Genomic DNA, 115,343 nt, shown 5'->3' with positions numbered 1-115,343 from the left:
AGCCGGCCAACAGCAATCAGTCAGCCGGCAGCAATATCTTGAACAACTACCCGATACTCGTAAAATTCGGCGCGATAGTACCACCCAACAAGTATTGGCCTGTGATTGGTTCGGCGGGGAACAAACCCAAACGGTTCAACAGGGATTTGTGCTGTCGAGTCCGATGCTGGCCTTGAGAAGCGGTATTCGAGTGCTGACGATGACTTTCTCACTCGATCAGCCCGTTCAGGCCGAATTATGGCAGGGGGCAACAAGTTGGTTCAGTGGTAAAAAGGGATGGTTTCAGGCTTCCGATGTTCAGTGGGCACAAGGAGAAACCAGCCGTCAGCTCCGATTGACGATGACATTACAATCGCAAGAGCCGGCGGTAGAAGCCTTTAGTCAGCCACCGGGCGGTTATGAGAGCGTGCTGCCTTATTGTCGGATTATGCTCCCGGCGTCGCTCGATTTACGCACGGTTCCCCGTTTGTTGACCCTCGATTTTCAGGTCTCCGTGACGCAGAGTGATTCGTTCTCTCTGCTCAGTGATAATGGTCCGTTGGTGCCGGGCAAGCCGATGCCGATTCTGGGAGCAATCCCGGAGGCCGGGAGTCACTGTTATATCCGTGATGCAGAAATTGTCGATAAGCCGCTCACTCAGCTCGATCTGACATTATCATGGGAGAATATCCCCGCCGATTTCAGTGTCTATTTTTCAGCGTATAACACTTTCCTCTACCATCAGGGCGGTGAGAAACAGACTTGGCATAACACTGCTTTTCGAATCGCATGGCAAACTTATACAGCCGATGGCTGGCAACCGACCGCAGCGCAGATCTCGGCTGTCCCCAACGATGAAGCGCCCGATGCGCAGCCTACTCATAAACGACATTGGTGGCAGCGCTTGTGGCACCGTCATCCTCCCTCACCTCAACCGATTGTGCAGCAAAGCGATGGTTTATTTGCGCAGCAGTGGGGGATGCATAAACATAAAATGGTTGCAGAGAATGCCTCAGGCACCCACTATCAATTCTCTTTTCCCGAACCGCAACGATGTCTTGAGGCTTCGCTCACCGGCCACCCGCAGCTACGAATGACCCTGATCGCCCCGGCGGACGGATTCGGTCATGGGATTTATGCGCAACTGGTGGCTGCGATCAGTTTAGAAAATGCCAAAATTCTGATGAACGGCGCTGGGTTACTCGGCCCGGTGGTGAAAGTTTTACGCGGACTGGGGCATCTGGTCGGGATGAAATCGTTGGGCAGAGTACAACCGCTCCCTCCCTTACCATGGGTCGTGAAGGCACAACAGGCAACGTTAAGTTATCAGGCCGCACAATCATTCGATTTTACCGACCCGACACTGTCAGCCGACAAAGAGCAAGGGCATGGAACGCTGACGTTGTTACACATCGGGGCACTGGCAACGTATCCTTATTTTTCGTGTCAGTCCGAGCAGACACATCCGAGTGTTGATCTGCGCCATATGAAATTACAGCCGGTTCCGGATGCAGAGAAAACACCTCAGGGGCTGGCGCTCTACAACGGTGTCAGCCGTCCGGCTAATAGTCTGTATATTCAGTTGACTGAGGTTATACGACCATGTCGGGTGAACCTGCTGATTGAATTGGCTCAGGATCTCAGCCGCGAGCCACAATCTGGTGAACCATCGCGCAGTGAAGTGAGTTTATATTACTGGAGCGACAACGGTTGGGAGGCGCTGTCGGTCTTATTGGATCAAACCAGCGGACTGACCCGCTCCGGTCTGGTACAGATCGATTTGCCACAAAATGTGGTCTTGAACCCACCACAATTTCCTCAGGCGGAGAGCAAAACAGCCAGTGATACACAAGGGAAAGCTGGCCCGATAACTCAAGGATGTGCCTGGTTATTGATGACACAGGCTTCAGCGCGTCGAGTCGCCTGTGTGTATTGTAATACTCAGGGCATCGAAGTAATCCGGCAAGCGCCGATAAGTTTGCCTGTGGGAGAAACACCGGTTTTAGCTGCCGGAAAGATCAATGCACCGGCAGTAAAAAATCCGGCGTTGGCCGGCGTGGTTCAGCCTTTTGCCTCTGTCGGCGGCCGGGCGCAAGAGTCTGAACCGGTCTTCCGGGAGCGAGTAAGTCAACGACTGAAAACCAAAGATCGCGCCGTTGCTGACTGGGATTATATCTTACTGACCAAGCAGGCCTGCCCGTCACTGTTTCATGTCCGCCACCTGCCGGAAAAAGCTTCAGGTTGCGTTCATTTAGGGGTCGTCCAGTCGTATCCGTCGGCTCAGATTGCCCATGCATTCCGGCCGGTTGTGCCGCGCGACCAAATTCAACAGATCATTGCAAGGTTGATGCAAAGCACATCCGCGATGACTCAGGTTCGGGTGACAAACCTCCTGTATGAGCCGGTGTCCGTGGTTGCAACGGTAGTGATCCGCGAAACCACCAATGCCAGTGATCTGTTGAATGCCTTGCATCAAGGGGTGAATCTCTATCTGTCACCGTGGATTGCAGCGGAACAGCAGCAATATCGGCTTGGTGACGGTTTAAGCCGCACGGCAGTGACACGCTTTCTGGCAACATTTGATGGGATTGTTGCGGTGCCAGCGCTGCAATTGATGTTGAGTGAGACAGCAGAAAACCCACATACAGAGAATACTGAAGCGACCACTACCACTGACAACACTGGTCCGGAAAGGCTCATGCCTGCAACTGCGAATCGCATTTTTGTTTCGTCATTCAAACATACCTTCCGGCTCACCCGTGCCGGCTCACCTGAGCAGCAATCGTCCGGTGTCGCGCAGAACCGACTGACGGAGGCTTACTGATGAGTGAGACCAGTTTACAGCCGTCAGCATTACGAGATTTGGTTCAGGAAAACAGCATTGCTGCCGGGCCACTGCCGCCACAGCAAGATGTTACTTTTTTGAAGCAGGAGGGGATCCGGCAGCTGAAATCACAGGTTGGTCATATCTGGAGTAATTTCAATGACAGTGATCCGGGTGTGACGATTCTGGAACAGCTCTGTTATGCCCTGACCGAGCTGGGGTATGTCAACAGTTTCCCCATCGCTGATGTGTTAACTCAGTCTGATGGTCAGATCGACTATGCACAGCAGTTCTTTCGGGCGGAGGAGATTCTGACGACAGCTCCGGTCACGATTGACGATTACCGCAAGCTGGTTCTGGACCGAATCGACGCCGTCGAGAATATTTATCTGACACCGCTGACCATTGCCAGCCAACCGACAGGTTTGTATCAGGTCGCGGTCTATGTCAGACATGAATCGTCCGTTGTAGTTGAAAAAGCGACGGAAGAGCGACATGGCGTAGAAAGTCATGCCGGTGAAACAGGTTCATCAGCCCCGAATCGTCAAACTGAAAAAACGGCGGCGGATACATTGATTCAATCGGTGCATCGTTTACTCAACCGACATCGTAATCTGGGCGAATATTTTTTATTACCGGTATTGTTACAACCGCAGGTGATTGCGCTTTCAGGACAGATTCTACTGGCCCCCGATGCTGATCCGCATCAGGTAGCCGGGCAGATCGACTTAGCTTTGGCGGATTATGTCAGTCCACCGTTCCGACAACAGGGATATCAGCAACTGACCAAGGCTGGTTACGGAGCCGATAGCATTTTCAACGGCCCTTTACTGCAACATGGCTGGCACTGTTGTGAGAAGCAATCGACAGCGGAATGGCCGGTAAGCGGACTCGGTGAAAAACGACAAGAAGTCCGGCTGATAGATTTGATGTCACGGATCAGTGAAGTGCCCGGAGTCGCGGTTGTGGCACGGCTGGCTTTTTGTGATGAACCGTCATGTCAGTCTGTTGCCGTGGCGGCTGATAAGGTTGCTGCCATTTCACTCAGTGATGATTTTCAGATGCAGAGTCATCAGGTGTCACTGAATGTGGCCACTCAATGGGAGCGGAGCCGTTTTCTGACCCGGTTACATGCACGACATCAGGCCAGCCCTGTTGATGCCAGTGTTGATATTGCACCGCCCTTGCCCCAAGGGCGCTATCGGAATATCGAAAGCTATTATTCGCTCCAACACACCTTTCCGACCAGTTATGGTGTAGGTGCCAACTCATTGCAGTCCGACATATCGGATTTCCGCGTGGCTCAGGCTCGCCAGCTGAAAGGGTATCTGCTGCTATTCGATCAGGTGATGGCGAATCAGTTTTCTCAGTTGGCAAATCTCGGCCATCTGTTCTCTTTCAGTTTTGGCAGCGGTGCCAGCGCAGAAAACACCTTGATTGAGCGTTATACCCAAAATCGGGCCGACCCGCAGCGCATGGCGATACCCAGTCAGTCATTCGTGCGCAGTTATTTCTATCAGCCACTTTATGACGTGCCGGATGTTCAAGCATTATTGCAGGGGAAAAATCGCTACCAATACTTTTATCCCGATGACCCGGATGAGCCCAAGCAACGGGAGAAATTAGTCTGGCAACGTTTTCGGCGCGATCCGTTCAATACGTATGCCTACGGGCTCAATCAATGCACTGAAACACCGGAAGAAGCAGAACAGCGTCGCGATGCCATGTTGAGCCATTTGCTTGCCCGTCACGGTGAACCGGCTGATCGTTATGATGAAATCATTGATGGCTGTCAGTGGTTCGGGGGGCATTTGAGAACCCGGATCATCATCAAAGGGGTCTGGTTGCAAAACCTACAGGCACTCTCTTACCGGCGTAATCTGGCGGGAGACTTCTCACAAGCTCAGCCGTTAACGACACCGGGACGCTACCGGTTAGAAACGCAAGCTTATCGTCAGCTCATGGTATCCCGCTATTCGAATGCATTGGCACCACTGTTGCGGGGGATTTATCGGCGGGGATTTATCGATCAAAAAACATTGATTGCCACGATGGCTCAGGCCCGGATCGCCCATTTACGGGCAGTCCTCGTGAAGCAGGGGCAAGCCGATCAGGCGATTCATCATGATCAGGTGGTGAAGCGTTGTCAGGCAATCGCAGCGTCACTGCCGTTGCAAGACGGCAATCAACAGCTGCTTGAAAGTGAGCAGACACAATACAAGGCCTTGATGCGAGATGGTGTTTTAGATGCCGGTGCGTTGGATCAGTTTGTGAAACTAACCGATCAGGATTATGCCGATTTTTCCGTATTCGAACTCAAATGCGCGATTTTGTTGGGCATTGCCCGCCATTTGCAAACACTGGCAACTGCACTGGTCCGGCTGACACAGGTGTCTGAGTTTCTCCGTTGGCTGGCTGCTGACCCTCAAGTCGGGGAGCGATTCCCTGAGCAACATGCGGCAGCAAATATGGCGGATACGTTGCGTGATATTTCCGTTCTCAGACAAACGGATGCATTGGTCGTGCAAATTGGTACTCAGCCAGTGTTGAGATTACCGTGGACAGAACACCACTTCGGGCGAGTGCAGTTGCAGCAGTATATTGATCAGCTCGACTGGCTCGGGCGGGTTCGACGCGGATTCGTACTGATTGAGCAAACCTTGTTACAACCCGATCCGTCCCTGACTAAAAACGAACCGACCGAAGAACACGAACAGACCAGTCCTGATGATGCAATTGCAGTGGATGTGGGGGAAGGGTTGCTCGCCACATTAGCATTTCCCGATTATGTGGTGCTGATGCAACAGCCTCAGTTTCAGACTTTTCTTGCCGAGATGGTGCAGTTTCACTGGCCTGCACATGTCCGTTTACAGTGGCGTCAGGGGAGCTACCGGCAAATGTCAACGCTGATTGCCTGCTACTGTCAATGGTATAACCGCCAGATCCATCAGACGAATACGTCACTGTGCAATGCATTGGCTCCGGCAAATGTGAACCAATCTGACAGTCAGGCAGCGTTGCTACGGGCAATATCAGTGATGCCGGAGGTGCCTTATGATCAGGCATGAACACATGGTTGCCCGCTGTCAATGGCAAACTCAGTTTGATGACCGTGAGTATGCCGTCGCCCTACAGAATGCTTTGAGTCAGTGGAGTCATCAGGTTCTTCCCGGTATTCTGGGGCAGTGTTTTGAACGTTATTGTCCGGCGGCCCAGATTTGGCAGATTGAGCGGTTGGAGCTGGATCTGGGAACCCTGTCGTTACAGGATTTGGATCGCCAGCTCCCGCAGCGAGTCAGAGATGCACTGGAAGATGCGTTGATGCAGTTGTTTCGTCGGTATCGTTCCGGTTCGCATACAGACCGCGGCCAAAGTTTACGGATCGTCGATTTACAGGTCTCGACACTAGCCCAGCTCCGGTGGTTTTTAGTGCACGGGACATCCCCATGGTGGCGGCAGAGACTGAGCGATCCGATGACCATGGTTGATCAGTTGTTTGAGCAGCAACCACAGGCCGTGGCCGAACTGTTGCGTCAGGTTGGGTCATCGGCGGCAGTCCGGCGCAGAATTGTCTGGCAGTGGGGTGAACCTCGGATCCGCACCACCATTCAGATATTAGAGCCGTGGCATGCGGATTTCATTCACCGCTATGCGGATCATCTCGCTTTGAGTGAGCAACAAAAACCTTTGGGCGGTACGCATTCACGAACGCTGAAATCCAATATTTGGTACTGGATTCTCACCCATCTGCTGGTGGAGCGCGGCACACTGTTTAATACGCTGCAATTTGTCCGCTCGACACTATTTCAGATGGCGCAGCATGAGCAGCTGGATTTCTCTACACTCGTGCACCGTCTCAGTGATGTTGCGCGTCAGATGTTGTCACAGGGGCTGATGGGGCCGCAGTTTTTACAGGTTCTGGGGATGTTGGAACAGCAGCAGCGGCCGATCAATACCGTTGTGTTGACCGAACCGGATTTGTGGCAACGGCTGCAACAGATGCTGCATGGTCGCGAGCGTGTCTGTCAGCAAGCGATCCGACCGGTTTACTTCAATGAGCTGTTTGTTCGCCTGGCCGGGCAGGATGCGAGCCGAACCGCCCGGATCATTCGTGACGCAGGGCGGCGCGAAGACGTCCGGCTATTTTTACTACAGCAACTGAGTCATGATCAGTTACAGACACTCGTCGCGATCATTGCACCGGGCGATCAGCTTTTTATTCAGACGCATGTCCGGCATACCCAAACAATGCTCCGGGCACAGCGCCTTGACCCATTATTGATCTGGCGGATTTTACTGGATTATCTGCTGGCAAGTAGTGGCAGTTATTTTAATCGTCGTCAGTTGGTGCACACCACGCTGGTCGGGTTGAGTCGTCAGTATCATCTCGACTATGTGTTGCTACTGACGATGTTAGTCAATACGTCGGTGCAGTGGCAACTGGCACCCCATCACTTTGAGCTGCTGGCGATTCTTCAGGAACTACAACGAGCAGCGCTCAGTCAGCAAGACGTCACAGAGTGGTTCCGCATTCAAACGGATGATGCAACCGGGTTTGAGATTGATCCTATCCGGAGACTGATTGTTATCCTGCATCTGCGGCCGGAAGTGCGTCACAGCCATTTCCAATCCCTGTTCCGGCAACAGCAGTGGCAGGAACGTCCGGCCAAGGCTCTCAGCCAATTTTTGGTGCACTCACTGGCCGCTCGGGGCCATCTGAGCCTGAGTGAACTTCGTGCGCTACTGGTGACACTGGCTCCGCAAGCAGGGGAATCGGCTTTCCTGTTTCTGTCTATGCTGCACCAGTGGCACATTCAAGGGTTTTTACCCCGGATTCCGGCTGCTGATCCGATGCACTGGCTGACGGCCCTGATGGTCCAAGCCTTATTGAATCCGTTGAAATATCCGACGCAGATGTATGGCTGGCAGGCCTGTTTCTTCTCGGGATTGCAGCGCGAAACCGGTCAGGATTTTCAGGTATGGCATGAAGTTCTTGCACATTTATGTGCCAAGACTGACACCGTGCCGGCATGTGCTGAGATGGTGGTTTTTGCCGCACGGTGGCGGCCCAAAGCATCCAATTTATCCAATGCAACGGTATCCACTGCAACGGTCGCTTCATCGCAAACATCATCTTCGGATCCGGTGTGGGCAACCCTCAAAGCACATCCTGATGCTGTCGGATACCTGATGCGATTTGCGCAGACTTCAGCAGGGCAGCAGTGGTTGGCGTCATTACTACCGACGGCTTTACAGAGGACAACTGACCGTCAGCAATGGTTACGGGAACTGGCCCACTGTGTGTCCGGGATGGGGGATGTCAGTCCGGCCGGGCTGACCGAAAGCCTCGCGCGAAGCTGTTGGGCAATCTGGCTCAATGAACTACGGGCCTACTGGCATGTGCACCACCGGGTGACGGGATTTTCTGTCGATGTGTCTGGCTGGGTTGCTGCATCGTTGCAACACTGGGCACAACGGCACAACGTGCGTTGGTCGATGCTTGCATCGCGCCTTCGGTTGCAGCTAACGGCAGGCGCTTCCGCCGCTCTGGATTGGGTCGCGATTCTTTCCCGGTTGAATGCGGTTCATCATGACACTGAATTTGAGGTGTCTGACATGCATTGCCATGATTCGTCATTGTCGATAATGCAACCTGCCAGTGCAGCAGATGAACAAGTGCTGTTGTCGATATCTTCAGCGCGTGAGCGTTCTGACTCATCTCACCAACCGGATAATATCTCTGCATGGTATCAGGATCAGCATGGGCAATACCTGCGACAACCTCAGTGGCGTGCCCGGGTGCTGCAATGGTTGCAGTCAGGGCATAACCATAACCCGATCAATCCTCATGGGACGTCTCCGGTAGACTGGCGGCAGGCTTTATTGGATTGGTTGTACTTCTATCCTGAATCATTCCGGCAGCAGATCACGCCAATGACTCGCTTTGCAATGGTTCATCATCGCTTATTAGCCCATTTGTCGCTGGCGTCATTACTGGATGTGATGAGTCGTTCGCATCTGTCGCTTCAGGCCGAGATTGAGACCATTCAGATCTTGGAACGACTGGTATTGCAATTGAATTTGCCGCAGATGACGTTTGCTGAGCGGCGGCAGCACTTACTGAGCTGTGTTTTGGAGAGCTGGCTGCGTCAGCATTGGCAAAACCTGACCCCTGATGCGTTGGTCGCAGCACTGTTCGGTAAAATATTACAGGTCGGAACGGTTGCGCCTGCGTTATTGGCAGCACAGTTATCCCGTTCGGGGCTTGTGACGACGTATACCCTGGCTCCGTCGATCCAAACGTTCATTCGGATACTTCGGCATTCGACCGAGCGTCAAATCGTATCGTCTGAGGACATATCGGCTCCGAGCCGCGATCCGAACGAGCGTGAAACCTCAATCGACACCTTACGCCCCGACCCCCAGAGTGAGATTGCCCGATGGGGGCTTTCGGACGAACCCCATCAAGCATCATGTCACACGGTTCCTATGATGGTATTGAATGCCGGGTTGGTGCTGCTCCAGAGTTTTATTCCGGCATTTTTTGCACGGTTACAACTGACACGGGACAACCAGTTCGTGACTTTTGCCATGCAGCGGCGAGCAGTCCACTGCTTACAAGTGTTAGCCACCGGTGCTCAGGAAACCGCAGAGCCTTACCTGTTACTCAATAAAATTTTATGTGGCTTACCATTCTCTGAACCGGTTGAAACCCGTATCTCTCTTTCAACGGAGGAAACAGACATCGTTCACAGCCTGATTGAGGCGGTGATCGACTATTGGCCAGCAATCGGGAAAACGTCCATTGACGGTTTTCGCGGTAACTGGCTGGTCAGGAACGGCACCCTGACGGAATCACAGGACCACTGGGACTTGATCGTTGAAAAACGGCCTTACGATATGCTGATTGCACGAGCGCCGCTGTCTTATTCGATCATCAGGTTACCTTGGATGAAGAAACCGATTTACGTCACCTGGCCAACTTAACCTTCGGGTTGGTCGTTTGTACTGTGAATTGTGAATCACCAATTAACCGACGAAGGGCAAGGTGAACTTATGAACTCGTATCAGGAAAACTTGCAAGAAGTGGTAGGGACATCTCTTGATGCTTTGTATGCCCAGCAACAAAAGCTGGCATCTCAGCGGCGGAGTGCACAATACAGTTTGTATTATGCGCAAGGTGCACAACTGACGGCGCACGACAATCTGGAAGCCACCATTGAACAGTTGGAGGCTGTCCGGTTGATCAATCAACAAGGGGTGAAAAACGATAATCTGATGAACAATCTGGTTGAATCGACTCATCTGATTCAGAGCAATGTTGCCACAACCGTGAGCAATAGTGCGACGGCAGCAACCAATGTTCAGACGGCGGCGACCGCAGTTGCCAAACTGGCGGCTGATATCGGTAGTGCTCTGAATGTTGCCGCTGCTGCCTGCTACGGTACAGATATTTACAAAAAGACACTGGAGGCCAACGCTTTTATCCGGGAAACCGCCAATCAGGCCGAATATGCATCTCAGAAGGCGATGGAAGCGTCGTCTTCCAGTTCTGAAGTTATAGCAAAAGAGCTGGAGTCGAGCGCGACCCGTTCTAAGTCGGAGCTGGAAAAACTGCTGGCAGTTTCTCAGACTCAGTTCAAATCGCTGTCGTCTGCCAGAGTTGCGGATCAGGAGGCTCTATCCTCCGCCAGTCAAACCGAAAAACAAGCCGAAGGTGCACTGGAAGATGCACAGTCGGCGGAAAGTGCGATCGATGAAACCGTTCAGGACGGCAATGACACTCTGAACTTTAATCTGACTGCGGTTGCCCAAGGGGATCAGCAGATCACGGTGAGTTTCCAGCCATTTACATCGGCATTCACTCAACTGCCGGAGCAATGCGCTGCACAGTTAGGTAAGACCGATAGTGCATTACCGGATCCCGCACCACATTATTTTGTCTTCGTCGTCAGTGCTGATAAAAAGTCCAGCATCAAACAGGATCAGGTTGAATCGACCTTTGCCGAATATCAGAAAGATCGGTTTACCGAGGTGACGCCAGACGATCAAGGGCATTATCAGACTACCCTCAAATACGGCGATTCCTGCTTAGATTTTGCCGGAAAACCTCTGGAACTGGGACGCGATTATCTGGTGTATATGTATGCTGTACTGGATTTGACGTATCAGAAATATATCGGTTCATACAGTAATGTACTTTCAAGTGCTTCTCCGGCGGTGACATTACTGACTCCGCTACCTGTTGCGCAAAAAATCAGCTTTGATGACGAGTCCCGGCAAATCCTGTTCATGGTGACGGGCAACAAAGGGAAGTATGAACCAGAGTTCCGTGTCATGTTGTTACCCGCCTACCAACCGTTGACCGGCGGACTGATGGTCGCACCTTTGCCACCGAAAGCCGGGCACAGTGCACTGAATTTCTATTTTAATCAGTCAATTGCAATGCAGGTGTCCAGTGCCAACTATCAACTGGCTCATATCGAGTCCAGCGTGGTGAAAAACGAGAAACGTGTCCACTGGATGGCCGCTGCAGTACCTGATGACATGACTGATAACTTCGGTAATCCACTGATTGCGGGCTCATCCTATATCCCCGTCGTGCTCACTACACCAGCGTCTGGTGTGGATCAGGGACACTATGCGTCGTCGCTTTCCGCACTGGATACTGATCCCGTCATGATTATTCCTGGTGAAGATTATCTGGGGCAGCTACAACCCTCGGCATCGACAGCACAAGTGACGGATAAAGATGACAGTGAAGAAAAGAAAGCACGTCGTTCCGCTAAAAAAAACGAATCCGATGATGAGCAGGAATAATCAATAATCTGGAGAATTATTTATGCAAACAACAATGAAAGTTGGTATTGCCGAGCAGAAGAATTTTGAGATTGAGTCATTGACCAGTCAGGTTGCCAATGTGCAATATCAGATTGATGAAATGAATGCTGTCGTCAACTCGCTTACCGATAAACAGGGTCATTTTGCTCAGCTACTTACAGATGCTGAAGCGAAGAAGAATACCGCGTTGAGTCAGTTCAATCAGGTGAAACTGGTGGTCTCTCAGGTTGCAGAACTGAAACAGTATTCTCAGATCGTCAATCATCAGACCAAGACGACAAAAGAGGGGGTCACCAGCACTTCTCAGAATGTTGCTAATCTGATCAATCAGCTTATTTTTTCTGTGGATGTTATTGAAAAACTGACTGATTTCGTCAACCGACAAAAAGCCGTGAATAAGGCGATTCCCGATGAGCTGGTCAGTACGCTCGGGCAGGCAACAACCGATGCAAATCAGGCAATCGCAACGACACTGACAGCTTTGCAGAGTTGTTATGCGACGGTTTCTTCTGCCAGTGAATCCTATTCGGTTTCAGATCTTGAACTGCAACAGTCCGTCCATCTTGAAGCACTGCTGACCGGTGGTGATGTCGATCAGGCTCAGAGTCATACGTTGTTTGAGCGTGCGTCAACAGCATTACAAAGTGTAGAAACATTGATGACTCAACTACAGAATGTGCAGCAACAGACACAATCCCGACTTAGCCATATGCTCGATGTGGAAGAGAATCACGCCAGTCTGACGGCGCAACTTGAAGATGCCAAAGATGATGAAGCTGCTGCCGAAGTGCAGCAAAATCTGGTGAAATCTCGCGCGGATGTAGTGCAGGCCAAAAAAGCGTATCAGCAAATCAAAACCGTGCTGACCAATATTTCCATACAGTCTGAGATGAAAATTGCCCAGCTCAAAACCATTATTCAAAGTCAGCAGGATACCGCGTTACTGACCCTGATTCAGAAGGCCTATCATCAGGCAGTCAGTGATTATCAACAAGCACTCGAGGCCAGTAATATGGCTGATACTCAGTTGGAATATGCGCAGGCTGAACTGGCGCGGGCAACGACCAAACTCAACTCACTGCAAGCTGGGTTGAATGCCGCCAAAGCAGCCGCTTTTGCCGCATAACGAGGTTGAGACGGGATGCCGCTGTCCCTGAATATGACTGGCTGAGGCTGGTGTATTCAGGGGGCTATCGTGACGGTGATGGTCACGACGGGTCTCTATTACAGCGTCTCGACAACGAAGGAGGGGATGATGATTATCCCGCCGGAACGTAACTTAAATACACTCTATCTGGAGATGGAGTGGCTTTCCATGGTTATCAATCAAGTGATCTGTAGTTATCTCAAACAGGAGGGGCATGAAAATCACTGGTTAGAAATTCCGCCGCCATCGCTTGAACTCAATGATAGCCTGTTTGCCAATCTGGTTCTGGAATGGGAGCTGAACACTTTTGAGCGTCTGGCGCTTGATTTAGCGCTGGCACCGGCGATCCGCCCGGAAGTGCTGGATATTCTGTTTGGGATGAACCAGCTGATTGATCGGGGATTCAGTGAGTTTGGTGGCATCACAGACAAAGCATTCGGTGGCTTTATCCCGACCGGTCAGACGCTGAATTTTTTAGTGACAGCCAATGATCCGCAGTGGCGGCTGGAAGTGATGTACATTCTTTCACCGCATCACCGATTGATGGCCGAACAGGTCACCGAACTGCTCCCTGCCGACCCGGCTTTGCCTGACTGGGCCGGGGTGTTTAAAGCCAGTGAATCGTGGCTGAACTACCTGATTACCGGAGAACAGATTCGTCCGGAGCTGAGTATGAGTTTCCCGGCTCATATTCTGGAAACACCACTGCAATGGAAAGACTTAGTGCTGGATTATCGGGTGATGAATCAGGTTGAAGAGATTCGTGCATGGCTGGCCTATGGTGCCACGCTGATGCATGAGTGGCATCTCGATCAGAAGGTCAAACCGGGGTTTCGCGCCGTCTTCTCCGGCCCGCCCGGAACCGGAAAAACGCTGACGGCAGCATTGTTGGGTCAATCAACCGGAAGAGCGGTTTATCGGGTCGATCTGTCGATGGTGGTTTCCAAATATATCGGTGAAACCGAGAAGAATCTCGCCAAAGTCTTTGATGCCGCCAGCTATAAAGACTGGATTCTGTTCTTTGATGAAGCGGATGCGCTGTTCGGTAAGCGCACCGAGGCGACCTCATCGAATGATCGCCACGCCAATCAGCAAACGGGTTATCTGTTGCAGCGTATTGAAGATTTTCCCGGGACGGTGATTCTGGCAACCAATCTCAAAGCCAATATGGATGAAGCCTTTACCCGCCGTTTTCAAAGCATGATCCAGTTTGCGATTCCCGGCCCGGATGAGCGCTTACAGCTATGGCGCAATGCTTTTGACAATGTCTGTGAGCTCAGTCCGGAGATTCAGTTGCAGCAGATTGCTACGGAGTTTGAAGTCACCGGCGGGCAGATCGTCAACATTCTTCGCCAGTGTGCGCTACAAGCGATTCGTCGCGGAGCAAGGGTCGTCCAGCGGGATGAATTGCTCAATAGCATCCGGCAGGAATTCCTCAAAGATAATAAAACCATCAAGCTCAACTGAGCAGGAGGCTGTATGGCGCACGCAGAACTGAAATCCAAACCGACGCTGTTCCGGCAACGGGCCGCGCAGCGGCAAACACGCCGGACAACACTGGAAGATAACCGGCGAACTAAAACGCCTGTCATTCAGCAGCAACCGAACCATACCGGCCTGCCGGATCAGTTGAAATCTGGTGTTGAGAGTCTCTCTGGTCATGCAATGGATGATGTCAACGTTCATTACAACTCGGCCAAACCGGCGCAACTCAATGCGCACGCTTATGCGCAGGGTTCGGATATTCACCTGGCACCGGGGCAGGAGAAACATTTACCCCATGAAGCATGGCATGTGGTGCAGCAAAAGCAGGGGCGGGTCAAACCGACGATGCAAATGAAATCCGGGGTGAATATCAATGATGATCAGGGGTTAGAGAAAGAAGCTGATGAGATGGGAAATCGCGCGATGCAGCTTTATTCCCAAACACCACGAAATCTGATCAGGAAGCCTATTGAAACAAGCAGTGACCCCATACAACGAGTTGAATTTTCGCCAGCACACTTGCTAGGTGCTGTAGCGATTGGTGGTACTGTGCTTACCGGAGCAGCATTGTTGCTCCGGCAGTGGTGGCAAGGGCGAAATAATGGCGGTGGACAACAACAGGGGGAAGGGCAACATGCACCTCAGTTACCCCCATGGCTTCCGGCAGTACATCCGAACGGAGAGAATCGCTCAGCGGATCCTTACGAATTACAAAATGGGCAAGTTCATCATATTATTGCGCATACACACTTGTTAAAAGGATTGAATCATCTGGGGCAACAGGATCAATATGAAGTGAGAAGGTCTTACCTTCCCTCATTAAATCAACTAACGGTCAGGCAGCTTGCGACAACTTTTCAACATCTTCGATTCTTCAATCCTGATCCAAATGTTGATCCAAGAGATAATACGATAGATCGGCATCATCAGTATTTTGATGCAGCGTGGACGACCCAACCCATTTCTCAGATTAATGGAAATATCACCATACAGCAGGGAAATTACATCAATACAACGATTGATGGATTTAAAATCGCCTATGACGGTGTAAAAAATGGACATGGTCCGGGCGATGTCGGGCAAAATGAATTTTGGGAAGCATTAATGAATTCATTTTTTGAATGGTCTGGTGGGAATCTTTTTTATGGTGCACAACAGCGAGCTGAACCGGGTGGTGCTGATCTGGATGAATTTGACTCGGACGCTGCCTATTTTCGGGATAGGGGACATGTCAGATATCTCCAGCAAGTTGAGCAGCAATTGAGAGTCGCAAATCAAACGCAAGCTGAACAGGGAGGAAATCAGGCACGAATCAAAGACCTTCTCATTGATATTGGTCATAGAAATAGAGATGCGGGAGCAGGGCCTGTTAATGACCGCTCTAAATGGATCAAACCTAGAAATGACAATCAGAAGAGATTGATTTTAGGGATACTCCATGGAGGAGCCAGAAAAGATTTTATTACAGCTCAGGGTCAGCAGAAGGCGTTACCCAAAGAGTGGGTTTCCGGGTTAGTGAGAAATACAATCGGAAGGCAATTACAGAACGCCATTGGAGATGACGCAGTAAGAGCTAATTTGAGTGGGGTGATTGGCTATGCTGCAAATAATCTTGAAAGATGGCGAGGAAACGTGACAAATAATATCCAGCAAACACAGATTCCTCTCTGGGGAGTGAACTTTACTGTCTTAGGTGATAGAAGGAGTAGCGAGATCAGGATTGAATATCATGACATTGAGGTAACGGTCGATGTATCAAATGTCAGTAAGCTGCAGACGGCACAGACAAGGATTACCACAGCATTCCCGAGTTTTTTAGATGGTATGACGACTTAGTTATCGTGAAGTAAAAATGTGGCCCGACTATCTGAAGTCTGTTTGTTGACGGATAGCATACATTCCGGCAAACGTATCAGCACTATCTGAATAAAGATATTCCGCTGATTCAGGCTCCGGCTGATATGGATTTTGCAACGGCATTTACTGTCTCGGATCTGGATGGTTATCGAATCCGCTATGCGATTGCCAAATGAGTCGCTACTGGAGGTGCGAAATTTCGCGATGGGTTGTTTGAAATATAACAGGCGAATTTTCAGACGATTGCGCATGCGATAATGAGCCGACCTCCTTCACCTGTTCAAATGATGTTGTTTTCCGGTTCGGGGCATGAGATGTCCTGAACCGATAACCTCTTTACATACGGTTGTTGTTATTTTGCTTTGGCTTGACTTTATCAATGGTTTTGACGTTATTATTGATGCGTTTAATAGAAAGCGCCCAGAATCGCTACATTGGTTCAATGTTTTACAATTGCAACTGAGCATTGCATACACATCCATTGGTTTTTGTGTAGAATAAGCACCTTGTAGCGTTTCATTCGCGTTGGTTAAAAACAGTACAGTACTCATCAATAATAAACGTCAGTGAACCCGTATGATTCAATCAAAAATCAATGCCGATATCCTCGCAGAATCGAATCATCTTCAGTCTTCTTTTTCAACTTCTTCTTACAGCGCAGCTCCGACGCTTCCCGAACGTCCGGATCAGATCCCGAATGTCAGATTCGAATATCATTTGGAAATCGCTTGTTCGGATGAATCGCGTCGCGCGATGATTCGCTATGGGTTTGCCTTGAAAGGGCAGGAGGTTGAGCTGACAACCAGTCCGCAGAACCAATATTCGACGGAATATGGCACCCGTTATACCTACTATACCGCTTATAACGATCCCAAACGGATTATGGCTTTTAATGACCTCAGTCCTTTGGGGATCAGTGTTCCGCATCCAATTCAGGTCAAGCCGATTGGCTCCGGTTTTGTGCGAGAGGCATTTATTCCGGTGCAGCCGGCGATTCAGGTTGGTGACCATCTGGGGCTGCCAACCGAAGGATATATTTACCATTTTCATCAGGCGCGGCTTGTGCAGGAGTACCATCTGATGCCGGGCGGTTCGGGGAGTTTTTATGCCACGCTTTCACGGCATGAAAAACTCAATCAGGCGAGAGGTTGTCCTTGTGCGCATGATGCGTTGCTGGTGTTCTGGAAGATTGGCTGTCGGGATGTGCATAATCAGCATCTGTTGTACCTGAAGAAACCGATCACAAGGGCACAGCTTGATGCTTTGAATGAAACATGGCTGGACAAACATGCGGTCAGATTGGATCTTCAGGCGTTACTGGAGATCACGCGTGAGCCGGTCGTCCTGCGGCCGTTGGAGCAACCTGTTCAGGATGAGCAAAAACATACAGCGGATACACTACATACCGTGCAGCGTATTCCCGGGACCAACCATCGGGAAAGCTGGCTGGAGATCGCGGTGCGTTATGGCTTGTCTGCCAAAAAGCTCTTGGATTTGAATCCTCAGTATCATGCGAATCCGATGGCGTTGAAAATTGGCGATGTGCTGACGATTCAGTCTCAAAAGAACAATTCCCGGCAAGCCCCCCTAATTGGCCAGCCTCCCAGAGTCCCCCAGACCTATAACCATCCGCTGAACAGCTACTATGCTCATCAGGACGCCTACCTTGCCGGTACAACGATGAGAGCAATTAATAGCCGTACTTTAGTCAGAAAAGATATTCCGGTTGTTCGTCTCAACCGTCTCGGTTAGTTTGCTCGAGGTACATTCACGCTGCCGGGCCAAGATTACTCTGTACAAAAGAACGATTGGTAGCCGCTGAGAAGAATGTGGCAAGGTAATGCTGAGAAGTCATGCTGATGTGAGAGAAAGCGACGACGTGAAGGTGATCAAGTGGTTTTATCGATAGAGATTGTCGTGCATCATGAGGATGATTAAACTCGACAACAATCCTGTTCAGGAAGCGTCATCAATAACGCTTCCATATCGTTCTGCATCACTCACATTTCAGACACGGCTGTTTCCGTCACACTGTTGGTATAGAGTGTTGTGGTTGTATGGAGTGCCATAATGGCTCGGTGTAGTGCATCTCTTTCAGCCGGAGAAAGTTCTCCTGACGTCGGAACGCTGCACTGGCTAACAACGTGGCACCAGAATAATACATCATCCACGCCGCTTTCATTTTCTTTTAATTCTGACATTGTGCCCATAATATTACCCTAACCACCGTATCATTGATAATTATGTAATTAATAATTTACTATTAATATTTATTGATTTTAAAGACTACTGATCATAAATTTAAAAATTAATCAATAGTTGGAAATTTGCTGTTTATCATATTAAAAACGAAGGCTTTTAGTTATTTTACAGAATATGACCAAAATTGTTCAATATTTGGTTATCTAATGTTGATCTAGATCACGCAATTTGTTTCGCTTTGAATAGGTATCGATTTATTGATATCTATGATGCGACGTATGGTTGGGCGGTACATGAAATTAAGTAAACAAGAAAAAATAGATAATATTAAAAATAATATTTCTTATGCGATTAAAAGTCGTAATGAAAGTAAGAAATCTTTTTCTGAACGCACAGGAATAACCAGAACAACCATTTACAATATTCTGGATGGTAAAGTAGATCGGATTCAGACTCAAACGGTTGAGAAAATTGCAAATTTCTTTGGTACAACATGTCGGGTAATCGAAGAGAGTAATCTGGAAGCGATTGAGTACCGAAATCAACTGATTTCTCCGGACGGCAATAAAAATCCGTTGTGTATCCCTATTCTTAATGAGAAAGAGTTAATAGCTTCATTAGATAAATATATTGGTGAATTAATTGTTGTTCATCCGACAACATATTATTTCTCGGATGAATCCAATATGATCGGTTTGAATATTACAACCCCATTTACCCATCGATATCAGGTTGGTGCATTACTGGTGATTGAACGGTTTAAGCGTAATGATATTGATGATCTTATTATTTTAACATCCAGAAATTCTTTAAAAATTGAATCTGAGAGTTATGTACTCAGAAATGGCGAGATATTGGTTGGGTGTATCAGGGAGGAGCGGTTACATGCAGAATAGAAAGTATAAATTAATTGGGTTCAGTCGCCATCCGGAACATGTGGCTAATGTCATGGTGCTGGCGACAGGCAAACAGTTGTCAATCCCACTCAATGAAATATTTAACAGTACGGTGGCAGAAGATCTGAGCCCGATAGAGACTAAAGAAATTTGTCGCAAGCTATACAGTGCTGAAGGGTTTCAGGGGGCTTACGATATCAAAGATCGTAAAGAATCGTACTGGATTACATTTGCCGTCATTGCCACGATACTTTCAGCTGTCTTTATCTTGTCAAACGTCACAGGTGTGAAGCCGATTGAGATTGCCAACTCTGGTTTTATAGTCCCTTTTGCGATTTTCTTATATCCAATCTCTTTTATTCTGGTCGATATCCTCAATGAATTTTATGGGCTACGTATGGCCCGGGCCGCAATTCTGCTGTCAACCGTGACCAATGCTTTTCTGCTGTTGATGCTCAATCTCTCTGGTTACGCACCGACAATCAGTGACTGGGAAGTGGTGAATGAGAGCTATCAATCGATTATTCATAGTATTAACTCGGTTTTTCTGGCTTCAATGATTGCTTACTTTGTATCGGAAAACGTCAATGCGTATTTGTTGCAGAAAATCAAACAACTGACCAATGGCAGACGATTGGTCGTGCGGGTCTTTTTCAGTACCTTCTTTGCGTCGTTAATCGATAGTGCGATTTTCATCTATCTGGCATTCAGCCATATCCTCAGTCCGACGGTTTTATGGAGCATGTTCATTTGCCAAGTGGTTGTGAAAAGCATCTATGCGATTGTCGGTGTTGGTCCGATATACGGTGCAAGGGCGCTATTCAATAAATATATCAATCGATAAACGACAACGTTAGTGGATCATTATGGATACAACTTATTCTAAAAATCTTGGTAAGAAAACGGATTATATATCGACCTACACCCCCCAACTGCTTGATCCGATTCCCCGGGCTCGTGGTCGCAGCAATATCACGGCATGTGATAGTGCAGCTTTCTCCGGGTATGACTTATGGACCGGTTATGAACTGTCTTGGCTGAATCCTAAAGGCAAACCGGTGGTCGCGGCGGCAGAATTTATGATTCCGTGTACCAGCCCGAATTTGATTGAGTCTAAATCTTTTAAGTTGTACCTGAACAGTCTCAATCAGACCTCATTTGTATCAGAACAAGCACTGGTCGAAACGCTGATTCAGGATTTGAGTGCCACATCGGGTGGTGATGTTCAGGTGAAATTGATTCCTGTTGATGAAACATTAGAAATACGTGCGGATAAATCTTTTACCTGCATTGATGATCTGGATATTGAAATTGACAGTTATGCGTACGATGAAGATCGCTTGTTAGGTGCGTCCTCAGCAAACATTGTTGAAGAAAAGCTTTGCTCGCATCTGCTGAAATCGAACTGTCTGGTGACCAACCAGCCGGACTGGGGCAGTGTCTATATCCATTATCAAGGTGCTGAGATTGATCGCGAAACTCTGTTGCGATACATCATCTCCTTCCGGGAACATAATGAATTTCACGAGCAGTGCGTTGAACGTATCTTTGCCGATATCAAACGTTGCTGCAAACCGGAGAAACTGACGGTACTTGCACGTTATACCCGTCGGGGTGGTCTGGATATCAATCCATTCCGGAGTGATTTCGAAGAAATCATGCTGGTCGGACGAGAATACCGCCAGTAAAATATCTAATCTCTTGCTATAGAAAGGCCTCCCTCTGATAGGGAGGCCTTTTTTTGTGTCTCCAAGATGCTTTTGTTTCAATCATGCACCGCAATTATTAAAATGAAATCAATTTCACAATAACTGGTTGCAGCTCCGAGCAGTGTGAAATAGGTATGAAGACACAAATTTATGAAATAACATGCATCATGTGTATTAATTTTGATAAAAGAGTGCATTAATGCTCTTCCTCTCTTGCAGAATAGAAATAGGGGGTTTTAAGCAATGAATGATGCAACAAAAAGCCGTTCGATGAATGGTGCTGAAAGTCTGTTGCGTACATTGGTCGAAAGTGGCGTTGAAGTCTGTTTTGCCAATCCGGGGACGTCAGAAATGCATTTTGTTGCGGCATTGGATCGCGTGCCGGGAATGCGTCCGGTTTTGGCTCTTCAGGAAAATGTCGCAACCGGTGCGGCTGACGGATATGGGCGCATGACGGGTAAGCCAGCATGTACATTGCTTCATTTAGGACCGGGACTGGCCAACGGTCTGGCCAACTTACATAATGCCAGACGAGCAGGCTCACCGATTGTGAATATCGTCGGTGATCATGCCACAACCCATCTACAGTACGATGCGCCATTAACATCTGATATCCATGGATTTGCGAGCCCGGTTTCTGAGTGGGTCTATACGTCTTCTTGTTCCCGGCAAATTGGAGAGGATGCGGCTCGGGCCGTGCGTGTTGCTTCAGAAGCTCCGGGACAGATTGCAACATTGATTCTGCCGGCAGATACGGCATGGAATGAAGCCGATAGTGTTGCTTCACCAATCGCACCGTCTGCACCGAGCGCCGTCTCAGTCGAGAAAATTAATCACGTTGCCGGCTTGATCAACAGCGGGCTGAAAACAGCGATCCTCATGCGAGGCTCAGCATTATTAGAGCCGGCATTAACCGCAGCTGGCAAAATTGCTGCAAAAACAGGTGCCCGATTATTGTGTGATACGTTTGCACCGCGCATTCAACGCGGAGCCGGTCGAGTTCCGGTTGAGCGCTTACCGTATCTTTCCGAGCACGCTGTTGATTTTCTGGCCGGGACAGAATTGATTGTCTTAGTCGGAGCCAAGCCTCCGGTCAGCTTTTTTGCCTATCCCGATAAACCGAGCTGGCTGACACCTGAAGGGTGCCGTTTGACTCGGTTAACCGAAATTCATGAAGATAGTACTCAGGCACTTGAAGATTTAGTCAAAGCTTGTGAGGCCGGGAACATTGAGCCATACCGCACCAGACATCAGGCCCCGCAGTATGCGCTTGATGGTCCGGTCACTGCGGAATTTGTCATGCAGGTCATTGCCAAATATTTGCCGGACAATGCCATTATCAGCGATGAGTCCGCATCATCCGGTTTCCCTCATTATGATGTTACCGAAAGCGCTGCGGCACATGATTATCTTAATCTGACCGGTGGTGCTCTGGGGAGCATGATGGCGGTCTCGATTGGCGCTGCGATTGCATGTCCGGGACGCAAAGTAATCAACTTGCAAGGCGATGGGAGTGCCATGTATCTGCTGCCTGCACTCTGGACTCAAGCGAGGGAAAACTTAGATATTGTGACGGTCATATTCAGTAATCGCTCATACAGTATCCTGAATCATGAACTCCAGCGTGTGGGAGCGAAAAATCAGGGGCAATCTGCAGCTTCTCTGATGAGTTTGGAAAATCCATCTATTAATTGGCTTGGATTAGCATCGGGGATGGGCGTTCCTGCTGTTCAGGCTGAAACACGTCAGTCATTTGATATGATTTTCCAAAAGGTGATGCAAGAATCCGGGCCAAAATTAATCGAGGTTATTTTGTGATGGTTTAATTTGATGCTTAATTACCAACTGTATTTTATTTGATGGTAATTTTATTGTGAAATATTAATCTCTGTTGTTATATTTGGCTAAATATTTAGCGTTTGGCTGACGATTATTATTTAAATAATTGTTGGCTTATTTTTTGAGAGCTATTTATTTTGGTCTTAGTGTTTTATTGTTTGTTTTTTATGACGGTTATTCCCATTTGTTTTCTTCATTTTATACTCATTTTTGACCTTAACAAATTAGACCACAACTTATTTTGTTAACTATGATTTTGTTTATTTTTAATGATCTTTGTTTGTAACTTTATGTTTTATATGTATTTTAATTTATTTTTCCTTGTTTTTATTATTGGAGTTTAATTATGTTGATATGATTATTATCAATTAAATTTATTGTAATTTTGATTCTTTGCTCAAAAAGAGAAAAAATAAATCATCTCACTGGAAAGTTTTTATATTGTCTTTTTAGTTAGTTTTGCGTTTTATCGGTTGTTTTTGATTGTTTTTCTTATTAATTACTTATCGGTTTATTGAATATATTGGTCCAATTCTCATGATTGAATTGAATATTGTTTTATTATACAAAGTAAAATGATGGCATCTTAATAACATTGTCACTTTGTGGTTTTGTTATTTTATCCGTGTGTTTGAATTTTATTTATCAGAATGTGTGAGTGAATATCAATATGAACGATAACCATAAATCCTCTATTCAATTAGAGCGAGAAAGTCATTTGGCGCTTCCATTATCATCGGCTCAAAGAGGAATCTGGTTTGCTCAAGAGCTGAAGCCAGATGCTCATGGCAAATTCTTTAAAATTACCGAATATCTGGAAATATCCGGTGTTGTTCAGCCGGATATTTTTGAGGTGGCTATCCGCCGGACTGCCAGAGAAATTGAATCCTTTCAACAGGTTTTTAAACTAACCCCACAAGGGCCGAAGCAGCAGTTTGGTGTTGATCCGGGCTGGGAATTACCCATTTTGGATTTTCAGGCTGAACCTGATCCACAACGAGCCGCCAAAGCATGGCTCGACGCCGACTTGGCCCGTCCCTTTGACCTTGAACAGGGACCTCCGTTTTCTTTTGCGTTACTCCAACTCGGCCCTGAGCGCTTTTGGTACTATGCCTGTGTTCACCATTTGGTTCTGGACGGCTTTGGCGGGGTACTTTTATCTACTCGGGTGGCTGAAATTTATTCCGCATTGGTGGCAGGAGAAGAGCCGCCAGCCTGTCAGTTCATTTCATTGGTTGAAGCGATCGAGATTGAGCAAGAATATAAAACATCGAAACAGTATCTGCGAGACAAAGAATACTGGCAGGAAATCCTCAAAGATCGCCCGGCTCCCGTTAGTTTGTCTGACAAGCAAGCACCATGTACCGATATTATCCGCAAACAGATGTATTTACCGGCATCTACCAACCGGATGTTAAGAGAACTTGCGGTTGAATGTAAAAGTCAGGTGCCGCAACTGCTGATCGCTTTAATCGCGATTTATCTGCATCGTATCACCGGAGAAGACGATCTGGTTGTCGGCTGCCCGATGGTGGCCAGAACCAATAAGAGACTCCGTTTATTCCCCGGAATGGTTTCCAATGTGCTGCCCTTGAGACTTAATATCGGTACTGAGGATACACTCATGGAGATCGTGTCTCAGGTTAAACGTCGCATTCTCGGTGCCGTTCGTCACCAATGTTACCGTGGTGAAGATCTGGCGTCCGATCTTGGGATTCTGACCGAGAGTGAGCAACTGTTCTCAACCGATATCAATATCCTGCCGTTTGAATACGAAATGAAGTTTGGTGAAGCGCCGGTCAATGTCAATAACCTGACCTTGGGGCCAATTGATGACCTTTCGATCAACATCTGTGATCGGGGGCCTCAACAGGGGCTGGAATTGTGTATCGATGCCAATGCCGCTTTGTATAGTGAAATGACCTTAGCTTCTCACTTCTACCGCCTGATGCATTTCTTCTCTTGTGCTGCTGCCGAACCGGCGCAGACAGCGATCAGTTATTACAACCTGCAAATGCCAGAAGAAGGGTCCATGATCGATGCATGGAACCAGACCCAGATTGCCTTCCCGCCAGCACAGTATGTTCATGAACTATTTGAACGACAGGCCAGTGATGAGCCGGAACATATTGCACTGATATGTGCCGGAGAAAGCGTCAATTACGGAGGCTTGAACATTCGTGCCAACCGCCTCGCTCATTATTTGCGTTCGGTCGGTGTCGGCCCGGAAAGCCGGGTTGCTATCTGCTGTGGCCGGGGACCCGACTTACTGATCGCCATGCTGGCAACGTTGAAAGCCGGCGGAGGATATGTGCCGCTTGATTCGGCCTATCCGGCTGAACGTTTACAGTACATGCTTGCCGATAGTGATCCGACCGTAGTGCTGACTGATGGCGTGATTGATCTCAGTGACTTGGTGGCAGAGACATTACCGGAATCGCGGCTGATTCATACCCAACAAGATCGGGGTTTATGGTTTGAACAACCGTCGTCAAATCCGACGGTCAGTGATCTCGGCCCCGAAAACCTCGCTTATATCATCTATACCTCCGGTTCAACCGGTCAGCCGAAAGGGGTCATGGTTGAACATCGTCAATTGCTGAATCTGGTTAACTGGCATAACCGGGCATTCCATGTTCAGCAAGGGACTTGTGCTTCAAGTGTGGCTGGTCTCGGGTTTGATGCGGTTGTCTGGGAAGTGTGGCCGCCATTGAGTGCCGGTGCGACATTGATGATGCCATCACTCGAAGTCTCTCGCGATCCCGAGCAACTGCTCAATTGGTGGGTTGAACAACCGATTGAAGTCGGTTTTTTACCGACACCGATTGCTGAGCTTGCCTTTGCCCGTCAGGTGGCACCGAAGACCTTACGGTATCTGTTGGTCGGTGGTGATCGGCTGACGCGCCAGCCGGATGAATCGGTCTCTTATACTCTGGTGAACAATTACGGTCCGACGGAAACGGCTGTTGTCGCGACATCGGGCGCGATTCGGGCAGCGGATGATGTGCTGCATATCGGCAGCCCGATTGCGAATACACGCATCTATATTCTTGATGAATCGTTACGCCCCGTCCCACTCGGTGTGACCGGTGAAATCTATATCGGCGGGAATAGTGTCAGCCGGGGATATCTGAATCTTCCGGATATGACCGCAGAACGGTTTTTAGCCGATCCTTTCACGAATCAGCCAGAGAGCAAAATGTATCGCACGGGTGATCTCGCTCGCTGGCGTTTGGATGGCTCGGTTGAATATCAGGGCCGGAATGATAATCAGGTCAAAATTCGTGGCTTCCGGATCGAGCTTGGTGAAATTGCAACGGCTTTGCAGGCTTGTCCGGGGGTTCAGAGTGCCGTTGTTACGGTGTTGCACGCCGGTGAGTCATCCGAGCGTTTAGTCGCTTACTACACCAGCCAACGTAATGCGTCAGTTGAAATTGAATCACTGAAACAGCGCTTGAGTGAATCACTGCCCAGCTACATGGTACCGGCTGCATTTGTCGGGTTGGATGCCATTCCGCTGACGGCAAACGGCAAAGTCGATTACCGAGCGTTACCTGAGCCGGATGCGGATGCATTTGTGCACCGTCATTACGAAGCGCCACGCGGTAATGTCGAACAGCTACTGGCCTCGATCTGGCAATCGTTGCTCAACGTTGAGCAAGTGGGACGCCACGATAATTTCTTTGAACTGGGCGGACACTCACTGTTGGCGGTACAGTTGATCGAACGGTTGAGACATCACTATTACCATCTGGCGATTAAATCGCTGTTTACCACCCCGACACTGGCCGGTCTGGCGCAAACATTGAGTCAGTCATTGAAAACGGAGCGTCAGGTACCATCCAACCTGATTCCGGCAGGGTGTACGCAAATAACCCCGGAGATGCTTTCACTGGTGGAACTGAGTCAGTCTCAGATTGATACCATTGCCGCTTCTGTTCCCGGTGGTGCGGCGAACATTCAGGATATCTATCCGCTGGCACCGTTACAGGAAGGGATTTTATTCCATCATCTGTTGGAAGAAAAAGGTGACCCTTACATTACGCGAGCGATCAAAGCTTTCGCCAGTCAGGATGAGTTGCAACAGTTTGTTGATGCGCTTCAGGCCGTCGTGAAGCGGCATGACATTCTCAGAACCAGTCTTTTCTGGGATCAGCTCGACGTACCTGTGCAGGTCGTATGGCGTGATGCGGTGTTGCCGCTGACCCCTCTGACCCTTGACGGTCCGAACATGGTCAAAGCAATTCAGCAGCAATTTGATCCAAGCAGTACCCGTCTGGATGTTCATCGGGCACCGATGATTGAAGCCTATCAGGTTGAAGATGCCGCTGAAGGACGGTGGTTACTCTGCTTACTGATGCACCATTTCTGTCTTGATCACACCACATTAGAATTGATGATGGAAGAAGTACAGGCGCATCTGCTCAATCGGGTGGAACAACTGCCTGCACCGCTCCCATTCAGAAACTTTGTGTTTGAGAGCCGCCTCGACAGCGATCCGGAAAAAGAGAGTGCTTACTTCTGTGAGCGTCTCGGTGACATTGATGAGCCTTCTGCGCCATTCGGATTACTCAATGTGCAAGGCGATGGTCACGAAATCCATGAGCTGCATTTACCGGTTGATGATGATCTGTCTCAGTTGCTGCGGGAGCATGCGCGCCGTCAGGGGGTGAGTGCTGCCAGCTTGTTCCACTTGGCTTGGGGGCTGGTCGTTCGTGCGACCACTGGCCGTGATAATGTGGTTTTCGGTACGGTGCTGTTTGGCCGGATGGCCGGTGGTGAAGGCGCTGACCGGGTGCTGGGGATGTTCCTCAATACATTACCGCTGCGTTTGTCGCTGTCTAATGAAACGGTCACGGAAGCGGTTCAGTATACGCACAGACATTTGGCTGAAATGCTGGAGTATGAGCATGGTTCATTGTCTCTGGCTCAGCAGTGTAGTGGCGTCGCGCCACAAACCCCGCTGTTTAGCAGCCTGCTCAACTATCGTTATGACGGGGGCAACAGTCAGACCGGGATTGACACCGGACCGATGAATCTGCTGTTTACGGAAGAGCGGACTAACTATCCGATTACGCTGTCAGTGAATGATAATCCAAAACACGGGTTTTCTTTAGATATTCAAGTGGATGAAAGTATTGGTTGCGAACGGGTCGGTGCGATGGTCACGCGTGCTTTACGTGAGTTGACTTCTGCGTTGGAAGATGAACCGAAACGGTTGATTCATTCGTTGAATATCCTGCCGAAAGATGAATACCGGAGATTGATTAACCAACTGAACGCAACGCGAACTTCCGCTGTCACTGACATCTGTGTTCACCGACTGTTTGAACAGCAGGCAGCCGAGTATCCGGATGTGCTGGCGGTGGTGAGTGATGCTCAGAAACTGACGTATCGTGAGCTGAATCGGCAAGCCAACCGTCTGGCGTATTATCTGCGGTCTTTCGGAGTGGCTCCCGATCAGCGGGTTGGCCTCTGTTTTGACCGTAACACTGATTTCATTGTTGCGATGCTGGCAACACTCAAGGCCGGTGGTTGTTATATTCCGATGGATCCGACTTATCCGGCTGATCGGTTGCAATATATGGTTTCCGACAGTCAGCCGACATTGATTTTGTCTGACGGCATCCTCGATGCTGAAACGATTGTCGGTAAAGCAGAAATTCGTGTGATTAACGTCAGCACAGAAATGTTTATGTGGCGCGATTATCCGGCTACCAATCCGCAATCTGGGCACATTCGACCGGATCATCTGGCTTATATCATTTACACCTCCGGCTCAACCGGACAACCGAAAGGGGTGATGATTGAACACCGCAATCTGGCGAATCTGGTGCACTGGCACAACCGGGCGTTTGAGATCAAGGCCGGGACTTGCGTTTCCAGTGTGGCAGGTGTCGGTTTCGACGCGACCGTCTGGGAAGTCTGGCCGCCACTTTGTACCGGGGCACATGTGATGCTGCCGACGCTCGATATTTCCCGCGATCCGGAGCAGTTACTGGCGTGGTGGATATCACAACCGATTGAAGTGGGGTTCTTGTCCACACCGATTGCCGAACTGGTGCTGTCAAGACGACTTGAACACCCAACGCTGCGGACTTTGTTGGTCGGTGGTGATCGATTGAACCATCATCCGCATCCGGAAACATCCTTTACGCTGGTCAACAACTACGGGCCAACCGAAACCACCGTGGTTGCAACGTCGGGCGTGATTGAGCCGACAGACGATTTACTGCATATCGGTTCACCGGTCGATAATACCAGTATCTATATTCTGGATGAGTATCAGCAACCGGTTCCGATCGGTGTCAAAGGGGAAATTTATATCAGCGGTAAGAGTGTTGCCAGAGGTTATCTCAACCGCCCCGAAATGACGGAAGAACGTTTCCTCGATGATCCGTATTCTTATGAATTCGGAGCCCGGATGTACCGCACTGGCGATTTAGGTCGCTGGACTGCCGGTGGGACGATTGAATATCTGGGACGCAATGACAGTCAGGTTAAAATCCGGGGTTTCCGGATCGAACTGGGAGAAATCAGCGCCTGTATGAGTACCCATCACGGGGTCGCTGAAGCCGTCGTGATTGCCGCTAAAACACAGAATAATGATCAGCGCTTGCTGGCTTACTATGTCGGGAATGCGCAGACAGCGCCATTGCGGGCATACTTGTCAGCTCGCCTGCCGGATTACATGGTGCCTGTGGCTTATGTCAAACTCGACCAGATTCCGCTGACGCCGAACGGTAAGGTGGATCGGAAGTCACTGCCGGAGCCGGAAGCGGATGACTTTGTCACGCAGGTTTATATTCCGCCGGAAGGTGAAGTGGAAGAGACCATTGCTGCGATTTGGCAGCGCTTGCTCGGGGTTGAAAAAGTTGGGCGCAATGACAGCTTCTTTGAATTGGGCGGTCACTCACTGGTTGCGGTACAGTTTCTCAACGAAGCCCGTCAGCATGGTTATGAACTGACACTTTCGACACTGTTTTCTGCATCCCGGCTTGCCGATATTGCCGATTATATCCAGCGTAGTTCCGAGGTGTTGATTGAGCATGCGGTGGCACTTCGTCCGGCCACCGATGATCAGCGGCCACTGTTCATTGTGCCGGAAGCCAGCGGGGAGATGCTTTATTCGCCCTTACTGACTTCTTATATCGATAAAGATATTGCTGTTTACGGTCTGGTCGCACCGGCGCGTAATACGCCACCGTTCTACACTATTCAGGGAGCCGCGGCACGCTACACCAGAATTATCCGTGAAACTCAACCGGAAGGACCGTACCGGATGACGGGAATTTCGCTGGGCGGCACGCTGGCTTATGAAGTTGCCAGACAACTTCTCGGACAGGATCAGGAGATTGAATACGTCGGTGTGATTGATACGACGGCAGAGAAAGCCATCGTCCCGCGTCATGTAGGTGAAGAAAAACTGACTGAAGAGCAGAAGATTCTGCTGATGAGTAAAGAGATCTACGATGGTCTTGCGTATGACATCTATGGTCTGGCCGAATCGGAAAGTACGCTGGAAGAGGGCATGACGTGGAAAGATCACTACCGGATGGCCAAAGATATGGGCATGTTACCTGCCGGGTGGACAGACACGTATTTCATGAACTGGATGCAGCACCGCGAGGCGTTAATCCGGGCTGAATATGAGTACAAAAATCTCCCCATCGATATCGACCTTTATGTCGCTGAGTTACGTCCTGAAGGGGAAGCGGCCGATGTGGTGCCTTATCTGCGTTGGGATCGCTTCTTGCCGGAGGCCTCGGTTCGTCCGACGACCATTCCGGGTACAACGCATTACCACTTGATTGTTGAACCCTATATTGGCTATCTCGGTCAGGCGATTTCAAACGATCTGCATGATCGGGAGAAAGCTTATGCCGCAGGTAAAGTGATGCGTAATGCAGAATATGACCCGTTGGTGACCCTACAGGAAGGCCATGGTCACGGACCGACGGTGTTGTGCATTCCCGGAGCGGGTGTCAATGTCTGTGCCTTTATGGGATTGGTGCAGTCTATTGAATCAGACTGGACTGTGCTTGGCTTCCAGCCTCGTGGTCTGAAAGGCAATGATATTCCGCATACAACGGTTCAAGCTGCCGCAGCTTTTTATCTGAAAGCACTGGCGTCGAGAACCTGTATCGGGCCGATTCATATCGTCGGACACTCGTTCGGTGGCTGGGTTGCTATCGAGTTGGCCGCACTGCTGGAAGCGGAAGGCATTCAAGTGGCGTCACTGACCATTGCTGATTCTGAAGCACCGGATGAGACACCGCGTGAATACAGCGACTTGTCGGCCTTGATGCTGCTCATCAAGCAGTTTGAGCGACAAGGTGCGGCTTTAGGCCTGACAGAGCAAGACCTGAAAGGTCTCAATCACAGAGAACGGTTGATGCTGGTTCATGGTTATCTGGTTGAGCAAGGCGTGCTGACGGGCAACACTGGTGTGGATGATTTGGATGGGATTTTCCGGGTCTTCGCGACCAACATTCGGACGCATTATCAGCCAGCGGTACAGCCGAATGCGTTGGTTAATCTGGTGGTGACACAAGATATGAAAGCCGGTGTCAAAGAAGCCTGGCAGGAACAATCACGCAATCTACATTGCATTGAGAGTCGAGCTGATCACTTTAGTTTGCTCAGACCGCCTTTTGTGAATTTGATTGCGGATATCATGCAGCCGACATTCCGGACTTTGGTGACGGATATCTAACCGGAAGCTCTTTCAGTGAACTGCAATAAAACCAATTGCCCACCGATCGGTGGGCAATTTTTTGAACACTGATGAGATGACTGAAAAACTCACCGCCGAAACGTTTCTGTCCGTTTAACAATTGTTCGTTCAACAATCTTATCGCTCAAATCCTCCGGTGACCTTATACGATCACTTAGCGCCCCTGAGCGGCCAGTAACGGATCGGGTGTTATCCGGCTCGACTTTGAGCGCTCTGGTCGGTTACAGAGCAAAATCCCCACAACGGCAAGCAAGCCACCGATGCCCATTAAAACACTGAGACGTTCACCAAGTAGAATCGCGCCGAGTGAGACTGCTGCGATGGGATTGAGTGCGATAAAAGCACCTGCCCGGGTTGCACCAATCTTCTCAATGCCACTGTAGTACCAGATATAAGCAAGTGCTGACCCGACGATACCCAGATAGCTGAGGCTGATAAAGTCCTGAATATGAATCGATGCCAGTGCCCCGGCATCAAGCTGACCGCTGAACAGCGTTGTCAGCGTGAGCATCGCTGCACCGGCCAAAACCGAGTAAGTTACGGTATGCAGTGGTCCAATGGTCTGTACGGTTCGCTTGCCGAATACACTGTAGGCAACCCAACTGAGCACGCAGCCGACAAGCATCAGATCACCGAGCCCCGAAGATTGTGTCTGAAGCACAGCCTGAGGCGATTTGCTGATAATCACCATGGCAGCCCCGGCAATACACAGGGTAATGCCGCATAGGCGTGTGAGTGAAAACCGTTCTTTGTGGAACAGAAAAGAGGCAATGGCAATTATGGCCGGATTGGCGGCAACGATCAGTGAGGCACGGGAAGCACTGATATGTTGTAATCCATAAAAGAAAAACAGGTTATAAGTGTAGATGCCACAGAAACCGAGTCCGAACAGCACACCGAGTTGCTTCTTGGTGATGCGGATAAAGCCTCTGCCGGTCAGGATTAACACCAGCACCAGTGTTGCACCGGCCAGTAAGAAACGCAGTGTTGCAGAGACGAGCGGTGGGATTTCCGGATTGATCGCCCGTCCGGCAACAAATGTTCCGCCCCAGATGACAGAAACCAACGCGAGTTTGAGATAGATGCCGGGGTGACGAGACTGATGATCACGCGGCCGAGGGGGACGTTCTGTTGTATGGGTCATGTTTATTTAACTCGCTATGTTGAGGGCGTGCTGTGCGTGTTGATCCGCATACGCTTTAGTCAGGCGGAGTATGTCGCGCTGTGCATTACTGCCACCGATGAGGTGCCAAGATTGCTGGCACTGTTCCAGTTCAGATAAACAGGTTTGATACTGTCCGAGCGTGAATTGATGAATGGCTCTTAAAATGGCAACACCAGTTCGGTGGGTTTGTGGGTCAGTACCGAAGCCGTCACACTCAGCAATGAGTTTTTCAATCAGAAAAGGTTGTTTGGTAGCAGAAAATGACAGCGCGGCATGGAGCTTGTGGAGATAAGAAACCGAGTTTTCAATCACGCCAGTCCATAGTGTTGCGAGTTTGTGCCACTGTTTCTGCCATTGTTTCTGAGACCCCTGATCGGTGTATTTCAGATGAAGCCGCCATAGAAACCCGACCGCATCGAGATCTTGTTTCGCAAACGGTGTTTCTTTCATATCACACAAGGTGTGGAAGGTCTCTAAGGCAGCTTCCGGCATCTGGTTTTGTTCGTAGGCAATGACAAGGTGCCAGCAGATATGAATCTTCATCCCGGGATTATTCATCCATGATGAAGCCCGGTGATTTAAGAATTCGATGATTTGCTCCCATTGCCCGGTTTCGTGCAGCGCATGGACAACCGCGTGGATACCGTAAACATTTTCCGGACGGGTTTCGATAGAATCCCAGCCTGCGGCTAATGCTTGCTCGTATTGCTGACATTCACACAGTACGAAAGACTTGATAGCGAGATAGAAAGGATAGAGCTCATGGGTGCGGGACAAGGCTGATTCACACTGTTCCAGCATATCGATCAAACGAGTGGTTCTGCCGGTACAGAACTCAAACATATGTAAGATATACAGCGCAATTACATCGGTCGGAAATCGTTTTAAGTGAACTCTCATCAGCGTATAGGCTTGTTCATACTGAAACCGGGTCCAGGCTTCACAAGCCTGATAGATGAGTTTAAATTCCGGTCTTTGGATTTCGCGCCAGTTCATTTGAGCAAGATGTAAGTTAAAACGATAAAACTCTCGGATTTCACAACTGGTTGTGCCGTCAAATCCGGCCAAGAGCTGATAGAACGTCTGATGCGTTTTATTTTTTGGCTGACAACGTGCAGGAATTTCCTGAAAAGATAAAAAATAGCCGTTGATTTCCGGCCATAAAGATGAAACGCCATCCGTAGAGCGTTGTGACTGATGAACCATACCGCCACTCCTTTGCCATTATTGTTTTTATGGTGTAGACCATAGAAAAGATTTGATTCATATGGTTTTATATAGTTATCGATATGATCACTCATAAGGAAATGAGCATTTACTCATGAGGCTGGTATGACATTAACGCAGTTGGAAATATTTTCGGTTTTATCGGATAGCCTGCATTTCACGATTGCGGCCCAGCGGCTCGGCATTTCCCAATCCGGGGTGTCACATGCGATCAAATCTTTAGAAGCTGAACTCGGGGTGAAACTGTTCCACCGTCATCAGAGCCGCGTCGAGCTGACCGATATCGGGGTTCGGTTGTTAGCGCGCTCTCGTACGTTACTGGGCGTGGCAGAAACAATGCGTCAGGAAGCGACAGATGCCCAGGGAATGAAGCAAGGTATGTTGCGCATCGGTTCGTTTGGCCCAACCTCGTCGGTCCGCTTGTTGCCTCAGATTATTCACCAGTATCAACAAAAATTTCCGGGGATCGAAATTTATGTCGATGAAGGGCCGGATATTCAGGTGATTCAGTGGTTGAGAGAGCGTCGGGTCGATGTGGGCTTTGTGGTTTTGCCGGAAAATGATCTGGATGTGTTTCCGTTATTGGACGATCAGATGGTTGCTTTGCTGCCTGCGGCACATCCATTGAGCCAGCTTGAGTCCGTGACATTATCGTCACTGTGTTACGATCCGTTTATCTTGACGGGGGCAGGATCCGGAGAGTGGGTGATTCGCCTGTTTCATGCCGAAAAGCTGCGGCCGCAGATCCGCTATCGCACATCCCAGTTGCTCAGTATTCTGTCACTTGTCGAAAGTGGTGATGCGGTTTCCGTCGTGGCGGAATCGTCGTTACCTGATTGTGATTCGCAGCGCTATGTTTGTCGGCCATTATCTCCACCAATCAAGCGGCGAATTGGTCTGGCAGTATTGGACAGTCATCAGGCCAGCCCGGCCGTGAAAGCGTTTATTACCCTTGCACAACAGTTGCATTCTGTAGGGTAGTGATTGTGTGTTCTTTCGGTTTTACTTGACCGAAATAATCAGGCAATGAAATAATTGCGCAATCATGCTCATAAGAATATTTAAAAACAAAAATCTATCCAGTCAACGGAAGGAATCACAAGTGAAAATACTTTCAACAGCGTGTTTGTTAATGCTAGGTTGCACGGCGTATGCAGAAGGGTTAACCACATCTAATGATGGGAAGACGTTAACCGTAAACTTTGGTGAGCCAACATATAAACAAGTGCTTCACTACCGGAAAATGTACAGCAAAAAGCCGTTTCCCGATGCAGAGGTTTATTACTATAACAACGGGACGTATAAAATTATTTCTCAAGGCGAAAACCATTACGGTGTTTATGTTATGCAAGGGGATTTCAGTGATGAAACCTATACGGTGAGATTTATATCCTTGCCCTCTCCAGACTGGGGGAATAAAACCGCATATCATCAGCTGACTTTCATTCGGGGTGATAATGCGCAAAGCATATTTATCCAGAATGCAATTGTCGATACCGGGGAAGCGATCGCACAGCAAAATGGTACTTACACTTTGGAAAAAAATACGGTATCCAATCCCATCAGCACAGACTGGAAAAACAAATAAATCCGGGCTCCTGAGTTGCTGACTTAAAACCGGCAATCATCGGGAGTCTCTGATTGTTCGGTAGATTGAGGCAGCATAAAAGAAGGGGCGAACAAAGAACACCATCAATCCCGACTTTGCGCATGTTGCTAAGCAAAATGCGATGTAATTCAAAGCCCTAAAACCTATAGAGGTTGGAGTCGTAATCGGGATTTTCCCCAAAACTTATCTTTCTTTTTAACCGGATAGGCAGATCGGAGTGGGTTTCGTTTGGGAGCTTGCAGAACTTCTAATTGCCAAGACTGATCATTATCAAAGAAGAAAAAACGGATCTTATTTTTTTCAATGACTTGAATATCCCGAAGTATTCCTGCGGTATATTCAGCTGAAAGTTCTAATGATTCAATAATCTTCAGTGATTGATCGAGCAGGTAAATATGGAGCGCTTCTTCATAAGGAACATCTTCAGTCAGAAACAAAAGGTAGTATCCCGCGTCAGTTTGATACTGGGCCTCCAGAATTTTTCCACTTAGTTCAACCTCCTGATTCAATTCTCGGTGGGAGAGGGTAACTTTGGAGACTTCACTGTTTGCTGAAATATCTTTTGTCACATGGAATACATTAATTTTGTTCATTCAAAGTACCACCCAAATGTCATATCAGCTCCAAGTGCGCCTAATGCTCCACCGATGAGTGCCCCTATGGTCACGCATACTGGTGCTCCTGGACCACAAACAAGACCTGCTGTTGCTCCGCCCAATGCACCTCCAGCAAAACCCCCACCAAGCACAACGCCTTCTTTCGTTGTGGCTTCTAATTTATCTTCAGCTGTTGCGATGTTGTATACGGAAACACCTAAGGTCACAATTAATAATCCCCGTCCTAAACGGGAATATCTGATTGCTGCTGCATTGACTGATGGTCTCGATCTGCCAGAACTTTCTATAATTTCCAGATAGACCTTATTTTGTTCAAAGGAAGATAATTGTTCAAAAGGTTTATTGAACTGACGAAGAGAATATTTTTCCGTTAATGTTCCCAGAGTTAGTCCTGTCTTCTTGAGGCTGACTGCTTTTGCTTTGCCAATATCACTGGAACGCAGTCTCGATACTTCTAGTATCTCATTTCGCAGTTGATTGACTTGCCTTGCGGCATCAGGTGCAGAAATCGTTCCTGAAGAAACTTTTAAACGATATTCCTGAGATAATCTCTTTGTCTGGTTGATGTAGCTTTGTCTGACATTTCCGTCATTGATATATCTATAAGCAAAATTGAATGTAGCGGATTCCAACTGTGATAATGCCGTTTCTAACTGATCCTCATTTAATTGAACCATTACAGATTCCCTACTCAGTAACTGGTGAATAAAGTAAAAATAAACCTATTATTATAGTAAAACTATAAGCCCTAAATTTTGGGGAAACTTATTCATTTCCCCTGCCACCATTTTCCCAACTATCGTAGCCCATCGTTCCTGAAACATTGTGTTTCCACACAATGTTTTGATAGCTTAGTGCAATCACCTCATGCATTTCTTCTTTGTGAGCATGAGTCGTATGAGGAAGAGAAAAATCGAGGCTGGAAATTACTGCTTTTTCGAGTTCAATTGTATAAAACTTTTCGTTATAACCTTGTTCATTGGTTCGGTAAAAATTGATAGTACAATTTAAGTGTTCTTGTTTGGCAAATGCAGTGGCAAGCAGAGGGCTTGATTTATCTATGTTTTTGGAAATGATAATCGGATTATGATTTTTCCGATGTTGCTGCGCATCTTTCGCCATATGATGAACACAGGATAAAATTGTAATTTCATCAGTATGGGATTCCTGATATTTATTCCCCATAGAATCTTTCGTATTACAGCCACTAGAAATTAATCCTTGAGTAGCGCCATTTATTGTAATATATGCAATATGCGACATGTGAACCTGTTATTATAATGAGTTGATAACGTGAGTCTAAGGTTCTGGTTTATATGTGTCTACTACCATTAATAAAGTCCTCTATCAGCCAGTTCTTGATTGGAAGCATTGTCACTATTTAATATTGCTAGTTAGTTTACACATACAACCCCCACTCAGAATTGTAGGTATAAAAGTTCTGCGTGTAATATCCTTGCACTAAAGTGTCATTCACCAATGACAAACTCAGGCTGACCCCAGCCGCGTGAGACAAATCTGTTCCACTAACGCTTTTAGACGTAACACTTCACTTTCGAGGTAGGTTAGCTCTTCTGCGGTGATTTCATAATGTTCTGAATAACGGGCTTCGATATACGCCCGTTGCAGGCGGCGGAAACTACGGCGGTGGAATTTGTTATCAAGTGGGAAAATTGTTGCAAATTCAGCATCGATTTGGGCGCACAGCTTTGCGAGCTTTTCGATATTGTGGGATTTGGGTAGGTAGTTGGTACAGGTGAGCAGGGCACAGGCCAAAAAGCGTTCAGCAGATTGATGAAGCATAAAGGCGGACTTTTTAAGCCATTGCCGTTTGAGGTCATCTTTATAGGAAACGAAAAATTGCTCTGCGCTTTCAAACCACTGCGCGTAATGTTTGCGGGCAATTTCCTGTTTTTCGGCCTCGGTCAAATCGCCCGGCTCCGCCAGCGGTTTTGGTGTCGCAGCAAATAGCTCTATCCCTTCTTCACGAATACTCTTAAAAAAGTAATGCCCTTGTTGCAGGCGTTCATTCACTTCCTGCAAGTCATGGACAATCAGCCCCAGAGGTGCAGAAGTCACTTTGCGCTCAATCTGCTCTTTAGCTCGCTGCCAGACCACATCTTCTTCAACCAGTGCTGCTTTGTTGACGATTACCAGAATATCGTAATCGCTGATATACCCATTGACCGGATCGTTAACCCAGTCACCTCTGGCATAACTACCAAACAGGATGACTTTCAGGATACGAAACTCGCTTTTACTCCCTGTTTTGCCCTGAAGATAGTCTTCCAGCGTATCACGCAGAATCGTTGAAATGGCGGTAAGTTCTTGCTGTTTCGATTCAGGCAGGTGGTCGAGGAATGTTTTCATAATCACGACATGAGTTGGTGGTGGATGAATAGCAGTAGCATAAAAGAAGGTGTCAACAAAGAACACCATCAACCTTCACTTTACGTTGGTTACTGAGAGAAATGCGATTCAATTCAAAGCTATAGCGATTGTATGTCGCTCATTCGCAAAGGTTATTGCTTACTCAATAGAAACTTACGCAAATCTCTCTCTGCGCGCATGACAAACAGAATAAAGATTTTGTCGCTGTCTTGTTTATAGAAAATACGACACGGGTTAACGACAATTTCACGATAACTGAGATGTTCTAGCTCGGGCGGAACGCGACCCGATTCAGGGAGATTTTCCAGACGTTCAACTTTAGAGAAGATCGTGTGAACCAATTGCTGTGCAGCGACAACATTTTCAAGTGCGATGTATTCAGCGATGTCATTAAGATCAGATAGTGCTGACTCCGTCCAGATTATTTCAGCCATTTTGACATTTTGTCCCTGGCTTCATCGTGGCTCACCATTTTACCGTCAGCTAATGCGCGCTCACCTCGTGCAATCCCCTCCAGAATCGCCAAACGATTTTGCATAAACTCGTAATCATCAACATCAACCAGATATGCCGAAGGCTTACCGTGTTCAGTAATCAACACGGGTTCTTTCGTGTCATGGAGATCGGCAAGGATCTTCGTTGCTTGACGTTTGAGTGATGTAACTAGTTCTACTTTCATGAGAGCTGCTCCACAGGAATACTAAAAGTGATACTATTCTATCACTTTTAGTATAGCAAGCTTGATGGAGGCTAACGCTGACCCTCAGCAGTTTCCTGTCTGAGGGCTTTGTGAATCATTTGCCAGATAGTGTTTAAGCCGAGACCTTAAACCTTTCTCGATTGCTGTTTGTAACGGTCAAAAATAACCGCGGCTAACAGAATCGAGCCCCGAACCACATATTGTGCGAACGGCGACATGTTGAGTAGGTTCATCGCGTTCTCAACGGTGCCCAGAATCAGGACCCCGGCAATCACATAAGATACTTTACCAACCCCGCCTTTCAGTGATACGCCACCCAGTACACAGGCTGAGATGACGACCAGCTCGAAACCGACGGAGGTCATCGGCTGACCACTGGTCATCCGAGCGGCGAGAATCACACCCGCAAGCGCGGAAATAAACCCGGACACGGTGAAGATAATCAGTTTGGTTTTGACCACATTTACCCCGGCCAGACGGGCTGCTTCTTCGTTGCCGCCGATAGCGAGCGTATTGCGGCCGTAAACTGTCCGGTTGAGCAGAAATGCGAAGATGATAAATGTAATAATTGTCAGCCAGATTGGTGTCGGAATACCCAGAACGGAAGAGTTACCCAGTGCGAAAAAGCTTTCTTCGGTAATCCCGACCGCTTTCCCGTCCGAGATAATGTAACCCAGCCCCCGGGCGATTTGCATCGTTGCCAGTGTGGTGATCAGGGCATTGACCTGTAGTTTGGCGATGACGAAGCCATTGATCAGGCCAAAGAAGACCCCGGACAATAATCCGGCAATGATGCCGAGGGTCACACTGCTGGTCGCATTGATTGCAACAGCGGTCACGACCCCGGCGCAGGCAATGACCGAAGCAACCGAGAGGTCAAGGTCGCCACAGGCGAGGCAGAATAACATCGCACAAGCGACCATGCCGCTCATGGAGATCGCCAGACCCAATCCTTTCATGTTAATGAAGGTAGCAAAATAGGGCACAAAAAAAGCGCAGAGCAGGAACAGCCCTGCAAATACAATGAGCATCCCGAATTTGTCCCAGATGTGGGAGAAATCGATGCTCGGTTTCTTCGGCTCATTGGTATTCGGTTTGGTGGTTGTAATGGCCATTACTGATTTCCTCTATGCTGCGACAGGGTTGGTTGCACCCAACATCGCCAGACGTAATGCGGTTTGTTCGTCAAATTGATCGCGTTGCAGTTCTCCGGAGATTGCACCGTCTTTCATCACCAGCAATCGGTCGGAGATCCCCAAGACTTCTGGCAGGTCGCTGGAGACCACGAGTACCGCGACTCCGTTTTCTGCCAATTTGAAGATCAACTCATAAATTTCAGATTTTGCACCGACATCGATCCCTCGGGTCGGTTCGTCGAGCAGGATGACTTTCATATCTGTCGAGAGCCAGCGGGCAAGAATCACTTTTTGCTGGTTCCCGCCGGAAAGCTCACCGATCAGTTGGTCGAGAGAGGCCGCTTTCACGTTCAGTGCATCGCACTGTAACTGGGCGTTTTTCTCTTCCCAGCGAAAGTCAATCCGTCCGCCTGACTTGAGAAAGTCTGGCCGGGCACTGATATTGGTGTTTTCCCGAACCGAAAGGATCGGCACGATGCCGTCTGCTTTACGGTCTTCCGGGCAGAGGGTCACACCGGCACGAATCGCTTCGCCGGGGGAGTGGATACGAACGGTTTCACCTTGGATAGTGATTGTGCCGGTGGTCGCTTTATCTGCGCCGAAAATCAGCCGTGTCAGTTCTGTCCGACCGGCACCGACGAGTCCGAATAGGCCGAGAATTTCTCCGCGCTGAATGTCCAGAGAAACAGGCTGTGTGAGCCCCGGGCCCATCAGTTCGTCAATTTTTAGTCCGCTGCCCCGGTATTCGCGGCTACGGTAATGGTAGATGTCATTGATTTCCCGCCCGACCATCAGTTCAACGAGTCGGTCATTGGTGAGATCGGTCAATGTATCGAAAGTCTGAACATGCGTCCCGTCTTTGAAAATAGTAATGGCATCACACAGTTCGAAGATTTCTTCCATCCGGTGTGACACATAAAGAATAATTTTGCCGTCATTGCGCAGTTCACGAATGACTTTGAATAGATTCTGGATTTCCCGTTGGGACAAACTACTGGTTGGTTCGTCAAACGCAATAATTTGTGCATTGCGACTGAGGGCTTTGGCGATTTCAACCATTTGCCACTGACCAATCGAAAATTCTTTCAGTGGGCGGGACGGGTCAAAATCTTCCCCGAGTCGCAGTAGCTGCTCTCGCGCATTGCGGTGCAGGGTTTCCCGATCAACCGATCCGTTTTTGGTCGGCAACTGGCCCAGATAAATATTTTCAGCCACGCTGAGTTCCGGAACGAGGTTTAGTTCCTGATAAATGATGGCAATCCCGTGATTGAGCGCATCGACGGTCGAGGAAAATACAGCGGACTGACCATCAATGATCAATTGTCCTTCTGTGGGTTGATAGAGTCCGCTGAGTATTTTCAGCAAGGTCGATTTTCCGGCACCATTTTCGCCCATCAGCGCATGAATGCTGCGGCTCTGGACACGAAAATTGATATTCGAGAGCGCTTTGACACCCGGAAAGTGCTTAGAAATCTGACTAAACTCTAAAGAAGAGGGCAATGCTGCCATAGTGGCCTCCTGTGGGTTCAGAAGGTGGCACAACATTGTGCCACCTGCCGGGAATTACAGTCCTTTTTTCTTCAATTCTGCTTTGTAGTTCTCTCGGGTAATCAGAACCACATCGGTGACTTCAACGAATTTCTTCGGTTCAACACCATCTTTGACCCATTTATACAGCGATTCGATACTCTTAAAGCCATGCACGTCCGGACTTGGCAGTAAAGATCCGTAAAAGCCGGTAGGTTTGGATTTCGCCAGTTCGTTGACGGCATCGACACCGTTAATACCGATACCAATGACGTTCTGTGCATCAAAGCCTTGACCTTCGGTTGCACGAATACCACCGAGTACGGTGTTGTCGTTCATGCCGACCACCAGCCAGTGTTTGACATTCGGATATTGCACCAGCAGCGAGTTGGCAGCATCCAGTGCACCGGGAATGTCGTTGGTTTTAGTTGGTACGCGATAGATTTGATTGGCAGGGAAGCCCGCTTCTTTGAGTGCCGCAATCGAGCCGTCTACCCGGCGACGAGCGGTATCAAGCTCATCTGCGGTAATTGCCATGACCGCACTGTTGGCAGGGTTCCAGCCACGCTTTTGCATTTCTTTATACAGCTCTTGGCCCTGACGCTGACCGATTTGACTGGCAGCCATCATCACCAACGGCACATTCGTCATCGGCTTGCCTTTGGCGTTGAGGAACTGATCGTCAACCGTGATCACTTTGAGATCATAACTTTTGGCTTTGGCCATAATGGCTGGCCCGAGTTTCGGATCCGGGGTACAAATGACGAAACCTTTGGCGCCGCTCGCAGCAAGGGTATCGATCGCATTGAGGGTTTTTTCACCATCGGGGACGGCCATCTTAATTACTTCGAAGCCATACTCTTTGCCGGCTTTCTCAGCAAAATTCCATTCAGTCTGGAACCAAGGCTCTTCCGGTTGTTTTACCAGATAACCAAGTTTGAGCGTGTCATCATCGTTACCAAAGAAAGCATGAGCAGAGGCACTGAGTAGTGCGGTTCCTGCTAAAGCGGCGACAGCGAGTTTTTTTCTTATCGTCTTCATTTTGCTATTCCATCCACTGGTTGTTGTAGGGGGTGTTTCGGGCACATTATTTGTACAAGCCGCGCAGGATTGAAGTGATGAAAATCACAGCAATGAAAGGTAGCGTTTTTGTCCATGCATATAGCGTGAGACAACATGACTCAGCTCTCAAAATAATATTATTCTCGATTTAAATAGCCTTTTATTCCTATACATATGATTTTTCATGGCTCATTTCGCGATAAATCCTTAATGTGCATATTTTTTAAGCTAAACCGCAAAAAAACAGTCACGGCGTTTTTATCCATATTTTTAGCTATGGCGTTCATGTTCCCTTCTCCGTTCCACCGCTATAAATGACAACTACTGAATATCAACTGTGAGCTCGCGATACCGTCTCAGTGGCGACGATTTATCGGTGGTGATAAACGGTTCGTGATGATGACTTGCCGATGTGAATCGTTTGTCGATAGTGATAAGCGCTACATGGTGCGGGTGACTTGAATATGGGGATAGTTATGGACAATAGGCAGAAGAGTGAGCCTTGTGTGATCGGTCTGGATTTTGGTTCAGATTCGGTCCGGGCTTTATTGGTCAATGCTCGTTCCGGTGCTGAATTGGCATCCGGGGTTGCGGAGTATCCCAGATGGAAAGAGGGCAAATACTGTCAGCCGGCACGATCGCAGTTTCGTCATCATCCAAAGGACTATTTGGAATCAATGACGCAAGCCATACAAAATGCCGTGGCTCAGGTGAGTTCGGACATCGCACAATCGGTCGTCGGGATAGGGGTTGACTCAACCGGCTCGACACCGGCACCAATTGATGTTGACGGACAAGTGCTCGCACTACGACCGGAGTTTGCCGATAACCCGAATGCGATGTTTATTCTCTGGAAGGATCATACCTCAGTATCAATGGCTGAACGGATTAACCAATTAGCACACAGCAATGACTTTCCCGATTACACCCGTTATGTCGGTGGCATTTATTCTTCGGAATGGTTCTGGGCCAAAGCTGCCTGGGTCAGTGAACAAGATGCCGAAGTTGCACAACATGCCTATAGCTGGGTTGAATTGTGCGACTGGGTTCCCGCGGTGCTGAGTGGTCATCAACATCCGGATGTGTTGCGTCGGGGCGTTTGTGCCGCAGGGCACAAGGTGATGTGGCATGAGTCATGGGGCGGCCTACCTTCGGAAGCATTTCTGACCGCCGTTTCACCGACTTTAGCCGGTTTACGGGAGCGGATGTATCACGATGTTTATACCGCCGATCAGGTGGCGGGTTATCTGACCGATGAGTGGGCTGCACAACTAGGGTTGCCAGCCGGTATTGCGATTGCAGTCGGTGAGTTTGATTGCCACATGGGGGCGGTCGGTGCCGGTGCCGGGGCTCATGATTTAGTTAAAGTCATTGGTACATCGACCTGTGACATTTTGATGGTTGATCCAGCGCAGGTTGCGGACAAGGCGATTGCCGGTATCTGCGGGCAGGTGTTGGGCAGTGCACTGCCGAATATGACTGCGCTTGAAGCGGGACAGTCTGCGTTTGGTGATATCTATGCCTGGTATAAACGGTTGCTGCTTTGGCCGGTTGAGCAATATCTGCGCGACCATCCCGATGTCAATTTTGATCTGGCTGAGTTTGAAAACGCACTTATCCCCCAATTAACCCAAGCTGCCGCAGCGTTGGAGGAAGGCGATAATCAGGCGTTAGCGGTGGACTGGCACAATGGCCGTCGGACACCGAATGCCAATCAGCGTCTGAAAGGTGCGATTGCCGAGCTGAATCTCGGCTCGACCGCGGTCGATTTATTTGCCGGACTGGTGGAAGCAACCGCACATGGGGCGAAAGCAATTGTGGACTGCTTTGTCAGTCAGGGCGTAGATGTTAACCGTCTGATTGCCATTGGCGGGATTTCACAAAAATCACCGTATGTCATGCAGACCTGTGCCAATGTAATTGGCCGGGAAATTGTGGTGGCAGAATCTGAACAGTGTTGTGCGCTGGGTGCTGCAATCTTTGCCGCCGTTGCTGCGGGTGTTTATCCGACGACACAAGAGGCTCAGGTGCAAATGGCCAGCCCGATCAGTCGCACCTATACACCGGCTTCTGCTATCCCGAATCTCCGGGCTACGCGCTACGCCATGTACCGACATTTAGGACAGTCTCTTGAGCAGTTATCTCAGGATCGTTTAGATGATGTGACATCATCGTTGTCAAAGGAGGATGCATGAATATTGATGTTTCTTTCACTCCGGATTTTGTGGTCAATTCGGCATGGAAAGCCCGGATGGATGTGCTGCGGGAACAGGTCTGGAAAGCCAACATGGATTTGCAGAAGCATAATCTCGTGACTTTCACATGGGGCAATGTTTCCGGTGTTGACCGAGAATCCGGCTTGGTAGTGATTAAGCCGAGCGGGGTGGCTTATGAAGATCTGTCCCCTGAGAATATGGTGGTGGTCAATCTGGCCGGTCAGCGTGTGGAAGGCGATTTAAATCCTTCTTCAGATACGGAAACGCATCTGGAGCTCTATCGGACTTACCCTGAAATCGGTGGGGTTGTGCATACCCACTCGATGAATGCGACCTCCTGGGCTCAGGCAGGGAAAGCGATTCCAGCTTTAGGTACCACGCATGCGGACTATTTCTATGGTCATGTGCCGTGCACCCGTTCGCTCTCCGATGCTGAAATTCATCAGGATTATGAACTGAATACCGGCAGAGTGATTGTGGAAACGATCGGACAGCAGGATCCGCTTGCTGTGCCGGGCATCATTGTCAAAGAGCATGGCCCGTTTAGCTGGGGTAAAACGCCCGATCAGGCCGTACACAATGCTGTAGTGCTCGAGACAGTGGCCGCGATGGCATTGAGAACGCTGCAAATCAATGCCGGGGTTGGTGCAATCAATCAAACATTGCTGGATAAGCATTACCTGCGTAAACACGGCAAGAATGCTTATTACGGACAGCAGGAACATCACGAAAAATAAGGATACACGATGAAAATTTTCGATAAGAAACAGATCTGGTTTGTCACGGGTTCCCAGCATCTGTACGGGCCAAAGGTTTTGCAGCGTGTTGCTGCTGATAGTCATGAGATGGTTGCCGGCCTCAATGCGGCAGCAGATATTTCAGTTGCTGTAGTTGAGCAGGAAGTGGTGAAAACACCGGATGAAATTCTCGAAGTGTGCCGCCGGGCAAACAATGATCCGGATTGTGTCGGTCTGGTGCTGTGGATGCACACGTTTTCTCCCGCTAAAATGTGGATTGCCGGTCTAAGCCAGCTCAACAAGCCATTCTTGCATTTACACACCCAGTTCAATGCGGAGCTCCCGTGGCAAGACATTGATATGGACTTTATGAACCTCAACCAGAGTGCGCATGGTTGTCGGGAATTTGGTTTCATCGGTACACGGTTGAATCTCAACCGGAAAGTAGTGACTGGCCACTGGCAAGATGTGGCGGTGCACCGTCAGATTGATGACTGGTGTCGTGCGGCTGTCGGGATTGCTGAAGCACAACAACTCAAAGTGGCTCGGTTTGGTGACAACATGCGCCAGGTCGCTGTAACAGAAGGCAATAAAGTCTCCGCACAGATTCAGTTCGGTTATGAAGTTCACGCTTATGGCTTGGGTGAACTGAGTGAGCGCGTCAATGCAGTCACTGACAGTGACGTGGCCGCACTGCTTGATGAATATGCTTCAACTTATGATATTGCGCCCGGATTACTCGATGACCGTGACTCACTGGCGATCCTCAGACAGGAAGCCCGGCTGGAATTGGGGATGGAGCAATTTTTGACTGAGAAAGGGGCACGTGCGTTTGCCAATACATTTGAAAATCTGACTGGCCTGACTAACCTCCCCGGGCTGGCAACCCAACGCTTGATGGAAAAAGGCTACGGTTACGGCGGTGAGGGAGACTGGAAAACCGCAGCAATGGTGCGGATGATGAAAGTTATGGGGCAGGGTAAAGCCGGTGGCACCTCGTTTATGGAAGATTACACTTATAACTTTAGTGAACGGAGTCAGGTGCTTGGCGCGCATATGCTTGAGGTCTGTCCGTCGATTGCGACAGCGCGGCCGAAAATTGAGATTCACCGCCACACCATCGGCTGTGATTGCCCGATTGCGCGGATGATTTTCACCGGTAAACCCGGTCCGGCGCTGAATGTCTCCGTGATTGATTTAGGCGATCGCTTCCGGATGCTGGTCAATACCGTTGATGCGGTGACTCCGCCTCAAGGGTTGCCGAATCTGCCGGTTGCTCACGCACTGTGGGAACCGCATCCAAGTCTTGAAGTTGCTGCAACTGCCTGGATTTATGGCGGTGGGGCTCACCACACGGTTTACAGTCAGGCGGTGACGGTTGATATGCTGTCGGATTATGCCGAGATTGCCGGTATTGAGATGGCGTTGATCGATCAGCAGACCAACTTACGTCAGTATAAACAGGATTTGAAACATAACAGCCTGTACTATCGGCTGAACGGCCAGATATAAAACCCAATGGTGCCTGCTATGGCAGGCACCTCATAAGGAGCCAATGTGAAGATAGACCCGGATGAATTTCAGGTGTCTGATCGGGCACAGTTGTTTCATGATCACTGGCAATTGGAAATCGCGTCACATACACCGGTGGTATTTCAGTTGTTCTCCCGTAGTAAATTGTTTTTTAGTGGCCGGTTAGAGCTGATCAACAACGATGAGGTCATCAGTACCGAAGATTTTCACTGGCGGTTTCGGATCAAAAATAACCGGATTGAACAGTGGTGTAACGTGCAGCTCGAAGAAACCCTCTCGCTTGGTATCACCTATTCTTTTCAGCCGGATGCGCTAGTGATCGAATATATGGCACGACACCGTGTGCCGACCCGTTTAGATATGCGACATAATATTCAGGCGATTCAGGCCGAGCAGAGTTCTGAACCGCGCTCCGTTGCCGATATGAGAGGCCGACTGGAACAGTTACAGCACCAAAATAATGAGCGACCGAGTGATTATCTGGTTGCGTCCGGAAATCAACATTTCAGAGAGGCATTTTCTGCCACACAGTGGATTTTCCTGTCATAGCCTACTGTTTTACGTCATCTTCTTGCGAGCGCCGAGCGGCTTTCAGAACTAACAAGTGTCACAAGTTTTATACGAAACTGTGAAGTCATAAATCGTATGAAATCGAAGAGTTAGCGTACACTCAGGCGTTAAAGGAAAGTAGTATAGGATGTAGGATGCAAGACGATCCGCTTAAACCCGGGTATAACTTCGATGCACATTTGGTGGCAGGACTGACTCCGATTATTGAAGGAGACGAACTGGATTTCACCATTGACCGCCCCAATGGCATGAAAGGCTATATTATCAACCTGACCAGTAAAGGTGAGGGCACGCTTTTTTCCGGTGATCAGGCCATTGATGTGGGTCCCGGTGATTTACTGCTGTTTCCTCCGACAGCGGCTCACTATTACCATCGTAAAGCAGACAGTGTGTGCTGGTTTCATCGCTGGGTTTATTTTCGTCCCAGAGCCTTCTGGCATGACTGGCTGAGTTGGCAAGATGAACAACACGGGGTGTATATCACCCGCGGATTGGATCAAACCACCGTTCATCATCTGGAACGTTTATTCATCGATATCGAGTATACCGCCAAATCCGATGAACCTTATCGGAGTGATTTATCGATCAATCTGTTGGAACAGCTCCTGATTCGTTGTAAGAGTTTGCAACCTGATGTGGTCAGCAAGCCGCTCGATCCACGCGTGATTGAAGCGATGAATTATATGACGCAGAACCTCAATCAGGATTTCACCATGGAAATGGTAGCCTCTCACATCTGCCTGTCTCCTTCGCGGTTGGGGCATCTGTTCCGTGAAGAGATGTCGATGACGATTACGCAGTGGCGTGATGATCAGCGCATCAGCCGGGCCAAACAACTGCTGGTGACCACTAACTATTCGGTCAACCAAATCGGCCGAATTGTCGGTTATACCGATCCCCTCTATTTTTCCCGGGTATTTAAACGTAAGTCGGGCGTCAGTCCCAAACGCTATCGGGAGCAAATTACTTAAACGCCCGCTTTGTCTTGTCTCAAGTTTCAGGGGTGAACCCGTGAGCCCCTGAAACTATGATTCCGTTTGTTGATGTGTATTGTCCCGTTTTGGCGTGAGCTGCTGAATGGTCAGTCCGGCAATAATACAGACCAGCCCAACAATGGTCGCCGGATGAATCTGCTCTTGGATGATCACGGATAACAACAGCAGTGAAATAAACGGAGAGATAAAAATCAGGTTACTGATTCTGGCGGTGTGACGGGTACGTTTGAGTGCATTGAGCCAGAGAAAGAAGGTAATTCCCATCTCAAATAAACCGACATAAACGGCACTGAGCCAGCCTTGGGGCGTGATATGGTTCCAGTCGGTGCCTTCGTAAAGCGACAGAATCAACGTACAAGGCAGGGCGACCAGAAAACCCAGTAGCAGGCTAACGACCGGATCTGCGGTGTTACGGGTATTGAGAATCCAGTAGCCGGCCCACAGGAGCGTTGATAATAAGGCGAGTCCGACCCCGACGGGGCTGTCGAAATCGAGCGCAAGCAGATTGCCCCGGGTTGCAATTACTAACACTCCCAGATAACAGAGTGCAGCGGCAAGATAGTCTTGCTTGCGGATTTTCTGTTTGAGAAAAATGGCGGCCATGATCGTTAGCGTCATCGCCCAGCTATAGTTGATCGACTGTGCCTGAGAGGCGGGGAGCAGGCGATAGGCCTGAAACAGAATCAGATAGTAGCTGAGCGGGTTGATCAATCCGGAAATAATGAAATAGGTCGGATTGGCCGCAAAGGTCGGCAAAATCAGGTGAAGTTGACGCTGACATGCACAAATGACGACTAATGAGATGATCGAAATGACACAAGCAACGGTTAACATCTGAATCGGGGTCAGTTGTGCCAGCGTGAGCTTAAATGCCGTCGCGACAGTTGACCACAATAACACCGCGCTAAGACCGAAGAGCAAAGCTTGTTTTTCATTGATTGTGTTGTTATTCATTGCTGGTAAGCCGTGTTTTTCCACCATTGATTCGATTGCCTGAGCATAACATAAGCTTTCGTCAAGCATGTTATTTGTGTCATATAAACAATAAATCCAAGTGTTACAACAGGATGAGTTTATGGGATGTTGATCGCATGACTAATAGACGTGATTCGGATTATCCGCGAGCGGGCTGTAAGGTTTGCGGGCGGAGATTTGCGCTTTCGCAATCGTTGATAAGTAAAGTTGATAAGGAAAAGAGGATGGCGGGTGAGAAAGGCGGTGGAAAAATTTGGGGGATCTGTCCGTTATGTGGTCCGACGGAGCTGGTCTCCCGGCTAAGAAATATTCATTTGCTCGGGCAAACCGGGATGGTGATGGGAATTGCCGTCACGACGTGCAAGCAGTGTCGGCAGGTTGTACATGTTCCGGATGAATCGCTGGAATCGGTCAAAACCGCATATGCTCAGCTGACGCCCCCTGACATCAGAGGCTAGTTTGACGTCTCTGTACCGCAAATCTACTGGACATTGATCCAGTCCGGCAATACCATTTTTAGTTCTTATGCTGAGACACAGAATTGATTCCCATGATGCAATGGATTATTGAAAACCAATCCCTACTGGTAATGTCTGCTCTCTGTATTGTCGGTTCTGCCGGCATAACGGGCTGGTGGATGAAGCAAAAGATGCAACTGCAATTCAGCCAGTTGCAGCAACAGCTGGTGAGTCAACAGCAACTTCACGAACAAGTGTTGAGTCAGGTCACGACACAACTGCGGCAAACACAAGCTGAGCTGCACGAATCAGAAGATGCGCATGATCTGGCCATGGCCGAGCTGAAACAGCTGCATGGGCAGCATATGGCTGCCACTGAAAAACTCGGGCAAATGGCGACCTTACAGCAAGAGCGGACACAGTTGAATGATGAGCTGGTACTGCTGCGGGAGAAGAACGCGCAATTACAAGGAGAGCTTCGGGAGCAGGAAGCGCGACATCAAGCCCAGATGGTTGCCAGTCAGGAAAAATTACAGTTACTGGAACGTGCCGAAGAACGCTTGAAGCAACAGTTTGAACAGTTGGCGAATCAGCTGTTTGAGGTCAAAACTGCGAAGGTTGATCAGCAGAATAAACAGAGTCTGGAAGGCTTGCTGAATCCGCTGAAATTACAACTGGAAGGGTTCAAAAAACAGGTCAATGATAGTTTCAGCCAGGAAGCTAAGGAACGTCATACTCTGGTCCATGAGTTGAAGAATCTGCAACGACTCAATGAGCAGATGGCGAAAGAAGCGTTAAATCTGACGCAGGCACTCAAAGGCGATAACAAACAACAAGGGAACTGGGGTGAAGTTGTGTTAGCCCGGGTTTTGGCGGAATCAGGGCTACGTGAAGGCCACGAGTATCAGACGCAGGTCAGTTTGCAAAATGAAGCGGGCAAGCGCTATCAACCGGATGTTATTGTCAACCTGCCGAATGAGAAGCAGGTGGTGATCGATTCAAAAATGGCACTGGTAGCCTACGAACGTTACTTCCATGCTGAGAGTGACGTTGAGCGCGATAAAGCACTTGGTGAACATTTACTTGCGATACGCTCTCATATCAAAGGACTGAGTAAGAAAGATTACCAGCAGTTGCAAGGCATCCAGACGTTAGATTATGTGTTGATGTTTATTCCGGTCGAACCGGCATTCCAATTGGCAATCCAGGCGGATCCCGCTTTAGTCAAAGATGCGATGGAACAAAACATCATTATTGTCAGTCCAACCACATTACTGGTTGCTTTACGAACCATCGATAATTTATGGCGTAATGAATATCAAAATCAAAATGCCCAACGCATTGCGGAGAAAGCCGCAAAACTCTATGACAAATTACGTTTATTCGTGGACGACATGGACACGCTGGGCAGTGCCATAGACAAGGCCGGGCAGAGTTATCAGAGTGCCATGAACAAACTGTCGAGCGGGCGTGGTAACGCCATTCGTCAGGCGGAAAGTTTTAAGCAATTGGGCGTAGAGGTGAAACGTTCGATTGCTTCCCGGTGGGTTGATGAGTCTCGGAGAGCAGGCTCTGAAGCGTTGGCGTCTGAGTCAGCATCGCCTGAACAAACCGGGTCAGAACGCCTGTCGCCGACGCGAACGCCGTCAGGGCAAAGCTTATCTGAACAACACTTATCTGAGACAACAAAGTTTGAACATTCTCGCGCTGATACCGCCTCATCCGGAACGGTTTTACCACAAGAGAACCGGGAGAATAACAGCGCATCCGTCGGCACAAAATCTGCCGATTGCTGAAAGACATCCGATAGGGGATACAGTAAACTAGCGCAACCAATCAGTCAGTCACATGGGTTGATCAGGCATCAGTTTATCAAGCATGATGAATGATGTGGTCATGTGATGTGTGGCTTCTATTCGATCATGCAAGGTAGGTAAAGGCGTGCAATCTGAAAAAATGGCAGAAAATCAAGAAACCACCCATTTTGGTTTTGAAACCGTCGCCAAAGCGGAGAAAGCGCATAAAGTGGCAGAAGTTTTTCATTCTGTCGCAGCGAAGTATGACATCATGAATGACTTGATGTCCGGTGGGATTCACCGACTATGGAAACGATTTACGATTGATTGCAGTGGTGTTCGTGCCGGGCAGAGAATTCTGGATCTCGGCGGTGGTACGGGCGATTTGACAGCAAAGTTTTCACGAATCGTGGGTGACACTGGGCATGTCGTCTTGGCAGATATCAATAATTCAATGTTATGTGTCGGCCGGGATAAACTGCGCGATAGTGGCATTGTCGGTAATGTGCATTATGTTCAGGCGAATGCGGAAGAACTACCGTTCCCCGATAATTATTTTGATTGCATCACGATCAGCTTTTGCCTGCGCAATGTCACAGATAAAGACCAAGCGCTCCGCTCGATGTTTCGGGTACTGAAACCCGGCGGACGTCTGTTGGTGCTGGAATTTTCCAAACCGGTGTTCGAGCCGTTATCCAAAATCTACGATACCTATTCGTTCCATCTCCTGCCGAAGATGGGCCAGCTCATCGCCAACGACGCTGACAGTTACCGTTATCTTGCTGAGTCAATCCGGATGCATCCGGATCAGGACACGTTAAAAGGGATGATGGCCGATGCCGGTTTTGAGCAAGTAAGTTATTACAATCTGACCGCGGGTATTGTGGCGCTTCACCGTGGTTATAAATTCTGACAAGGCGGTTCCTATGCCATTTGCACCTTTACTGACCGCAACGATCGAAACCATTCTGAACCGACTGATTCAGGATGATCCTGTTCTGATTCGTCAGCTTGCTCGCCTGAAAGGCAATGTGATTCAGGTTCATCTGAAAGAGCTCGATCAAACCCTGACGTTTGTTTTCAGCCAGCAAATTGATGTGTTAGCGCGATACGAAGGGACACCTGATTGTTATTTGTCTCTGACCTTATCGATCCTGCCACAGCTGCGGGAGCAGGCAAACATCACGCAACTGATCAAACAGGATAAGTTGATACTGGAAGGTGATATCCAACTGGCGCAGAAGTTTTCTCAACTGATGACGGATTGTAAGCCGGATTGGGAAGAGTGGTTATCACGCCTGAGCGGGGATGTTGTCGCGCATACGGTGACACAGGCTGCCAAAGATTTGAGTCATTTCCTGCAAACACAACATCAGCGTCACCAATCCCATGTTGCACAGATTTTAACGGAAGAGTGGCGTATTGCTCCTGGCCCGCTTGAGGTGGCTGATTTTTGTGATCGGGTTGATGAAGTAAACAGTCAGTTATCCCGACTTGAAAGTCGGATTCAGTCTCTGACGGAGAAACTATGCTGACGGAGAAACTATGACGCCAACAGAAATCAGGCGGTTGTATCGTATCATCAAGGTGCAGCTGGAATATGGTCTTGATGAATTCCTTCCTGATCATCACTTGTTCCGAGCACCATTATTAGCTCGAAAATCGCTGTTCTGGCTGCGGAATCGTTATCCGGAGAAACCATTAGGGGAGCGTCTGCGTTTGGCGCTTCAGGAGCTGGGGCCGGTCTGGATTAAGTTTGGTCAGATGATGTCTACCCGACGGGATCTGTTTCCCCCGCATATCGCGGATCAATTGGCGCTGCTTCAGGATAAAGTTTCACCGTTTGATGGTCATTTAGCGAAGCGACAGATTGAAAAAGCGTTGGGCGGTGCGGTAGAGACTTGGTTCGATGACTTTTCGGTTGAACCGCTGGCCTCTGCATCGATTGCTCAGGTGCATACCGCCACATTGAAATCCAACGGCCGTGAGGTGGTACTCAAAGTGATTCGTCCTGATATCAAGCCGGTGATTGCCGCGGATATCAAACTGATGTATCGGATGGCTCGTCTCGTTGCGAAAGCACTTCCTGAAACACGGCGTTTAAAGCCGGTTGAAGTGGTGCGGGAATATGAGAAAACGTTGCAGGATGAACTAGACTTACGTCGAGAAGCTGCGAATGCGATTCAGTTGCGACGTAATTTTGAGGGCAGTGAAGAACTCTATATTCCGGAGGTAATTTCTGAATATAGTAATGAAACCGTGATGGTCTCGGAGCGCATCTATGGGATTCAGGTCTCGGATATTGAGGCACTAGAGGCAAACGGCACCAATATGCAGTTGCTGGCGGAACGTGGTGTCAGTGTATTCTTTACGCAGGTGTTCAGAGACAGCTTTTTTCATGCCGACATGCATCCGGGCAACGTTTTTGTCCAGCCGGCTCATCCTGAAAATCCGCAATGGATCGGGTTGGATTGCGGTATTGTCGGAACGCTGAACAAAGAAGATAAACGCTATCTGGCAGAAAACTTTCTGGCGTTTTTTAATCGTGATTACCGACGTGTTGCCGAACTCCATGTCGAGTCCGGTTGGGTCCCATATGATACGGATATTGATGCATTCGAAAGTGCCATCCGAGTTGTGTGCGAACCGATTTTTGCCAAGCCGTTGTGTGAGATTTCATTCGGCCATGTGTTGTTGAACCTATTTAACACGGCGCGTCGCTTCAATATGGAAGTCCAACCGCAACTGGTACTGCTGCAAAAAACGTTACTGTATGTGGAAGGTTTGGGTCGGCAGTTATATCCTCAACTTGATCTGTGGCAAACGGCCAAGCCGTTTCTGGAACGCTGGATGATTGATCAGGTTGGGCCGGGCGCGGTATTGCGTTCTATCCGTGAGAAGGCACCATTCTGGGCGGAAAAACTGCCGGAGTTGCCTGAACTGGTCTACGAAAGTCTCAAGCAAGGACGCGTGATGAATCAGCGAGTCAATGCGCTGTATCAGGATTACCGTCAGGTAAAACGGGATCAGGCCCGGGGCAAGTTTTTCTTAGGGATTGGGGCAACTGCACTGATCTGTTCGGCGGTCTTTTTGGCGAATGGGCAAGAGCCGCATTTGTCAATCAGTACAGCCGTGGTCGGCGGTATGTCTTGGTTAATCAGTTGGATGTTCTACCGTCGGTAAGCGTATCTACTGAGCGGTTTGGCGAAGCATAAAAGGATAGTGATATGGGTGGTATTGGCATTACGGAATTACTGATTATTGCGGCCATTGTGGTGTTACTGTTCGGCACGAAAAAATTGCGGAGCATGGGCAGTGACTTAGGCAGTGCCGTGAAAGGTTTTAGAAAAGCGATGGATGAAGAGCCTGAAGAAGCGAAGCGTGAAAAGCCGGATGAAGTACAACCGAAATCTGCGTCTTCTGCGCAGAATCACCAAGACAAAGAGTAGATCCCGGTGTTTGATATCGGTTTTTGGGAGCTGGTATTAATCGCGGTGATTGCGCTGGTTGTTTTGGGGCCGGAGCGCTTACCACATGCGATTCGCAGTCTCGCCCGATTGATTGCGTCTGTGAAAAAGATCGCTAACAGTGTTCAGCATGAACTGTCTCAAGAGTTACAGATACAAGAACTCAAAGACAAGCATCGACAAGCTGAGCAAACCAAAGTGAACGAACCATTTCCTGAATTCCTTCAGTCGCATCAATCTGTGGATACCACTACGCGTGACGTTGAGCAACCTTCAGCGCATGATAAAAGCGCAGAGGAACAGTCGAAATAACCGTGATGTACGCGTTGCTTAAAATCTGGTTGTTTCTGACGTCATCTGTTTCTGACGCGATATGGAGTCAATATGTCGTCTGTTGAGCAAACCCAACCTTTCATTCGTCACTTGCTCGAGTTACGTAACCGATTATTACGTTGCATCGTGGCTGTTATCGCTGTCTTTCTCGGTTTAGTCTACTTTGCGAATCATATCTATGAGTTTATTGCCCGGCCGTTAATTGAACGGCTACCCGCAGGTGCAACCATGATTGCGACCGATGTTGCCTCGCCCTTTTTTACCCCGCTTAAGCTGACCTTGATTGTTTCGCTGTTTATGACGGTACCATATCTGCTTTACCAAATATGGGCTTTTGTTGCACCGGGGCTGTATAAACATGAACGTAAGCTAGTGATGCCCCTGATATTGTCGAGTTCAATTCTGTTTTATGGTGGGGTCGCATTCGCGTATTTTGTAGTTTTCCCTTTAATCTTTGGCTTCTTTACTGCAATTTCACTGGACGGGGTTGCTTTTGCGACCGACATTGCCAGCTATCTTGATTTTGTGTTGGCGCTATTTTTAGCGTTCGGGATTGCGTTTGAAGTACCGGTGGCAATCATGTTGCTTTGCTGGACGGGCGCAACGACGCCCAAGGCGCTTTTGCAAAAACGACCTTACATTATTGTCGGGGCATTTGTGGTCGGGATGCTGCTGACCCCGCCGGATATCATTTCTCAGACGTTACTGGCCGTTCCCATCTGTTTACTGTTTGAAGTCGGTGTTTTTTGTGCTCGTTTTTATTGCCAAAGCAAACCAGAAAAAGAAACACAGGATTCGTCGTGAAGACTCGCAACCGGAGTGAATACCGTTTTCAATCAATTTGCGCGTGACCCGTTTCTGCATTTCCCGGAAGAAAAGTTGGCCGCGTACCAGTACCGACAAGAGGATTAGTCCGTTCCCCTTGCAAAATAGTACCGTGATGACTTGGCCTTGTTTCAGGGTAAGCGAAATAACTGCTTCGCATTGTCTGTGGTCAGTCGGTCCACTTCTTCAAGCGACATCTCTTTGAGCGCGGCAATTCGTTGAGCGACAATGTGTGTATAGGCTGGTTCATTGCGTTTTCCCCGATGCGGCACCGGTGCCAGATAAGGGCAGTCGGTTTCCAGAATGATCTGCCGGATATCTAAATGAGGAACCACTTGATCCATCCCGCCATTTTTAAACGTCGTGACACCGCCTAAGCCGAGATGAAAGCCTAAATCCTGAATGGCTTTAGCTTCTTCCACACTGCCACCGAAACAGTGAAATACGCCTTGCAGAGAGCCATCTTGAGCCTGACTCAGCAGTTGAATGGTTTCTTGCATTGAATTACGGGTATGAATTACCACCGGGAGCTGTTTTTCTTTCGCCCAGCCGAGTTGGGTAAGAAACGCTGCTTCTTGCTCGGCTTGATAAGTGGTGTCCCAGTACAGATCGATACCAATTTCACCGACGGCGATAAAATCATGTTTATCAAACCAGCCATGAATGATATCCAGTGTCTGATGAACATGTTGATCCACGTAGCAAGGGTGTAATCCCATCATAGAACGACAAATGTCAGGATAGGCAGCCTCAGTTGCCAGCATCGGTTCGATAGAGTCGAGATCGATATTCGGCATGCAGATCATCTCGACACCTTGTGCTAAAGCACGTTGAATCACGTCTTCTCGGTCATGGTCAAATTCTTGGGCATAAACATGGGCGTGCGTGTCAATCATGGGTTTTTCCGGTCATGGGTTGAATCAGACATTATAAAAGATCAGCGCGTTGAGATCATTTTTTGAATTTTTATCTCAATAGACATGGCGTGTCAGTTGGACAGTGGTATGATTTCAGCGCACTACCCGTGACAATACTGTGTTTCCTCAATCGCTGTATTGTCGGATGAGAAGGTCATATTCGTGTTGTGAAAATCGGAGTTTCGGGTCGCAATGTACTTTTCTTTAGAGCTCTCTCGCTGTTGAGCGACGGTTCATGATAAGCGCTGTTCGTTTCGTCCGTTTGTTATATGTACAGTATGTGGCGAACCTTGATGCGGTGCATCACAAATATCAAAAAGGAGTTCCATGTGTCAGTTTCTATCGTAGGTCAGTTTCCCGGTCGTCGTATGCGCCGTGTGCGTAAACATGATTTTAGTCGTCGCCTAGTTGCAGAAAATCAGTTATCTGTCAGTGACCTGATTTACCCGGTATTTGTGCTGATGGGCAAAGATCGTCGTGAGCCTGTTGAATCGATGCCGGGTGTGGATCGTTTATCGATCGACGTTCTCCTTGAAGAAGCGCAGTATCTTGCGAGCCTTGGTGTACCGGCTATCGCGCTGTTTCCTTTTATCACTCAGGATGCGAAAAGTATCGATGCTGCTGAGGCATACAACCCTGAAGGTCTGATTCAACGGGCGGTTCGTGCTTTGAAAGAACATGTTCCGGAAATCGGGGTGATTACTGATGTGGCATTGGACCCATATACCACCCACGGTCAGGATGGCATTATTGATGAGCAAGGGTATGTGATCAACGATGTAACGACCGAAGTGCTCGTCAAGCAGGCGTTATCTCATGCTGAAGCCGGTGCGGATGTGGTTGCTCCCTCCGATATGATGGACGGCCGGATTGGTCTGATTCGTGATGCGCTTGAGGAAGCCGGGCATATCCATACGCAGATCATGGCTTACTCTGCAAAATATGCATCGAGTTATTATGGCCCTTTCCGCGATGCGATTGGTTCAGCAAGTAATCTGAAAGGGGGCAATAAAAAAACCTATCAGATGGATGCGGCGAACAGTGATGAAGCACTACAAGAAGTAGCGTTAGATATTGGTGAAGGTGCCGATATGGTCATGGTGAAGCCGGGGATGCCATATCTGGATGTCGTTCATCGTGTCAAAACAGAACTTCAGGTGCCGACATTTGCCTATCAGGTTTCCGGTGAATATGCGATGCATAAAGCGGCCTTTCTCAATGGCTGGTTGAAAGAAAAAGAAACCGTCATCGAATCATTGCTCTGTTTTAAACGCGCAGGTGCGGATGGCATTCTGACCTATTTTGCCAAGGATGTTGCACAGTGGCTTGCTGAAGAGCAAGAAGAGCGGGTTGCAGCCCTGAAAAATTATCAGTGATATCAATACTAGTGATCTTATTGAGTTAAAAATTGTATCAAAGGCTGACAATTGTCAGCCTTTATTGTTTTATTTATGAATGAGTTATGTTTTACATAAAAATTAAATGAGATTTTTTCTCATTTAATACTTGATCTATTAAATGAGAATAATTATTATTACAACCGTCTTAGGGAAAGAGACAGTTCTCTACAGCGCTTAGAGGTAGCACGATTTATGTTTGTTACCCAATGCGAGGTGGTTACGGGCTTGCACTCTTCTTTTTGACACGACATTGCTCACATTGCTTCCAGTGTATTTATAGCTCTATAAGAAAGCGGTTTGGTCACACGTATCACTTTCTTGCTTATGCTAGGCGACATCCTTCGGGTGTCGCTTTTTCTTTTTCAGCGAGATCGTTTTTGTTAACAGAACGATATACTTTTCCACAATGGTTGATCCCGGAAGGATCATGTTTTTTTACACAGATCTTTTATTTAATTATTAAATATCAATATTTTATAATTGTATTTTTGGTTGTTTTTGTCGATTTTATATCAGTGTAAATAAAACTATGAACAGACTTATCCACAATGTGACATCTCTTCTGTGGATTTTCATCGTATTGGATTTCGGCAAAAACTCGGTAGAACATGGAATCCTCAGGGAACTCATGGCATTCTAAGCAGATAATGTTGAGACCTCCACATCCGGATACCAAAAAACTATGGCCCATATTCCTGATAACCCGCTCATTCTGATTGACGGTTCTTCTTATCTTTACCGTGCATTCCATGCCTATCCAAGCACCATGAGTAATGGTGAAATCCCCACCAATGCTGTTTATGGTGTTATTAATATGATTCGCAGCATGATGCGTCAGTATCCTTCAGATCGGATCGCGGTTGTGTTTGATGCGAAAGGCAAGACATTCCGCGATGAGATGTACGCAGAATATAAGGCTCATCGTCCACCGATGCCGGATGAATTACGTTGCCAGATTGAACCACTGCACAAGATTATCCGTTCGATGGGATTACCGTTACTCGCAATAGAAGGTGTGGAAGCCGACGATGTGATCGGTACGATTGCGATCCAAGCTGCCAATGCCGGCGTTCCGGTGCTGATTAGCACCGGGGATAAAGACATGGCGCAATTGGTGAACGATAACGTTACTTTGATCAATACTATGACCAATGTCGTGATGGATCGTGAAGGTGTCATCGAAAAGTTCGGGATTCCTCCGGAACTGATCATCGATTATCTGGCGTTGATGGGCGATAAAGTTGATAACATTCCGGGCGTTCCGGGAGTCGGTGAAAAGACGGCGACTGCATTGCTTCAGGGGATCGGTGGTCTGGAAGCGCTCTATCAGAATCTGGATAAGATTGCTGATTTGGGATTCCGCGGTTCCAAGACGATGGCGAAAAAGCTGGAAGAGAATAAAGACAATGCATGGCTTTCTTACCAACTCGCGACAATTAAATTAGATGTTGTGCTGGAAGACACGCTCGATACTTTAGTCAAACGCTCGGTGGATCGAGAAGATCTGATTCAGTTATACGGGCAATTGACCTTTAAATCTTGGTTGAATGAGCTGCTTGAAAGCCCGGAAGGAAGCCCGGAAATGAATCAGGCATCTGATGCGACGGCGGTGACGATGGATACATCGGCCGTCAATATTGATCGCAGTCAGTATCAGACCATCTTGAATGAATCTGATTTTATGGCTTGGTTAGACAAGCTGAAAGATGCCGATTTATTTGCCTTTGATACTGAAACGGATGGATTGGATTATATGACGGCCAATCTGGTCGGGGTGTCATTTGCGATCACCGAAGGTGAAGCAGCCTATGTGCCAGTCGCTCATGACTATATGGATGCGCCGCAACAGTTGGATCGGGATTGGGTATTGGCTCAGCTTAAGCCGATTCTGGAAGATGAACATAGTCATAAAGTCGGGCAGAATCTGAAATTTGATATGAGTATTCTGGCCCGTTATGACATTGAATTACGCGGGATTGCGCATGATACCATGCTGGCTTCTTACGTGTATGACAGTGTCGGCGGACGGCATGATATGGATAGTCTGGCGCTGCGCTTCCTGCAACATAGTTGTATCTCATTCGAACAAATTGCCGGCAAGGGTAAAAATCAGCTGACATTTAACCAAATCGATTTGGAACAAGCCGGTGTTTACGCGGCAGAAGATGCGGATGTTACGCTTCGGTTGCACCATCGTTTGATAGAAAATCTGGAACAGAATGAAGCGCTATTACGCATCTATCAAGAGATTGAAGTGCCACTGGTGCCCGTGCTGTCAAGAATGGAGAGAACCGGCGTTCATATCGATGATATGCGTTTGAATGTTCAGTCTCAGGAAATCGCCCAGCGTTTAGAAGAATTGGAACGCAAGGCATTTGAGATTGCCGGAGAATCATTTAACTTGAGCTCGCCGAAGCAGCTCCAACAGATCTTCTTTGAAAAAATGGGGCTGCCGGTGGTGAAAAAAACACCTTCGGGAACACCATCGACCAATGAAGAAGTGTTACAGGAGCTGGCGCTGGATTATCCGTTACCGAAGGTCATTCTGGAACATCGGGGGCTGGCGAAACTGAAATCGACTTACACGGATAAGTTGCCGAAAATGATTAATCCGGTTACGGGGCGTGTGCATACCTCTTATCATCAGGCTGTGACAGCAACCGGACGGCTTTCATCGACCGATCCGAACTTGCAGAATATTCCGGTGCGGAATGAAGAAGGGCGACGGATTCGGCAGGCGTTTGTGACCGAACCCGGCTGGAAGATTGTCGCGATCGACTATTCTCAGATTGAGTTGAGAATTATGGCGCATTTGTCTGGCGATCAGTCACTGTTGGATGCTTTCCAACAAGGGAAAGATATTCATGCCGCCACGGCTGCGGAAATTTTAGGGATTCCGCTCGAACAGGTCTCCGGTGAACAGCGTCGTCGCGCCAAAGCCGTTAACTTCGGGTTGATCTATGGGATGAGTGCATTTGGTCTGGCCAAGCAGCTTGGTATTCCACGCCATGAAGCCCAATCTTATATGGAGAAATACTTCGAGCGTTATCCCGGTGTGATGCAGTATATGGAAGATACGCGTGCACAAGCAAGCGAGCAGGGCTATGTAGAAACACTATTTGGTCGCCGTTTACATCTGCCGGAAATTCGTTCCGGTAATGGGATGCGGAGAAAAGCCGCGGAACGTGCTGCGATCAATGCTCCGATGCAGGGGACAGCAGCAGATATTATCAAAAAAGCCATGTTATTGGTTGATGCCTGGATCGAGCAAGAAGGTCAGGGCAGAGTCCGCCTGTTGATGCAGGTGCACGATGAACTGGTTTTTGAAGTCCAAGAGTCATCTCTGACCGAAATTGAAAGTAAAATACAAAAACTCATGGAGTCCGCTGCGACCCTTCGTGTGCCTTTGGTTGCAGATGTTGGTCGGGGTGATAGTTGGGAACAGGCCCATTAAATCGGGTTTTTTGACCAAAATGGCATGAATTTTATGAGCTGGCGCACAAGTGTCAGCTTTTTTTTTACATAAAAAAAGTAACAAAATATCAGTTCCTTATGTTGTTTGATTTAGAATGAATGAAAAAAAACTACAGAATGGGTTTTCTTTTTCGTCAGTTTATTGTACATTTAATGACGTAGGGTACAGAGGTAAGATGTTCTATCTTTCAGACCTTTTGTTTCACGTTATTGGATTAGGCTGTTTCAGCCGCCCCAGTCAGTTTTTGACTGGGGCGTTTTTTATTGTGTTAAGCATATGTAATTCATTAATAAAATTTGAATTTTTATCCACATTTAACCCTCACTTCACAACATCTATTCTACAAACCATTGATAAGATTTTTGGTTTCTCTTCTGGAGCGTTAAAATTCTCAAATGAATTAATGTAACGATTCTGTAATTAATTACCCTTCACAAAATAGTTATTTTACTAAAGAAATAAAGTGTTACAATTTGGTTAATATACATATGTTTCAAAATGTTACACCTGTTTTGGGGGCTGTGGTGTTTCGGAGCAGAGGGATTGAAAAATCAGATGAATTCAACGATGCTTGTAAGGGCACAAAAACAAAACAATTAGAAGAAGTTCATTATCTCTCCCATTACCCTGCCAGGATGGCGGGGTTTTTTATGCCCGGAAGAAAAGCATGTCTGGTTCGCCATTTCTTCCGGAGCACTGAGCGCTTGATATTAGTGATTGGACTCACTGTTGTTCGCATCACTATCTTGCTCATCATCTTGAGAGGTAAACGCCGGTGCATACCAGCTATCGAGTTTTTGGCGCAGGACATCAACGCCCAGACCTGAAGTTGAGGAAAAAGCATCAACACTGACGTCACCACAAAAGGCCAGAGCCGCTTCGCGAATTTTCAGTACTTGTGCTTTTCTTGCACCACTTTTGAGTTTATCGGCTTTGGTCAGCAGAACCTGAACCGGAATATTGCTTTCCACCGCCCAATAGATCAGTTGTTGATCCAGATCCTTCATGGGATGGCGAATGTCCATCAAAACCACCAGTCCTTTTAAACATTGGCGTGCTTGCAGATACTCTCCGAGTGCTTTTTGCCATTTTTTCTTGAGTTCCGGTGGGACTTGAGCAAATCCATATCCCGGCAGATCGACAATATGGCAGCCATCAGTAACCTGAAAGAGGTTGATTAACTGAGTTCGCCCCGGTGTCTTACTGGTTTTGGCTAAGTTTTTTTGATTCGCCAAACGATTCAAAGCACTGGATTTTCCTGCATTGGAGCGCCCGGCAAACGCGACCTCAATGCCTTCATCTTCCGGCAAGTGGCGGATATCTGGGGCACTGGTAATAAAATGCGTATTTTGATAGTGGATTTTTACACTCAAGGTAGACTCCATGGTAACTGTCTGCTGTTGATGAATCATTTGCCGGAATGCAATGGTATCACAGCAATAACCTGAAAGAAGGTCTCTGCGAAACGCCCCCTGATTCAACGGGACTGGCGATTATACACGACTCCTGCCAGAATCTGGAACATTATCATCATGAGCGATGGGCAGGAATTCATCGTGTGATTGGCTGCCTGGAACCATTGGCTTGACGGGGACTGAGCTCCCTTTGGCTCAGTCTGTTCCTTTTTTTCTATATAGGTTGTGAGAGATCCGCTATAGATAACCCGATGATTACACTGAGAATGATTTTAATTTTATGATTTTATTATTATTTTTAATATTGCATGTGGAATGTGACCTGAATCATTTTCTGATGGGTTGTGTCTACCGGGATAAAGCGTAAAGTTTAATCGTTGCTTCAGGGATGGATCGCTCATTCTGAAGTGACTGACAAACAGGATGTTTGTCTGATAAGGATGATCTGCTTGGCCCTATGGAGTGGGGGATGTAATGGAACCAAGCTACGGAAGAGCTTCGTTACAATGATGTTTTCAGGGACAGTGAAAATTCATCAGGATTGATGACGAACAACAACGTTTTTGCAAGGAAAGCACGAAAAACAAAAGGAATATTGTGCGCATCTCTATGTGCCAGAATAGTTTCCGTCACTACGGTGACTGTTTAGAAAGCGACAGGTCATTCTGTCGCTTTTTTTATCTCTCTTTTTTGATCGAACTGAAAGCCATCACGTCTATCCGCTGAAGAAAAAATCAGCTGAAATACTCCACTATCGGGTGAGTTTCTGGTATGTTGCGCATCCCGTAATAAGGAGAGTCCATATGATCTCATGTCCACTGTGCGGTGCTGAATCGCTGGGGATTTATCATCGGGATAAACGTCGCGACTATTGGCAATGCCACCAATGTCATTTGGTGAGTGTCGCACCTGCATTTCATCTGGATGCAGAATCCGAAAAATCCATCTATGATCTGCATGAGAATGATCCATCTGATATGGGATATCGGCGATTTTTGTCCCGCCTGACGGTGCCGTTGGCGGAACGGATTGCTCCTGATGCTCACGGGTTAGATTTTGGATGTGGCCCCGGGCCGACGCTCTCTTTAATGATGGAAGAGCTCGGGTTTCGGATGGCTGTATATGATGTCTTTTATTTCCCACAGCAGACGGTGTTAGAATCAACATATGATTTTATGACCGCAACTGAAGTGATTGAACACTTACATACTCCGGGCCAAGTGTGGCAACAGTGGTTGTCCTTGGTGAAGCCGGGGGGATATATCGGAATCATGACCAAATTAGTTAAAAATTTGGACGCGTTTACAAGGTGGCATTATAAAAATGATCTCACCCATGTAAGCTTTTTTAGCCGAGAGACTTTCTGTTTTCTAGCAGAACGGGATGCTCTCGAAATTGAATTTATCGGTAGTGATGTAATTTTACTGAGGAAAAGCCAGTAATGAGCCGTAAGAAGAAAGTAAGATCATCTGGGAATTCAGACGTTGTTGTCGTTCGTCAGCGTTCTCAGACAGATGTCGAAGGGCGTTTGCGCAAGAAGCTGAAAAAGAGAAAAGGCTTGAAAACCGGCAGCCGTCATTCAGAAGAGTCCGGCAATACACGTCGGTTAAGTACTTCGCAAGCGCAGGATCCTCGTCTGGGGAGTAAGAAAAAAATTCCGCTCGTCGTAGAAACCCAGCCAAAAGTCATTGCTAAGCAACGGCAAGACCAAGCTGAACAAGAGCTGGTTTTGCTCGAAAATGATGCGCAGCTTCATGCTTTGCTTGCCCGGTTAGATCGGGGAGAAAAGTTGGGTGCCGGTTTGCAACAGTATGTTGATGAAAAGCTCGATCGCATCGAACAGCTGATGAAACAGCTTGGGTTGTTTGATGAAGAGAATCCGGTTGATGAAGAGAGTGATGACGAGGTATCCGAGTCTCCGGTGATGAAATCAAAGCAGGGCGCATCGGATGACGAACTTCTGGAGAAATTTACCGGATTTGATCCGGATGATTTTCAGCAATAGGAGTGACATATGAATCTGACTGTACTCGTGATTGTTGGGTGTCTGATTGTTGCCGGTCTGGCGATTTATGCCGGGTATCTGCTGGTGAAGTTGAAGCAGCAGAAAGCGTTGGTTGCCAAGCATCGGGAGTTGGAGATTGAGAAGAGAAATGCAAATATTTTCGAGAACGTAAACACACTCTGTATGGTCGGTATTCAAGGTCAATGTGATCTTTCGGAAATCAGCATTCGTGTTTATTGCATCATGGACTACGTTCAGGGTGAGCAGCGAATTGATTTTGAAAACCAATTCCCAGCGATTTCAGAGCTTTATCATATCGTCAAAGATATGCCTCGTGGCGAGGCCCGGCAAGAGATGCCCAAAAAAGAACGGATGCAGCACAATCTGGAACGGATGAAAGCTGAAAATCGGTTGGAGGATGATATTGTCCGAGAGCTGACCAAGCTGAAGGATATGATTCAGCCATTAAATCAACAAATTCAGGTTCAAATGGTTTAAATCTCGAGTATTGCAGTGGTTCATTCGGTGATCTCTGTAGCACTTTCACACAATAATCATGGATTTCTATTTTGCTGCCCGAGTTGTCAGTATCGCAGTGTGGCAAAATAGGGGTTCATCGACGCATTCGGAAAGATAAATATGTTTCAGCAGGTATCTCGTCAGCAGGTTGTCTGGGATCAGGCAATGTTGGATAAATATAATTACTCCGGGCCTCGTTATACCTCTTATCCGACAGCCGTCGAATTCCATGAAGCGTTTACGATTGCGGACTTTGATATGGCTTGTGCCCAGTATCCGGACCGTCCGCTTTCTCTTTATATCCACATCCCTTTCTGCCACAAGCTGTGTTACTACTGTGGTTGTAACAAAGTTGTCACGCGTCATTCTCATAAAGCGGATGAGTATCTGGATATGCTGGAGCTTGAGATTCGTCAGCGTGCGTCTCTGCTAGCGGGTCGCCGTGTGGTTCAGCTTCATTTCGGTGGCGGTACTCCGACATTCTTGACTGCTCCCCAAATTACGCGTTTGATGACACTGATCCGACAGGAGTTTGATTTTGAGCCTGAGGCTGAAATCAGTATTGAAGTTGATCCGCGCGAGATACAACTGGATATCTTGGACCACCTCTATCAAGAAGGTTTTAACCGTTTAAGTATCGGAGTGCAGGATTTCAACAAAGAAGTACAGCTACTGATCAATCGCATTCAGGATGAAACTTTCATCTTCGCTCTGGCAGAACGCGCCCGAGAACTGGGTTTCCGTTCGACCAACCTTGACCTGATTTATGGTTTGCCCAAGCAGACACCGCATTCATTTGCTCGAACCTTAAACCGGGTTCTGGAAATGAAACCGGGGCGATTATCCATTTTTAACTACGCGCATATGCCGCAATTGTTTGCTGCACAGCGGAAAATTAAAGAAGATTTTCTGCCGACGGCGCAAGAAAAAATGGAAATTTTGCAGCTGACCATTGAGACACTGACCGATGCCGGTTATCAGTTTATCGGTATGGATCATTTTGCACTGCCCGAAGATGATCTTGCGATTGCGCAAAGAGAAGGTTGCCTCCATCGTAATTTTCAGGGCTATACCACCTATGGCGACTGCGATCTGATTGGTTTTGGGGTGTCAGCGATATCTATGGTCGGTGATGCGTATGCTCAGAACCAGAAAGAGCTGAAGAAATACTATCAGCAGGTGGATCATCAGCGTCATGCGTTATGGAAAGGGGTAGCGTTGGATAAAGATGATTTAGCCCGCCGGGATGTGATTAAGCAATTGATGTGTAACTTTACCCTCGATAAAACTCAGATCGAGCGCACTCATCAGCTCGACTTTGATCGGTATTTCCAGACAGATTTAGCACTACTGGGACATTTCATCGCAGATGGGTTGGTTTTAGTCAGTGATAAGCAGTTGACGGTGACACCAAAAGGCCGGCTATTGATTCGTAATATCTGTATGTGCTTTGACCGCTATCTGCGTGAAAAAGCAAGACAGCAGCAGTTTTCCCGGGTGATATGATTTTATTTTGCTCTGCGCCGATTGCGTCTGCGTAACAAGCATACCGTACTGATATCAAAGTATAAAAAGCCAGCAGATGCTGGCTTTTTTGTCAGTGGCTTAGCTAAACAGCGATATGATTCAAGCAATAACAGGATTCAAGTCATTATGGTTAAGAGGTCGGCTCAATCAGTGAGAGTGCTTTCTTACTGACATGGTGTGCTGCCTGAGACATATCTTGCTGCTCCAGAACCTGAGCAAGCAACTGATAGTCTGAGATGCTGTTTCTGATTTGCAGTGCTTTTTCCAGATGCCCTTGTGCCAGCGGTAATTTTTCTTCCTGAAAATAGAGTTGTCCTAATGCACTGTGAGCTTCTGCATGTTGCTCATCTTTACGAATGACATCTTGTAACAGTTTGATCACCGGCTGGCGACTCTCCAGTTTGAGTTCTGGCAGTAACGGATAACTGTTTGAGTTCGGATGCTTCTTAATCTGTTCTTTCAGGAGTGAAAAGGCTTCTTCATCACCTTGATGTTTCAGGAGTAACTGAACATAACACACTATCAGTTCCGGTGTGTTTTTCAGGCGTTTGGGCAACTCTTTCCAGTATTCGGTCAGTGTCTCTTTCCCGCGGATTGCCGCAGCTTGCTCCATGAGATGGCTACGGGATTCAATTTCCAGAATGGTAATTTCCTCTTCTTTTGCCAATTTGAGCTTTCTGAGCTGCGGGAGCAGGCTGAGTAGTGGTTGCCATTGCCGGAGATGGCGATAGGTTGTCTTCAGCAGACTGACGACTACAGGGTTATCCGGGTGCTGGATAGCCAGTTCACTCAACACGTTGAGTGCATCTTGATAACGTTGCTCTTTTGTATACTGTTTTGCCTTGGTGAGCTCAACGGCTAGTGTTGAATTCTCTTGTTTGGCGGCAAGAGACAGGTAGTGATCCCGTTTCTCTTGATTGCCTTGCTCGAGTGCTGCTTCAGAGGCAATGAGATAACACAGCAGTGGCATATCATGATTTTTTGCCAGTCGGGTGACTTTTTTCTCGGCCTGTTTCCAGTCTCCCTCGATGAGTTTGATGATCCCTTCGTTGGTATCCCGACGAGACTGTTTGAGTTTTCGTGAACCAAACCAGTTCCAGGTGCTGCTACTAAGATGCAGGGCCTTTTTGATCAAAAACTCGATGCCGAACAGAACTGCCAGTAAAGCGATGACCAGCAGAATCAGCGTAGTGACACTCATTTCAATGGTTTTGTTCGCAATTGAAATCAGAACGTATCCTTGTTGACCGGAATATTGGGTGCCGACATATAACCCGATACCGAGGACTGCGAAGAGAAAAATGGCTCGAATCATTACTCTTCCTCCTTGATCAAACCGGAAACTTGTTTACGCAACCGCTCATGAATGAGATCCGTCAGCGGTTGTTGTGATTCCAGCTTCACCGGATATTGAATGGTAATTTTTTTCTGACTCAGGGATTGGGTGGCTTGGTTAAACTGTTTGATCTGATCATTGTCAGGGTTCAAGAACGAGACCGACCATTGATTGGCTGTGGTTAAAGCCGTTGTATAAATCTCCTGATTTTCGTCATAGACGGCTCTGATTGCTGTCTCGAGTTTGGCTTTCAGATTCTCTCTCAGGTAGAAATCCTGTTCCGGAGACAGCAACGGAATGACGTTACCATCGCGGGTTCTGAATGTGATGAATTGCTCGGCGAAACTCTTCAGAGAGGTAAGCAGATTATCTTGCCAGTGGCTGATATCTTCGCTGACCTGTGGTTGTTGCTCTTGTGGTGCATCAGGAAGAATCGCGTTTGCCAGTGGCAGTTTATCGATAAGTTGTTCCAGACTGGTGAGGCGCAGTACCAAACCATCTTTATCGATCAAGGGGAGAGATTTCAGTGTGGTGATGTCATTTGCCATGGCCTGACGCAGTGAGACCAGACTCGGGTCATTGAGTGCAGCAATGCGTTCATCGGCACTTTCCATCAGGTGGGTTGCTGTCAGGACATCGTGTTCGAGAAATAGTTTTCGACCGGCAAGTTTGACCAGATAATCCGATTCAGCCAACAGCCAGTCATTAGGACGACGTCCTTTGATATCAGCGAGTGCACGTTGCAGGCTATCAATACTTTTTTGCTGTTGATCCAAATTTGTATCAACCTGATTGATGACCGTGGCCGTTTTTTTATCGATGTCTTGATTGAGTTGAGTTACTTGCGTTTCAACCTGGCTAACCGATTGACTCAATTGTTGCTGAAGTTGTCTGATTTGTTCCTGATAGCCGTGCATGGTTTGCTGAACATAAGCAGCAATCCCGCCACCGGTGAGTAAGGTTAGCACGATGGCTATTTTACTTAGTCTTGCACCCGATCCAGATGTTTTTTGCTCTGATTTCGCGCCGGAAGGTTTGGTTGCTTCTGGTTTAGATGCTGATGCGGAAGAAGATGTGGCGGATTGTTGCTGATCTTCTGAGGTTGGGGTAACGGCTTTTTTTGTATCAGTCATTCATGATTCCTGTCATTCTTCTCGGCCAGAATTGCGGCCACTAAGTCTGAATTGCTGGCACTACCCACAGCAATGGTATGCTTGATTCCCAGCGAATGTGCATCATGTGCAATCCGTTCACTGGGGATATAAAATGTTTGTTCGAATAACCATGGCGCATCGTGTTCAGCGAGCTGTGTGACGAAAAACCGGAGTTGTTGCTCACTGGTGATGATGATGCTATTTACTGCGGCTTCCTGCCATTCGGAAACTGCAACCCGGGCATTAAAAGGGAGCATTTCTCGCTGATAAACTTCGCAATAATTGACCAAAGCTCCCTGAGACTTTAGCTGTTGGGCGATTAAATCCCGGCCGCCATTTCCTCTCAGTATTTCAACGCGTAACCCAAGAGGCGCACTAAGCTCGGGGAGAGAGAGAAAATTTTCACTATCGCTTACCGCAGGGTAGTTTACCGTTTGTTGGGTAAAATTACTTAGAAGCTGTGCGGTTTTTTGACCGATGGCAAGATATCGAATATCAGACGGCCATGAAAAGCCATGTCGGTCGAGATATTCCTGACTATAAAAGACAGCTTGCTGGCTGACAGCGATTACCAGATCACACTGTTTCAGCCGATCCGGCAGTTGTCCCAGTTCCGAACCGGCATGAAAATCAATTAAAGGATGATGTACCGCTGCTATACCGGCGGCCTGAAGTTGACGGCAGAGTGCTTCTCCCGGTTTGCCGGGGCGGGTCACCAGTACCGACATGATCAGTCGTGCTCATGATAGAGGTTGGTGAGTATCTCCCGGGCGCCACGCTGTAAGAGTTGTCTGGCGAGCGTTTCTCCCAGTTGTTCTGCATCATTGCGATGTCCTCTGATCTCCCCGCGAATGATTTGACTGCCGTCCGGTTCACCGACCAGAGCCCGTAGCCAGAGTTGGTCATTTTCCAGCAGCGCATAACTACCGATCGGCACCTGACAACCGCCTTGAAGGGTGGTATTCATGGCGCGTTCACAACGCACTCGATCCGTGGTTTCCTGATGACCGAGTGGTTTCAACAACTCAATTAATCGCTCGTCATCGAGCCGACACTCAATCCCTACGGCTCCCTGACCAACCGCCGGCAGCGATTGCTCCGGTGCCAGATAACTTCGGATTCGGTTTTCAAGATTGAGGCGCTTAAGGCCGGCAGCGGCAAGAATAATCGCATCATATTCACCGGCATCAAGCTTGCCGAGCCGTGTGCCGACATTACCCCGGAGTTCTTTGATGACGATATCGGGTCGGGCTGCTTTTAACTGACACTGACGTCTTAAACTGCAAGTCCCGACGACAGCACCTTCGGGCAGTTCATCGAAGGTTGTATAATGATTAGAGACGAAAGCATCACGCGGATCGCCCCGCTCACAGATCGTTACGAGCCCCAATCCTTGTGGAAAATCAACCGGGACATCTTTCATTGAATGAACAGCGAGGTCGGCCCGGCCATCGAGCATTGCCATTTCAAGTTCTTTGACGAAGAGTCCCTTCCCACCCACTTTAGCCAGCGGAGTGTCCAGAATCACATCTCCTTTCGTCACCATCGTGACCAGTTCAACAACCAGTCCCGGATGAGCAGCCTGAAGCGCATCCTTTACATAATGGGCCTGCCAAAGGGCTAGCGGACTTTTACGGGTAGCAATACGGATCGGAGATGAATCAATCATAGGTTATGAGTCGGTCAGAGAAAAATGGTAGCTTACATCCTATCACTGTTCTTTTCGATCCCCAAGTTCACCTAACCGATTGAAATATAGCACTTGACGCAGAGAAGTGTATTCATGAAAAAGTGCACAGGAAAACTTGTAAATTTTGAGATATACGACCATAGTCTAATTTAAAATATGTGATGTAGCTCTTGTTTATAGTTTGAGCTATGATTACCCGATAATCTGAGTGAGATATGTATCAACGAAAAGTATCCCTAAATTCTCTGGATTGCCGACACGGGCATCCGGGAGAGATATCTTTACCACTGATGGATAAAGTGTTAAATTGATCACGTTTTGACGGCAATTTTGCACAAAAGGCAATCAGTTCGTTGAGTTTTGAGCCAACCAAGGATATTTCCCTTGCAGACATACACCGAGACTTTAATCAAAAGATTAGACAATCTGAATCGGCAACGTACCGAGCGTGCGCTGGCGTTAATGGATTTACAAAGTCGTCGTGTTTTTCATTTAATTCCTGCATTCTTCCAATTCAATCATCCATTAATTCCCGGTTATTATGACCAAGACGTGCCTTTCGGTGTGTGGGGCTTTGAGGCGGATGACGCACAACAACAGTTTATCCACGATACAGAACTAGCATTGGGGCAGCGACTCCCGATTTCAAGCGAGCCTGAAATCCAGGGTTTGTACACCATGGGAAGTACGTCTTCTATCGGGCAGAGTACCTCCAGTGATCTGGATATCTGGGTGTGTGTTTCTTCGCTGATGAGTGTCGGCCGGCGGGAAAAACTGGCCAATAAATGTTTGTTGCTGACGGACTGGGCAAAGACACAAGGTGTTGAAGCCAACTTTTTTATTATGGATGAGCAGCGTTTCCGGTGTAAGCAATCCGATGAAATGACGGGTGAGAACTGTGGTTCTTCGCAACACCTGTTATTACTGGATGAATTCTACCGTTCTGCGGTGCGGATGGCCGGAAAACGTCTTTTGTGGCAAATCGTGCCACCGGAAATGGAAGAGTGCTATGACGAATATGTCAGTCATTTGTGTCGTAAATCTTATATCAACTGTTGCGAATGGTTTGATTTCGGCCGACTCAATCATATTCCGGCTGAAGAATATTTCGGAGCCAGTTTATGGCAGTTGTATAAAAGTATCGATTCACCGTATAAGTCGGTACTGAAAGCGATCTTACTCGAAGCTTACTCTTGGGAATATCCGCATACGCAACTCTTAAGTATTGATACCAAACGACGCTTTTTTACCCATGAGCCAGATCTGTATGGGATGGATGCTTATTATCTGATGCTGGAAAAAGTCACCCGGTATTTAGAACGGATTAATGATCAGCCCCGATTGGATTTGGTACGGCGCTGTTTTTATCTGAAAACGCATGAGAAATTGTCTCGTGAACCCGGTGCCGGCTCCGTCCCATGGCGACGGATGGTATTGGAAGAATTGACTCGTATCTGGCAGTGGTCGGCAGGTATCATTGCCGAACTGGATAACCGACGAAACTGGAAAGTCGAGCAAGTCGCTTTCATGCATGCGGGATTGCTGGATGCTTTGATGCAGAGCTACCGTAATTTAATTCAATTCGCTCGACGCAATGATATTACCTCTTCCATTAGTCCGCAGGATATTTCGATTCTTTCCCGTAAATTGTATGCTGCTTTTGAAATTCTTCCGGGCAAAGTGACACTGCTTAATCCGCAGATTTCTCCTGACTTACATGAGTCTGATCTGACCTTCATTGAAGTTCAACAGAACCGCAGTAACCCTGCCGGTTGGTATCTCTACAAACAACCGTTAGTGCCGCGTCGGATGATGGGGCAGCATTATCTGGAACATCACGAGTACCTGAGTAAGTTAGTCGCGTGGGCATTCTTTAATGGTTTGATCACCGAATCAACAAGGCTCCATGCCGTTGTTCAGGATGCTCAGCTCGATATCGATAAGTTTTATCAGATGGTTGGTGATTTGCGGAATACGTTCTCCTTGCATAAACGTCGTCCAACCATGCACGCACTTGCCAGCCCTTGTGAAATTAGTCAGTTGGCGATGTTCATTAATTTTGAGCAAGACCCAACTTATGCGGTTTCAGGAAAATCACTCCGCGTTGATTTAAAAACGGTTGATATTTTAAGTTTCGGGCCGGAACAGCGTTGTCTCGTCGGAAGTATTGATCTGGTTTATCGTAATTCGTGGCATGAAGTCAGAACCCTCCATTTCGAAGGGGAAGGGGCGATGCTTGATGCGCTCAAAACAGTATTGTGCAAGATGCATCAGGATGCGTTACCGCCAGAATCGGTAGACGTGTTTTGCTACAGTAAAAATTTGCGGGGGTTGATCCGTAATGCCATTTATCAGCTGTTGGCCGAATGTATCGACTTACGTTTAAAACCTGTTGAAATCGAGCTGGAAAAGCGCCGCCGTTTTAAAGCGTTGCGTGTCGGTCGTCAAATGTACGGGCTGTTTTTTGAACGACGGGGCGTCTCTGTTCAGCGATTGGAAAATTCAGTCGATTTTTATCGCAGCATCTCGACCAACAAACTCAAAGGTTCGCCGTTGATGATGATTGATCGGGAACAGGATTATCATCTACCTGAAGCGATTGATGGCTTTGCCAGTGAAGGACTCATTCAGTTTTTCTTCGAAGATAGCGATACCGGCTTTAATATCTATGTTCTCGATGAATCGAATCGTGTCGAGGTCTACCATCAATTTAGTGGTAGTAAAGATGAGATGATTTCCAGTCTGAATGGTTTTTATACATCGATGCTGGACGAAAACAAAGTGGCATCGAAACTGATTAACTTCAATTTGCCGCAGTATTATCAGGTGATCCATACGGATAATAGCAGTACTTATATCATTCCTTACCGGAGTGACTCGTCTTCAGGGACTGCGCCGACCAAAGCGGTAAACGCCTAAACGTGGCTGACCACGTATTCTTTAATTTTTATGTCTTGTTATTCCTGAATCCGGCCATGGGTTAGAGCCCCGAGATGAGATATATCTGCGGGACTCCGACGTCAATCGATGTGGTGGGTATCGCTTGTATTAGTCCCAATCAATTGATTCTCCCGCATGTTTTTCACATTCCTGACGAATTAACGTCAGTAGTTCCAGACCGGTTTTCGAGCAGATCCATTGTTGTGCGGTGTACTGAAAGTGAAATCCGCCGGATTTAGACGCCAGCCAGATTTCATGCATCGGTTCCTGACGATTGATCACAATCTGACTGCGATCTTCAAAATCCAGTGTCATGACATTGCCGCTTGTCTCATAATCAATATCAGCACCTGAGTCATCAATCATTTGCTCAATCTGTTCTAGCATTTGATCAACAAGTTGGTGGAATTCAGTATCGTTCATCCTCACATCCTATTGCTTTTCCTGAATCTGGTGCGATTATAGGGGGCATTGAATGAATAATCACGATATATGCAAAATGAATAAAAAGTTTACTGCACTTTTAGTGCTGTGCGTGTTAGCGTTGGCAGGTTGTGGACAGACTGGACCGTTGTATATGCCTCAGGACGATACACCGCAAAACCAATCACAACCTTAATCCTTAGTCATTGATAATTAGGAAAATATTTTGGATTATTTTAATTACCAGAACGATGGACAGCTATGGGCTGAAGAGGTTCGTCTTGCAGAACTGGCAAAGGACTATGGCACACCACTTTACGTTTATTCAAAAGCGACGTTAGAACGCCACTGGAATGCATTTGATCAGGCTGCCGGCACACATCCACATCTGGTTTGTTATGCCGTGAAAGCGAACTCCAATTTAGGTGTGCTGAGTGTCTTGGCCCGACTCGGCTCTGGATTTGATATTGTATCCGGAGGGGAGCTGGAACGAGTTTTAGCGGCTGGTGGAAATCCCAGTAAAATTGTATTTTCCGGTTTAGGTAAAACCGAAGCGGAAATGAAACGCGCACTCGAATTGAAGATTAAGTGCTTCAATATTGAATCCGAATCCGAGTTACATCGTTTGAATCGCGTGGCTCAGTCGCTGGGTGTGAAAGCCCCGGTGTCTCTGCGGATCAATCCGGATGTCGATGCCAAAACACATCCCTATATCTCGACCGGACTCCGTGACAATAAATTCGGGATTGCTTTTGACCGCGCGCATGAAGTCTATCGTTTAGCTCACCAGTTGGAGCATCTGGACGTACATGGAATTGATTGTCACATCGGCTCGCAGTTGACTCAGATTGACCCCTTTATTGATGCCACGGACCGTCTGTTGGCGCTTATCGACGCGCTCAAAGCGGAAGGCATTCACATTCGCCACTTAGATGTCGGTGGTGGTTTGGGGGTGGTCTATGATGCAGAAACACCACCACAGCCGGCCGAATATGCCAAAGCCTTACTCGCACGTTTGAAAAATCATCAAGATTTGGAACTGGTGTTTGAGCCGGGACGGGCGATTGCCGCTAATGCAGGGGTACTACTGACTAAAGTTGAGTTTCTCAAGCATACCGAATATAAGAATTTTGCCATTATTGATGCAGCGATGAACGATCTCATGCGTCCTGCTTTGTATCAGGCATGGCAGAAAATTGTTCCCGTTGCCCCGCGGGAAGGAAAAGCGCTGGTTTATGATGTAGTCGGGCCGGTGTGCGAAACCAGTGATTTTATCGGTAAAGAGCGCGAGCTTGTGCTTGAGGAAGGTGATCTTCTGGCGGTTCGTTCTGCAGGTGCTTACGGATTTGCCATGTCATCAAACTATAATACGCGTTCACGCGCCGCTGAGGTCATAGTTGATGGAGAACAGGTTCATCTGGTACGCCAGCGCGAGCCTCTCAGTAGTTTGTGGGCTTTGGAAAGTGTTTTACCGGAGTAAAAAAACCTATGCATTTTCATTTTTCTAAAATGCACGGTTTGGGTAATGATTTCATGGTCGTTGACTGTATTACCCAGAATATTTTCTTCTCACCGGATCTGATTCGTCGCTTGGCGGATCGGCATACGGGTGTCGGTTTTGATCAACTGTTATTGGTGGAAGCGCCTTATGATCCGGAAACCGATTTTCACTATCGGATCTTTAATGCGGATGGCAGTGAAGTTGAACAGTGTGGTAATGGTGCTCGTTGTTTTGCGCGTTTTGTGCGACTCAAAGGTTTGACGAACAAATACAGCATTCATGTCAGCACGAAGAAAGGGAAGATGATTCTGAATGTCGAAGAAGACAATCAGATTACCGTGAATATGGGGTTACCAGAATTTGAACCCGCGAAAATCCCGTTTAAGGCGAAGCAGTCAGAAAAGACCTATATTTTACGCATTGCTGAACAGACCCTGTTTTGTGGCGCGGTCAGTATGGGGAATCCTCATGTGGTGACAACGGTTGAAGATGTCGATATCGCAGATGTCGAGCGCCTTGGGCCATTACTGGAGTCTCATGAACGTTTTCCTGAACGCGTGAATGCCGGTTTTATGCAGGTAGTAAATCCCAATGAAATCCGGTTACGGGTTTATGAACGAGGGGCCGGTGAAACACAGGCATGCGGAAGTGGCGCCTGTGCCGCGGTTGCCGTGGGGATTATTCAAGAGCAACTGGCAGAGAATGTCACAGTCCATTTGCCGGGCGGTGATCTGAAAATTTGCTGGAAGGGGCCGGGACAGCCACTTTACATGACCGGACCCGCCACACATATTTATGATGGTCAGGTTGCGTGCTGAAAACGGCTGAAATCATTGAAGAACGTTGTAGAAAGGGTTGTTGTGTCAAACACTGAAACTGAAATTAATGAAAATGATGTGTTAACCGCCGAAGTGGTGGCTGATTATTTACAAAATCATCCTGATTTCTTTATGAACCGCCCGGAATTGGTTGATCGCCTTGCACTACCGCACCAGCAACTTGGCGCGGTTTCTTTGGTTCACATTCAGTTGAATCGGCAGAGACACCGGATCGAAGAACTTGAAGAAGAAATAACCGCCTTGATGTCTCTGGCAGCGAGTAATGATCGGACGCTTCATGCATTTATGGATTTGCAGGAGCAGATGTTTCGGTGCGATGACCTGAGTGAGGTCGTTGAGGCAATTGAACAGAAAGCGGGACAGTTATCACTGAAAGCGCATGTCCGTCTGTCAGGCGTACCGGCACAATACGCTTTGGATCTGGTCTATTGGCAGCGCTTTGCCACGAACAATTTTAATGGAAACTGTGCTTATTTAGGCAGAATGCGTAAAGCGGATCGCGATGGTCTGTTTGGTGAACACTCCGGTGCACCGGAGTTCGGATCTTACGTCGTGCTACCGATCAGAAGTAAAGACACGCATGGGATACTGGCTTTTTCCAGTGAAGATGGCGGCCATTTTCAGCCAAGTATGGATACGTTGTTCCTGCGCTATCTGGCTGAGGTGCTGACCCATTTATTGCAGGTACTTCCATGGCAACGAGTATAAAACGAGTCAGTCACAGAGATGAATAAGTTCGTCGTATGAATGGTGCAAGTCAGAAATTACCGGATGAATTACAGCAACCCCTTCAACGCTTCTATGAATACCTGAGAAGCGAGAAGGGGTTGAGTCTATATACGCGTCAGAACTATCAGCAACAACTGACTCAAATGGCGGCTTATCTGGCTGACAATGGTGTGACACACTGGCAGCAATTGGATTCGGCATGGGTCAGACAACTGGCAGCAAAAGGGATGCGTGACGGTATCAAGGCCAGTAGTCTGGCAACGCGTTTGTCTGCATTACGTAGTTTTCTGGATTTTATGGTGTTAAGAGGTGAGTTAACTGCGAATCCGGCCAAAGGTGTTTCTGCACCGAAGAAGAAGCGACCATTGCCGAAAAATTTAGATGTCGATGAAGTCGCACAGCTACTTGAAGTAAACGACGATGATCCGCTGGCGATTCGCGATCGGGCGATGATGGAACTGATGTATGGTGCAGGTCTGCGTTTGGCGGAAATGGTCAGCGTCAATGTGAAAGATATTCACCTCGGTCTGGGAGAAATTCGCGTAATCGGGAAAGGCAACAAAGAACGCAAAGTGCCGTTTAGCGGCCAGGCTGTGATTTGGGTGAAAAAATGGATGGTGGTACGCGGGCAGTTCGCTTATCAGGATGAACCCGCTTTGTTTGTTTCCAATCGCGGCGGGAGAATCTCGCATCGCAATGTTCAGAAACGGATGTCAGAGTGGGGGATGAAACAGTCGGTCGCCAGTCATATCAGTCCCCATAAATTACGTCACTCTTTTGCCACTCATATTCTTGAATCAAGCCACAATTTACGTGCAGTACAGGAATTATTGGGGCATGAAAACATTTCAACCACTCAGATATATACCCATCTCGATTTTCAGCATTTAGCGCAGGCCTACGATCTGGCTCATCCCCGCGCTAAGAAAAAACGGAAACCATAGTGCATGTTTTATTACCGCTCTCTCCCTTCGATTCAGGCGATGACCTTTGATTTGGATGATACACTCTATGATAACGTCCCGGTGATTCGGCAACTGGAGCGTAAGATGTTGGATTGGATGCATTTGAATCATCCGGTCAGTGCGTTACATCCGATTGAGTGGTGGCAGCAATTGAAAACCAATGTCGCGCAGCAATCTCCTGAGTTGGCGCATGATGTGACGCAATGGCGTTATGAACAGGTCATGCAGGGGTTGATACTGTTGGGATACGCAGCCGATGACGCTCGTCAAGCGGCTGAAGATGCAATCAATGAAATGTTCTACTGGCGTCATCAGGTGGATGTTCCGGAAGAAACACATCGTGTTCTGACTTTATTGAGCCGCCAAATACCGTTAATTTCCGTGACTAATGGCAATGTCGATCCGCATAAGATTGGGTTGGGACACTATTTTCAGCACACGCTGCAAGCCGGCCCTGACGGATTTTCCAAACCTTATCCTGATCTGTTTATCAAAGCGCAACGCGAACTCGATCTGCCTGCTTGCCATATCCTGCATGTCGGCGATCACCTGAAGACCGATGTTTATGGTGCAAAAATGAATGGATTCACGGCCTGCTGGTTGAATGACCAACATAAAAATATCCGCACAGAATCGGCTGCGATGTTACTACCGGATGTCGAGATTGATCAGTTATCAAGCTTGTTAGATCTTGTGTAACGCCATGATGATATGATTGATCGGAGGCATCGCTCAATGGTGGACTGATGTTCAGCTACCGCTGAACGAATCGGGCCGGGGATCTGCTTTTATCGGCTTGTAAGGTATCCATAAACAGATGTAGAAAATCTTTTAATGCCTGAGCATCTTTGGTCTCGCCACGTTGATCGAGCAAGGTGGCAACCACCTCCAACGTACAGAGTGAGTCAGGTTGTTGGTTGCGCCTCAACCGATAAGATGAGGTCATATTCGGGGTGATCTGCACGCGTGGTAGTCCTGCCAGCCAAGCACTCTTTCGTTCCATTTTTCGCGCCTCCTGCCAAGTCCCGTCGAGCAAAATGAAATGGAGTGTAGGTTGATGTTCCTTTACTTGATGATCGTGATGCTGATACTGATAGTTGTGATGTGGATGATAGTGTTCATCATCTGTTTGCACACACAACTCGTCCGCTGTAACAGCGTCCGGGGATGGAAATAGCAGTACCGGGAAAAATCGGGGATCATCCAGCTGCTGTTGGAATCGCACATCAGGTTGTTTGCGTTGCCAGAGGTATGACTGACACTGCGGCAGTGCATGGACCAGCCAGCGTCCGGTATTGGTTTCCCGATTGAGTTCCCGCTCATGAACCAGCAACGATAGCTTGATTGTGCTATCGCAACGGGGGATTGCCTGACAAATACACTGATATACCAAACCACACTCGGGGCATGGTGTCGGTGATTGTTCCGGTTGCGGACTCACATTCATGGCTTGCTCCGGTACAAAGTTAATCCACCGCCACTGATATCGTAGATCTGCTGACCGACTTGTTCCTTGGGAGCGTGAAGCTGATCGCCCTGACGGGTAAAAATCCGTTGGGAGAGCAGGTATTGCTGTTGATGTTGGGTCATGACCACCTGAATCTGATCGCCGTTGAGTGCCTGCCAAAAGCCTGTTTCCACAATCGGGATCGGATCATTTTGATAATGATAAAGTGTTTGAGCTGTATGATCAGCTTTCAGCGTTAATGTCACGGAAAAGTTGTCTTGTCGGGTTGAGTTGGCATGATAGGTCGCAATCCATGTTGTGGATGGATCCTGATTACCGAGCCGGGCACAGCCCCGATATCGGCCTTTCTGTGTGTTGAAAGCTGCCATCCAGCCGTACAAGGCTTGATGATTCAGTTGGCAAACTGATGGTGACAAAGTCAATGTTCCCTGTGGCGCTGTATACACACGATGTTCTTCGGTGTGGTTCACCTGTTTGACGGGCCACTGCTGAGGTGATGATTTGCCAAATGTCACATCTAAGGTATCCGGTGACGTCATATCAACGAGCCAGTGTGGTTTCTGTCCCTGAGCCTCGGTGCTTTGTAACGGTTGGCTACAACCTCTGACGGCATCCTGTGAGACATAGTTAATCTGATGTGCAATCAGTCGTGCTCTGAAATCAGCATTGTAACCCGTCTGGCTTGGCGCGGTAAGGAAACCGATGATTTCACCATAGATTGATTGATAAGGTGAGGCTACCTGTTGACTGAGTGTCTGATACTGTTGTGCTGATAACGTCAGTAAAAATTGCTGGTTGCTGTTGCAGGGAGTAAATGAGCTGGTTCGGGGGCCAATCACGATCTGACCGCGGAACATGATTCGCGGGATCTGAATTTCGGTCGGTTGCCCCAGAGAAATGTGACCGGGAGGAGCGGTCACCATCGGTGATGTACAGGCTTGCAAGAGTAACATTAATAAGCTGAATATTAGAATTTTCAAGGGCTTCATGGTATATCTTCCTTACCTTAACCGGATTAGACATCGTCTCGTATAGCAACAGCATAACATCTAGCGACAGCACAGCATTATGGCATATTGGTTATTTAAAACAGAGCCTGATACTTTCCCTGCGTTGAAATCTTGATCCCTCTGGTGGCTCTCACCGCCTGTCTATTTGTCTCATCAGTACGTTTTATCTTATCAGTGCATTTTGACCGTGACTCTTCAGTGAGCCATAAGCGGCGTGAGTGAATTTATTATGACATTGACGCATTCTGGATGACATTGAGGAACTGATGTGTGAACTATTGGTCTTTTATCGTGAGAATTAACACTATATGAGTAAGAAATATAGGAAATAATGCGATCTTCGCTGCGAGTTCGGAGGATTTTTATTGGAGTTTATACGTGTATTGGTTGTATGCTAACAGCTGCTGTTGCAGTGCAATAGTGAAGCAAGTATTAGCGCGAAATTCAGAAAAATAATCATGAATGTTTGTTTCGGCATACAAGGTTAAGTGCTCGAATGGGGACGGCTTACTCCATTGCTTGAAGCCTATTTTCAATTGATTTGCACATATAATGAACGAGTTTAGGGACGATGAGTGATGACATTTCTGATCTGGCAAAAGCAATTATGCTTGGGTGGACAGACTATTTTTATGAATCGCTATGTGCGTGACGAGTATACGGCAGGCGCTGCGCAAGAAGGCATCACCTTACCGGAATCCCTGCTCGGGGCGGTCAGTAAAAGAAAAGCAGAATTTGTTGCCGGCAGAATCGCTGCAAAATATGCCTTGCTGCACCGAGGTGCATCTGAACCTTGGGTCGGAATTGGCGAGCATCGTTCTCCGGTGTGGCCTGACGGATTTATCGGCTCAATCTCACATACGGATGATACGGCTATCTGTACGGTGACGACCACAGCCGATCGGTTATCGATCGGAGTTGATGTCGAAAATATCATGGATGAAACACTCTGCGAGTCGATCGGTAGAATGATTGTCATACCTGAGGAAATCAAGCTTCAGGATCTCACCGATTGGCGTAAAGCGCAGTTTATCTCTCTGATGTTCTCTGCCAAAGAGAGCCTTTTTAAGGCGCTCTATCCTTTAGTAAAACGTTACCTTGATTTCCATGATGCACAATTAATATCCCTTGAGCCGCAGCGTTCACATTTCACGTTTGAACTTTCCCAAATACTTCAGCAAGAGACCGGCATACAGTTTTGTCATGGACATTATCTGTTTCTGGAAGACGCGCTCGTGACATTGATACAGATTGAACGGGATGCCTGATGTAAACAAAGTATGAATATTTCCCTTAGTTGGCAGGGTGGCTTAAGAATAATGAATGATAAAAAATATACCAATCCATTTGATGATGAGAGTCATCGGTTTCTCGTGCTGACCAATGACCGTGGTCAGTATAGTTTGTGGCCTGAATTCAGTCCGGTCCCTCAAGGCTGGCAAGCGATGTTCGGTCCGGAAGGTAAATCCGTCTGTCTTAGTTATGTCGAACAAAACTGGCAGCATGTTCATCTCTCCGGGCTTAATTCATGAAGGGATCATCGTTATGTCTATGAGCAATATGATTGATGAATCAATGTCATTATGGTCACAGGCAGCAAGACAGCCTGAAGACATTGATTTTGTAAAAGACTTAAAGCCGGCCGCATTTCCATTGAATCCGGTTGGTGAGTTCCCCCCACGCACACTGCAGGTTAAACAGGCGATGCAGCCATGGTCTACCGGTACTGCATTAGCGCTTCCCACGCAGTACCAAACCATTCTTGATCTGCTAAGTCAGCAAGTTGAATCATTTCCGGCCCGGCTGGCATTGTATGATGGGCAGTCATCATGGACGTTCACGCAACTGAATGCGCAGATCAATACGCTGGCAGCGAATTTTCTGCAAGCCGGCGTCCGACGTGGCGATGTGATTGGGGTCGCATTACCGAGAACTGGATTTGCGGTGATTGCGCTTCTGGCCGTGATGAAATGTGGCGCAGTGTATCTCCCCATTGATCCGGATTACCCCCGGGAACGAATTGAAGCCATTCTGGAACAGGCTCGTCCCCGTGGTGTACTGATCGATGCGAATCCGTCGTTTGGTTTGCAACAAGCGCTGCAACATGTCACCACATCTTTATTCTCTATATCACAATGGCGACTCGAAACATTGTTGTGCGTAAGTGAAGATTTTCCCCCGGATTATCCCTCACCGCAAAGAGAAGACACGGCCTATATTATTTTTACATCCGGTTCGACCGGTAAGCCGAAAGGAGTTTTAAACCATCATGGCGCGTTACTGAATCTCGCGCTGTCTCATCGACAGACTATTTTCGAACGGGCGCTATCGCAGTTGAAGCGAGTGCGTGATCGCCCCGTTGTCCGAGCGGCACATACCACCTCTTTTTCTTTCGATGCATCTTGGGAACAAATTTTATGGATGATTCACGGCCATACATTGTATCTCTATTCGAATGAACAACGCCGGGACGCGTTTGAACTGAATCGGTTGGTCGAACAAGATCAAATTGACGCTTTAGATCTGTCTCCTTCGCTGTTTTATCAGATGTTGGAAGCCGGACTGATGACGATATCGCATGTACCGACGCTGGTCTTGGTCGGAAGTGAAGCAGTACCACATAAGCTGTGGCAGAAGGTGAGTGAGTATCCCACGCTGATAGTGGAAAACTTCTATGGGCCAACGGAATATACGGTTGATGCTGTGAGTGCCAGTTTTAAAGCAGATGATACCCCGGTGATCGGCCGGCCTATTGCCAATACGCGCACCTATGTATTAGACGAAACATTGACTCCGGTACCGACCGGGTGTGTCGGAGAACTGTATCTTGCCGGTGCGGGGATGGCGCAGGGATATTTAAATCAACCCGGTATGACCGCAGAACGTTTCGTAGCGGATCCATTTGTTGCCGGTGACGTGATGTACCGTACCGGAGATTTAGTCCGTTGGTCTGAAAAGGGGCAACTTGCTTTTATTGGGCGTTGTGATGATCAGGTGAAAATCCGTGGTTATCGGATCGAGCTGGGAGAAGTTGAAAATGCATTGTCGGTTCAGCAAGGGGTCGCTCAGGCGGTTGTTGTAGCGCAGCCTTTTGCCGGTACGCACCGCTTGATCGGATTTTGTGTACTGACACCGGACAGTGCCAGTCAACGTAATGGTGAACATTTGTCGGTGGCGCTTGCCCAAATTCTGCCCGATTACATGGTTCCTGCGGTGATTGAGATTATTGATGAGATGCCGATTAATGTGAGCGGTAAAATTGATCGCAAAGCGTTGGCTGCGATGCCTCTGTCGGTGACCCGAAGCCTTGGCCGGGAACCGCAGACGGATCTCGAACGGCTGCTGTGTCAGGAAGCACTGTCACTATTCGGGGCATCGGTGATCTCTGCGGAAGATGACTTTTTCTCACTCGGTGGCGACAGTATCTCTGCAATGGCTTTGGTCAACCGGATACGTCAGCAGGGATATCTTTTGAAGGTCAAAGATATCTTTGTTGAGAAGACACTGGAAAAAATAGCATTGAAGATCGACCGACATCAGCCCACCAGTGTGCTGCATGTGGATGCCTCCGCAGCGCATATCCTGATGAGTGATGATGTGCGGGCACAATTCACCGCTGAATATGGCGCGGTTCATGACATTATTCCGACTTTACCGATTCAGAATGGTCTGCTGTCTCATGTGCGTACCAGTGGCCAACAGAGTAACTATAACGCCCTGACCAAGATGCAGTTTGTCGGTGAAATGGATGTACAGCGCCTACAGCAAGCACTCGATAACGTTGTATTACGTCACCCGCAGTTACTGGCTCGTTTTGATGTGCATATTTTGGATCAAGCGGTTCAAGTGCTGCCCCAAATCACGGTTGAGCAGGCGGAGCAAAGAAGAGGCTTATGGCCGCTGGAAACATGCTCTCTCAATGGATTACCTTGTGAGGAGCAAGATGCCGCACTGGTCGTCATTGAGTCCCGGGAAGTTTTACGCCCCTTTGATATGCAGGACGCCCGTCAGCCATTACTGTATGCCGTATTGGTGCATCATCATGACAATCAACATACGCTGTTTTTGTCTGAACACCATTTGGTCATTGATGGTTGGTCAATGCCGATTTTGCTCCGGGATCTGCTTCAGGCTTATGTTGAGGCCACGGGGCTGGAGACTCCGCAGACGCCTGACCGCTATGCCTGTGTGATTAGACAGTTAGCTTCACGAGATAAATCTGTCGCGAGGCGAGTCTGGTCTCAGGCATTGGCAGACGCGCAGCCGACGCTGATCTATCAAGGTGAATCCCCGTCAGATCAGGTTAGTGACACCTCTTTTCGATTATCTCCCTTGATGACACAGAAACTGACCACGCTTTGCCAGCAAAACGGTTTAACCGTTAATTCATTGATGCAAGGGGTTTGGGGGATGATCTTGCGTGATATCAGCGGATGTGAAGATGTCATTTTTGGTTCTCCGGTCTCAGGACGGTTTTGTGATATCGAAGGGATAGAATCTTACGTCGGCCTGTTTACCAATACGATTCCCGTCCGGATTCGGCTCCAACAAAGTCGTTCATTGATTGAGCAACTGAAAGCGGTTCAGTCAGAACAGATTCATCTGTGTGAACACGATATGTTGGGATTGGATGAGATCGGGCAACTGACGGGAGAGGTGTGTTGGTTTGATACGATGTTGTCGGTTGATAATTATCCGAATTATGATCATTGGTTTAGCATCGATTACCACGGGATGAAACTGACAGCCATGGAAAACCGGGGTTATACCCATTTGCCGCTGACGGTTTTTGTGACGCCCGGTGAATCTTTGGAAGTGCTGATTGCGTATCGGTCAACACGATATTCACCTCAGCGTCTGGCAAGACAGTTTGAACAGTTGCTGATTCAGATCATTGAGCAGCCGATGATTGCGCTGCAACACTATAGCTCGAATCCTGACGTGCTTGTGCCAAACGAGCCCCCGAATCCTAGTATCGAAAACAGAGCGGTATCTGCAGACTCAAGCCATCTTGTGCACATGGGTATACCGATATCCGCAGACTGAGTGGGGTTGAGCCAACCGTGACCGTCGGAACGCTCCGCCGAGTAATCTAATCTCTCACCGGCAGTATCGTTTGCCGGTGGAGAGAGCAATGATTGAGGGAACCCCCTTCGCTTGAATTACAACACTTGAATTACAACAAGTGTTGATGCAGATAGTGGGCAACAGCATCATCAGCATGGCTGCCGATACGCTCAATCTGTGGTAAGGCTGACAACACTTTTTCATGGGCTGTTTTCATCACGAGACCGCAGCCAGCCATCGACAACATTTCAATATCATTCATCCCGTCACCGAATGCGATGCAGTGGTCTAAGGTATGATTCAGTGAATTGGCGACAACCTGTAATGCATGGCCTTTTGAGATCTCCGGCCCCATGACTTCAAGGCACCACGGGCTGGAGAATGCGATAGTCACTTTTCCGGCGAAGCGTTGATTGAGAATTTCCTCATAGTGCACCAGCGCATCGTGGCTGGATTGCTTATGAGTGAAGAATATTTTAGCCACGTTATCCAATGGTGGATTTTCCGGATCAAACATCTGAAACGTGAACTTGGATTCATTGTGATACCGCTGAGTCACTTCATCGATATGGCTGAGTCGCCATTGGTCATCATGATATATATGGATGAAAATATCCGGGTCATCCTTACAGATATCAATCAGGTTTTGAACCAGATCTTTCGGGATATTACGGCTGAACATCAATTGATTATCCGGGCTGTGGATCCGGGCACCATTCGAGGTAATCATGAATGCGGGAATCCCTGCAATTTCACGGATGCCTGCCACATCAACATGATGACGTCCGGTTGCAAAGATAAATGTATACCCTTTCTGATGGAGGTCTTGTAGTGTGCTCTTGGTAAATGGGCTTAACTTATGGTCCGGAGCGAGTAATGTACCATCAAGATCAGAAGCAACAATGCGAATATCTTTGCTGGTCAGTGTCATAAAATCCTCATTTGACAGAAATGAAATGCAGAACTGCGTTATTGACTATTTTACGAAAATATAAAGAGGAAGAAGAGGGTAAAATCCATCGTGTCGGTTTTCCTCTTTTCCTTCTGTCTGTTTTGTCGCCGAATCAGTTCATCAATGGGGGGATGTGGTCAGGCTGAGCGATGGGATGAAAAGTGCCGGAGAATGGCATCCAGAGTGGGCTTCCGATATTGATCACTTTCAAATAACAACTCATGTTTTGCACCTTCAATCTTAAGGCATGTACAGTGTGGGTTGGTTTTCGCAACTTTGCGATAGAACAAATCCTGGGCATGATTACTGACGATGCTTTCTTCTCCCGCCTGTACGATCAGCGTGGGCAGGGTCACCTGCCGCGTCAGTTGATGACATTGTTTGATCGCCATGAGGCTTTGCCAAACCCATCGTGCACTGGGCCCGCCTAATTTTAATTCAGGATGACTATCATACAGTTGTCTGAACCAGCGATATCTTGTCTCACTATGTGTCAGCGGATTATTTTCAAACGGCTTGGACAAATATCCCTGATAACCCGGAGCATACTTGGGTTCAGATGTCAGTGCCGACAAAATTTGAGTTAAGGGCAGGGCAATCGGCCGCAGCAAATAGGGGATGTGTACCCCGAACATTGGCGCGGTTAATGCCATGGCATCAAATCCATGATCAGGATGGGTCTGAATATAGCGCGTGACTACTGCGCCTCCCATCGAATGGGCAAGCAGAAAACGGGCCCGGTAAGTTTTCGTGGCTAATGTGTGTGCAATAATGGTTTCCATATCACGAACATAGTCATAAAACTCGCCGACATGGCCGATCTGTTTGTCAGTACAAAGTCGCTCAGACAATCCTTGTCCTCGGTGATCATACGTATAAATATCATACCCTTGGCGGAATAAATCGTAGATTAGCTCCTGATATTTCCACACGGACTCAATACGTCCGTTCGCAATCAATATCATTTGGTCATGATCGGGGTGACTGAAACGGCACCAATAGAGTCGCTTTTTATCAAATGCACGGAGTGTCCCTTCCTGTCTATCCTGCCAGAAAGATGAAATATCATTGCCGACGGCTTGCTCAAAGAGAAACTCTTGCGTATAAGGGGAGGTCAGTATTTTATGTTGATTCATAATCCAACTGATTGCTGATAGTATGAGAAATATTCGTATTGTGTTATGCGTCTTTTAGTATAGAGGAATTCCTATGGAACTACACGTCTGGCTTGCTTATGTAGCCACGGCAATTATTTTCAGTCTGGCTCCCGGTTCTGGCACGGTGAACTCTATTAGTAATGGCCTTAATTACGGTATCCGCAGGTCACTGTTTGCAATTGCAGGGCTTCAGTTAGGATTAGGCTTTCACATCCTGTTGGTTGGGGTTGGTGTCGGTACTTTGGTTGCTCAGTCTGTATTCGCTTTTAGTGTCATTAAATGGATTGGGGTGGCTTACCTTGTCTGGTTGGGAATACAAAAATGGCGCGATACTAGCACGTCTTTTACGACTGAATCGCAGACTTTGCATCAACCCTGGGTTATGCTACGTAAATCGATGTTGATCAATTTAACCAATCCGAAATCAATTGTTTTTCTGGTGGCACTTTTTCCTCAGTTCATTCAACCGGAAGGACCTCAGATGATTCAACTCATTATTTTAGGTGTAACGACAATGTTTATCGATACACTGGTGATGCTGACATATACTTCGCTTGCCGCGAAGCTCAGGCGATATACTCGCTCGGAATCTGTGATGCGTCGTCTGAATAAGGTGTTTGGATCCGCATTTTTGGGTTGTGGCGCTTTATTGGCTGTGGCAAAAGCCTAGGTTCGAAAAATGCGATATACATATGTTGCCCGTCAGCCAATCCTCAATGCGAAAGGAGTCACGTTAGGCTACGAGTTACTTTTCCGGGATGGAGAAATGAATGCTTTTCCGTCTCACATCAGTTCAGAGCGGGCAACCTATCGTTTAATTGCCGAAAACTTTTTGACGGTTGGCAGAACATCTGATCGACGGTCTGCACGTTGTTTTATCAATTTTCCTTATAAAAGTCTGATTCGCCGTCTTCCCTTTACCCTGCCCAAACACCGGATTGTCGTCGAAGTGTTGGAAACCTGTGAACCGACCGATGCGTTATATCATGTTGTTCGTGATTTACATCGCCACGGCTATTTACTGGCGCTGGATGATTTTGTCTATTCGCCAGCCTGGGAACGCTTTCTCCCTTATGTTCATATTGTCAAATTGGATATCATGGCTTTGGGTGTTGATGAGGCTTGTCAGTTTGTCCGAGAAAAAATTGCTGATAAATGTCAGTGTCGGTTTCTCGCGGAACGGGTAGAAACGGAAGAAGAGTTTCTGCAGACGAAAGAAGCCGGCTTCTCCTTCTTTCAAGGTTATTACTTTAGAAAGCCACAGGTGATGAAAAAGCGCTATGTGGTTCCTGAATATCTGACAGCAATGAATTTATTTATTGAAGTCTGTCAGCCGGAGGTGAACTTTGACCGAGTCGAAGAGATCCTCTCACAAGATGTTACTTTATCTTATAAACTACTCCGTTTTGTGAATGCACTTTCAGATCGTATTTGTGTCAGTATCTCTTCTTTCCGCCAAGCGCTCATCTATTTAGGTCAAGACAGACTCAAGTCTTTTGTCTCTCTGACCGTTGCCTCTTACATTGCCGTGGACAAGCCGAAAGAGCTTTATCGATTATCGCTACAACGCGCTCATTTTTGTCAGTTGATGTCATACCATGAAGTTTTTCATGAGTTGAAAGGGCAAGCATTTATGATTGGTCTGTTTTCTGTGCTTGATGCCATTCTGGATATTTCCATTGATGATTTGATGGAACAGTTACCGTTACCTGAATTGGCAAAAGATGCACTGGCGAAGCGTAAAGGTGCTTTTGGCGACCTGCTGACGATTCAGGAACATTTTGAACGAGGTGACTGGCATGGAATTGAAACGGAGAGCGCGAAAATCGGTCTGTCGGTTGAGGAAGTCAGCCAATCACTCCACGAAGCATTGTGTTGGAGTAACAATGCTCAATATGTCGTGTGACCCCTCAGACCGATAGTCATAGAACGTTCTCAGAATTTAGCTTGGGTGTGATATGCGTTTGCGAAAGCCAATCACTTTACTGTAGCCAAGCGTTAAACATCCAGATCTGTTTTTCTTGTTCTCTGATGTAATCACTCATCAATGCTGCGGTTCCTTCGTCGCCTGCATCGCCGGCAATCCCTAAGATTTCTCGTTGCTGTTTCACCAGCGTTCCGAACCCCTGAACTAAACCTCCAACCGTTGCTTTCGCCTGTGAGGCTTGCTTATGCTCTTGAATTTCAGAGCGCGTTACATAATCACTGAAGGTATGCAGTGGTGTACTTCCCAAGGTCAGGATTCGTTCAGCAACTTCATCGATTTTAGTCAGCAGATCGGTATAGATCTCTTCAAACTTAGTATGAAGTTCAAAAAACTCTGGTCCTTTAATGTTCCAGTGGTAACCCCTGACATTCATGTAAAATACCTGATAGTTGGCAAGGAGTTGATTTAAAGATGTTGCAAGTTTTTGGCTTGTTGTACTGTCTAAGCCGATAACATTCGTTTTCATAAGACACTCCATCTATTTCTGAATTCTGTTTAATTCCTGTTCATCATACGTTGACCAAATTATGAAATAAATTCGGTTAAATTTATTTTATCAATTGGTAATTTCTATCAAAGTGAATTTCTGACACAAGTTTGAATAAAAGATAACCACAGATTGTTGTATCTGACAGGGCGATCTCGCTAGAGTCATCTATATGATAGAAGGAGAGATTCAAGATGAGTCCCAGTCGGGTTTTCTATTTCGATTTACTGCGTTCTTTGGCGGCATTGTTTGTGGTCGGTATTCATGTCTTGGGGCCATTTCGTCATCAATATGGTGCGATTCCTTTTGACCACTGGGCAGTTGCTGCCGGATTAAATGGCATCAGCCGGTGGGCCGTTCCGGTATTTATCATGGTATCTGGTGCATTGCTCGTTGGTGATCCCCGTCCTTTCGACGGGAAATACTATATTCAGCGTAGAGTTCTGAAAGTGGTGATTCCGTTTCTGATTTGGTCGGTTTTCTATGCCTATCTGTCAGGTTGGGACACCCGTGGTTTTGACTGGAACACCGTCAAGATACGACTCTCTGAGATGCCCCATGAAGCGACCTATTATCATCTTGGATTCTTTTATTACTTTATCCCGCTATACGCTTTGATTCCCATCTTTCATTGGGCTGTCAGACGATATGAATGGTTTACGCAAGGCTATCTATTGCTATGGCTTGTCAGTTCAGTTACGTATTTGTTCTATTGGGATGGTTTCTGGTCTGAGACACTCTGGCTTTATTCCGGGTATCTGTTACTCGGGTATTACCTGTCCAGAGAAACGATTCATATCTGGCTATGGTCGCTGCTGGGGAGCCTCGCTCTGGCTGTAACCGTTTATATGGTGATTCATCTGAGTGTGGATGCGGGAGAGTATACCGTCAAACGCTGGCTGTCCTACAAAACGCTGAATACTGTGGTGATTGCCGGGATGATTTTTGTCATGTGCCGACACTGGGGAGAAAGCTTCTCACCGTTGTGGCAAAAAGTGATCCGTTTTACCAGCCGTTATAGCTTGGGGATATATATCCTCCATCCGCTGGTTTTATGGCCGATGCATCATTTTGTGTTAAATTTCCCGGGGCATCCGGTTTGGGTAATTCCATTATGGATTATAATGAGCTATATCGGTGCTTTGATGATGAGTTGGATATGTGCTCGTTTCCGGTTGACTCGCTGGTTGCTGCCATAATGTCAGCATCATAGGTTATCTGGGCATCAGGAGAAATCGAGGAGATAGCCATGTCAGAGATTGAAAAAGTTGTTATCAGAACACGAAAATTGGAGCATCTCCTTCGTGTTCAATATCATGCAGAAGGGCGAGGGTTGCATCAGCTGATCTCAAGTTGTGAAAACCGACTACCTCATAATGTGATCAAAAAGCTGAGATATATTGCGACGGTACGGAACAAGTTACTGCATGAAACTGATTATCAATTAGAAGATTGTGAAGCATTTTTGGATGCTTACGATGAGTGTATGAAAGAGTTGATGCCAAGGAGTAGTCGTTTTGTCTGGCGTGCAGCCATCTCTGTGATGATGATTATGACGATGATTGCTCTCGGTGTTTATTATATCCATTGGGAGTTTGTGTCAACGAAGTTATTTGAATGAATGATTTGATAAACAAAAAGGGACGCTTTTTAGCGTAATGCCGCTCGCTTAACAGCGAGCGACTCTTTTCTTATAGGGATAACGAGGGGCTTTGTAGAGTACCTGTCTTGGTATCGGTTTGCGTTTTCTCTTCTCTGGTAAGATGAACCGTTTGCCATTCTCTCTCAGGTTTTGAAGTTTCTTTGGTACCGTCCCTGGTGTACGGCCAGAACACCATAAAAACTCATCTTGTATCAGTCTTAGCGCATTGATAAAGCTAATTCTGAGTGGTTCCACACCGTAATACTCTGCCATCCTTTTCATTTCTAAGCGGACAAGATTGTAAGAGATAAAAACTCCCCAGAGCTCTTGATAAATCCCTTCCGCTTTCTGACTTCTAAGAACAGTGGTGTTGTCCAGTTGATTCTGTTTCAGCTCACCGTAGCTTTGCTCAATTTCCCAGCGTTCCCAGTATACTTTGACCATCTCCTTCAATGGATAGGTTTCTGGGCATTCCATTGATGTGATGAAGCCTTTGATTTCTCCTTTTGGCTCAGGAATGAGTACCAAGCGAGCTTGCCAGTTTTGTCCCAGATGAGGATATTCTTTTTGAGCTTGAGGAGAGACCGGCATTTTGATGAGTTTGTCATAGGGAGAGTACTCCTCCAGAACCTCATATCTGAACTTACTCTTGATTGGTGTCAGCCAATGGATATTCTTGCCAGCTCCGCGCCATGATTGGAAAAGCTCCGCTGATAAGAAACCACGATCAAAAAGAGTGAGTGAGTTATCTGGCGCAGAGCCAACAAGTTGCTGAGCGTAAGATATTTCACTATTGGTTATCGGGCCAAAAGCCACATCGGATACCAAATGAGTTCGGGTAGACGTTAATGTGACGGCTAATACAGAAGGGAATGTGGATGTGGCACTTCTATAGCCAAATTGTTGATTATCTTTTGTTTCAGGCACCCTGAATTGAGTTCCGTCTACACTCAAAACCTTCAGCCCACAAACTGAGGTCGCGGTATCTTCTTTTTCCCACTCAGTCGCGGTGGTATGGAATAAGTAACGTAATGGTTCAAAACCGATACGCTGCCTTGCTTTCACAATACTGCTAGTCGCAAGAGGGGGAAGTTCCCCCTTTGAATCAGGAAAGGCCAGTTCAAGCTTATCGCAGACGTCGCTGATAGAGCGGTTTCTCATTAGCCCAATCCCCAACACCAGCCAAACGGCTTGTTCCGCAGGAAATCTTCGTTTTCTAACCGCAGCACGGCCAGTTTGCTTTACTGCTTCAGAAATCCATTCAATAGGAATATTTTTCTGAAATGAATCGATTGATTCAGGGTAATGAAATTCAGCTGCGATTTGTAACTCGCGAGAAAATTCAGACATAAAAAACGGCCTCAGAAATTACTCTGAGACCGATTATGAGGCCACCCTAGGATCATTCAAGTTTTCTTAAACGATCGGCATTACGCTTTTTAGCGTCCCTTTTTGTTTATCGAGGTATCAATAAATCAGAGGCAGTGTCATAAGGCCGAGAATAACTGCAATCATGACGAGTCCCTGCTTTTGAGATGGCGTGATCATAACACACTGCTCCTATAATTTGTTTGTTAAGATTTATACAGAATATCATTTTTTCACGATTGATCAAATTCATTTTGTAAAATCTTTGAAAAACTATGTTTATGGTGCTTCAGTAGTGATGTATGGCTGGTTTTTAATATTGTTTTTGGTTGTTTGTTATTTGTTCTATATCGTTTTTTTGATGATCATTGCAATTTAACTATATGATTCTAATAAATTAAATTTGAATTTAATAGTGGTGGTTATCTAGCCTTGTTGCTTTTGGTGGTTTAAGTAGCTTGATGGTTTTTATCGGGCTTTTTAAGCAAAAAATTGGCTTATATATCGATGTTTTTGACAATAATTATCAACTAGATTACTGCGAAGGTTATTCGTCAGTGGTCTGATGTGTTTTTTTGTCTGTCATGTCTGTGTTTTTATTAATTTTGTTTTTTACTAATGTTTTTATTTAACTAATTGTATTTTAATAAAATATTTGTTTTATTTGGCACTGTTTTTGCCATTTAAAACTGATGAAATTCCCATTTATATTTAATTTTTTTTGCTAAAAATCATAGTTCATTCATTTATGGTTGTTTTCCCTGGTTTTTTGCAGCTTTGTGCTATTTTTATACTGTGAGGATTTACTTCTTTACTCAGATCCAAGTTTTTGAAGCCATCGGTGGATTTCTCATGAAACGGTTATAAACTAGCACCTGTTCAACACGAAGGTAGCTTGTATGCAGGAAAGCCATGTCGGTCACCAAAACAGATTCTCTTTTTATTTGGGACTCATTTGTACCTCAGTATTGCTGGTTTTGATGTGGAGTCTTACGTCAGAATGGTGTGCTTCAATCATCTGGAGTTCAGTAGCATTATGTTGCTGTCTGATTTTTACCTGGTCCTTTGTCGGGCAAACCAAATTTCGATTATCTTTTTCTGCTTTCCTATTGAGTTGTATCGCTTTTAGTCTGGCTTTTTGGCAACATATTCTGTACCCGATCCAGTGGTGGTTGCCGATCACCTTGATTGCGCTCGGCATTGTTCTTTATCTCCTTTTCTTGCCTTATATCGATAAACGGATGACTGTCGTTGCTGTTTTAGGTACCGGATTGCTCGGACTGATTTGGTCTGCCAGCGGATGGTGGCTTCAGGCGCGAAGTTGGAGTGCTCTGGAAGCCTCTGTCGGTGCTGCGCTATGGTTTGTTGTTTTTTTTCGGGTTATGGTCTATCCCGGTCAAAAAAGGTTTGATCAACCCTCTTTAGTGACGACCAGTGGGTTTTTAGTGGCTTTATGTCTGCTGGTTGTGGCTGTGTTGCCATATCACCCTTGAGTTAATTCTTTTGGTGGTTCCGAGAATGGAAGTGCTTGAATATAGAGCACTCCGACGAGCTGATTCGGACGTCGAAATCTTGCTTGCAGGTTGTTATACTTCGTTTTTTATTGGACCGTCTGAGATGTAAATATGGAAATTTTTTCCGTCGCGACCATGATGTTTTTGATTATGGATCCGCTTGGTAACCTCCCTATCGTGCTGGCGATATTAAAACACCTCGATCCGAAACGACGACGTATCGTATTAATCCGGGAATTGTGTTTTGCGCTGCTCATTTTGATGATTTTTCTGTTTGCCGGCAAAAACATTCTCGGTTTCCTGAAAGTAGCGCCCGAGACTTTAAGCATATCCGGCGGTGTGATTCTGTTTATCATTGCGATTAAGATGATATTTCCCAGTGCCGGTTCAATTACCGGGCTCGCTGCCGGTGAAGAACCCTTTATCGTACCGATGGCTGTTCCGATGATTGCCGGTCCGTCTTTGATCGCATCGTTACTGGTTTTTTCTTCACAGTCACCAAATGAGTTACCTGAATTGGCATTGGCTGTTTTTCTGGCATGGACCGGCACATCTGTTATTTTGATGTTCTATGACTTTTTTCACCGGATTTTAGGCGAAAGAGGTTTGAAGGCCGCCGAACGTTTGATGGGGCTACTTTTAGTGATGGTCTCAACGCAGATGTTTTTGGATGGTATCAAAAGTTATGTGGCGGGCTAAGTCTGTTTAAGACCCGCCATTGGAGCCCCGTTTTACGGGGCTTTCTGATATAAGCGATAGCAAACTTGTCCGGCAACTTTTTCCCGGTAGAGTTGCCAGGAGGCAGGAATGGCTGTGACCGGCCATTCTTTTTCACTCTCGATATAAATCATCGCCTGTTCGTGTAACCATTGGTTGTTCTCCAGTAACCGGAGCGTTTCCTCTAACAACCCTTGTCGGAATGGTGGGTCGATAAATACGATATCGTAAGGCCTTTCTGGTGGCGTCTGGGCGAGATAAAGCAGCGTATCGCTCTGAATGATTCGGAGCTGCGTTGCAGACAGAGAATGCTGATTTCTCTTGAGTTGCTGAAATGTGGCTGGGTTTTTCTCGATCAGGGTCACGTGTTCAGCCTGACGCGATGCAGCCTCGAAGCCCAGACTCCCTGAGCCGGCAAACAGATCGAGACAACGGGCTTGAGGGATATCGGTTGCCAGCCAGTTAAACAGGGTTTCCTTGACTCTGTCGGTGGTGGGTCTGAGACCTTCCGCATCATGAACCGGCAGTTTGCGGCCTTTCCACAATCCACTAATAATCCGAATGAAGCCTGATTTGTCTTTTTTTTGTGACTGGTTTGGCTGACGATGTTTTCCCATGATTTTTTGACCGAAAATAAAGTGTTAGTATAGCCGTCCGGCCTGTTTTTGTTGCAGACGGGTGAAGGTACGAATTGAAGCATGATGAAGTTTAACAGCCTGAGATTAGATTTTTCACGGCTTTGTCATTTTTCTTTTCTTGAGCATATAAATATTCTGAGAAAAGTATGATACCAATGACGTCATCAGTAGAACTGGTATTATAACGTTTTGAACCGATGAATAAATCTAGGACATTTCCAGATGACAGAAAAAAAGAAGCGTGGCCTGCTGTCATGGCTTGGTTTTGGTGATGATGAGACTCCCAATGGAAAAAATGATCCGACTGAAATATCGACCGCAAGCGATGTGAGTGAGGATGTCCCTGAAGCAGGCGAGTCTCTGGCAGACGTCTCTACAGCGGAAAACGCGGAAAATGAAGTGGTCGAACTTCCTGAGAGTCAAATCGAGGTGGAAGCTGAACACACCAAGGAAGCGAGTGAAGCCAGTCACGTAGATCCTGTCCCGGAAGCATCTCAACCGGTGATAGTTACCGAACAGGAAAAACCGACCGAAGGCTTTTTTGCACGGTTAAAAAGAAGCCTGAGCCGGACCAAAGCAAACATCGGTGCCGGATTTTTTGGTTTATTCAAGGGGAAAAAGATCGATGAGGATCTTTTCGAAGAACTGGAAGAGCAGTTGTTAGTTGCCGATGTCGGCATGGATACCACGCTCAAGATCATTAAAAACCTGACGGAAAAAGCGAATCGCCAACAGTTAAAAGATGGTGAAGCATTATATGGTTTGCTGAAAGAAGAAATGGGAGAGATTCTCTCTCATGTCGAGCAGCCTTTAGTCATCGGTGAGCAGAAAAAACCTTACGTAATTCTGATGGTCGGTGTGAATGGAGTCGGGAAAACCACCACAATCGGTAAGATGGCGAAGCAATATCAGATGCAGGGTAAAAAGGTCATGCTGGCTGCTGGTGATACGTTCCGGGCCGCAGCCGTTGAGCAACTGCAAATCTGGGGAGAGCGAAATCAAGTACCAGTAATTGCCCAGCATACCGGTGCCGATAGCGCCTCTGTGATTTACGATACCATTGAAGCTGCCAAAGCGCGGGGTGTCGATGTCGTAATTGCTGATACGGCCGGACGATTACAAAATAAAGGTAACTTGATGGAAGAGTTGCGCAAAATTGTACGCGTGATGAAGAAGCTTGATGATTCGGCACCTCATGAAATCATGCTGACCTTAGATGCCGGCACCGGCCAGAATGCGATCAGCCAAGCCAAACTGTTCAGTGAGGTTGCACCCGTTACGGGGATTACCCTGACAAAACTCGATGGAACCGCCAAAGGCGGGGTGATTTTTGCGATTGCTGATCAGTTTAAGATACCGATTCGCTATATTGGTGTCGGAGAAGGTATTAATGATTTACGTCCTTTCCAAACTGAAGAGTTTATCGAAGCGTTGTTCAGTCGGGATGAGTAGCCGCAGTGAGATAAATCGTTCAGACGGTGACTGCGAAACTGACTGTAGCAAAGGCAGTATTTAGGCGGAATAAACATGGATTATGCTTGAGGAAGGGGATAGCGAGTGATCAGATTTCAGCAAGTGAGTAAAGCCTATCGAGGAGGACGACAAGCCTTACAAAAAGTCGAATTCCACCTCCGTCGTGGGGAAATGGCATTTGTTGGTGGGCATTCAGGTGCCGGGAAAAGTACATTACTGAAATTGATTTGTGCTATCGAACGGCCGACTGACGGGCGGATTCATTTTAACGGCCACGATATCACACGCATTCCGAATCAGGATATTCCGTTTTTACGTCGTAACATCGGCATTGTATTTCAAGAGCATCGGTTGCTAATGGATCGTAGTGTTTTCGATAACGTGGCACTGCCGATGCGCATTGAATCTATCTCTGAAAATGAGATCAAAAGACGAGTCTCGGCGGCTTTGGATAAAACAGGGCTACTGGATAAAATGCGTTGCCTGCCGAGTCAGCTTTCCGGTGGAGAACAGCAACGTGTCGGAATAGCAAGAGCGGTGGTGAATCGGCCGACATTGCTACTGGCTGATGAACCAACCGGTAATCTCGATCCTGATTTATCCAACCGGATTCTTCGCTTGTTTGAGGAATTCAACCGTGCAGGTGTGACAATACTCCTTGCCACGCATGATATTAATCTGGTCAATTCCCGTCCGATGTATCGTCATCTCGAGTTAAATCAGGGTTTCTTAAGCGAGGTTGAAGATTATGGCAACTAAGCCGAAAAACAAACGCGCCTCCAATTCAAAGAAAAAACGAGAACAACAAAAGCGCCCCCCCCGCGATCACTTTCTGGCAATTCATTACAAGCAAGCGAAGATGTCTTTTCTGGCCCTTTGGCAGCAGAGACCCATGGGGAACTTACTGACATTGGCAGTTATCTCGATGGCCTTAACGATGCCAGCCTGCCTGTATCTGCTGAGTAAAAACGTTGCTTCGGTTGCCAGCCATGTTGCCACCCCTTCGCAAATCAGCGTTTATCTTGACGAAGGCACGCCGGAAGCCCGGGTCATGGTACTGAAAGACGAAATAGAAGTGCGTCCGTCGGTGCAGAAAGTGGAATACATTTCTCCGCAGCAAGGATTGGCCGAGATGAGCCAACATGCAGGATTTGAACAAGCGATTAGTCTGCTGGATGATTATGCATTACCCGGGGTGATCGTGATTACGCCTGCGGTGACCAATCAATCCGAAGTGAAGCAATTAGCCGAGAGTCTTCAGCATGAGCAGAATGTCACGGATGTACGCCTTGACGAAGATTGGCTGACACGTTTGAATGCGATCAAACATCTGGCGACAATGGTTGTCGTGAGTTTGTCATTACTGATGTTTGCCGCTGTTTTCTTGATTGTCGGCAATACGTTACGTTTTAATGTCTTAGCCAACAAAGAAGAAATTCAAACCATGAAACTTATCGGGGCGACAGATGTGTTTATTCTGCGCCCTTATCTGTACTCCGGCATGTGGTTTGGTTTTCTCGGTTCAGTCAGTGCATGGTTATTTACGGCTTTTCTGACTATATTGTTCAATGGTGCCGTGAGTCAGCTGGCCGCTCTCTATGATAGTCAGTTCCGTCTTTTAGGATTAGGTTGGGATGAATCTTTGCTACTCCTGATGGCCGGTACATTACTCAGTTGTATCGCGGCCAAGTTATCTGCACAGCGACATTTGAAAGAAATTGAACCTGTGTAGAAAAGATATGTCTTATCTCCTGAGATTCGTCGCGAGTAACAGTATGGTCTTGACTTCCGATAGAAAATTGTTTATCTGTATCTGTTGGGCTTAACTCGTAAGCAACAAGATGATAGAGTCCCATAATAAAATAATAGGTTGAGTACACTCTTAATCAGAAATTGATGAGGAATTGAATGACAAACCATACGTATCCAATGGCAGTTGTGACACAAGATAGCCTGGACAGCTATATCCGATCTGTGAATAGTTATCCGATGCTGAGCGCAGCAGAAGAACATGAGCTTGCGGAACGACTACATTACAAAGGTGAAATTGAAGCCGCGAAAGGTTTGATTCTGTCGCATCTTCGTTTCGTCGTTCATATTGCTCGCGGTTATTCCGGTTATGGATTGCCGATGGCAGATCTGGTTCAGGAAGGCAATATCGGCTTGATGAAAGCAGTCAAGCGCTTTAATCCTGAAGTTGGTGTTCGTCTGGTCTCTTTTGCCGTGCACTGGATTAAGGCTGAAATCCATGAATATGTTCTGCGTAACTGGCGCATCGTCAAAATTGCAACGACGAAAGCGCAACGCAAACTGTTCTTTAATTTAAGAAAGTCGAAAAAGCGCCTAGGTTGGTTTAACCATAGTGAAGTTGAAACTGTGGCGAAAGAGTTGGGTGTTGAACCGTCGGAAGTTCGGGAAATGGAATCTCGTTTGGCTGCTCAGGATGCAACCTTCGATATGACCGCTGATGATGACGAAGGTAATGCAGCTTCAGCACCGGTACTTTATCTCGAAGATAAAAATTCGGATATTGCTGAAAATCTGGAAAGCACCAACTGGGAACAACATACCAATCATCGTCTGTCGTTAGCGATATCGAGCTTGGATGAGCGTAGCCAGCATATTGTCCGGTCTCGTTGGTTGGATGAGCCCAAAGCGACGTTACAAGATTTAGCCGATAATTATGGTGTATCTGCTGAACGTATTCGTCAGCTGGAAAAAAATGCCATGAAAAAGCTGAAGGAGGCTGTCGGAGAAATGTAGAAAGACATTTTTCTCAGCCAAATCAAATTTAGAAACCGGGATCCCAGCGATCCCGGTTTTTATTTTTGATCCAAACCAGTGCGGTGATGCCTACATCTGCTTGTGGATAAGTCTGTGTTTAAATGATTTACTTTCAGTGTATGAGTCGTCATTAGCAAGCGCTGAACAGATTGTTCAGCTTGGGGATATCAAAAGATTTACACACAATAAAATAAAGATCATCACTACATATTGTGGATCATTTTAAGTCTGACTACTTTATCAACACAATTCACAGCTTTATCCACTGATGGCGCAAAAACAATCAATCGTGGATAACCCTTGTGATTCGATTGTACTGATAGGACCTTGAATAGGTTACAATGGTGTCCACGGATAGAAGTGTTCACCGATAGAGTGCGGGAGTGATAAATCATGGAGCAATTTCAACATATTGATGTTCAGAGGGCTCTGAACATGATGCAAGAGCAGGGGGCAACGTTAGTCGATATTCGCGATCCTCAGTCATTTGCTGTCGCTCATGCTGAATCTGCGTTTCACCTGACCAACGATACGATCAGTCAGTTTATGACCGATGTTGATTATGATCACCCGGTGCTGGTGATGTGTTATCACGGGGTTAGTAGTCAGGGTGCAGCACAATATCTGATTAATCAGGGATTTGAAGCGGTATACAGTATTGATGGTGGTTTTGAAGCGTGGCATCGGGCGAATTTACCGATTTCATCGTTATGATAATATCAGTGCTCTCTACGACCATGTGAGCATATGACGTTGTGAATCATCTAATGTTCCCACTATTCGACGAAGAAGAGACAGAGATATGATGCGTCTGATTACGATCGATAATCCTCGTTTGGGGCAGGCATTCATTGACTATATGGCTTTAAAGCATATAGAGATTATGATGATGCCGGAAGCAGAAGCAACATTCTGTTTATGGTTAATCAAAGATGAAAACTTGCATGAAGCAGAAACCGAACTGAAGCAGTTTTTAGCACATCCTGAAGATCCGAAATATCGTGCGGCATCCTGGGAGACTGACGGCAGACAAAAAACCTCATTTCGATACAGCTCTCCGAGTGTTTTACAACTGTTTTACGCCAAAGCCGGTTACATGACATTGGGGGTGATGCTGCTGTGTATTGCTGTTTTCGTACTTCAGATGTTTGGATTACAACAAACGATGTTCAATCTGCTCCATTTCCCCACCTCTCAGAGTCAAGCTTGGGAAATCTGGCGTTGGGTCACGCCGGCTTTTCTGCATTTTTCTGTACTCCATATCATATTTAACCTGTTGTGGTGGTGGTATCTGGGGGGCGATCTCGAAAAACGTCTGGGTGCCTTGAAACTGATTAATTTATTGGTGTTATCCTCAGCCGGTTCAGGGATTGTACAGTATTGGAGTGATGGTCCGGGGTTTGGCGGATTATCCGGTGTGGTTTATGCGCTGGTCGGTTTTATTTGGATATTCGGCTGGAAGCGGCCTGAACTGGGATTATCAATACAGAAACCGTTACTCGGTTTTATGCTGATCTGGTTAGTAATTGCTTTTGTGCAACCGTTTATGCCAATTGCCAATAGTGCTCACGTTGCCGGATTACTGATCGGCATGGGACTCGGACTGTATGAATCTAAGCGTGCCCCGGCAAACGTGTAGGAAAATCTTGTTCCGGACAGGCCGTCTCTTGTCAGTAGACGGCCTCTTTTCAAGCACCCCGTGCAGTTGTCAAAAGGCGTTTACTGATAAATATACTTAGTGAATAGCAAATCAGCGACGATGGGACGCCCCGTCTCCGGCAGTAGTAAGTCATTGATTCTCTTAACCAATGTTTTTCTCAAATCTTCTCTTCCCGCAAGGGAGCGAATCGTATCAGCGGTCTGTTTCCCCATCAGCTCGACCACCGTATCGCGAATCAGTGGCTGATTCTTTTCGATGAGAGGCAGATCCGAATTATTGGCGACCATAATCTCGATACGGACTTGAATGTATCCAAGCTCTTTCCCTTTGGTAAAGAAATTGGTGGTTAAATCAGGCTCCAACGTAAAATAGGCAAGTTTAGGTGCGCCTGAATCTTCAGCTGCGTTGCTAAGAGAGACAGAAAGCATGCCTGTCATGAGAATGATGAGGGCTAAATAACGTTTCAGCATAATAATGTTATAATCTGACAAAGGTTGATGATATTCGAATCGCTCTAGTCTTGTTACAATAGTTTACCCATTGATAACAAAGTTGACAGCCTTCGACATTCGCTTCAAAACAATATCCTAATCAGGATATTATGCAATCACAAAGGCATTCACATAAAATAGTAGTATGCATCAATCAGTTTCGCCTTATCTATCGCTATTAAACCAGATAATCTGGCAAAAATGCGAAAATTTTTATTTTCCGACGCCAAAGATTAGACAATGGTTACAAGAACAGGGATCGCTTTCCCAGTTGATGAAAAACTATTGTCAGGTGCTATCCGTTGAGGTGCTCCGGCATGACTGGGAAGCGATGACATGGCTCTCGACGCAAGAACAAGACTTATTGTGTTCGTCTCAACGATGTCTGGTTCGTCAAGTGCTACTGTCGGGTGACGAAACACCATGGGTCATTGGTCACACGCTGATTCCGCAACTGGACAATAGTGACTTGTCGAATCCTATCTTTCAATTGGGAGCGAGTTCACTTGGGGATTTTGTCTTTCAGTCTGAGGATGTTCAGCGAGATGAGCTGCAGGTCGCAAAAGTAGACACCGAAGATGGCGTATTGTGGGCGCGTCGCTCAAGGCTATGGATGGCGCATCAACCTATGCTGGTCACCGAACTATTTTTACCGGACGCCCCCGTGTATGTGAAGGAGAACAAAGAATGACTGTATCAAAGGCAAAAGCATACTGGCAATTGATGCGAATGGATCGTCCCATTGGTTCTTTGCTGTTGTTATGGCCGACGTTATGGGCATTGATTCTTGCAGCCGAAGGTATTCCGGATTTGAATGTTCTGCTGGTCTTTGCGCTTGGGGTTGTCTTAATGCGTTCTGCCGGCTGTGTGATTAATGATTTTGCCGATCGTCATGTTGACGGGCATGTGCAGAGAACTCACATGCGTCCTTTACCGGCCGGTCTAGTGACTGAGAAAGAGGCGGTCGGCTTATTTCTTATTCTGTCGTTGTTCTCGTTTGCGTTGGTGCTGACGATGAATAAACTCACTATCCAGCTCTCTTTTGCGGCGATTGTATTGGCGTTTGTTTATCCTTTCATGAAACGTTACACACATTTACCTCAAGTCTTTCTGGCACTGGCTTTCAGCTGGGCGATTCCGATGGCCTGGGCGGCACAGTCCAATAGCTTACCGGGAGTGGTCTGGTTTATTTTTCTGATTAACTCGGTCTGGACGGTTGCTTATGATACGCAGTATGCGATGGCAGATCGGGAAGATGATTTAAAGATCGGCGTGAAGTCAACCGCCATTCTGTTTGGCCGCTTTGATAAGCTGATTATTGGTATTCTTCAACTGATCACGTTACTGATGCTGATTGGCGTCGGTGTGATGTATCAGTTGAGTGCAGCATTTTATTGGAGTGTGCTGATCGTGAGCGGATTATTTGTTTATCAACAGCATTTAATTCGACATCGGCAGCGAACTCTGTGTCTACACGCTTTCTTGAACAACAATTATGTCGGTATGGTGATTGCCGCAGGTTTGTTGGTTTCCATGTCGTCCAATTGAGCCGTGAATGAATCGCGATAAAAGAAACGGCATCATTTGATGCCGTTTCTTTTTGCCCGGATAAATCAAAACGAAACTGTTTTACTCAATCAGGTAGATACTTTCTCTGATCGTTAGGCGGATTTCAGGATAGAGCAACGTGAACATCAGTTCAGACAGTTGCTGACACTTTTCCGCACAGAGTTGTTGATCATGATTGAGATAACCTTGTTGTTTCAGCGTGGTCATTAAGGCCGTAAATACGCCTTTATCAAAAAACTCCGGCGCATTAATCCCATGGAGGCGTCCCAGACGGCGGGCGATTTCCTGACTATTTTTTTCGAGTTCGCTTTTACCCATATCCGGTGTCGAGACCAGTAAATTTAACGTAATCGCATAACGCTGTAGAGTTTCGGAAATCGTTCTGCCGAGTAAGATGAGCACTTGTGTTCTGGCCGGATTAATTGATACCGTTTCATCTTCACATTGGATTAATTCCTGACGCTGCAATTCGCGCAGGTAAGCATCAATATGTTCATTGAGTGCTTCCGGTTGATAACTCAGAAACAGTTCTTGCTGGATGAACGGATAGATGAGCGTCACATAATTGCGCAGCGTATCGAGCGACAGAGATTGGTGACTCACCAATATCTGAGCAATCAGTGACGGCAACGCCAACAGATGAATAATGTTGTTGCGATAGTAAGTCATGAGAATTGATTGGTGGCGATCCAGTGAGATAATTTCACCGATACTATCGGATTCGATCAAAAACTTATCGAGAGATGTCGCATGACGAACCAATGACGCTGCACTATCGGTCGGGACGGTCATTGTTTCCGAGTAAGGGACATTGCGCAGCAGATCAAGATAACAGTCGATCTGTTTGATCAAGTTTTCGCGGGCAAGCGCACGCTGACGAGAAGCGAGCAGTGCGGTCGCACATAATGTCATGGCATTCGCTGCTGCGGCATCATTGATGCGGGTCATCATCTTGGTTGCCAGCTGATTGACAAGCGGTGTGATCCATTGAGGACGACTGTTGCCGACTCGATCAATATCTTTGGTCCAGTCGGGCACTTCCTCATTCAAAAACTGATTGAGCAGGATAGGCTCGCCAAAGTTGACATAACCTTGGCCGAAGTTCTTCAGTTTACGAATGGTTCTGATCACCAGACCGGCATTTTCTTTCTCTTTCTGCTTGCCGCGCAGTTCTTTGGCATAGGTTGAGACTTCCATGACATGTTCATAGCCAATGTACACCGGCACCAGCGTGACGGGTCGGTTGAGACCTCGCAACATGGCTTGAATCGTCATGGCCAGCATCCCGGTTTTAGCAGGGAGCAAACGTCCTGTGCGTGAGCGTCCCCCTTCGCTGAAATACTCAACGGAGTAGCCTTTCGCGAACAAGTCCGCCAGATATTCGCGGAAAATGGTCGAATAGAGCTTGTTGCCTTTAAAACTGCGGCGGATAAAGAATGCTCCGCCGCGGCGGAACAAAGGACCTGCCGGGAAAAAGTTCAGATTCAGACCCGCAGCAATATGAGGGGGAACCATCCCTTCGTGATACAGCACATAGGACAATAACAGGTAGTCCATATGACTTCGGTGGCAGGGAACATAGACGATTTCATGTCCGTCCTGAGCCAGACGACGCACACGCGCCGCATTATGCACATTAATTCCCTGATAAATCCGGTTCCAGAGCCATTTCAGCAAGCGATCACTTTTGCGCACGAGAGAGTAGGAGAAGTTCGCTGCGATCTCGTCCAATATTTTCAGGGCTTCTTTCTGTGCTTTTTTCTGCGAAATATTTTTGGTTTTCACTTCGTCATTGATGGCATGACGAATGGCTTGTGAGTGCATCAGACGTTGCAGCAAGACTTCACGCTCCGGCAGTTGTGGCCCGGAGGCGGCCAGTTTCTGGCGTGAAAAATGAATCCGGGCAACCCGCGCAACTTTATGGGCAATGGCTGCATCCGTGCCGTGGCTATCTGCCATATAGCGCAAAGAAACAACGGGACTGAAACGGACTAAGCAATCTCTGCCGGACAGCAATACTGCCTTGGCCTTTTGTGGCCCGTTCATCGGTTCCAGATAAGCTTTACTCTGATTTTCCTTGCCGGGTTTTCTGCCCCAAAGCACCGAAGTTGGCAGTAACTGAATATCCAGCTCAGGGTTGGCCTGATGTAACGCGAGCAACTCAGTAAATTGCGTCACGGAGCCTTTAGGCACATCTTCATCACTGCGGATCAACGTCGGCCGAGACGCAATAAAAATATAACGCGTGAGTTTTTTACCATCGATTTCCAAAGGTTGGAATGGGTCCGGAAGTCCTAGTTTCTCTGTCTGCTGTTTCAAAGTCAGCAGATCAACGGTCGATTGAAACGGCAGTGCATAGACAATGGGTTTCTCCAGATCAATATGATGATCAGCAATCGGATCGGCCGGGACAACCGTACTTTTGGTCAAAACAGAGACAGGGATAGTTAATAGTGAACGTGATACTGATTGTCGGACTGACATAAAAGCTCGGACTCTCAAGAATGAATAACAAAAGAGGGACAGGATTGTCACGATATCGAGTATGTGAACCCAGTCGCCGGAATGTTGTCTAGGATAACAGAAACAGGGGCAACCTTTTACTATTGACGACTATTTTTGTGTACTACTACAGTTCTCGGTCATCGTCGTGATAGGATTCTCCCTGCTTGACCGGATGTACCTATTCACCCTAATAATCGGAAAAATCTATGCAACAAAAACCAGCTCAAGGTCTGACACGTATATTGAACGCTGCGAAATACTCCTATCAGGGCATTCGTGCCGCGATCATTGGTGAAGCGGCCTTTCGGGAAGAGTTGATCATGTGTCTTGTCCTGTTACCTGTCGCCTTGTTCTCGGATGTGACCCAAATTGAGCGCTTACTACTCATTGGTTCATTACTGATGGTCCTGATCGTTGAGCTCTTGAATAGTGCGATTGAAGCTGTCGTCGATCGCATCGGGCTTGAGCACCACCAATTGGCGGGACAGGCGAAGGATATGGGGTCTGCAGCCGTGTTGCTCTCGATTCTCATGTCGCTCTATATATGGGTAGATGTTTTTGTATTCTAAGAGTTTCAAAGATTGGGTTTGAAAGATTCACTTTCCATTTATCAGAATACTGGATATACTCACAGTTAACTGTATAAAAAGACAGGTGAATTATGAAGCCTTTAACACCACGCCAACAACAGGTCTTTGATTTGATCAAAAGCCGGATTGAAGATAACGGAATGCCACCGACTCGCGCTGAAATTGCCAAAGAGTTGGGGTTCCGTTCTGCCAATGCGGCTGAAGAACATTTGAAAGCACTTGCGCGTAAACAAGTGATTGAAATTGTTCCGGGCGCCTCTCGTGGAATACGTATTCTGCTCGCTTCAGCAAATGAGCCGGTCGAAGAAGGTTTGCCGCTGATCGGCCGCGTTGCGGCGGGAGAGCCGATTTTGGCGCAGGAACATGTCGAAGCACACTATCAGGTCGATCCGGCCATGTTCAGACCTCAAGCTGATTTTCTGCTGCGCGTCTACGGTGAGAGTATGAAAAATATCGGCATCATGGATGGCGATTTGCTGGCCGTGCATAAAACGCAGGATGTCAGAAATGGTCAGGTTGTGGTCGCTCGTGTCGAAGATGATGTCACGGTGAAACGACTTGAACGCCAAGGGACCAAAGTGTTGTTACATGCCGAAAATGAAGCGTTTACGCCGATAGAAGTCGATCTTACTTCTCAGGAATTAACCATTGAAGGGGTCGCCGTCGGGATTATCCGTAATACCGATTGGATGTAACCGACGGATGGTGAAACATCTGACTGTGTAAGTTATTGAGAATCTCTCTCAATAACTTGCTAATGGAATTGATATTCATTATCATCTAAGTTAACTTGAGAGGATAATGACAATGTCATATTACTGCCGGAAGCATAGAGAACACTACCAGATTCCCGCACATCTCGTTGAGCCGCTGTGGTTCAGGAGCCGGGAAAGCTTAGCAGACAACGGCTTAATCTATGATCCGATTGCCGCACAAGCCTGTTTATCCTGTCAGGTAGCTCTCGATTGCTGGGATGGTAACCTTGATCAAAAGCAGTTGTTACATGTCACGCTGACCCAAATCTGTGATCAACAGGTTCGGGAATTTCTTTCTACATATCCGGATGCTTGGGTGATTAACGTCGGTGCCGGTTTGGATACGCGGTTTTATCGCGTTGATAATGGCCTTTGTCGTTGGCTGGAAGTCGATGTGTCTGAGCATTTGATCTGGCGACAGCGATTATTCCATCCCAGCGAACGTTATCAGCATATCAATGGCAGTGTCACCTCGCTGTCATGGCTGAAAAATATCCATATTTCAGAGTCTGCACCGATCCTTATTCTGTGTGAACATGCATTACTTGAAACGCAGTCAGAACATGTCGCCGCGTTTATCAGAACGCTCGGGCTGACTTTTCCTCATGCTCATGCCTGTTTGCTGCTTGCCGGCGATAAAACTGGCACCCGTTTAGGGCAGCGGATGGGATGCGGTACTTACCAACATGGTTTCGCCGCCCCGAAAAATGCGGTATTAAACTGCTTACCGTGGGTTAAAGAAGTTCACAGTTTTTCACCGTTAAACTATCCCTGTCGGCGTTGGAAAATCTGGCAGCGCTTAGTTTGTCGCCTGACGAGCTGCCAATTCCGCTACACGCCTGTAGTGGTTCACTGTTATTGGTAATATGGTGATGTTCGTCTTTTGTCCGGGCTGTGTACACCGTACCAAGCCCGAAACAAAAGCATCGAAGTGCGACTGAAGCATTGCGTCATCAGAGGCTGGCGATTAAAACAGGCGATTCAACCCATTCAACGCTGCAACCCGATAAGCTTCCGCCATGGTCGGATAGTTAAAGGTCGTATTGACGAAATATTCAATGGTATTGGCTGCGCCTTTCTGTTCCATGATCGCCTGACCGATGTGAATAATTTCCGCTGCCCGTTCACCAAAGCAGTGAATCCCGAGAATCTCCTTGGTTTCCCGGTGGAACAGAATCTTCAGACTCCCCACATCAGTCCCTGCGATTTGCGCGCGCGCCAGATGTTTAAACGAAGAGCGGCCGACCTCATAAGGGATTTTGGCATTGGTCAGCTCCTGCTCGGTTTTGCCGACAGAGCTGATTTCAGGAATGGTATATATCCCGGTCGGAATATCTTCAATGAGCTGACTGTTACTCGCACCGAATGCAATGATTTGTGCGACAAACCGGCCTTGGTCATAAGCGGCGCTGGCGAGGCTAGGGTAGCCAATCACATCACCGACGGCATAAATATGTTCAACCTCGGTCTGGTAACTGCGGTTGACTGCCAACTGGCCGCGCGAATCGGCTGCTAATCCGAGCACTTCGAGATTTAACCGATCGGTGTTACCCGTTCTGCCGTTGGCATAGAGCAGGCAGTCGGCTTTCATTTTCTTACCGGATTTCAGGTGAACAATCACCCCATCCTGACAGCCTTCAACGTGCTGATAAGTTTCATCATTGCGAATTACCACGCCGTTATTCCAGAAATGGTAGGACAGCGCATCGGAGACTTCATTATCAAGAAAAGACAGCAGACGATCACGGGTATTGATTAGATCGGTTTTCACCCCAAGTCCCCGGAAGATCGACGCATATTCACAGCCGATCACCCCGGCACCATAGATCAGAATATGGCGCGGATCATGTTCTAAGTTGAGAATCGAGTCGCTATCGTAGATGCGCGGATGACTGAAATCGACATCATGCGGTTGATAAGGGCGCGACCCCGTGGCGATGACAAACTTATCTGCGGTATAACGCTCTTTGCTGCCATCATGCTGAAGCACTTCGATGGTGTGACTATCGATAAATTGGGCAACACCAAACAGTAAGGTACATTTGTTGCGATCATAAAACCCTTGGCGTAACCGAGTCTGCTTATCAATCACAGATTTTGCGTGCAACAGAATATTGGGGAATGTGGCGTGAAGGCTGGTGTTGTTATGGCAAAACAGCGGGTTGCTGTTAAATTCGATGATACGGCTGACGGCATGTCTTAAGGCTTTTGATGGAATCGTCCCCCAATGGGTACATCCGCCACCGACACTTTGCTCTTTTTCAACGATGGCGACATTCAGCCCTGCTTTGGTCAGCCCCATCGCGGCACCTTCACCGCCGGGACCACTGCCGATGACAATCGCATCGAAATGATGAGTCTCTGACATATGACTTCCTGATGAATATTCGTTGGTTTTTTTGTGAGCATATTGTAACGGATTATTTGCCGGTGTCTCTGTTCTGCCAAGCGATCAGTGATAATGATCGCTGATACAGTCATGAAATCAGTTTGAATAGACAATTTTGCGCGGGATGAGATATTGTTTTATCGATAAAACAATAATTCGCGTTATAGTAGAGCGTTTTTAGCTGTGATTTAGGAATTGTACGCCATGGGAATCCGTGCTCAACAGAAAGAAAAAACCCGTCGCTCATTAATTGATGCAGCCTTTCGCCAATTGAGCGCACAACAGAGTTTTTCCAGTTTGAGCCTGAGAGAAGTCGCCAGAGAAGCCGGTATTGCCCCGACTTCATTTTATCGTCATTTCGATGATATGAATGAGTTAGGGCTGACCATGGTTGATGAAGGCGGATTATTGCTGCGACAACTGATGCGTCAGGCACGCCAGCGTATTGCGACCAAAGGCAGCGTGATTCGCACCTCGGTTGAGACGTTCATGGAATTTATCGAAAACAGTCCCAATGTATTTCGGCTATTATTGAGAGAACGCTCAGGAACCTCCTACGAATTTCGGGCTGCGGTCGCAAGAGAGATTCAGCATTTTGCTGCCGAGCTGACTGAATACCTTGTCCTCAACGGGTTGGCGCGAGAAATCGCAGCTCCTCAGGCTGAAGCTTCCGTGACCTTGGTATTCAGCTCCGGTGCTGAAGCGATGGATCTGGATAAGAACGAACGGGATGAACTGGCAGAACGATTAATTATTCAGTTAAGAATGATTGCCAAAGGTGCAGCAAGTTATCGGATTGCACGTAAACATCAGCAGAGAGATGGAGTTGATTAATGTCGGATAAAAATACTTCAGAACGCAAGAACCTGATTCTTGCTTTTATTGTCGGCGTCTGTGGCGATGCCATTTTGTCTTCAATGACGATGAGTGAGGTCTCTTTTTCTATTTTTCCCTGGATAGCCTTAATTCTGGCGGTTCAGGCACTTTATCAGGAATATCTGCGTCAGCCCGTTTCAGAAGATTTTCCGCTAGTCGGGTTAGCCTGTTTTTTTGTCGGTGCTTTCGGCCACTCCGCCTTTGTTAAAGCGCAGTACCCCGAAGCCGGGTCGAACTTTCTCGCGATCGTCGTGGTACTCCTGCTGATGATCTGGATTGCCCGCAAAATGGGGTATTGGGGGAAGCATTAACCTCCTGTGCTGATGCGGGTTGTCCGTGCGACAAGCCGCAGCGTGCAAACACAACTCAATTGTTTGCTCAACAAGCGCTACACTGCATAGTAAAAGCCGGTCAGTGAACTGACCGGCTTTGTTGTTGGTGAAACGACCTTTTTCATCATTCTATCGTTGGCGTGTGTGCCGGAGATTGTGAGTCTGCTGCGAGAGTTGCGTTCCTCTTATTCTTCAATCACCGAAACTTTGCGCCATGCATAATCTTTAAAGTCACTTCTTTTGAAATCATAACGTTGAATAAATTTTTCAATCAACTGATCTTGTTGCTCAGTGGTCAGGTGGGTGCTCTTCGATGAGATAAAAAATAACCGCTCCTTGCCGGCAAAATTTTCTGAGGTCAGCATGTACGCCTCTTGGTTCATCTTACCGCCATTGAGCAGCGCTTGGCTCAGAATAAAACTGCGACTGAAATGACTTTTATCCAGTTGGTATTGTTTGAGATCTTCTTGCGTCAGGTTGGGGTTTCTTGCTAAGAACTCTGCACGCTCCGCTTCAGTGACCGGTTGAATTTTAGTGATCCACAGTGAGGAATCTTTCTGATGCTTGTCACCGGGGTAATAAATGGACTGATTAATGTAATAATCCATCGTTTCAATATAGATACCAACCCGGTAGCCTTGTGTGTTCTCGTGGCTCAAAAAGAGAGAGATGGGATTCATACCATTTTGAACATAGTCCCTGTCAGCGTTGCGAAAACTGGGGTGCTCCAGATAGTCCTGAATCTCACTGACATAGCTGGAGAAACCGTACTGATTCGGGATCATATAGCCATTCAGTGGCATTTTGGCATTGGTATAGACGTAAAATGACCCTAAATCTTTTTCTCTTTGTTCGAGTGTTGCTTCGGCTTGCTTTAAGAGGTTGTATGCTTCCTGTCGTTTTTGATGATGCATATTGTTCATGGTTTGCATGGCATTCTGAATGGCCAGCTCATCCTGTTGGCGCTTCCAGGAGATCGCCTGTATCGCTGCAATAAAACCGAGGAACAGACATACAGCAACAATGAATTCAAGCTGACGCTTTTTATCAACAGCGGCCGCCATCTGTTCAGGAGTGAGGAAACGAATATCATAACCGAGAAGTTCATCGTCATTGGGCAGTCTGACTTGGCCGACATCTTCAAATGGCACATAAATAACCCGTCCATTTTTTAATGTCACGATCGCGTAAGCATCAACGGTCTCGACAAGGCCATGATTTTCGATACACACATACGAGATCTCCCATCCGGGAAATTTAGCATGCGAGTAAAGCACTGCATGTTTATCAATGAGTTTAATGGCTCTCTGGACGTTGGTGTAAAAGAACATACGTGATGGCTTCCGTTGACTTGATAAGACGATTTAAATATGAGCTATCAATACGCACGTGGTGTGAATACCGATTTAACGCAGGCTGACGATATTAACAGGCTCACTTGACTAGGAGAGGGCGATTATAATGAAATCCCTGCATTGTTCTTGATAGATTGATATATAAAAGAACACACTGTGAAATTACTCGCAAAATAATGTCGAACTAAGTATTAGAAAAGTATGAGATTTCACCAACTCTCTCGCGCTTTGCCGCGCTGCCACTCGTCAACAAATCAGATACTGCTTAAGCTCCATCTGCACCGCTAAAAAACGGTGTCGGGATTCGAACCCTGTTGCAAACCACAGATACACAAGTGACTCATATTGTATTGATGAGCCGTTGTGTGTAGCCTTTACTCACTCCGATTATGGTGAGCTGGGTTGGGCTGACTCAGTCAGGCTGCAACCTGTGGTGCGGTAGTTCGAACCCTCCCAGTTCACCACCTCTGAGATTCGAACCTCTGGTGGTGATTTTTGAAACGCTACAGGAGGCCATGATGCCAAATTCAACCACTCATCTTGATTTACACCTGACCGCTCGCGGTTATCTGATTGATTTCCTTGCCACCAGCACCGCACCTTCCGTTGACCAAAATGAATTGCGTGAAATTCTGCTATTTCTCAATAATCTGATTACGTTTGATGAGCTGAATTTGATTAAAGAAGACGTCGAAGGGATTTAATGGAGAAAGGGGATCAGATTGCTGATCCCTCTTTTTCTATATTCATGATGCTTTGGCAAAAATATCAATTTCCCGGCCGGTTTCCGACATCTTGCTCTGTTTGGCCTCAATTTGTGTGATCGCCTCTGCGTAGGCGTCATCAGACATATCCCGCCAGTAGCGC

Annotated in this window: 94 protein-coding genes and 1 pseudogene (1 of these 95 running past the window's edge); 64 read left to right on the top strand and 31 right to left on the bottom strand. The window is 47.4% G+C overall.

Features of this window, described 5'->3' with window-relative positions; all coding sequences use genetic code 11:
• The 8 genes from VRK_RS19185 to VRK_RS19145 all read left to right on the top strand — a co-directional run.
• On the top strand, positions 1-2,803 hold the 3' portion of the coding sequence (locus VRK_RS19185; protein WP_059123103.1) for a baseplate J/gp47 family protein. 1,112 nt of this gene lie to the left of the window's left edge; 2,803 of the gene's 3,915 nt are visible here — the last part of the coding sequence; its start codon lies beyond the left edge, outside the window; its stop codon occupies positions 2,801-2,803.
• A complete protein-coding gene (locus VRK_RS19180) occupies positions 2,803-5,871 on the top strand; it encodes a hypothetical protein (protein WP_059123102.1) in 3,069 nt (1,022 codons plus the stop codon). Before VRK_RS19185 ends, VRK_RS19180 begins: the two co-directional genes overlap by 1 nt.
• Positions 5,858-9,790 (top strand): contractile injection system tape measure protein, encoded by a 3,933-nt coding sequence (locus tag VRK_RS19175; protein WP_059123101.1) that lies wholly within the window; start codon positions 5,858-5,860, stop codon positions 9,788-9,790. The genes VRK_RS19180 and VRK_RS19175 overlap by 14 nt, the downstream gene beginning before the upstream one ends.
• Positions 9,791-9,859: 69 nt before the next feature.
• A complete protein-coding gene (locus VRK_RS19170) occupies positions 9,860-11,623 on the top strand; it encodes a hypothetical protein (RefSeq protein ID WP_059123100.1) in 1,764 nt (587 codons plus the stop codon).
• 22 nt (positions 11,624-11,645) lie between these two features.
• Complete coding sequence (locus tag VRK_RS19165) at positions 11,646-12,770, top strand: hypothetical protein (RefSeq protein ID WP_059123099.1); 1,125 nt, start codon at positions 11,646-11,648, stop codon at positions 12,768-12,770.
• Positions 12,771-12,896: 126 nt separating this feature from the next.
• Positions 12,897-14,258, top strand: coding sequence for an ATP-binding protein (locus VRK_RS19160; RefSeq protein WP_059123098.1), 1,362 nt, complete (start codon positions 12,897-12,899; stop codon positions 14,256-14,258).
• Between the two features lie 12 nt (positions 14,259-14,270).
• Positions 14,271-16,112, top strand: a complete 1,842-nt coding sequence (locus VRK_RS20770; protein ID WP_082671478.1) for an eCIS core domain-containing protein — start codon at positions 14,271-14,273, stop codon at positions 16,110-16,112.
• 597 nt (positions 16,113-16,709) lie between these two features.
• On the top strand, positions 16,710-17,885 hold the full coding sequence (locus VRK_RS19145; RefSeq protein WP_059123096.1) for an MIX and LysM peptidoglycan-binding domain-containing protein: 1,176 nt from the start codon (positions 16,710-16,712) through the stop codon (positions 17,883-17,885).
• A gap of 248 nt (positions 17,886-18,133) precedes the next feature.
• Here the strand turns inward: VRK_RS19145 and VRK_RS19140 are convergent, their stop codons facing one another.
• On the bottom strand, positions 18,134-18,343 hold the full coding sequence (locus tag VRK_RS19140; RefSeq protein ID WP_157372035.1) for a hypothetical protein: 210 nt from the start codon (positions 18,341-18,343) through the stop codon (positions 18,134-18,136).
• Positions 18,344-18,628: 285 nt separating this feature from the next.
• On the opposite strand from VRK_RS19140, the gene VRK_RS19135 reads away from it, so the two are divergent.
• From VRK_RS19135 to VRK_RS19115, 5 genes are all read left to right on the top strand, one after another.
• On the top strand, positions 18,629-19,231 hold the full coding sequence (locus VRK_RS19135) for a helix-turn-helix domain-containing protein (RefSeq protein ID WP_197413191.1): 603 nt from the start codon (positions 18,629-18,631) through the stop codon (positions 19,229-19,231).
• Complete coding sequence (locus tag VRK_RS19130) at positions 19,221-20,075, top strand: queuosine precursor transporter (RefSeq protein WP_059123093.1); 855 nt, start codon at positions 19,221-19,223, stop codon at positions 20,073-20,075. Before VRK_RS19135 ends, VRK_RS19130 begins: the two co-directional genes overlap by 11 nt.
• Before the next feature lie 22 nt (positions 20,076-20,097).
• On the top strand, positions 20,098-20,919 hold the full coding sequence (gene queF / locus VRK_RS19125; protein WP_059123092.1) for an NADPH-dependent 7-cyano-7-deazaguanine reductase QueF: 822 nt from the start codon (positions 20,098-20,100) through the stop codon (positions 20,917-20,919).
• A 264-nt stretch (positions 20,920-21,183) separates the two neighbouring features.
• Positions 21,184-22,758, top strand: coding sequence for an acetolactate synthase large subunit (locus VRK_RS19120; RefSeq protein ID WP_197413190.1), 1,575 nt, complete (start codon positions 21,184-21,186; stop codon positions 22,756-22,758).
• A gap of 691 nt (positions 22,759-23,449) precedes the next feature.
• A complete protein-coding gene (locus tag VRK_RS19115) occupies positions 23,450-31,495 on the top strand; it encodes a non-ribosomal peptide synthetase (protein WP_059123091.1) in 8,046 nt (2,681 codons plus the stop codon).
• Between the two features lie 175 nt (positions 31,496-31,670).
• Here the strand turns inward: VRK_RS19115 and VRK_RS19110 are convergent, their stop codons facing one another.
• Together VRK_RS19110 and VRK_RS19105 are read right to left on the bottom strand one after the other, a co-directional pair.
• Positions 31,671-32,660, bottom strand: coding sequence for a DMT family transporter (locus tag VRK_RS19110; protein WP_082671476.1), 990 nt, complete (start codon positions 32,658-32,660; stop codon positions 31,671-31,673).
• A gap of 6 nt (positions 32,661-32,666) precedes the next feature.
• Positions 32,667-33,887: a tetratricopeptide repeat protein gene (locus VRK_RS19105; protein WP_059123090.1), complete on the bottom strand. Its 1,221-nt coding sequence runs from the start codon at positions 33,885-33,887 to the stop codon at positions 32,667-32,669.
• Positions 33,888-34,013: 126 nt separating this feature from the next.
• Here VRK_RS19105 and VRK_RS19100 point away from each other — a divergent pair, with 126 nt between their 5' ends.
• A complete protein-coding gene (locus VRK_RS19100; protein WP_059123089.1) occupies positions 34,014-34,889 on the top strand; it encodes a LysR family transcriptional regulator in 876 nt (291 codons plus the stop codon).
• 121 nt (positions 34,890-35,010) lie between these two features.
• Positions 35,011-35,496 carry a hypothetical protein gene (locus VRK_RS19095; protein WP_197413189.1) on the top strand — a complete coding sequence of 162 codons (486 nt, stop codon included), beginning with the start codon at positions 35,011-35,013 and terminating at the stop codon, positions 35,494-35,496.
• Positions 35,497-35,660: 164 nt separating this feature from the next.
• On the opposite strand, the gene VRK_RS19090 is transcribed toward VRK_RS19095, so the two are convergent.
• The 9 genes from VRK_RS19090 to VRK_RS19050 all read right to left on the bottom strand — a co-directional run bounded on the left by VRK_RS19090 (position 35,661) and on the right by VRK_RS19050 (position 42,929).
• Positions 35,661-36,110, bottom strand: a complete 450-nt coding sequence (locus VRK_RS19090) for a hypothetical protein (RefSeq protein ID WP_059123088.1) — start codon at positions 36,108-36,110, stop codon at positions 35,661-35,663.
• Positions 36,107-36,811 (bottom strand): hypothetical protein, encoded by a 705-nt coding sequence (locus VRK_RS21540; RefSeq protein WP_059123087.1) that lies wholly within the window; start codon positions 36,809-36,811, stop codon positions 36,107-36,109. The genes VRK_RS19090 and VRK_RS21540 overlap by 4 nt, the downstream gene beginning before the upstream one ends.
• Positions 36,812-36,899: 88 nt before the next feature.
• The gene (locus VRK_RS19080) at positions 36,900-37,397 is read right to left on the bottom strand and encodes an Hcp family type VI secretion system effector (protein WP_059123086.1); all 498 of its coding nucleotides are present in this window, start codon (positions 37,395-37,397) and stop codon (positions 36,900-36,902) included.
• A 225-nt stretch (positions 37,398-37,622) separates the two neighbouring features.
• Entirely contained in the window at positions 37,623-38,504 is an 882-nt protein-coding gene (locus VRK_RS19075) for a HEPN domain-containing protein (RefSeq protein WP_197413188.1), read from the bottom strand.
• A 152-nt stretch (positions 38,505-38,656) separates the two neighbouring features.
• A complete protein-coding gene (locus VRK_RS19070; protein WP_059123084.1) occupies positions 38,657-38,959 on the bottom strand; it encodes a type II toxin-antitoxin system RelE/ParE family toxin in 303 nt (100 codons plus the stop codon).
• Positions 38,947-39,204, bottom strand: coding sequence for a type II toxin-antitoxin system Phd/YefM family antitoxin (locus VRK_RS19065; RefSeq protein WP_059123083.1), 258 nt, complete (start codon positions 39,202-39,204; stop codon positions 38,947-38,949). Before VRK_RS19065 ends, VRK_RS19070 begins: the two co-directional genes overlap by 13 nt.
• Before the next feature lie 146 nt (positions 39,205-39,350).
• Entirely contained in the window at positions 39,351-40,340 is a 990-nt protein-coding gene (gene araH, locus VRK_RS19060; protein ID WP_059123082.1) for an L-arabinose ABC transporter permease AraH, read from the bottom strand.
• A 12-nt stretch (positions 40,341-40,352) separates the two neighbouring features.
• Complete coding sequence (araG, locus tag VRK_RS19055; RefSeq protein WP_059123081.1) at positions 40,353-41,870, bottom strand: L-arabinose ABC transporter ATP-binding protein AraG; 1,518 nt, start codon at positions 41,868-41,870, stop codon at positions 40,353-40,355.
• 54 nt (positions 41,871-41,924) lie between these two features.
• Positions 41,925-42,929, bottom strand: a complete 1,005-nt coding sequence (locus VRK_RS19050; RefSeq protein WP_059123080.1) for an arabinose ABC transporter substrate-binding protein — start codon at positions 42,927-42,929, stop codon at positions 41,925-41,927.
• Between the two features lie 497 nt (positions 42,930-43,426).
• On the opposite strand from VRK_RS19050, the gene VRK_RS19045 reads away from it, so the two are divergent.
• From VRK_RS19045 to araC, 5 genes are all read left to right on the top strand, one after another.
• On the top strand, positions 43,427-45,145 hold the full coding sequence (locus VRK_RS19045; RefSeq protein ID WP_059123079.1) for a ribulokinase: 1,719 nt from the start codon (positions 43,427-43,429) through the stop codon (positions 45,143-45,145).
• A gap of 56 nt (positions 45,146-45,201) precedes the next feature.
• Complete coding sequence (locus tag VRK_RS19040) at positions 45,202-45,903, top strand: L-ribulose-5-phosphate 4-epimerase (RefSeq protein ID WP_157372065.1); 702 nt, start codon at positions 45,202-45,204, stop codon at positions 45,901-45,903.
• Positions 45,904-45,912: 9 nt separating this feature from the next.
• Positions 45,913-47,415: an L-arabinose isomerase gene (araA, locus tag VRK_RS19035; protein WP_059123077.1), complete on the top strand. Its 1,503-nt coding sequence runs from the start codon at positions 45,913-45,915 to the stop codon at positions 47,413-47,415.
• A 45-nt stretch (positions 47,416-47,460) separates the two neighbouring features.
• Positions 47,461-47,985: a hypothetical protein gene (locus tag VRK_RS19030; RefSeq protein ID WP_059123076.1), complete on the top strand. Its 525-nt coding sequence runs from the start codon at positions 47,461-47,463 to the stop codon at positions 47,983-47,985.
• A 155-nt stretch (positions 47,986-48,140) separates the two neighbouring features.
• Positions 48,141-48,977 (top strand): arabinose operon transcriptional regulator AraC, encoded by an 837-nt coding sequence (gene araC, locus VRK_RS19025; RefSeq protein ID WP_059123075.1) that lies wholly within the window; start codon positions 48,141-48,143, stop codon positions 48,975-48,977.
• A gap of 54 nt (positions 48,978-49,031) precedes the next feature.
• Here the strand turns inward: araC and VRK_RS19020 are convergent, their stop codons facing one another.
• On the bottom strand, positions 49,032-49,940 hold the full coding sequence (locus tag VRK_RS19020; protein ID WP_059123231.1) for a DMT family transporter: 909 nt from the start codon (positions 49,938-49,940) through the stop codon (positions 49,032-49,034).
• A gap of 260 nt (positions 49,941-50,200) precedes the next feature.
• Here VRK_RS19020 and VRK_RS19015 point away from each other — a divergent pair, with 260 nt between their 5' ends.
• From VRK_RS19015 to tatC, 8 genes and pseudogenes are all read left to right on the top strand, one after another.
• Positions 50,201-50,434: a hypothetical protein gene (locus VRK_RS19015; protein WP_059123074.1), complete on the top strand. Its 234-nt coding sequence runs from the start codon at positions 50,201-50,203 to the stop codon at positions 50,432-50,434.
• A 95-nt stretch (positions 50,435-50,529) separates the two neighbouring features.
• Positions 50,530-52,002: pseudogene (gene rmuC / locus VRK_RS19010) on the top strand (DNA recombination protein RmuC); the annotation flags it as partial.
• Between the two features lie 388 nt (positions 52,003-52,390).
• The gene (ubiE, locus tag VRK_RS19005; protein WP_059123230.1) at positions 52,391-53,143 is read left to right on the top strand and encodes a bifunctional demethylmenaquinone methyltransferase/2-methoxy-6-polyprenyl-1,4-benzoquinol methylase UbiE; all 753 of its coding nucleotides are present in this window, start codon (positions 52,391-52,393) and stop codon (positions 53,141-53,143) included.
• Positions 53,144-53,156: 13 nt separating this feature from the next.
• The gene (locus VRK_RS19000; protein WP_059123073.1) at positions 53,157-53,765 is read left to right on the top strand and encodes a ubiquinone biosynthesis accessory factor UbiJ; all 609 of its coding nucleotides are present in this window, start codon (positions 53,157-53,159) and stop codon (positions 53,763-53,765) included.
• 10 nt (positions 53,766-53,775) lie between these two features.
• Positions 53,776-55,413 (top strand): ubiquinone biosynthesis regulatory protein kinase UbiB, encoded by a 1,638-nt coding sequence (gene ubiB / locus VRK_RS18995; RefSeq protein ID WP_059123072.1) that lies wholly within the window; start codon positions 53,776-53,778, stop codon positions 55,411-55,413.
• Between the two features lie 44 nt (positions 55,414-55,457).
• Positions 55,458-55,679, top strand: coding sequence for a twin-arginine translocase subunit TatE (gene tatE, locus VRK_RS18990; RefSeq protein WP_059123071.1), 222 nt, complete (start codon positions 55,458-55,460; stop codon positions 55,677-55,679).
• Positions 55,680-55,685: 6 nt separating this feature from the next.
• Positions 55,686-56,009, top strand: coding sequence for a Sec-independent protein translocase protein TatB (tatB, locus tag VRK_RS18985; RefSeq protein WP_059123070.1), 324 nt, complete (start codon positions 55,686-55,688; stop codon positions 56,007-56,009).
• Positions 56,010-56,081: 72 nt separating this feature from the next.
• The gene (gene tatC / locus VRK_RS18980) at positions 56,082-56,834 is read left to right on the top strand and encodes a twin-arginine translocase subunit TatC (protein ID WP_059123069.1); all 753 of its coding nucleotides are present in this window, start codon (positions 56,082-56,084) and stop codon (positions 56,832-56,834) included.
• A gap of 152 nt (positions 56,835-56,986) precedes the next feature.
• Here tatC and VRK_RS18975 read toward each other — a convergent pair whose 3' ends face one another.
• Positions 56,987-57,751, bottom strand: coding sequence for a TatD family hydrolase (locus VRK_RS18975; RefSeq protein WP_059123068.1), 765 nt, complete (start codon positions 57,749-57,751; stop codon positions 56,987-56,989).
• Between the two features lie 350 nt (positions 57,752-58,101).
• Between VRK_RS18975 and hemB the strand changes: the two genes are divergently transcribed.
• Both hemB and polA read left to right on the top strand, forming a co-directional pair.
• Complete coding sequence (gene hemB, locus VRK_RS18970; protein ID WP_059123067.1) at positions 58,102-59,148, top strand: porphobilinogen synthase; 1,047 nt, start codon at positions 58,102-58,104, stop codon at positions 59,146-59,148.
• 706 nt (positions 59,149-59,854) lie between these two features.
• The gene (polA, locus tag VRK_RS18960) at positions 59,855-62,626 is read left to right on the top strand and encodes a DNA polymerase I (protein ID WP_059123065.1); all 2,772 of its coding nucleotides are present in this window, start codon (positions 59,855-59,857) and stop codon (positions 62,624-62,626) included.
• Positions 62,627-63,357: 731 nt separating this feature from the next.
• On the opposite strand, the gene yihA is transcribed toward polA, so the two are convergent.
• Positions 63,358-64,020 (bottom strand): ribosome biogenesis GTP-binding protein YihA/YsxC, encoded by a 663-nt coding sequence (yihA, locus tag VRK_RS18955; RefSeq protein WP_059123229.1) that lies wholly within the window; start codon positions 64,018-64,020, stop codon positions 63,358-63,360.
• Between the two features lie 845 nt (positions 64,021-64,865).
• Between yihA and VRK_RS18950 the strand changes: the two genes are divergently transcribed.
• The 4 genes from VRK_RS18950 (at position 64,866) to hemN (ending at position 68,092) form a co-directional block, all read left to right on the top strand.
• Positions 64,866-65,504, top strand: coding sequence for a class I SAM-dependent methyltransferase (locus VRK_RS18950; RefSeq protein WP_059123064.1), 639 nt, complete (start codon positions 64,866-64,868; stop codon positions 65,502-65,504).
• Complete coding sequence (gene yihI, locus VRK_RS18945; RefSeq protein WP_059123063.1) at positions 65,504-66,067, top strand: Der GTPase-activating protein YihI; 564 nt, start codon at positions 65,504-65,506, stop codon at positions 66,065-66,067. Before VRK_RS18950 ends, yihI begins: the two co-directional genes overlap by 1 nt.
• 9 nt (positions 66,068-66,076) lie before the next feature.
• On the top strand, positions 66,077-66,565 hold the full coding sequence (locus VRK_RS18940) for a DUF2489 domain-containing protein (protein ID WP_059123062.1): 489 nt from the start codon (positions 66,077-66,079) through the stop codon (positions 66,563-66,565).
• 141 nt (positions 66,566-66,706) lie between these two features.
• Positions 66,707-68,092, top strand: a complete 1,386-nt coding sequence (hemN, locus tag VRK_RS18935) for an oxygen-independent coproporphyrinogen III oxidase (protein ID WP_059123061.1) — start codon at positions 66,707-66,709, stop codon at positions 68,090-68,092.
• Between the two features lie 151 nt (positions 68,093-68,243).
• On the opposite strand, the gene VRK_RS18930 is transcribed toward hemN, so the two are convergent.
• Genes VRK_RS18930 through hemC form a run of 4 tightly spaced genes read right to left on the bottom strand, consistent with a single transcriptional unit; the run spans position 68,244 to position 72,272 of the window.
• Positions 68,244-69,428, bottom strand: coding sequence for a heme biosynthesis HemY N-terminal domain-containing protein (locus tag VRK_RS18930; RefSeq protein WP_059123060.1), 1,185 nt, complete (start codon positions 69,426-69,428; stop codon positions 68,244-68,246).
• Positions 69,428-70,582 carry a uroporphyrinogen-III C-methyltransferase gene (locus tag VRK_RS18925; RefSeq protein ID WP_059123059.1) on the bottom strand — a complete coding sequence of 385 codons (1,155 nt, stop codon included), beginning with the start codon at positions 70,580-70,582 and terminating at the stop codon, positions 69,428-69,430. Before VRK_RS18925 ends, VRK_RS18930 begins: the two co-directional genes overlap by 1 nt.
• Positions 70,579-71,331 carry a uroporphyrinogen-III synthase gene (locus tag VRK_RS18920; RefSeq protein WP_059123058.1) on the bottom strand — a complete coding sequence of 251 codons (753 nt, stop codon included), beginning with the start codon at positions 71,329-71,331 and terminating at the stop codon, positions 70,579-70,581. The genes VRK_RS18925 and VRK_RS18920 overlap by 4 nt, the downstream gene beginning before the upstream one ends.
• Positions 71,332-71,333: 2 nt before the next feature.
• The gene (gene hemC, locus VRK_RS18915; RefSeq protein WP_059123057.1) at positions 71,334-72,272 is read right to left on the bottom strand and encodes a hydroxymethylbilane synthase; all 939 of its coding nucleotides are present in this window, start codon (positions 72,270-72,272) and stop codon (positions 71,334-71,336) included.
• Positions 72,273-72,677: 405 nt separating this feature from the next.
• Between hemC and VRK_RS18910 the strand changes: the two genes are divergently transcribed.
• Complete coding sequence (locus VRK_RS18910; protein WP_059123056.1) at positions 72,678-75,212, top strand: class I adenylate cyclase; 2,535 nt, start codon at positions 72,678-72,680, stop codon at positions 75,210-75,212.
• 129 nt (positions 75,213-75,341) lie between these two features.
• Here VRK_RS18910 and cyaY read toward each other — a convergent pair whose 3' ends face one another.
• Positions 75,342-75,656: an iron donor protein CyaY gene (cyaY, locus tag VRK_RS18905; RefSeq protein WP_059123055.1), complete on the bottom strand. Its 315-nt coding sequence runs from the start codon at positions 75,654-75,656 to the stop codon at positions 75,342-75,344.
• Between the two features lie 76 nt (positions 75,657-75,732).
• Between cyaY and lptM the strand changes: the two genes are divergently transcribed.
• The 6 genes from lptM to yigB are packed head-to-tail and all read left to right on the top strand — an operon-like array spanning position 75,733 to position 80,389.
• Complete coding sequence (gene lptM, locus VRK_RS20765; protein ID WP_082671483.1) at positions 75,733-75,852, top strand: LPS translocon maturation chaperone LptM; 120 nt, start codon at positions 75,733-75,735, stop codon at positions 75,850-75,852.
• 30 nt (positions 75,853-75,882) lie between these two features.
• Positions 75,883-77,136, top strand: a complete 1,254-nt coding sequence (lysA, locus tag VRK_RS18900) for a diaminopimelate decarboxylase (protein WP_059123054.1) — start codon at positions 75,883-75,885, stop codon at positions 77,134-77,136.
• 8 nt (positions 77,137-77,144) lie between these two features.
• Complete coding sequence (gene dapF, locus VRK_RS18895) at positions 77,145-77,975, top strand: diaminopimelate epimerase (RefSeq protein ID WP_059123053.1); 831 nt, start codon at positions 77,145-77,147, stop codon at positions 77,973-77,975.
• A gap of 42 nt (positions 77,976-78,017) precedes the next feature.
• Positions 78,018-78,704 carry a DUF484 family protein gene (locus VRK_RS18890; protein ID WP_059123052.1) on the top strand — a complete coding sequence of 229 codons (687 nt, stop codon included), beginning with the start codon at positions 78,018-78,020 and terminating at the stop codon, positions 78,702-78,704.
• A gap of 35 nt (positions 78,705-78,739) precedes the next feature.
• Positions 78,740-79,669 carry a tyrosine recombinase XerC gene (xerC, locus tag VRK_RS18885; RefSeq protein WP_059123051.1) on the top strand — a complete coding sequence of 310 codons (930 nt, stop codon included), beginning with the start codon at positions 78,740-78,742 and terminating at the stop codon, positions 79,667-79,669.
• Between the two features lie 3 nt (positions 79,670-79,672).
• Entirely contained in the window at positions 79,673-80,389 is a 717-nt protein-coding gene (yigB, locus tag VRK_RS18880) for a 5-amino-6-(5-phospho-D-ribitylamino)uracil phosphatase YigB (RefSeq protein WP_059123050.1), read from the top strand.
• 55 nt (positions 80,390-80,444) lie between these two features.
• Here yigB and VRK_RS18875 read toward each other — a convergent pair whose 3' ends face one another.
• The gene (locus VRK_RS18875; protein ID WP_059123049.1) at positions 80,445-81,137 is read right to left on the bottom strand and encodes a tRNA-uridine aminocarboxypropyltransferase; all 693 of its coding nucleotides are present in this window, start codon (positions 81,135-81,137) and stop codon (positions 80,445-80,447) included.
• Positions 81,134-82,147: a hypothetical protein gene (locus tag VRK_RS18870; RefSeq protein ID WP_059123048.1), complete on the bottom strand. Its 1,014-nt coding sequence runs from the start codon at positions 82,145-82,147 to the stop codon at positions 81,134-81,136. Before VRK_RS18870 ends, VRK_RS18875 begins: the two co-directional genes overlap by 4 nt.
• A gap of 599 nt (positions 82,148-82,746) precedes the next feature.
• Here VRK_RS18870 and VRK_RS18865 point away from each other — a divergent pair.
• The 3 genes from VRK_RS18865 to VRK_RS18855 are packed head-to-tail and all read left to right on the top strand — an operon-like array spanning position 82,747 to position 87,214.
• Entirely contained in the window at positions 82,747-83,436 is a 690-nt protein-coding gene (locus tag VRK_RS18865) for a 4'-phosphopantetheinyl transferase family protein (RefSeq protein WP_059123047.1), read from the top strand.
• 51 nt (positions 83,437-83,487) lie between these two features.
• On the top strand, positions 83,488-83,700 hold the full coding sequence (locus tag VRK_RS18860; RefSeq protein ID WP_059123046.1) for an MbtH family protein: 213 nt from the start codon (positions 83,488-83,490) through the stop codon (positions 83,698-83,700).
• Positions 83,701-83,713: 13 nt separating this feature from the next.
• The gene (locus VRK_RS18855) at positions 83,714-87,214 is read left to right on the top strand and encodes a non-ribosomal peptide synthetase (protein WP_059123045.1); all 3,501 of its coding nucleotides are present in this window, start codon (positions 83,714-83,716) and stop codon (positions 87,212-87,214) included.
• 130 nt (positions 87,215-87,344) lie between these two features.
• Here the strand turns inward: VRK_RS18855 and VRK_RS18850 are convergent, their stop codons facing one another.
• Together VRK_RS18850 and VRK_RS18845 are read right to left on the bottom strand one after the other, a co-directional pair.
• Positions 87,345-88,166, bottom strand: a complete 822-nt coding sequence (locus VRK_RS18850) for a Cof-type HAD-IIB family hydrolase (RefSeq protein WP_059123044.1) — start codon at positions 88,164-88,166, stop codon at positions 87,345-87,347.
• Between the two features lie 158 nt (positions 88,167-88,324).
• On the bottom strand, positions 88,325-89,323 hold the full coding sequence (locus VRK_RS18845; RefSeq protein WP_059123043.1) for an alpha/beta fold hydrolase: 999 nt from the start codon (positions 89,321-89,323) through the stop codon (positions 88,325-88,327).
• Positions 89,324-89,396: 73 nt separating this feature from the next.
• On the opposite strand from VRK_RS18845, the gene rhtB reads away from it, so the two are divergent.
• Together rhtB and VRK_RS18835 are read left to right on the top strand one after the other, a co-directional pair.
• Positions 89,397-90,014, top strand: coding sequence for a homoserine/homoserine lactone efflux protein (gene rhtB, locus VRK_RS18840; protein WP_059123042.1), 618 nt, complete (start codon positions 89,397-89,399; stop codon positions 90,012-90,014).
• Between the two features lie 9 nt (positions 90,015-90,023).
• Complete coding sequence (locus VRK_RS18835; protein WP_059123041.1) at positions 90,024-91,250, top strand: EAL and HDOD domain-containing protein; 1,227 nt, start codon at positions 90,024-90,026, stop codon at positions 91,248-91,250.
• 76 nt (positions 91,251-91,326) lie between these two features.
• On the opposite strand, the gene VRK_RS18830 is transcribed toward VRK_RS18835, so the two are convergent.
• A complete protein-coding gene (locus VRK_RS18830) occupies positions 91,327-91,797 on the bottom strand; it encodes a Dps family protein (protein ID WP_059123040.1) in 471 nt (156 codons plus the stop codon).
• A gap of 215 nt (positions 91,798-92,012) precedes the next feature.
• Here VRK_RS18830 and VRK_RS18825 point away from each other — a divergent pair, with 215 nt between their 5' ends.
• Complete coding sequence (locus VRK_RS18825) at positions 92,013-93,017, top strand: acyltransferase (protein WP_059123039.1); 1,005 nt, start codon at positions 92,013-92,015, stop codon at positions 93,015-93,017.
• 50 nt (positions 93,018-93,067) lie between these two features.
• A complete protein-coding gene (locus VRK_RS18820; RefSeq protein WP_059123038.1) occupies positions 93,068-93,439 on the top strand; it encodes a hypothetical protein in 372 nt (123 codons plus the stop codon).
• A gap of 48 nt (positions 93,440-93,487) precedes the next feature.
• Here the strand turns inward: VRK_RS18820 and VRK_RS18815 are convergent, their stop codons facing one another.
• Positions 93,488-94,810 (bottom strand): IS4 family transposase, encoded by a 1,323-nt coding sequence (locus tag VRK_RS18815; RefSeq protein ID WP_059120061.1) that lies wholly within the window; start codon positions 94,808-94,810, stop codon positions 93,488-93,490.
• Between the two features lie 917 nt (positions 94,811-95,727).
• Between VRK_RS18815 and VRK_RS18805 the strand changes: the two genes are divergently transcribed.
• Both VRK_RS18805 and VRK_RS18800 read left to right on the top strand, forming a co-directional pair.
• On the top strand, positions 95,728-96,321 hold the full coding sequence (locus VRK_RS18805) for a lysoplasmalogenase family protein (RefSeq protein ID WP_059123036.1): 594 nt from the start codon (positions 95,728-95,730) through the stop codon (positions 96,319-96,321).
• A gap of 132 nt (positions 96,322-96,453) precedes the next feature.
• Positions 96,454-97,041, top strand: coding sequence for a YhgN family NAAT transporter (locus VRK_RS18800; protein ID WP_059123035.1), 588 nt, complete (start codon positions 96,454-96,456; stop codon positions 97,039-97,041).
• 32 nt (positions 97,042-97,073) lie between these two features.
• On the opposite strand, the gene rsmD is transcribed toward VRK_RS18800, so the two are convergent.
• The gene (gene rsmD / locus VRK_RS18795) at positions 97,074-97,676 is read right to left on the bottom strand and encodes a 16S rRNA (guanine(966)-N(2))-methyltransferase RsmD (protein WP_059123034.1); all 603 of its coding nucleotides are present in this window, start codon (positions 97,674-97,676) and stop codon (positions 97,074-97,076) included.
• 243 nt (positions 97,677-97,919) lie between these two features.
• Here rsmD and ftsY point away from each other — a divergent pair, with 243 nt between their 5' ends.
• The 6 genes from ftsY (at position 97,920) to glpG (ending at position 103,593) form a co-directional block, all read left to right on the top strand.
• Positions 97,920-99,149: a signal recognition particle-docking protein FtsY gene (gene ftsY, locus VRK_RS18790; RefSeq protein ID WP_059123033.1), complete on the top strand. Its 1,230-nt coding sequence runs from the start codon at positions 97,920-97,922 to the stop codon at positions 99,147-99,149.
• A gap of 105 nt (positions 99,150-99,254) precedes the next feature.
• Entirely contained in the window at positions 99,255-99,929 is a 675-nt protein-coding gene (gene ftsE / locus VRK_RS18785; protein ID WP_059123032.1) for a cell division ATP-binding protein FtsE, read from the top strand.
• Positions 99,919-100,902: a permease-like cell division protein FtsX gene (gene ftsX, locus VRK_RS18780; protein ID WP_059123031.1), complete on the top strand. Its 984-nt coding sequence runs from the start codon at positions 99,919-99,921 to the stop codon at positions 100,900-100,902. The genes ftsE and ftsX overlap by 11 nt, the downstream gene beginning before the upstream one ends.
• Before the next feature lie 176 nt (positions 100,903-101,078).
• Complete coding sequence (rpoH, locus tag VRK_RS18775) at positions 101,079-101,933, top strand: RNA polymerase sigma factor RpoH (RefSeq protein WP_059123030.1); 855 nt, start codon at positions 101,079-101,081, stop codon at positions 101,931-101,933.
• Between the two features lie 414 nt (positions 101,934-102,347).
• Positions 102,348-102,668 carry a thiosulfate sulfurtransferase GlpE gene (gene glpE, locus VRK_RS18770; protein ID WP_059123029.1) on the top strand — a complete coding sequence of 107 codons (321 nt, stop codon included), beginning with the start codon at positions 102,348-102,350 and terminating at the stop codon, positions 102,666-102,668.
• A gap of 88 nt (positions 102,669-102,756) precedes the next feature.
• Entirely contained in the window at positions 102,757-103,593 is an 837-nt protein-coding gene (gene glpG, locus VRK_RS18765; protein ID WP_059123028.1) for a rhomboid family intramembrane serine protease GlpG, read from the top strand.
• 80 nt (positions 103,594-103,673) lie between these two features.
• Here glpG and VRK_RS18760 read toward each other — a convergent pair whose 3' ends face one another.
• Entirely contained in the window at positions 103,674-104,084 is a 411-nt protein-coding gene (locus VRK_RS18760; protein WP_059123027.1) for a flagellar basal body-associated protein FliL, read from the bottom strand.
• Between the two features lie 166 nt (positions 104,085-104,250).
• On the opposite strand from VRK_RS18760, the gene VRK_RS18755 reads away from it, so the two are divergent.
• Complete coding sequence (locus VRK_RS18755) at positions 104,251-104,796, top strand: chorismate lyase (protein ID WP_059123026.1); 546 nt, start codon at positions 104,251-104,253, stop codon at positions 104,794-104,796.
• Positions 104,793-105,653 carry a 4-hydroxybenzoate octaprenyltransferase gene (gene ubiA / locus VRK_RS18750; protein WP_059123025.1) on the top strand — a complete coding sequence of 287 codons (861 nt, stop codon included), beginning with the start codon at positions 104,793-104,795 and terminating at the stop codon, positions 105,651-105,653. Before VRK_RS18755 ends, ubiA begins: the two co-directional genes overlap by 4 nt.
• 81 nt (positions 105,654-105,734) lie before the next feature.
• On the opposite strand, the gene plsB is transcribed toward ubiA, so the two are convergent.
• Entirely contained in the window at positions 105,735-108,158 is a 2,424-nt protein-coding gene (gene plsB, locus VRK_RS18745; protein WP_059123024.1) for a glycerol-3-phosphate 1-O-acyltransferase PlsB, read from the bottom strand.
• Between the two features lie 227 nt (positions 108,159-108,385).
• Between plsB and VRK_RS18740 the strand changes: the two genes are divergently transcribed.
• The 3 genes from VRK_RS18740 to VRK_RS18730 all read left to right on the top strand — a co-directional run bounded on the left by VRK_RS18740 (position 108,386) and on the right by VRK_RS18730 (position 110,389).
• Positions 108,386-108,748, top strand: coding sequence for a diacylglycerol kinase (locus VRK_RS18740; protein ID WP_059123023.1), 363 nt, complete (start codon positions 108,386-108,388; stop codon positions 108,746-108,748).
• Between the two features lie 92 nt (positions 108,749-108,840).
• Entirely contained in the window at positions 108,841-109,464 is a 624-nt protein-coding gene (gene lexA / locus VRK_RS18735; protein ID WP_059123022.1) for a transcriptional repressor LexA, read from the top strand.
• A 106-nt stretch (positions 109,465-109,570) separates the two neighbouring features.
• A complete protein-coding gene (locus VRK_RS18730; protein ID WP_059123021.1) occupies positions 109,571-110,389 on the top strand; it encodes a class I SAM-dependent methyltransferase in 819 nt (272 codons plus the stop codon).
• A 102-nt stretch (positions 110,390-110,491) separates the two neighbouring features.
• On the opposite strand, the gene sthA is transcribed toward VRK_RS18730, so the two are convergent.
• On the bottom strand, positions 110,492-111,892 hold the full coding sequence (gene sthA / locus VRK_RS18725; protein ID WP_059123020.1) for a Si-specific NAD(P)(+) transhydrogenase: 1,401 nt from the start codon (positions 111,890-111,892) through the stop codon (positions 110,492-110,494).
• Between the two features lie 225 nt (positions 111,893-112,117).
• On the opposite strand from sthA, the gene fabR reads away from it, so the two are divergent.
• Positions 112,118-112,747 (top strand): HTH-type transcriptional repressor FabR, encoded by a 630-nt coding sequence (fabR, locus tag VRK_RS18720; protein WP_059123019.1) that lies wholly within the window; start codon positions 112,118-112,120, stop codon positions 112,745-112,747.
• Entirely contained in the window at positions 112,747-113,100 is a 354-nt protein-coding gene (locus VRK_RS18715) for a YijD family membrane protein (protein WP_059123018.1), read from the top strand. Before fabR ends, VRK_RS18715 begins: the two co-directional genes overlap by 1 nt.
• Positions 113,101-113,306: 206 nt before the next feature.
• Here VRK_RS18715 and VRK_RS18710 read toward each other — a convergent pair whose 3' ends face one another.
• A complete protein-coding gene (locus VRK_RS18710; protein ID WP_157372031.1) occupies positions 113,307-114,353 on the bottom strand; it encodes a hypothetical protein in 1,047 nt (348 codons plus the stop codon).
• Positions 114,354-114,991: 638 nt separating this feature from the next.
• On the opposite strand from VRK_RS18710, the gene VRK_RS21160 reads away from it, so the two are divergent.
• Positions 114,992-115,180, top strand: coding sequence for a hypothetical protein (locus VRK_RS21160; protein ID WP_157372029.1), 189 nt, complete (start codon positions 114,992-114,994; stop codon positions 115,178-115,180).
• Positions 115,181-115,343: the final 163 nt, after the last annotated feature.

Origin of the sequence: Vibrio sp. MEBiC08052 (assembly GCF_001506075.1) — a bacterium.
Taxonomy (GTDB): domain Bacteria; phylum Pseudomonadota; class Gammaproteobacteria; order Enterobacterales; family Vibrionaceae; genus Vibrio.
The sequence above is the reverse complement of the archived record's forward strand: the minus strand, read 5'-3'. Positions and strand labels throughout refer to the sequence as shown.

Bases quoted from the DNA above. Each gene is read 5' to 3' on its own strand.
- VRK_RS19120 (WP_197413190.1), top strand. From the start codon at position 21,184: ATGAATGATGCAACAAAAAGCCGTTCGATGAATGGTGCTGAAAGTCTG.
- ftsX (WP_059123031.1), top strand. From the start codon at position 99,919: ATGGCAACTAAGCCGAAAAACAAACGCGCCTCCAATTCAAAGAAAAAA.
- polA (WP_059123065.1), top strand. From the start codon at position 59,855: ATGGCCCATATTCCTGATAACCCGCTCATTCTGATTGACGGTTCTTCT.
- VRK_RS19145 (WP_059123096.1), top strand. From the start codon at position 16,710: ATGATTCAATCAAAAATCAATGCCGATATCCTCGCAGAATCGAATCAT.
- VRK_RS19080 (WP_059123086.1), bottom strand. From the start codon at position 37,397: ATGTCGCATATTGCATATATTACAATAAATGGCGCTACTCAAGGATTA.
- rsmD (WP_059123034.1), bottom strand. From the start codon at position 97,676: ATGGGAAAACATCGTCAGCCAAACCAGTCACAAAAAAAAGACAAATCA.
- araC (WP_059123075.1), top strand. From the start codon at position 48,141: ATGCAAGACGATCCGCTTAAACCCGGGTATAACTTCGATGCACATTTG.
- rhtB (WP_059123042.1), top strand. From the start codon at position 89,397: ATGGAACTACACGTCTGGCTTGCTTATGTAGCCACGGCAATTATTTTC.
- hemC (WP_059123057.1), bottom strand. From the start codon at position 72,272: ATGATTGATTCATCTCCGATCCGTATTGCTACCCGTAAAAGTCCGCTA.
- xerC (WP_059123051.1), top strand. From the start codon at position 78,740: ATGAATGGTGCAAGTCAGAAATTACCGGATGAATTACAGCAACCCCTT.
- VRK_RS18740 (WP_059123023.1), top strand. From the start codon at position 108,386: ATGCAACAAAAACCAGCTCAAGGTCTGACACGTATATTGAACGCTGCG.
- tatC (WP_059123069.1), top strand. From the start codon at position 56,082: ATGTCGTCTGTTGAGCAAACCCAACCTTTCATTCGTCACTTGCTCGAG.
- ftsY (WP_059123033.1), top strand. From the start codon at position 97,920: ATGACAGAAAAAAAGAAGCGTGGCCTGCTGTCATGGCTTGGTTTTGGT.
- cyaY (WP_059123055.1), bottom strand. From the start codon at position 75,656: ATGAACGATACTGAATTCCACCAACTTGTTGATCAAATGCTAGAACAG.
- VRK_RS18950 (WP_059123064.1), top strand. From the start codon at position 64,866: ATGATCTCATGTCCACTGTGCGGTGCTGAATCGCTGGGGATTTATCAT.
- VRK_RS19115 (WP_059123091.1), top strand. From the start codon at position 23,450: ATGAACGATAACCATAAATCCTCTATTCAATTAGAGCGAGAAAGTCAT.
- VRK_RS18820 (WP_059123038.1), top strand. From the start codon at position 93,068: ATGTCAGAGATTGAAAAAGTTGTTATCAGAACACGAAAATTGGAGCAT.
- VRK_RS18925 (WP_059123059.1), bottom strand. From the start codon at position 70,582: ATGACTGATACAAAAAAAGCCGTTACCCCAACCTCAGAAGATCAGCAA.
- VRK_RS19075 (WP_197413188.1), bottom strand. From the start codon at position 38,504: ATGAAAACATTCCTCGACCACCTGCCTGAATCGAAACAGCAAGAACTT.
- VRK_RS19050 (WP_059123080.1), bottom strand. From the start codon at position 42,929: ATGAAGACGATAAGAAAAAAACTCGCTGTCGCCGCTTTAGCAGGAACC.
- VRK_RS19180 (WP_059123102.1), top strand. From the start codon at position 2,803: ATGAGTGAGACCAGTTTACAGCCGTCAGCATTACGAGATTTGGTTCAG.
- VRK_RS19170 (WP_059123100.1), top strand. From the start codon at position 9,860: ATGAACTCGTATCAGGAAAACTTGCAAGAAGTGGTAGGGACATCTCTT.
- araA (WP_059123077.1), top strand. From the start codon at position 45,913: ATGAAAATTTTCGATAAGAAACAGATCTGGTTTGTCACGGGTTCCCAG.
- VRK_RS19065 (WP_059123083.1), bottom strand. From the start codon at position 39,204: ATGAAAGTAGAACTAGTTACATCACTCAAACGTCAAGCAACGAAGATC.
- VRK_RS19105 (WP_059123090.1), bottom strand. From the start codon at position 33,887: ATGGTTCATCAGTCACAACGCTCTACGGATGGCGTTTCATCTTTATGG.
- tatE (WP_059123071.1), top strand. From the start codon at position 55,458: ATGGGTGGTATTGGCATTACGGAATTACTGATTATTGCGGCCATTGTG.
- VRK_RS19130 (WP_059123093.1), top strand. From the start codon at position 19,221: ATGCAGAATAGAAAGTATAAATTAATTGGGTTCAGTCGCCATCCGGAA.
- VRK_RS18800 (WP_059123035.1), top strand. From the start codon at position 96,454: ATGGAAATTTTTTCCGTCGCGACCATGATGTTTTTGATTATGGATCCG.
- ubiE (WP_059123230.1), top strand. From the start codon at position 52,391: ATGGCAGAAAATCAAGAAACCACCCATTTTGGTTTTGAAACCGTCGCC.
- VRK_RS18870 (WP_059123048.1), bottom strand. From the start codon at position 82,147: ATGAAGCCCTTGAAAATTCTAATATTCAGCTTATTAATGTTACTCTTG.
- hemN (WP_059123061.1), top strand. From the start codon at position 66,707: ATGTTTCAGCAGGTATCTCGTCAGCAGGTTGTCTGGGATCAGGCAATG.
- yihI (WP_059123063.1), top strand. From the start codon at position 65,504: ATGAGCCGTAAGAAGAAAGTAAGATCATCTGGGAATTCAGACGTTGTT.
- VRK_RS18975 (WP_059123068.1), bottom strand. From the start codon at position 57,751: ATGATTGACACGCACGCCCATGTTTATGCCCAAGAATTTGACCATGAC.
- VRK_RS19110 (WP_082671476.1), bottom strand. From the start codon at position 32,660: ATGACCCATACAACAGAACGTCCCCCTCGGCCGCGTGATCATCAGTCT.
- VRK_RS18825 (WP_059123039.1), top strand. From the start codon at position 92,013: ATGAGTCCCAGTCGGGTTTTCTATTTCGATTTACTGCGTTCTTTGGCG.
- lexA (WP_059123022.1), top strand. From the start codon at position 108,841: ATGAAGCCTTTAACACCACGCCAACAACAGGTCTTTGATTTGATCAAA.
- VRK_RS19090 (WP_059123088.1), bottom strand. From the start codon at position 36,110: ATGAACAAAATTAATGTATTCCATGTGACAAAAGATATTTCAGCAAAC.
- VRK_RS19100 (WP_059123089.1), top strand. From the start codon at position 34,014: ATGACATTAACGCAGTTGGAAATATTTTCGGTTTTATCGGATAGCCTG.
- VRK_RS18730 (WP_059123021.1), top strand. From the start codon at position 109,571: ATGACAATGTCATATTACTGCCGGAAGCATAGAGAACACTACCAGATT.
- VRK_RS21160 (WP_157372029.1), top strand. From the start codon at position 114,992: ATGATGCCAAATTCAACCACTCATCTTGATTTACACCTGACCGCTCGC.
- VRK_RS18815 (WP_059120061.1), bottom strand. From the start codon at position 94,810: ATGTCTGAATTTTCTCGCGAGTTACAAATCGCAGCTGAATTTCATTAC.
- VRK_RS18860 (WP_059123046.1), top strand. From the start codon at position 83,488: ATGAATGATAAAAAATATACCAATCCATTTGATGATGAGAGTCATCGG.
- VRK_RS18760 (WP_059123027.1), bottom strand. From the start codon at position 104,084: ATGCTGAAACGTTATTTAGCCCTCATCATTCTCATGACAGGCATGCTT.
- VRK_RS18835 (WP_059123041.1), top strand. From the start codon at position 90,024: ATGCGATATACATATGTTGCCCGTCAGCCAATCCTCAATGCGAAAGGA.
- VRK_RS18830 (WP_059123040.1), bottom strand. From the start codon at position 91,797: ATGAAAACGAATGTTATCGGCTTAGACAGTACAACAAGCCAAAAACTT.
- VRK_RS18845 (WP_059123043.1), bottom strand. From the start codon at position 89,323: ATGAATCAACATAAAATACTGACCTCCCCTTATACGCAAGAGTTTCTC.
- VRK_RS19040 (WP_157372065.1), top strand. From the start codon at position 45,202: ATGGATGTGCTGCGGGAACAGGTCTGGAAAGCCAACATGGATTTGCAG.
- queF (WP_059123092.1), top strand. From the start codon at position 20,098: ATGGATACAACTTATTCTAAAAATCTTGGTAAGAAAACGGATTATATA.
- ubiB (WP_059123072.1), top strand. From the start codon at position 53,776: ATGACGCCAACAGAAATCAGGCGGTTGTATCGTATCATCAAGGTGCAG.
- fabR (WP_059123019.1), top strand. From the start codon at position 112,118: ATGGGAATCCGTGCTCAACAGAAAGAAAAAACCCGTCGCTCATTAATT.
- araG (WP_059123081.1), bottom strand. From the start codon at position 41,870: ATGGCAGCATTGCCCTCTTCTTTAGAGTTTAGTCAGATTTCTAAGCAC.
- VRK_RS19135 (WP_197413191.1), top strand. From the start codon at position 18,629: ATGAAATTAAGTAAACAAGAAAAAATAGATAATATTAAAAATAATATT.
- VRK_RS18930 (WP_059123060.1), bottom strand. From the start codon at position 69,428: ATGATTCGAGCCATTTTTCTCTTCGCAGTCCTCGGTATCGGGTTATAT.
- sthA (WP_059123020.1), bottom strand. From the start codon at position 111,892: ATGTCAGAGACTCATCATTTCGATGCGATTGTCATCGGCAGTGGTCCC.
- plsB (WP_059123024.1), bottom strand. From the start codon at position 108,158: ATGTCAGTCCGACAATCAGTATCACGTTCACTATTAACTATCCCTGTC.
- ubiA (WP_059123025.1), top strand. From the start codon at position 104,793: ATGACTGTATCAAAGGCAAAAGCATACTGGCAATTGATGCGAATGGAT.
- VRK_RS21540 (WP_059123087.1), bottom strand. From the start codon at position 36,811: ATGGTTCAATTAAATGAGGATCAGTTAGAAACGGCATTATCACAGTTG.
- VRK_RS18865 (WP_059123047.1), top strand. From the start codon at position 82,747: ATGACATTTCTGATCTGGCAAAAGCAATTATGCTTGGGTGGACAGACT.
- araH (WP_059123082.1), bottom strand. From the start codon at position 40,340: ATGGCCATTACAACCACCAAACCGAATACCAATGAGCCGAAGAAACCG.
- VRK_RS18855 (WP_059123045.1), top strand. From the start codon at position 83,714: ATGTCTATGAGCAATATGATTGATGAATCAATGTCATTATGGTCACAG.
- glpE (WP_059123029.1), top strand. From the start codon at position 102,348: ATGGAGCAATTTCAACATATTGATGTTCAGAGGGCTCTGAACATGATG.
- VRK_RS20770 (WP_082671478.1), top strand. From the start codon at position 14,271: ATGGCGCACGCAGAACTGAAATCCAAACCGACGCTGTTCCGGCAACGG.
- dapF (WP_059123053.1), top strand. From the start codon at position 77,145: ATGCATTTTCATTTTTCTAAAATGCACGGTTTGGGTAATGATTTCATG.
- VRK_RS19140 (WP_157372035.1), bottom strand. From the start codon at position 18,343: ATGGGCACAATGTCAGAATTAAAAGAAAATGAAAGCGGCGTGGATGAT.
- VRK_RS18805 (WP_059123036.1), top strand. From the start codon at position 95,728: ATGCAGGAAAGCCATGTCGGTCACCAAAACAGATTCTCTTTTTATTTG.
- VRK_RS18920 (WP_059123058.1), bottom strand. From the start codon at position 71,331: ATGTCGGTACTGGTGACCCGCCCCGGCAAACCGGGAGAAGCACTCTGC.
- yigB (WP_059123050.1), top strand. From the start codon at position 79,673: ATGTTTTATTACCGCTCTCTCCCTTCGATTCAGGCGATGACCTTTGAT.
- VRK_RS19070 (WP_059123084.1), bottom strand. From the start codon at position 38,959: ATGGCTGAAATAATCTGGACGGAGTCAGCACTATCTGATCTTAATGAC.
- VRK_RS18755 (WP_059123026.1), top strand. From the start codon at position 104,251: ATGCATCAATCAGTTTCGCCTTATCTATCGCTATTAAACCAGATAATC.
- VRK_RS18850 (WP_059123044.1), bottom strand. From the start codon at position 88,166: ATGACACTGACCAGCAAAGATATTCGCATTGTTGCTTCTGATCTTGAT.
- VRK_RS18715 (WP_059123018.1), top strand. From the start codon at position 112,747: ATGTCGGATAAAAATACTTCAGAACGCAAGAACCTGATTCTTGCTTTT.
- VRK_RS19175 (WP_059123101.1), top strand. From the start codon at position 5,858: ATGATCAGGCATGAACACATGGTTGCCCGCTGTCAATGGCAAACTCAG.
- lptM (WP_082671483.1), top strand. From the start codon at position 75,733: ATGAATAAAAAGTTTACTGCACTTTTAGTGCTGTGCGTGTTAGCGTTG.
- VRK_RS19160 (WP_059123098.1), top strand. From the start codon at position 12,897: ATGATGATTATCCCGCCGGAACGTAACTTAAATACACTCTATCTGGAG.
- glpG (WP_059123028.1), top strand. From the start codon at position 102,757: ATGATGCGTCTGATTACGATCGATAATCCTCGTTTGGGGCAGGCATTC.
- VRK_RS19015 (WP_059123074.1), top strand. From the start codon at position 50,201: ATGGCGGGTGAGAAAGGCGGTGGAAAAATTTGGGGGATCTGTCCGTTA.
- VRK_RS18875 (WP_059123049.1), bottom strand. From the start codon at position 81,137: ATGAATGTGAGTCCGCAACCGGAACAATCACCGACACCATGCCCCGAG.
- VRK_RS19000 (WP_059123073.1), top strand. From the start codon at position 53,157: ATGCCATTTGCACCTTTACTGACCGCAACGATCGAAACCATTCTGAAC.
- VRK_RS19045 (WP_059123079.1), top strand. From the start codon at position 43,427: ATGGACAATAGGCAGAAGAGTGAGCCTTGTGTGATCGGTCTGGATTTT.
- VRK_RS18940 (WP_059123062.1), top strand. From the start codon at position 66,077: ATGAATCTGACTGTACTCGTGATTGTTGGGTGTCTGATTGTTGCCGGT.
- rpoH (WP_059123030.1), top strand. From the start codon at position 101,079: ATGACAAACCATACGTATCCAATGGCAGTTGTGACACAAGATAGCCTG.
- VRK_RS19165 (WP_059123099.1), top strand. From the start codon at position 11,646: ATGCAAACAACAATGAAAGTTGGTATTGCCGAGCAGAAGAATTTTGAG.